At 71.7% G+C, this 113647-nt stretch carries 106 protein-coding genes, 3 tRNA genes, 2 pseudogenes and 1 riboswitch (2 of these 112 running past the window's edge); of the genes and pseudogenes, 59 read left to right on the top strand and 52 right to left on the bottom strand.

Going from position 1 to position 113647, the window contains the following annotated elements; all coding sequences use genetic code 11:
* The 3 genes from DFQ13_RS05485 to DFQ13_RS05480 form a co-directional block, all read right to left on the bottom strand.
* Window positions 1-21, bottom strand: partial view of a DUF4365 domain-containing protein gene (locus DFQ13_RS05485; RefSeq protein WP_110079045.1) — the 5' portion only. 540 nt of this gene lie to the left of the window's left edge; 21 of the gene's 561 nt are visible here — the first part of the coding sequence; it begins with the start codon at window positions 19-21; its stop codon lies beyond the left edge, outside the window.
* Between the two features lie 142 nt (window positions 22-163).
* Window positions 164-835, bottom strand: coding sequence for a hypothetical protein (locus DFQ13_RS32995; RefSeq protein ID WP_146241115.1), 672 nt, complete (start codon window positions 833-835; stop codon window positions 164-166).
* A gap of 2 nt (window positions 836-837) precedes the next feature.
* Entirely contained in the window at window positions 838-2790 is a 1953-nt protein-coding gene (locus DFQ13_RS05480) for a DEAD/DEAH box helicase family protein (RefSeq protein ID WP_110079044.1), read from the bottom strand.
* Window positions 2791-3451: 661 nt separating this feature from the next.
* Here DFQ13_RS05480 and DFQ13_RS05475 point away from each other — a divergent pair.
* Window positions 3452-3961: a nucleoside-diphosphate kinase gene (locus tag DFQ13_RS05475; protein WP_110079043.1), complete on the top strand. Its 510-nt coding sequence runs from the start codon at window positions 3452-3454 to the stop codon at window positions 3959-3961.
* Between the two features lie 41 nt (window positions 3962-4002).
* Entirely contained in the window at window positions 4003-4263 is a 261-nt protein-coding gene (locus DFQ13_RS32990) for a hypothetical protein (RefSeq protein ID WP_146241113.1), read from the top strand.
* A gap of 58 nt (window positions 4264-4321) precedes the next feature.
* Here the strand turns inward: DFQ13_RS32990 and DFQ13_RS05470 are convergent, their stop codons facing one another.
* The 3 genes from DFQ13_RS05470 to DFQ13_RS05460 all read right to left on the bottom strand — a co-directional run bounded on the left by DFQ13_RS05470 (window position 4322) and on the right by DFQ13_RS05460 (window position 5964).
* A complete protein-coding gene (locus tag DFQ13_RS05470; protein ID WP_181399857.1) occupies window positions 4322-4735 on the bottom strand; it encodes an NUDIX hydrolase in 414 nt (137 codons plus the stop codon).
* Complete coding sequence (locus DFQ13_RS05465) at window positions 4728-5393, bottom strand: NUDIX hydrolase (protein WP_110079041.1); 666 nt, start codon at window positions 5391-5393, stop codon at window positions 4728-4730. The genes DFQ13_RS05470 and DFQ13_RS05465 overlap by 8 nt, the downstream gene beginning before the upstream one ends.
* Window positions 5394-5535: 142 nt before the next feature.
* Window positions 5536-5964, bottom strand: coding sequence for a helix-turn-helix domain-containing protein (locus DFQ13_RS05460; RefSeq protein ID WP_110079040.1), 429 nt, complete (start codon window positions 5962-5964; stop codon window positions 5536-5538).
* Window positions 5965-6131: 167 nt separating this feature from the next.
* On the opposite strand from DFQ13_RS05460, the gene DFQ13_RS05455 reads away from it, so the two are divergent.
* From DFQ13_RS05455 to DFQ13_RS05435, 5 genes are read left to right on the top strand one after another with little or no spacing between them, the layout of a single operon-like run.
* Window positions 6132-6407 carry a helix-turn-helix domain-containing protein gene (locus tag DFQ13_RS05455; RefSeq protein WP_110079039.1) on the top strand — a complete coding sequence of 92 codons (276 nt, stop codon included), beginning with the start codon at window positions 6132-6134 and terminating at the stop codon, window positions 6405-6407.
* The gene (locus DFQ13_RS05450; protein WP_233438272.1) at window positions 6404-6766 is read left to right on the top strand and encodes a WhiB family transcriptional regulator; all 363 of its coding nucleotides are present in this window, start codon (window positions 6404-6406) and stop codon (window positions 6764-6766) included. The genes DFQ13_RS05455 and DFQ13_RS05450 overlap by 4 nt, the downstream gene beginning before the upstream one ends.
* Window positions 6766-7104 (top strand): hypothetical protein, encoded by a 339-nt coding sequence (locus DFQ13_RS05445; RefSeq protein WP_110079304.1) that lies wholly within the window; start codon window positions 6766-6768, stop codon window positions 7102-7104. Before DFQ13_RS05450 ends, DFQ13_RS05445 begins: the two co-directional genes overlap by 1 nt.
* Window positions 7101-8084: a hypothetical protein gene (locus tag DFQ13_RS05440; protein WP_407643129.1), complete on the top strand. Its 984-nt coding sequence runs from the start codon at window positions 7101-7103 to the stop codon at window positions 8082-8084. The genes DFQ13_RS05445 and DFQ13_RS05440 overlap by 4 nt, the downstream gene beginning before the upstream one ends.
* A complete protein-coding gene (locus tag DFQ13_RS05435) occupies window positions 8056-10200 on the top strand; it encodes a cell division protein FtsK (RefSeq protein WP_110079038.1) in 2145 nt (714 codons plus the stop codon). Before DFQ13_RS05440 ends, DFQ13_RS05435 begins: the two co-directional genes overlap by 29 nt.
* Window positions 10201-10455: 255 nt before the next feature.
* On the opposite strand, the gene DFQ13_RS05430 is transcribed toward DFQ13_RS05435, so the two are convergent.
* From DFQ13_RS05430 to DFQ13_RS32985, 3 genes are read right to left on the bottom strand one after another with little or no spacing between them, the layout of a single operon-like run.
* On the bottom strand, window positions 10456-11199 hold the full coding sequence (locus DFQ13_RS05430) for a Scr1 family TA system antitoxin-like transcriptional regulator (RefSeq protein WP_181399856.1): 744 nt from the start codon (window positions 11197-11199) through the stop codon (window positions 10456-10458).
* Between the two features lie 49 nt (window positions 11200-11248).
* Window positions 11249-11530, bottom strand: a complete 282-nt coding sequence (locus DFQ13_RS05425; RefSeq protein WP_110079036.1) for a hypothetical protein — start codon at window positions 11528-11530, stop codon at window positions 11249-11251.
* Window positions 11527-11823: a hypothetical protein gene (locus tag DFQ13_RS32985; protein WP_146241111.1), complete on the bottom strand. Its 297-nt coding sequence runs from the start codon at window positions 11821-11823 to the stop codon at window positions 11527-11529. Before DFQ13_RS32985 ends, DFQ13_RS05425 begins: the two co-directional genes overlap by 4 nt.
* Window positions 11824-12231: 408 nt before the next feature.
* Between DFQ13_RS32985 and DFQ13_RS05415 the strand changes: the two genes are divergently transcribed.
* Window positions 12232-12825 carry an NUDIX hydrolase gene (locus DFQ13_RS05415; protein WP_219994296.1) on the top strand — a complete coding sequence of 198 codons (594 nt, stop codon included), beginning with the start codon at window positions 12232-12234 and terminating at the stop codon, window positions 12823-12825.
* On the opposite strand, the gene DFQ13_RS05410 is transcribed toward DFQ13_RS05415, so the two are convergent.
* The gene (locus DFQ13_RS05410) at window positions 12809-14374 is read right to left on the bottom strand and encodes a tyrosine-type recombinase/integrase (RefSeq protein WP_110079034.1); all 1566 of its coding nucleotides are present in this window, start codon (window positions 14372-14374) and stop codon (window positions 12809-12811) included. The two genes, DFQ13_RS05415 and DFQ13_RS05410, sit on opposite strands and share 17 nt — an antisense overlap.
* 134 nt (window positions 14375-14508) lie before the next feature.
* A tRNA-Arg gene (locus DFQ13_RS05405) sits at window positions 14509-14584 on the bottom strand.
* A 250-nt stretch (window positions 14585-14834) separates the two neighbouring features.
* Here DFQ13_RS05405 and DFQ13_RS05400 point away from each other — a divergent pair.
* The 3 genes from DFQ13_RS05400 (at window position 14835) to DFQ13_RS05390 (ending at window position 17748) form a co-directional block, all read left to right on the top strand.
* The gene (locus DFQ13_RS05400; protein ID WP_110079301.1) at window positions 14835-15677 is read left to right on the top strand and encodes an ATP-binding cassette domain-containing protein; all 843 of its coding nucleotides are present in this window, start codon (window positions 14835-14837) and stop codon (window positions 15675-15677) included.
* Window positions 15674-16885: an ABC transporter permease gene (locus tag DFQ13_RS05395; RefSeq protein ID WP_110079033.1), complete on the top strand. Its 1212-nt coding sequence runs from the start codon at window positions 15674-15676 to the stop codon at window positions 16883-16885. The genes DFQ13_RS05400 and DFQ13_RS05395 overlap by 4 nt, the downstream gene beginning before the upstream one ends.
* Before the next feature lie 215 nt (window positions 16886-17100).
* A complete protein-coding gene (locus DFQ13_RS05390) occupies window positions 17101-17748 on the top strand; it encodes a response regulator (RefSeq protein WP_035286103.1) in 648 nt (215 codons plus the stop codon).
* 144 nt (window positions 17749-17892) lie between these two features.
* On the opposite strand, the gene DFQ13_RS05385 is transcribed toward DFQ13_RS05390, so the two are convergent.
* The 6 genes from DFQ13_RS05385 to DFQ13_RS05360 form a co-directional block, all read right to left on the bottom strand.
* Window positions 17893-19371, bottom strand: coding sequence for a S1C family serine protease (locus tag DFQ13_RS05385; protein ID WP_110079032.1), 1479 nt, complete (start codon window positions 19369-19371; stop codon window positions 17893-17895).
* Between the two features lie 65 nt (window positions 19372-19436).
* Window positions 19437-20525 (bottom strand): galactose-1-phosphate uridylyltransferase, encoded by a 1089-nt coding sequence (gene galT / locus DFQ13_RS05380; RefSeq protein WP_110079031.1) that lies wholly within the window; start codon window positions 20523-20525, stop codon window positions 19437-19439.
* A 19-nt stretch (window positions 20526-20544) separates the two neighbouring features.
* Window positions 20545-21966 carry a sensor histidine kinase gene (locus DFQ13_RS05375; RefSeq protein WP_035286106.1) on the bottom strand — a complete coding sequence of 474 codons (1422 nt, stop codon included), beginning with the start codon at window positions 21964-21966 and terminating at the stop codon, window positions 20545-20547.
* Entirely contained in the window at window positions 21963-22664 is a 702-nt protein-coding gene (locus tag DFQ13_RS05370; protein WP_110079030.1) for a response regulator transcription factor, read from the bottom strand. Before DFQ13_RS05370 ends, DFQ13_RS05375 begins: the two co-directional genes overlap by 4 nt.
* 43 nt (window positions 22665-22707) lie before the next feature.
* Window positions 22708-23856, bottom strand: a complete 1149-nt coding sequence (locus DFQ13_RS05365; protein WP_110079300.1) for a GNAT family N-acetyltransferase — start codon at window positions 23854-23856, stop codon at window positions 22708-22710.
* Window positions 23853-24704 (bottom strand): 3-hydroxyacyl-CoA dehydrogenase family protein, encoded by an 852-nt coding sequence (locus DFQ13_RS05360; protein WP_110079029.1) that lies wholly within the window; start codon window positions 24702-24704, stop codon window positions 23853-23855. The genes DFQ13_RS05365 and DFQ13_RS05360 overlap by 4 nt, the downstream gene beginning before the upstream one ends.
* Before the next feature lie 66 nt (window positions 24705-24770).
* Here DFQ13_RS05360 and DFQ13_RS05355 point away from each other — a divergent pair, with 66 nt between their 5' ends.
* Entirely contained in the window at window positions 24771-25415 is a 645-nt protein-coding gene (locus tag DFQ13_RS05355; RefSeq protein ID WP_035286109.1) for a histidine phosphatase family protein, read from the top strand.
* A gap of 144 nt (window positions 25416-25559) precedes the next feature.
* On the opposite strand, the gene DFQ13_RS05350 is transcribed toward DFQ13_RS05355, so the two are convergent.
* On the bottom strand, window positions 25560-26540 hold the full coding sequence (locus DFQ13_RS05350; RefSeq protein ID WP_181399855.1) for a GTP-binding protein: 981 nt from the start codon (window positions 26538-26540) through the stop codon (window positions 25560-25562).
* Window positions 26541-26685: 145 nt separating this feature from the next.
* Here DFQ13_RS05350 and rpmG point away from each other — a divergent pair.
* The 3 genes and pseudogenes from rpmG to DFQ13_RS05335 all read left to right on the top strand — a co-directional run.
* Window positions 26686-26784: pseudogene (gene rpmG, locus DFQ13_RS34770) on the top strand (50S ribosomal protein L33); the annotation flags it as partial.
* 170 nt (window positions 26785-26954) lie between these two features.
* Window positions 26955-27106, top strand: a pseudogene (gene rpsR, locus DFQ13_RS34360) (30S ribosomal protein S18); the annotation flags it as partial.
* A 148-nt stretch (window positions 27107-27254) separates the two neighbouring features.
* Window positions 27255-28745, top strand: coding sequence for a GGDEF domain-containing protein (locus DFQ13_RS05335; RefSeq protein ID WP_233438270.1), 1491 nt, complete (start codon window positions 27255-27257; stop codon window positions 28743-28745).
* A 1012-nt stretch (window positions 28746-29757) separates the two neighbouring features.
* On the opposite strand, the gene DFQ13_RS05330 is transcribed toward DFQ13_RS05335, so the two are convergent.
* The 5 genes from DFQ13_RS05330 to DFQ13_RS05310 are packed head-to-tail and all read right to left on the bottom strand — an operon-like array spanning window position 29758 to window position 33209.
* Complete coding sequence (locus DFQ13_RS05330; protein ID WP_110079026.1) at window positions 29758-30213, bottom strand: hypothetical protein; 456 nt, start codon at window positions 30211-30213, stop codon at window positions 29758-29760.
* On the bottom strand, window positions 30210-31277 hold the full coding sequence (locus tag DFQ13_RS05325) for a molybdopterin-dependent oxidoreductase (protein ID WP_110079025.1): 1068 nt from the start codon (window positions 31275-31277) through the stop codon (window positions 30210-30212). The genes DFQ13_RS05330 and DFQ13_RS05325 overlap by 4 nt, the downstream gene beginning before the upstream one ends.
* A complete protein-coding gene (locus DFQ13_RS05320) occupies window positions 31274-31894 on the bottom strand; it encodes a class I SAM-dependent methyltransferase (RefSeq protein ID WP_110079024.1) in 621 nt (206 codons plus the stop codon). The genes DFQ13_RS05325 and DFQ13_RS05320 overlap by 4 nt, the downstream gene beginning before the upstream one ends.
* The gene (locus DFQ13_RS05315; RefSeq protein ID WP_035286715.1) at window positions 31891-32553 is read right to left on the bottom strand and encodes a TIGR04282 family arsenosugar biosynthesis glycosyltransferase; all 663 of its coding nucleotides are present in this window, start codon (window positions 32551-32553) and stop codon (window positions 31891-31893) included. Before DFQ13_RS05315 ends, DFQ13_RS05320 begins: the two co-directional genes overlap by 4 nt.
* Window positions 32550-33209, bottom strand: coding sequence for a glycosyltransferase family 2 protein (locus tag DFQ13_RS05310; protein ID WP_110079023.1), 660 nt, complete (start codon window positions 33207-33209; stop codon window positions 32550-32552). The genes DFQ13_RS05315 and DFQ13_RS05310 overlap by 4 nt, the downstream gene beginning before the upstream one ends.
* A gap of 158 nt (window positions 33210-33367) precedes the next feature.
* On the opposite strand from DFQ13_RS05310, the gene DFQ13_RS05305 reads away from it, so the two are divergent.
* Genes DFQ13_RS05305 through DFQ13_RS05295 form a run of 3 tightly spaced genes read left to right on the top strand, consistent with a single transcriptional unit; the run spans window position 33368 to window position 36469 of the window.
* Window positions 33368-34729: a hypothetical protein gene (locus tag DFQ13_RS05305; RefSeq protein ID WP_110079022.1), complete on the top strand. Its 1362-nt coding sequence runs from the start codon at window positions 33368-33370 to the stop codon at window positions 34727-34729.
* 7 nt (window positions 34730-34736) lie between these two features.
* Window positions 34737-35429 carry a response regulator transcription factor gene (locus DFQ13_RS05300; RefSeq protein ID WP_110079021.1) on the top strand — a complete coding sequence of 231 codons (693 nt, stop codon included), beginning with the start codon at window positions 34737-34739 and terminating at the stop codon, window positions 35427-35429.
* Complete coding sequence (locus DFQ13_RS05295) at window positions 35429-36469, top strand: sensor histidine kinase (protein ID WP_035286723.1); 1041 nt, start codon at window positions 35429-35431, stop codon at window positions 36467-36469. Before DFQ13_RS05300 ends, DFQ13_RS05295 begins: the two co-directional genes overlap by 1 nt.
* 1391 nt (window positions 36470-37860) lie before the next feature.
* On the opposite strand, the gene DFQ13_RS05290 is transcribed toward DFQ13_RS05295, so the two are convergent.
* On the bottom strand, window positions 37861-38922 hold the full coding sequence (locus DFQ13_RS05290) for an NAD-dependent epimerase/dehydratase family protein (RefSeq protein WP_110079020.1): 1062 nt from the start codon (window positions 38920-38922) through the stop codon (window positions 37861-37863).
* A 134-nt stretch (window positions 38923-39056) separates the two neighbouring features.
* Between DFQ13_RS05290 and DFQ13_RS05285 the strand changes: the two genes are divergently transcribed.
* Window positions 39057-39548 carry a MogA/MoaB family molybdenum cofactor biosynthesis protein gene (locus DFQ13_RS05285; RefSeq protein ID WP_035286728.1) on the top strand — a complete coding sequence of 164 codons (492 nt, stop codon included), beginning with the start codon at window positions 39057-39059 and terminating at the stop codon, window positions 39546-39548.
* Between the two features lie 336 nt (window positions 39549-39884).
* Here DFQ13_RS05285 and mscL read toward each other — a convergent pair whose 3' ends face one another.
* The 4 genes from mscL to DFQ13_RS05260 form a co-directional block, all read right to left on the bottom strand.
* Complete coding sequence (gene mscL, locus DFQ13_RS05275; RefSeq protein ID WP_110079018.1) at window positions 39885-40316, bottom strand: large-conductance mechanosensitive channel protein MscL; 432 nt, start codon at window positions 40314-40316, stop codon at window positions 39885-39887.
* A gap of 37 nt (window positions 40317-40353) precedes the next feature.
* Entirely contained in the window at window positions 40354-40992 is a 639-nt protein-coding gene (locus tag DFQ13_RS05270; protein WP_110079017.1) for an SAF domain-containing protein, read from the bottom strand.
* A gap of 124 nt (window positions 40993-41116) precedes the next feature.
* Window positions 41117-41485, bottom strand: coding sequence for an FmdB family zinc ribbon protein (locus tag DFQ13_RS05265; protein WP_110079016.1), 369 nt, complete (start codon window positions 41483-41485; stop codon window positions 41117-41119).
* Window positions 41486-41587: 102 nt separating this feature from the next.
* Window positions 41588-42196, bottom strand: coding sequence for a 5-formyltetrahydrofolate cyclo-ligase (locus DFQ13_RS05260; RefSeq protein WP_052021729.1), 609 nt, complete (start codon window positions 42194-42196; stop codon window positions 41588-41590).
* Window positions 42197-42221: 25 nt separating this feature from the next.
* Here DFQ13_RS05260 and DFQ13_RS05255 point away from each other — a divergent pair, with 25 nt between their 5' ends.
* The 5 genes from DFQ13_RS05255 (at window position 42222) to DFQ13_RS05235 (ending at window position 46107) form a co-directional block, all read left to right on the top strand.
* Window positions 42222-43112 (top strand): UTP--glucose-1-phosphate uridylyltransferase, encoded by an 891-nt coding sequence (locus tag DFQ13_RS05255; RefSeq protein ID WP_181399853.1) that lies wholly within the window; start codon window positions 42222-42224, stop codon window positions 43110-43112.
* A 32-nt stretch (window positions 43113-43144) separates the two neighbouring features.
* A complete protein-coding gene (glp, locus tag DFQ13_RS05250) occupies window positions 43145-44368 on the top strand; it encodes a molybdotransferase-like divisome protein Glp (RefSeq protein ID WP_035286739.1) in 1224 nt (407 codons plus the stop codon).
* On the top strand, window positions 44361-45014 hold the full coding sequence (locus DFQ13_RS05245) for a GNAT family N-acetyltransferase (protein ID WP_035286741.1): 654 nt from the start codon (window positions 44361-44363) through the stop codon (window positions 45012-45014). The genes glp and DFQ13_RS05245 overlap by 8 nt, the downstream gene beginning before the upstream one ends.
* Before the next feature lie 170 nt (window positions 45015-45184).
* Window positions 45185-45979 carry a divisome protein SepX/GlpR gene (gene sepX / locus DFQ13_RS05240; protein WP_110079015.1) on the top strand — a complete coding sequence of 265 codons (795 nt, stop codon included), beginning with the start codon at window positions 45185-45187 and terminating at the stop codon, window positions 45977-45979.
* Window positions 45980-46034: 55 nt separating this feature from the next.
* Window positions 46035-46107, top strand: a tRNA-Ala gene (locus DFQ13_RS05235).
* A gap of 250 nt (window positions 46108-46357) precedes the next feature.
* Here DFQ13_RS05235 and trxA read toward each other — a convergent pair.
* The 3 genes from trxA to exaC all read right to left on the bottom strand — a co-directional run bounded on the left by trxA (window position 46358) and on the right by exaC (window position 48746).
* The gene (gene trxA, locus DFQ13_RS05230) at window positions 46358-46735 is read right to left on the bottom strand and encodes a thioredoxin (RefSeq protein WP_035286746.1); all 378 of its coding nucleotides are present in this window, start codon (window positions 46733-46735) and stop codon (window positions 46358-46360) included.
* Window positions 46736-46857: 122 nt separating this feature from the next.
* The gene (locus DFQ13_RS05225) at window positions 46858-47223 is read right to left on the bottom strand and encodes a DUF779 domain-containing protein (RefSeq protein ID WP_035286748.1); all 366 of its coding nucleotides are present in this window, start codon (window positions 47221-47223) and stop codon (window positions 46858-46860) included.
* The gene (gene exaC, locus DFQ13_RS05220; protein WP_035286751.1) at window positions 47223-48746 is read right to left on the bottom strand and encodes an acetaldehyde dehydrogenase ExaC; all 1524 of its coding nucleotides are present in this window, start codon (window positions 48744-48746) and stop codon (window positions 47223-47225) included. The genes DFQ13_RS05225 and exaC overlap by 1 nt, the downstream gene beginning before the upstream one ends.
* 122 nt (window positions 48747-48868) lie before the next feature.
* On the opposite strand from exaC, the gene DFQ13_RS05215 reads away from it, so the two are divergent.
* Window positions 48869-50305 carry a GAF domain-containing protein gene (locus tag DFQ13_RS05215; protein WP_110079014.1) on the top strand — a complete coding sequence of 479 codons (1437 nt, stop codon included), beginning with the start codon at window positions 48869-48871 and terminating at the stop codon, window positions 50303-50305.
* Here DFQ13_RS05215 and DFQ13_RS05210 read toward each other — a convergent pair.
* Window positions 50302-50901, bottom strand: coding sequence for a TetR/AcrR family transcriptional regulator (locus tag DFQ13_RS05210; protein ID WP_035286767.1), 600 nt, complete (start codon window positions 50899-50901; stop codon window positions 50302-50304). The two genes, DFQ13_RS05215 and DFQ13_RS05210, sit on opposite strands and share 4 nt — an antisense overlap.
* Before the next feature lie 68 nt (window positions 50902-50969).
* On the opposite strand from DFQ13_RS05210, the gene DFQ13_RS05205 reads away from it, so the two are divergent.
* Entirely contained in the window at window positions 50970-51518 is a 549-nt protein-coding gene (locus DFQ13_RS05205) for a TIGR03086 family metal-binding protein (protein ID WP_110079013.1), read from the top strand.
* Window positions 51519-51585: 67 nt separating this feature from the next.
* Here the strand turns inward: DFQ13_RS05205 and DFQ13_RS05200 are convergent, their stop codons facing one another.
* The 4 genes from DFQ13_RS05200 to DFQ13_RS05185 all read right to left on the bottom strand — a co-directional run bounded on the left by DFQ13_RS05200 (window position 51586) and on the right by DFQ13_RS05185 (window position 56946).
* Window positions 51586-52404: a putative RNA methyltransferase gene (locus tag DFQ13_RS05200; RefSeq protein WP_110079012.1), complete on the bottom strand. Its 819-nt coding sequence runs from the start codon at window positions 52402-52404 to the stop codon at window positions 51586-51588.
* 4 nt (window positions 52405-52408) lie between these two features.
* Entirely contained in the window at window positions 52409-53782 is a 1374-nt protein-coding gene (locus DFQ13_RS05195) for a dihydrolipoyl dehydrogenase family protein (protein WP_110079297.1), read from the bottom strand.
* Between the two features lie 14 nt (window positions 53783-53796).
* Window positions 53797-54981 (bottom strand): glycosyltransferase 87 family protein, encoded by a 1185-nt coding sequence (locus DFQ13_RS05190; RefSeq protein WP_110079011.1) that lies wholly within the window; start codon window positions 54979-54981, stop codon window positions 53797-53799.
* Between the two features lie 90 nt (window positions 54982-55071).
* The gene (locus DFQ13_RS05185; RefSeq protein ID WP_110079010.1) at window positions 55072-56946 is read right to left on the bottom strand and encodes a serine/threonine-protein kinase; all 1875 of its coding nucleotides are present in this window, start codon (window positions 56944-56946) and stop codon (window positions 55072-55074) included.
* A gap of 225 nt (window positions 56947-57171) precedes the next feature.
* On the opposite strand from DFQ13_RS05185, the gene DFQ13_RS05180 reads away from it, so the two are divergent.
* The 3 genes from DFQ13_RS05180 (at window position 57172) to DFQ13_RS05170 (ending at window position 60319) form a co-directional block, all read left to right on the top strand.
* The gene (locus DFQ13_RS05180; RefSeq protein WP_110079009.1) at window positions 57172-59049 is read left to right on the top strand and encodes an AMP-binding protein; all 1878 of its coding nucleotides are present in this window, start codon (window positions 57172-57174) and stop codon (window positions 59047-59049) included.
* A 36-nt stretch (window positions 59050-59085) separates the two neighbouring features.
* The gene (locus DFQ13_RS05175) at window positions 59086-59298 is read left to right on the top strand and encodes a KTSC domain-containing protein (RefSeq protein ID WP_035286761.1); all 213 of its coding nucleotides are present in this window, start codon (window positions 59086-59088) and stop codon (window positions 59296-59298) included.
* A gap of 115 nt (window positions 59299-59413) precedes the next feature.
* On the top strand, window positions 59414-60319 hold the full coding sequence (locus DFQ13_RS05170; RefSeq protein WP_052021731.1) for a M48 family metalloprotease: 906 nt from the start codon (window positions 59414-59416) through the stop codon (window positions 60317-60319).
* Between the two features lie 665 nt (window positions 60320-60984).
* Here DFQ13_RS05170 and DFQ13_RS05165 read toward each other — a convergent pair.
* Window positions 60985-61935 (bottom strand): helix-turn-helix domain-containing protein, encoded by a 951-nt coding sequence (locus tag DFQ13_RS05165; protein WP_035278534.1) that lies wholly within the window; start codon window positions 61933-61935, stop codon window positions 60985-60987.
* Between the two features lie 86 nt (window positions 61936-62021).
* Here DFQ13_RS05165 and DFQ13_RS05160 point away from each other — a divergent pair, with 86 nt between their 5' ends.
* Window positions 62022-62252, top strand: coding sequence for a hypothetical protein (locus tag DFQ13_RS05160; protein WP_110079008.1), 231 nt, complete (start codon window positions 62022-62024; stop codon window positions 62250-62252).
* On the opposite strand, the gene DFQ13_RS05155 is transcribed toward DFQ13_RS05160, so the two are convergent.
* A complete protein-coding gene (locus DFQ13_RS05155) occupies window positions 62203-63714 on the bottom strand; it encodes a dolichyl-phosphate-mannose--protein mannosyltransferase (RefSeq protein ID WP_233438304.1) in 1512 nt (503 codons plus the stop codon). The genes DFQ13_RS05160 and DFQ13_RS05155 overlap by 50 nt on opposite strands.
* A 221-nt stretch (window positions 63715-63935) precedes the next feature.
* Between DFQ13_RS05155 and DFQ13_RS05150 the strand changes: the two genes are divergently transcribed.
* Together DFQ13_RS05150 and DFQ13_RS05145 are read left to right on the top strand one after the other, a co-directional pair.
* On the top strand, window positions 63936-64787 hold the full coding sequence (locus DFQ13_RS05150) for a helix-turn-helix domain-containing protein (RefSeq protein ID WP_035289343.1): 852 nt from the start codon (window positions 63936-63938) through the stop codon (window positions 64785-64787).
* Window positions 64788-64796: 9 nt separating this feature from the next.
* Window positions 64797-65780, top strand: coding sequence for a DUF4185 domain-containing protein (locus tag DFQ13_RS05145; protein WP_110079007.1), 984 nt, complete (start codon window positions 64797-64799; stop codon window positions 65778-65780).
* Window positions 65781-65815: 35 nt separating this feature from the next.
* Here the strand turns inward: DFQ13_RS05145 and DFQ13_RS05140 are convergent, their stop codons facing one another.
* From DFQ13_RS05140 to DFQ13_RS05130, 3 genes are all read right to left on the bottom strand, one after another.
* Window positions 65816-66583, bottom strand: a complete 768-nt coding sequence (locus DFQ13_RS05140; RefSeq protein ID WP_110079006.1) for an ABC transporter permease — start codon at window positions 66581-66583, stop codon at window positions 65816-65818.
* The gene (locus tag DFQ13_RS05135; protein ID WP_110079005.1) at window positions 66573-67541 is read right to left on the bottom strand and encodes an ATP-binding cassette domain-containing protein; all 969 of its coding nucleotides are present in this window, start codon (window positions 67539-67541) and stop codon (window positions 66573-66575) included. The genes DFQ13_RS05140 and DFQ13_RS05135 overlap by 11 nt, the downstream gene beginning before the upstream one ends.
* Before the next feature lie 672 nt (window positions 67542-68213).
* Complete coding sequence (locus DFQ13_RS05130; RefSeq protein WP_110079004.1) at window positions 68214-68789, bottom strand: PadR family transcriptional regulator; 576 nt, start codon at window positions 68787-68789, stop codon at window positions 68214-68216.
* An 81-nt stretch (window positions 68790-68870) separates the two neighbouring features.
* Here DFQ13_RS05130 and metG point away from each other — a divergent pair, with 81 nt between their 5' ends.
* From metG to DFQ13_RS05085, 8 genes are all read left to right on the top strand, one after another.
* Window positions 68871-70664 carry a methionine--tRNA ligase gene (metG, locus tag DFQ13_RS05125; protein WP_110079003.1) on the top strand — a complete coding sequence of 598 codons (1794 nt, stop codon included), beginning with the start codon at window positions 68871-68873 and terminating at the stop codon, window positions 70662-70664.
* Window positions 70661-71521, top strand: coding sequence for a TatD family hydrolase (locus tag DFQ13_RS05120; protein ID WP_110079002.1), 861 nt, complete (start codon window positions 70661-70663; stop codon window positions 71519-71521). Before metG ends, DFQ13_RS05120 begins: the two co-directional genes overlap by 4 nt.
* A gap of 300 nt (window positions 71522-71821) precedes the next feature.
* Window positions 71822-73363, top strand: a complete 1542-nt coding sequence (locus tag DFQ13_RS05110) for a resuscitation-promoting factor (protein ID WP_052022001.1) — start codon at window positions 71822-71824, stop codon at window positions 73361-73363.
* A gap of 115 nt (window positions 73364-73478) precedes the next feature.
* The gene (gene rsmA / locus DFQ13_RS05105) at window positions 73479-74321 is read left to right on the top strand and encodes a 16S rRNA (adenine(1518)-N(6)/adenine(1519)-N(6))-dimethyltransferase RsmA (RefSeq protein WP_110079001.1); all 843 of its coding nucleotides are present in this window, start codon (window positions 73479-73481) and stop codon (window positions 74319-74321) included.
* A gap of 120 nt (window positions 74322-74441) precedes the next feature.
* Window positions 74442-74531, top strand: a riboswitch (SAM riboswitch).
* Window positions 74532-74737: 206 nt separating this feature from the next.
* Window positions 74738-75754 (top strand): methionine ABC transporter ATP-binding protein, encoded by a 1017-nt coding sequence (locus tag DFQ13_RS05100; RefSeq protein WP_035289360.1) that lies wholly within the window; start codon window positions 74738-74740, stop codon window positions 75752-75754.
* 526 nt (window positions 75755-76280) lie between these two features.
* Complete coding sequence (locus tag DFQ13_RS05095) at window positions 76281-77243, top strand: 4-(cytidine 5'-diphospho)-2-C-methyl-D-erythritol kinase (protein WP_035286133.1); 963 nt, start codon at window positions 76281-76283, stop codon at window positions 77241-77243.
* Between the two features lie 32 nt (window positions 77244-77275).
* On the top strand, window positions 77276-79051 hold the full coding sequence (locus DFQ13_RS05090; protein ID WP_110079000.1) for an ABC-F family ATP-binding cassette domain-containing protein: 1776 nt from the start codon (window positions 77276-77278) through the stop codon (window positions 79049-79051).
* Between the two features lie 48 nt (window positions 79052-79099).
* Window positions 79100-80764 (top strand): fatty acyl-AMP ligase, encoded by a 1665-nt coding sequence (locus tag DFQ13_RS05085; protein ID WP_035286135.1) that lies wholly within the window; start codon window positions 79100-79102, stop codon window positions 80762-80764.
* A 474-nt stretch (window positions 80765-81238) separates the two neighbouring features.
* Here DFQ13_RS05085 and DFQ13_RS35750 read toward each other — a convergent pair whose 3' ends face one another.
* The 8 genes from DFQ13_RS35750 to DFQ13_RS05045 all read right to left on the bottom strand — a co-directional run bounded on the left by DFQ13_RS35750 (window position 81239) and on the right by DFQ13_RS05045 (window position 89263).
* On the bottom strand, window positions 81239-81769 hold the full coding sequence (locus tag DFQ13_RS35750) for a DivIVA domain-containing protein (RefSeq protein ID WP_110078999.1): 531 nt from the start codon (window positions 81767-81769) through the stop codon (window positions 81239-81241).
* 5 nt (window positions 81770-81774) lie between these two features.
* Entirely contained in the window at window positions 81775-83061 is a 1287-nt protein-coding gene (locus DFQ13_RS05075) for a DivIVA domain-containing protein (RefSeq protein WP_324608961.1), read from the bottom strand.
* Between the two features lie 21 nt (window positions 83062-83082).
* Window positions 83083-83664 carry an aminoacyl-tRNA hydrolase gene (gene pth / locus DFQ13_RS05070; protein WP_035280746.1) on the bottom strand — a complete coding sequence of 194 codons (582 nt, stop codon included), beginning with the start codon at window positions 83662-83664 and terminating at the stop codon, window positions 83083-83085.
* Between the two features lie 84 nt (window positions 83665-83748).
* Window positions 83749-84369 (bottom strand): 50S ribosomal protein L25/general stress protein Ctc, encoded by a 621-nt coding sequence (locus DFQ13_RS05065; protein ID WP_035280748.1) that lies wholly within the window; start codon window positions 84367-84369, stop codon window positions 83749-83751.
* A gap of 226 nt (window positions 84370-84595) precedes the next feature.
* A complete protein-coding gene (locus DFQ13_RS05060) occupies window positions 84596-85579 on the bottom strand; it encodes a ribose-phosphate diphosphokinase (protein WP_035280750.1) in 984 nt (327 codons plus the stop codon).
* A 45-nt stretch (window positions 85580-85624) separates the two neighbouring features.
* Window positions 85625-87136, bottom strand: a complete 1512-nt coding sequence (gene glmU / locus DFQ13_RS05055) for a bifunctional UDP-N-acetylglucosamine diphosphorylase/glucosamine-1-phosphate N-acetyltransferase GlmU (RefSeq protein WP_110078998.1) — start codon at window positions 87134-87136, stop codon at window positions 85625-85627.
* A 197-nt stretch (window positions 87137-87333) separates the two neighbouring features.
* On the bottom strand, window positions 87334-89085 hold the full coding sequence (locus tag DFQ13_RS05050; RefSeq protein WP_052020951.1) for a GGDEF domain-containing protein: 1752 nt from the start codon (window positions 89083-89085) through the stop codon (window positions 87334-87336).
* Window positions 89086-89192: 107 nt separating this feature from the next.
* Window positions 89193-89263: transfer RNA gene (locus DFQ13_RS05045), tRNA-Gln, on the bottom strand.
* Between the two features lie 326 nt (window positions 89264-89589).
* On the opposite strand from DFQ13_RS05045, the gene DFQ13_RS05040 reads away from it, so the two are divergent.
* Complete coding sequence (locus DFQ13_RS05040; RefSeq protein ID WP_035280755.1) at window positions 89590-90543, top strand: acyl-CoA desaturase; 954 nt, start codon at window positions 89590-89592, stop codon at window positions 90541-90543.
* A 56-nt stretch (window positions 90544-90599) separates the two neighbouring features.
* Window positions 90600-91202, top strand: a complete 603-nt coding sequence (locus DFQ13_RS05035) for a TetR/AcrR family transcriptional regulator (RefSeq protein WP_084175421.1) — start codon at window positions 90600-90602, stop codon at window positions 91200-91202.
* A gap of 39 nt (window positions 91203-91241) precedes the next feature.
* On the opposite strand, the gene DFQ13_RS05030 is transcribed toward DFQ13_RS05035, so the two are convergent.
* Window positions 91242-92009, bottom strand: coding sequence for an enoyl-CoA hydratase/isomerase family protein (locus tag DFQ13_RS05030; RefSeq protein ID WP_035280785.1), 768 nt, complete (start codon window positions 92007-92009; stop codon window positions 91242-91244).
* A gap of 108 nt (window positions 92010-92117) precedes the next feature.
* Between DFQ13_RS05030 and DFQ13_RS05025 the strand changes: the two genes are divergently transcribed.
* Window positions 92118-93308 carry a PQQ-dependent sugar dehydrogenase gene (locus DFQ13_RS05025; protein ID WP_110078997.1) on the top strand — a complete coding sequence of 397 codons (1191 nt, stop codon included), beginning with the start codon at window positions 92118-92120 and terminating at the stop codon, window positions 93306-93308.
* Here the strand turns inward: DFQ13_RS05025 and DFQ13_RS05020 are convergent.
* On the bottom strand, window positions 93292-93891 hold the full coding sequence (locus tag DFQ13_RS05020; RefSeq protein ID WP_181399852.1) for an HD domain-containing protein: 600 nt from the start codon (window positions 93889-93891) through the stop codon (window positions 93292-93294). The genes DFQ13_RS05025 and DFQ13_RS05020 overlap by 17 nt on opposite strands.
* Before the next feature lie 147 nt (window positions 93892-94038).
* Here DFQ13_RS05020 and mfd point away from each other — a divergent pair, with 147 nt between their 5' ends.
* From mfd to DFQ13_RS04955, 13 genes are all read left to right on the top strand, one after another.
* Window positions 94039-97629, top strand: a complete 3591-nt coding sequence (gene mfd / locus DFQ13_RS05015; RefSeq protein ID WP_233438269.1) for a transcription-repair coupling factor — start codon at window positions 94039-94041, stop codon at window positions 97627-97629.
* A gap of 90 nt (window positions 97630-97719) precedes the next feature.
* Window positions 97720-98466, top strand: a complete 747-nt coding sequence (locus DFQ13_RS05010; RefSeq protein ID WP_219994294.1) for an ESX secretion-associated protein EspG — start codon at window positions 97720-97722, stop codon at window positions 98464-98466.
* Between the two features lie 101 nt (window positions 98467-98567).
* Window positions 98568-98975, top strand: coding sequence for a hypothetical protein (locus tag DFQ13_RS05005; RefSeq protein ID WP_110078995.1), 408 nt, complete (start codon window positions 98568-98570; stop codon window positions 98973-98975).
* A 35-nt stretch (window positions 98976-99010) separates the two neighbouring features.
* Window positions 99011-99556 carry a DUF3558 family protein gene (locus tag DFQ13_RS05000; protein ID WP_161784444.1) on the top strand — a complete coding sequence of 182 codons (546 nt, stop codon included), beginning with the start codon at window positions 99011-99013 and terminating at the stop codon, window positions 99554-99556.
* 275 nt (window positions 99557-99831) lie between these two features.
* Window positions 99832-101079: a hypothetical protein gene (locus DFQ13_RS35515; protein ID WP_181399850.1), complete on the top strand. Its 1248-nt coding sequence runs from the start codon at window positions 99832-99834 to the stop codon at window positions 101077-101079.
* Between the two features lie 82 nt (window positions 101080-101161).
* A complete protein-coding gene (locus tag DFQ13_RS04990) occupies window positions 101162-101488 on the top strand; it encodes a hypothetical protein (RefSeq protein ID WP_110078992.1) in 327 nt (108 codons plus the stop codon).
* A complete protein-coding gene (locus DFQ13_RS04985; RefSeq protein ID WP_110078991.1) occupies window positions 101485-102711 on the top strand; it encodes a PPE domain-containing protein in 1227 nt (408 codons plus the stop codon). Before DFQ13_RS04990 ends, DFQ13_RS04985 begins: the two co-directional genes overlap by 4 nt.
* A complete protein-coding gene (locus tag DFQ13_RS04980) occupies window positions 102708-103439 on the top strand; it encodes an ESX secretion-associated protein EspG (RefSeq protein ID WP_110078990.1) in 732 nt (243 codons plus the stop codon). Before DFQ13_RS04985 ends, DFQ13_RS04980 begins: the two co-directional genes overlap by 4 nt.
* 93 nt (window positions 103440-103532) lie before the next feature.
* Window positions 103533-104525 (top strand): hypothetical protein, encoded by a 993-nt coding sequence (locus DFQ13_RS04975; RefSeq protein WP_110078989.1) that lies wholly within the window; start codon window positions 103533-103535, stop codon window positions 104523-104525.
* The gene (locus DFQ13_RS04970) at window positions 104522-105496 is read left to right on the top strand and encodes a MazG family protein (RefSeq protein WP_110078988.1); all 975 of its coding nucleotides are present in this window, start codon (window positions 104522-104524) and stop codon (window positions 105494-105496) included. The genes DFQ13_RS04975 and DFQ13_RS04970 overlap by 4 nt, the downstream gene beginning before the upstream one ends.
* Window positions 105497-105500: 4 nt before the next feature.
* Window positions 105501-108731 (top strand): S41 family peptidase, encoded by a 3231-nt coding sequence (locus DFQ13_RS04965; RefSeq protein ID WP_110078987.1) that lies wholly within the window; start codon window positions 105501-105503, stop codon window positions 108729-108731.
* Between the two features lie 92 nt (window positions 108732-108823).
* The gene (locus DFQ13_RS04960; protein WP_219994292.1) at window positions 108824-109651 is read left to right on the top strand and encodes a class I SAM-dependent methyltransferase; all 828 of its coding nucleotides are present in this window, start codon (window positions 108824-108826) and stop codon (window positions 109649-109651) included.
* A gap of 141 nt (window positions 109652-109792) precedes the next feature.
* The gene (locus tag DFQ13_RS04955) at window positions 109793-110635 is read left to right on the top strand and encodes a lytic transglycosylase domain-containing protein (RefSeq protein WP_233438268.1); all 843 of its coding nucleotides are present in this window, start codon (window positions 109793-109795) and stop codon (window positions 110633-110635) included.
* Between the two features lie 313 nt (window positions 110636-110948).
* Here the strand turns inward: DFQ13_RS04955 and DFQ13_RS04950 are convergent, their stop codons facing one another.
* Window positions 110949-111335, bottom strand: a complete 387-nt coding sequence (locus DFQ13_RS04950; RefSeq protein ID WP_035281997.1) for a tetratricopeptide repeat protein — start codon at window positions 111333-111335, stop codon at window positions 110949-110951.
* Between the two features lie 147 nt (window positions 111336-111482).
* Between DFQ13_RS04950 and eno the strand changes: the two genes are divergently transcribed.
* The 3 genes in view from eno to DFQ13_RS04935 are tightly spaced (at most 3 nt apart) and all read left to right on the top strand, a layout consistent with a single transcriptional unit that may run on beyond the window.
* Window positions 111483-112769: a phosphopyruvate hydratase gene (gene eno / locus DFQ13_RS04945; RefSeq protein WP_110078986.1), complete on the top strand. Its 1287-nt coding sequence runs from the start codon at window positions 111483-111485 to the stop codon at window positions 112767-112769.
* 3 nt (window positions 112770-112772) lie between these two features.
* A complete protein-coding gene (locus DFQ13_RS04940) occupies window positions 112773-113303 on the top strand; it encodes an FtsB family cell division protein (protein ID WP_063935933.1) in 531 nt (176 codons plus the stop codon).
* Window positions 113303-113647: the 5' portion of a DUF501 domain-containing protein gene (locus DFQ13_RS04935; protein ID WP_035282003.1), read on the top strand. The gene runs 141 nt beyond the window's last position; the window shows 345 of its 486 coding nt (coding positions 1-345); it begins with the start codon at window positions 113303-113305; its stop codon lies beyond the right edge, outside the window. The genes DFQ13_RS04940 and DFQ13_RS04935 overlap by 1 nt, the downstream gene beginning before the upstream one ends.

Here is a 113647-nt window from a genome sequence, read left to right as displayed (position 1 = left end):
CTCCGCGTCTGCCTCAATCATGCGTATCCTTCACCGCCTGCCTGTGTAGTCAGCACGATGCCATGGCAGTGAGGGCGGTGATCGGCGATCGCCTTATTACACCTGTTCGGAGTATCGGCACGGTGCCGTGGCGTAATCAGTTCGTCACGGTACGTCGTGATGGTCAACTGCTGAGCAGCTTGAGCAGTTCCAGAAGTTCGTCCCGAGACAGTTGGTTGCGCAGTACGGCGGCGATCTCGGGGATCGACGCGGTCTTCTGCACCCGGACTTTGGGAGGAGGTTGACGAAGTCCTGAGTCAATCATTGCTCGGTGGGCAGACATCTCTCCGGCGATGACCTTTGCATGGTACTCGGGGGCATCCTTACGAAGCCGACGTAATGCGGCCTGCCGCGATGTGCCAGTCGATCGAGACGGGGAAATTTCGTTTACATTTTCAACGAAGTTTCCTGTATCTTCCGAATTTGCGGGAAAATCGTCAACATCCGGTTCGACAAGCATGTCGACCCGTTCGGATGTTTTTGCCACCGCGAGGTCGCGGCGTTCCCCCTGCTGAGAACTCAATGCTTGGTCGAACTTGTCGAGCAATTCGATATCGGAGGCGATCAAGGACTTGATCCGCGCCGAAGTCGTGTTGAGCCCCTTAGGGCTGGTGACAAATTTGGCGAACGAACTGAACTTCACCACACTTCCGTCAGCGTAGACATACTCGCGCCACGGTTCCTCGTCGATGAGACGGCCCAAGCCGAGCAGGACCGTCTTGAGCCCGTCAGTGCCGTACTTAAGAGCCTCACCCGTGGCTCTTACAATCCGCCAGTTGTCCTGCAAGTCCGCCACTATTAGCGCCCCCGGTCCATCTCGGTCACAATCCGCAGCAACTCTTCAAGCTGGGGGATTGTGGCCTTTTCGCGCTTCTCAATGCCGACCTTCCTATTAAGCTCGCCGTTAAGGAAGCTGTACTCCATCCCCTTGGTCTTGCCCAGTCGCTTCACAATAATGTTAATTTTCTGTCGGAGTGCGGAAACCTTCTGGTAGTTAGGCACCACGGGTGCCGTTGGCGCGGCCGGTGCTAGTAGGGCCACCGGTTCCACTGGCGTGACCACGTCGAACAGCATCCCCGGTACTGCTGGCGCAGCAGGGGTCTGTGCGGCTACAGCCTCCGACATGACCTTCGCGGTGAGTTTGGCCGCAAACGCTACATTAGTGGAAGTCGGAGTGAAACCTAGTTCAGTGACCCTGCGTGTGGCTTCTTCGATCGACGGCGTCAGCCACTGTTCGCCGGACAGGATCGTCGCGTGGTGCTCGGCCCGCGTGGAGTCCAAGGGGATGATTCCCTGTGATTGGGTTGACCCTCCGCCGGTGCCCACGGGGGCGTCGTCATCCTTGGCCTTATCGGTCAGCGCGTGGTCGATCTCGCGTTCGATCTTCGCCGCCATTTGGATCATCGACGGCAGCGATGGGATGAACAATGTGGCGATCGACGTGTCCGGCTCACCTGAAAGGCTGCGGCGGGTGCGAACGAACCTGCCGACAACCTGCCGGAAAAACAACTCGGCTTCGACGTTGGTGGCCCACACTCCGACGATCAGACGAGGAAAGTCTACGCCCTCGGAAACCATCTTTACCGCTACAAGCCAAGGTTCGCTACTCTTGGCGAATGCGGTGATCTTATCCGAAGCGAGTGGGTCTTCGGAGATCGCGAGCACAGGCGCCCTACCGGTGATTCTGGTTAGCACCTCGGCGTAACGCTTGGCCTTGGCCTGGTCCTCAGCAATGATTAGACCGCCCGCATCGAAGGTCTCTTTGCGCACATCGAGCAGGTCGCGATGGGCCTGTTCGATCACTGAAGGGATCCACTTCCCGTCAGGGGCCAAAACTGTCCGTAGTGCGCGCTTGGCCTCCTTTGGATCCTGCTCGTTGTGGATACGTCCGCTCGTAGTGACCCCACCAGCATCCCAAGTACCTTCGCCGTCCAGTGCGGGGAAAACGATCGGGCGAACTACGCCGTCGGAATCGAGCAAGGCATCGCCGTAGTTATACTGCACATCGGATTTGGATACCAAAATACCATTCTCGTCGGGCTCGTAAGCCACGAACGGAATCGGGTTGTCGTCAGACCGGAACGGGGTTCCGGTGAGCAACAATCGCTTGGTGGCGTTTTGGAATGCCGTCTTTACCGCATTGCCCCAAGACCGATCTTCACCGGCATGGTGCACCTCGTCCAGCACGACAAAGGCGTTCTGGCTCATCCGGCGATACACGTGCGGTTGGCTGGCAACCGCACCGTAAGTGACCACAACGCCGTCGTAGGTCTTGTTCACGGCGAGATTGGAGTTCTCAAACTTCGGGTCGAGCTGCAACCCGAACTGCGCAGCGGCGTTTGCCCACTGGTAGCGCAGGTGGCTCGTCGGCACGACGATTACGATGCGGGCGCAACCTCGGCGGAAGTGTTCGACCGCCGCCAGCGCGAACGTCGTCTTTCCCGCGCCCGGAGTGGCCGTGACCATGAAGTTCGGCCCCGGCGACAGGTCCATAGTATCGAGTGCCCGCTTCTGCCAGGCGCGGAGGTGACGTTGGGTCATCGAAGAGTTGCCCTTCTTCAGGTTGCATGGCGGGCACAGCGCCTGGCCATTGACAACATCGGTGATGCCGCCCTTGCTGTATGGAATCACGTGGTCGCCGTGAAACCCTGTTTCAAGATCATCCCCACACGCCTCGCAGCGACCATCCGCAGTGAGGTACAGGGCAATGCGTTCGGCGCCGCTGAATGTCCGTCGCTCCCCCGCGCTCATGGACACCTCCGCGATCGGGATCCCTCTGTGCCGAGGGGTGTCGTGGTCATGGCGGTGGCCGTCGTCGCATCGTCACGGTCGTCAACTGTGGAGATCCGAGGTTACGAGGGCCAGCCGAGGAACTGCACCTTAACAGCGGCCTACGACAAGGTGTGCGCCCCACCACGTTCCTGCCGGGCCAGCCCTCCCTTCCGCCGAACATCCGACCTTTAGTCGGAACGCCGTTCCGACGGTGTCAGGCCTTGACTGGCGCCAGGACGTCTTGGTTCGCCGCAGCGTCGTTCTTAGGCCGATGTACACGGGATGCATGACGGGGAGCGCCGATCAACAAACTCGAATAATCCCGCCGAATGCCTTTCGCATTCACGTTAAACTCTCAGGCTTTCGTGATAGCCTTTTATGAGAACTAAGACGGCTTCATTTCGAATTTGCTAGGCGGGCATCCACGGTGCGAACGATACTCATCCGAGTTGGTTTTGAAAGCAGGAATGGGGTAGGGAGGGTATGGACGTGCGGTGCCAGTACCTGTCTAGGCGATGTGATCGAACACGAGTTGATTAGTACACGTTCGGTGCAACTTTTGTAGCAAGTGCGCGTTGTGCTTGCAACTGCGCTAGTTAGCAGTAACTCTCCTCTCGTTGTATCTAAGAGAAGGAGTGTCATGTCCGGGAATGGTAATATCACTGTTGAGCGTACCCTTGTGCTTTTGAAGCCAGATGCTGTAGCGCGTGGGCTGGTTGGGCGGATTATTGCTCGGTTTGAAGACGCTCTGCTCAAGATTGTCGGCACCAAAATGAAGCACTTGGATGCCGACTTTACGAAGAGGCACTACTTTGATTTGGAGGAGCGAGCAGGTAAGGGAATCTACGACTGCACGGCTGGGTTCATGCAGTCTGGGCCTGTTATCGCGCTTGCGATTGAGGGTGACGATGTGGTCGCCAAGGTGCGAAAGATCATTGGGAGTACATTCCCGAACGATGCGCCGCCTGGGACCGTTCGCGGAGATTACGCGCATCAGACGAAGGCCGGTTCCGAGATCACCGGCAAGGCTGTCATGAATCTGATCCATGCTTCCGGAAACCCCGAGGAAGCTAGGTATGAGGTGGAGCTTTGGTTTGATGAGTCGGAGTTGTTCGATTACCAGACACTTGCAGAGAAGTTCGCTTACTAATGTCGATCTCGATTGCTTGGCTTGAATCAGAGTATCGAACTGTGGTCGAGTATGATCCGCGAGCAGCGGCGCAGATTGCCTATGCGCTGGCGTTTCGTTACAGGAACGAAGATGTCGACGGGCGACGAAATTTCGATGCTGCGAAGCGCTGGGCTATGAGATCAATTGGTCTCTTGGATGGGTTACCGGAATCAAGCGTTACGGAAGTCGCGAGCACGCAGCAGGTGGTTGGCGGGATCGCTATTCCTGATCTTCTACACTCCGGTGTTGTGCGCGAACGTTTATCAGACGTTCTAGCTTGAACTAACGAGCGCAGGGGCGGCGGAACCTATCGGTTCCGCCGCCCCTGTTCGCTTCCCATCACTTGGACAGGGTTGAATCCAAGTGTTCTTGTACGGGGCCGAACAGGCCGTAGGGGACGTACTCGGGAATCTCTGCCAGGGAAACCCAGGCGATGGCGTCGAGTTCTTCATCGTCTACAACTGAGGCGCTTCCGCTCTCAACGGCGCACGCAACGTAAATCATGGTGCGGCCGGTGTTGGGGTGAACCCGTTCGCCAAGTACCTTGTCCGCGCTGACGTTGAGGCCAGTTTCTTCACGTGCTTCTCGTGAGGCGGCTTCCGAAGCGCTTTCGCCCGACTCAACCTCGCCTGCTGGGAATTGCCAGGAGAGGCTGCCTTCCTTGACCCTACGGCGCACCATGAGCACCTTGCCCTCATGCGTGATGATCGCTGCGGAGATTGCGGGTTCGCTTCCTGGCGTCTGTTCACTCACTTTTGGGGCCTCCAAGAACTTCGAGTACAGGGGGGAAGATGTGCTCGGACGGGATGAATCGGGTGAGCATGTTGTTGAGTGCCCATGTAACGCTAACATTCTCAGCGGGATCGCGGTTCTCTGGCTCCCCTGACAGGTAGTCGCAGAGAACGTATTCGCATAGTACGTGTGTAATGGGGTGTATGCGGCTTCCTAGTCGGCGCGTCGCTGAGCAATGCACTCCGGTTTCGCCGTAGGTCTCTCGAATAGCCACCATCTCAGGCGCGATACCTGGTTTCACGAATCCGGCGGGAAACTGCCAGGATATACCGCCGCCCTCCTCCCCGCGGCGCTGCACAATTAGAACCGAATCGCCTTTGGTGACCACTGCGATCGCTACTGTCAGGGTTTGTGCGCTGGTCCTGATTTCACTGGGATCGATTGGGCTGTTATTTTGTAGCGCGAAAAATCTTGCGCGTGCCTCTCTGTCAGCTCCGGCCAGGGTGCGGTCCAGGATCTGCTGGGTTTCCGCAGAGAGCTTCAAATCCGGGTTGGCTCGCCAGTTGGCGACCGTGCGGACCGCCATCCCCAGTCTTCGCGCGTAGCCCTCGTTGGTCAGTCGCAATGCCTCTTGTAGGCGGCAGGCGACTTCGCCCGTCCATACCTGCACGTGCTCCACCGGATCGCCCCCTAGCAGGACCGATGCACTGTCAGTGCATCAGGGCTGCACTTGAATGCACTGGTAATGCATCGTCAATGCATGGTTATCGGCTGCTTTCAGGCGTTCACTTGTGGACATGGAAAGCAAAGGCTTTTGTCTCTCAGTGGCCACGTTGACCGGGCTGCGGACGGATGTGCTCCAGAACCGTTTCGACACCGGTGTTGATCGCGTCAAGCTGCTCGCGGATTTCATGCACGTCATTAAGCCTCCCCACGATCTCGCGCAGTTGGTGTTCGATCACTGCCAAGCGTCCAGGCACATCGTCGTACGAGTTCATGACGGGCTCGCCGACATTTTGCGGCGTTCGACCATCGGCAACCGCCGACAGGTGCGAAGGGTGCCATTCCAGCGCCTCGGAAAGCGCTTCCAGGGTGCGCTCACTGCGGCGTCTCTGGGTGACGTTGTGCTGGATTTCTCGGACGATCGCCTTGGAGACGTGCGAGCGCTCGATCAAGTCGCGCTGGCTCAAGCCGAGTTCGGCAAGGCGCGCGTTAATCGCTTGCGCGACTGCCGCCCAATCTTCCGACACGTGCTCCTCCGGGGTCCGCCTCCGATCCCGAGAGTAGCGCGCGCGTGATTTGAATGCGTCGGCATCGCCTTGAAGTCGACGGATTGGGTCTTCCGCAGGCCATTGAGGGATAAAAACATCCCAACATCCGGCTTTAAATCATCCCTAGCAGTTGGGGTACCACAGTCATGTCCGAACTTGACAAGAACGCCCGTCCGGCGTTCTACACGGTCAAGGAAGCGGCGGGGATTCTCCGCATGGGCGCTTCCACCCTCTACCGAGTCATCCGGGAGGGCGACTTCCCCGCAGTCCGGGTGCGCTCCCGCTACGTCGTTCCCGCCGCCGTCCTCGACCGCTTGCTGAGCGAGGTGGCCGAAACCGGCGGCCTGGTCGACGCCGCCCGCATCGCGATGAACCACCGCGCCGCACGTGAGGTTGCGGAGCTGCCTGGGGGTGCGTGGTGAATGAGTACACGCCCCCCGACAGGTACCACCAGTTGGCAGCGGAGCTGAACTGCCTGGCGTTCGTTCCGGATGACGTTCTCTTGGAGATCGTCATCCGAGATGGAGCCTGCATGGGCTTGTTCGGAGTTCCGGTTCCGGCTGCGATCGCCGGAGCCCGCGCGACCGATCGCGAGCTGGCGGCGGACGTGTGCGCGGGGTGCCCCGTGCGGCGGGAGTGCCTGGAAGCCGACATGAGGACCAACGGCCCTCAGCCCCTTGGTGTGTGGGGTGCCCTCAATGAAGACGACCGGCGCGCGCTGTATCCGATTTGGCTGGCGCACCGGTCGGCTGAGGAGTTGCAGAGCGGAGGTGGGGAGTGATGCAAACGATCACCCTTTCCCCGGCTCTGGTGGTCGCCGGGATCAGCGCCTTGCTGCTGGGGCTGCTGGTGTGGCGATCGGCAGCGCGGAAGGCCCGCGCGGCGGCTGACACGGCTCGCAGCGGAGCGCGTGCGGTGTCGTTGGCTGGTCGTGTGCTCGTCTTCGCGGGCCTCATCGTGGGTGTCGAGTGGGTCGTCATCACCTATGCGGTCCACAACGCCACTCTGGTCGGGGTCACACTGGGCCTACCAGCTCTCTTCGCGGCATACACGGTCGTCAAGGCCGTGACCATCGTGGGCGACGACGGGCGGGGCACACGCAGGCGCGGCCACCGATGAAGGCCACCCGTCACGTGCCGGGGCAGCAGGGGGCGGGCCGCGAGTACGCGGCTCGCCCCGCCCCGGGGTTGTCTTCACTGGATCGGCTCGCGTCAGCGGCACAGGAAGCGGCGCGAGTGCGGTCGTACCGGACGCACCCTGATGTGGTCGCGTTGCGGGTCGAACAGGTCAGGGTGCAGGTGGACCGCCTGTGCTGGGCTGGCATCGTCCTGGGCCTCGCGTTCACGATGGCCAACGTTCAACGCTTCGCGGCCGGGTCGGCAGAGCCGTGGTCGCTCCCGTGGTTCGCTGCATGGCTGTTGGACCCGATGGTCTCGCTCGTCCTGTTGGCCATCCTGCGAGCCGAACAGGTGACCGCCCGGTACCGCGTGAGCACCGGGCGATGGGTGCGCCGTGCCAAGTGGTTCGCGCTCGCCGCCACCTACACCATGAACACCTGGGAGTCGTGGGTTGCGGGGTCAGTGTCCGGAGTGGTGCTGCACTCGGTTCCACCGCTTGTCGTCTTCACGGCCGCAGAAGCGGTGACCGACCTGCGCGACAAGCTCACCGCTGCTGTCGAGGCAGCGTTCGTGGAGGCGTCGCGCAAGGCTTCTGACAAGACCATGAACCACACGACCGTTCACGGTGACAGGCGTACGCCGGCTGTTCTCGATGACGTTCACGATGTCCCCCAAGATCCCCAAATGACCCGCATACGCGCTCAAATGACTGGCTCATGGCCTCGTTATGCGGCTCGCGACCGTGCAGGGTCAGAGCCGATGACGAACCGACCGGGACAAGGCAAGAGACGGAAGCTGTTCGCGGATTACCTGGCTGACGCCCGCCAGGCGTGGGCGCCCGACGTCGTGATCACGCCCGCGTGGGTGCGTGAGGCCACGGCGTGCTCACGTGGCCTGTCATCCCGGCTCGCCGCTGCTCTGTCAGCGGAAGTGGCTGAGCGCAGGTCTGAGCATGACAGGAGGGCGCGCGGTGAACAGTGAACGGGAGGTGATGAACGCTGGCCCGATCCTTGACGGTGAGTTGGTCGACGAGGTGGGTGCGCCGCTACAGGAGTCGCGGCAAAAGCGCTTCGCTCGGTGGTGGGTCTACTCGCCTCGTGTGCCCGCTGCTTTCAAGGGCTGGGTCAACCTGCGCCAGGCCGTGCGACACGCCCTCGCATGGGTCCTGACGCGACCATGGCGGTACGTCCGCGCGGTCGCGCGTGGGCTCGTGGTGGCACTGCGCTCGTGGCGTACGTGGGTGCGCGTCGGCGACTTCCGAGAGGCGGCACTCGCACAGGAGAAGCTGGCGGACAAGTTCTCGGAGATTCGTGAACTCGGCCTGTTCCGGTGGCGGGTCACGGGTGCTGGTCTTCTCTTGGTTGTTCTTGTGCTCGCGGTCGCTCATCTCATCTACGGGTCTCAGGTGTTGTGGTGTTCCGGAGCGGTGGTGTCGGTGGCGCTGGCAATACTCGGGAGACGCAAGGACGGTTCACCGGGTCGAACCGCCGTACTCGCCGGTCCTCGATCCCTCACATGGACGATGGACCCCCAGGTCCTCGTTGACGCCTTCCGGGATTCGAAGTTGATCGGCAAGGAAGAGTCGCTGCGTTTGGTCGAACGACCCCGGCGAGAGGGCGACGGCTGGTCGGTGACTGTTGATCTCCCAGCTACCCGCAAGGCAGCCGACGTGATCAAGAACCGGGATGCTCTCGCGTCCGCGTTGGCTGTGGATGAAGTGCAACTCATTGCGGAGCGCGTTCGTGGGAACGGCGGTCACGCCGGCCGGGTAGCCCTCTGGGTCGCTGACTCCGATCCCTACCGGAGTCCGCCGACACGTACCCCGCTCCTGGGGGTGCCCCGGTGGGATGTGTGGAAGCCGGTTCCGTTCGGTCGCGATGCCCGCAACCGCCGGATCGATCTGCCGCTGGTGTGGACTTCGCTCCTGGTCGGTGCGATCCCCAGGCAAGGGAAGACCTTCGCGACACGGCTGGCAGCGGCGGGACTCGTGATGGACCCGTACACCCGTCTCTACATCGCCGACTTCAAGGCGGGCAAGGACTGGGACGCGGCGGGGCTGGTCGCGCACCGCTTCATGTCCGGTGACGAACAAGAGCACACGTTGACCTTGGTCGAGTGGCTGACGGAGCTTGTCGGAGAAGTGCAGAGCCGGTACCGGCGGATGCGTGACCTCGATGATGCGACGTGTCCGGAATCCAAGGTCACACCCGCGATGGCGCGTGACCTGACCTTGGACATGCCGGTCACAGCCGTCATCCTCGATGAGGTCCAGGTGCCCTTGGAGGACCGAACGCCGGTGGACGTCCAGGGCAAGCAACTGGCGGTTGGTGAGCACGTGGGCGAGCTGCTGACCTGGCTCGCGAAGAAAGGACCCGCAGCGGGGATCGTCTTGGTGCTGGCCACCCAACGACCGGACTCGAAGACGATCCCGTCCGGTCTCCGCGCGGTGCTCGGATCACGGTTCGCGCTGCGGGTCATGGACTGGCGTGACAGCAACATCGTCCTGGGCGAACAGATGAACACACGCGGCCACGATGCCAGCCGCCTTCTCCCGTCCCACAAGGGAGTGGGCATCCTGCGGCCGGACGGTGACATCGACGCTGGTGCTGACGTGCTGGCGATGACTGTGCGGACCTACTACATGCCGAACGAGGACTGGCGAGTCATCTGCCAGCGAGGCCGCGCGCTGCGTGAGCAGGAAGGGACACTGACGGGGCACGCGGCAGGTGACAGGCCGCGCTCGTCATCCAGGGTCGCAACGCTGGTGCCTGCGCTCGCGTCCTCAGAGGAACAGGAGGGCGGCTCGGCCGACGCTGAGGCGACGACGCTCCCTGAACCGCTGGCATCGGTGATCGACTACGTCACCAGCCATGCGGGGGATCGCGAGTTCATCGCCAGTGCCGAGTTGATCGACTCAGTCGGTGCCGACCCAGCGTGGTTCGGTCGTCAGATGAGCAAGCTCGGGTGCCCTTCCACCCGGGAGAGGATCGAGACGCGCGAAGGTGTGCGGCAGATGCGCGGTTACCACGTCGCCACCTTGTGGGACATCGCTGACCGTCTGGCTGAGGGCTACGAGCCTGAGACAGAAGCCTTGTGAGGCTGTTCGGGTGGTGTCACACCCGATGGGCCTGTCACAGGCTGTCGAGACAGGACAAATATGTTCCTCACCTGGGGGAACCTGGTCTGGTGACAGCAAGACAGCGAGACAGGACCCGGGCAGTGGTGACGTTAAAAGCCGCCCGGTCTGGACACACGGCGAACGTGTCCAGACCGGGCGGCTTGCTGTCACGGAGAAGCGAGCTGTGCGGGGTGGTGCGCGGTGGGCAGCGGTCGGCTACGCGGGCTTGGCGCATCAACGACGGCTGCGCGCGTTGCGGATCTGGGTGATGAGCTGAGTGGTCGTGGTTGGGGTGAGGGCGTGGTCTGCGAGTTGGTCGAGGGTGTCGAGGTGTGCCCGAGTATGGGTGGGGTGGTCGATGAGAGCGGAGAGGGAAAGACTGGCGAGGTGGATGACGGGGTGGTGCGTGTGGATGTGGTAGGCGGTGGTGGCGTCGCTGATCGGGGGCAGGTGGCGAGGGATGGTGCGGAGGATGAGGCGAGGTGTGGCGGTGAGGTTCAGGAGGTGGTCGAGTTGGGCGAAGGTGGCGGTGCGGAGGGCGGTTTCGTGGAGGTAGGCCGTATAGGTGTTGGTGTTCAGCTTGATGGGGTGCGCGTTCGGATAGAGGTGGGGTGGAAGGTGGTGGGGTCCGTAGGTGGTGATCGTGTGAGCGTCGGCGTGGAGTTGGGTGAGGGTGCTGGTGTGGTCGGTGGGAGTGGTGGTCCACCAGCCGGGGAGGGGTTGGGGTCTGGCGATGGACAGAAGTCGAGTTCGTTCCGGGGCGGGGATGCGGTAGATGCCGAGAAGAGTGGCGAGGTTGGTGGGTGTGATGGAGGTGCGAGCGTTCTCGATGCGGCTGATGGTGGCGGGTGAGGCGCCGTAGGCGGCTGCGATGTGCTGGAGGGTGAGCCCTGCTTGGGTGCGGTGGTCGGCGAGGGCACGGCCGACGACGCGGGCGCGGAGGTCGTGGGGTCCTCGGTCGGCATGAGGTGTGGGCACGGGTTGCTGTCTTCCGGCGCGGGGTGGTGAGTGGATCGTCTTCAGCAGCTCAGGCGGAGGCATCGCATTCCTTCGTGGGAGCGGTCTGAGTGCGGCGGGTGGCGGTGACGATGGCGTCCAACTCGGCGAAAGCGTCATCGCTGGTGTCATCGGTGGCCAATGCGGCGGTGGCGGTGCGGGTGGCGTTGGTGAGGTCGTGGAACTTGGTGGCCTGCGTGGTGGTGAGGCGCATCTCTGGGTCGTTGAGGAGGTTGCTGAGCGCGGTGGTGACATCGCCGAGGAGGGCGAGGGCGACGTTGAGGGTGGCGGTGGCGTCGCTGTTGGGGCTCACGTGTTCTCCCTGGGCGAGTCGGACTGGGTCGAAGGCTTGAACTCGAAGATGGCGAACTCGGCGCGGAGGGTCCGAGCGTGGTGGTTGGTGGGGTTGTTCAAGAGCCAGCGCAGGCAGGTGGTGACGTCGTCGAGGGCGATGGCGAGATTGGCGATGTCGCCGAGGGTGAGACTGCCTGTGAGAGCGGCTGAGAGGAGGTGGTCGGGGATGACGATGAGGTCGATGAGGTTGCCGGGGAGGTAGGCGGTTTGGGTGGGTGGTTCTGGAACTGGGTGGCGAGGATGCGATGGCATGTGTCGAGAATCCGGGGTGTGAGGGCTTCGAGGCGTTCGACCTCGTGCGGGTTGATCCCATGCATTTCAAGGGCGTAGTTGATCTGAGAGGCGGTGGTCCTCATCGCCTGGAGCTGGGAGATAAGGGCGGTCAAGTCCGTGGTGTTCATGGTGTGGAACTCCTGATCCCTCCTGCTTGCTTGTTGGATGGCGTGTCCTCCGTGGGGCATGGGAGACTGAAATCAACCCTGCCATTGACCCTGGTGGGGAGGGGACGACCAACGGACGACATCCACGCGCCGCAAGGCGGACCTACGGGACCTGACAGGAGGGGTTCGAGTGGCATCGGCGGGCGCGTCACCCAAGCGCGGAACTCGGACGCTGCTGGAGCAGCGAATCCGAGAGCGCAACCTTACCTACGACGAGTTCGTGGAGTACGCGGAAAGATTTGCCAGGGAGACCAACGAACCTGGCACGCTGAGCTTGCGCCACCTACAACGTCTGGCATCGGGCGAACGGTCAGGTCGTTCTATTTCTGTTCGACCAGTCACCGCCAGGCTGCTGGAGCGGATTTTTCAGACCTCTATAGACGAGCTTCTGCAAGCCCCGACGGGGTTGAGGAAACCTGATGCGCATCTATTGCGTGTGGCTGTGGCCATTGTGATGCGCGGTTACGAGATCTTGGTTGTCTGTCGGCGTGGAGATGATGCAGGGCTGTACTGGCAATTTCCGGCAGGTATGGTCAAGCCTGGTCGCTCGGCGGAAGCGGTGGCAGTTCGAGAAACCCTTGCGGAGACTGGCGTTCACTGTGTCGTGGCGGAGTCTCTTGGAAGTCGGTTGCATCCGGTGACCAACGTTCATTGCGACTATGTGTTGTGCACTTATGTTGCTGGAGACGCGGTAAATTTGGACCCGATGGAGAACGAGAGTGTTCTCTGGGTCGGGCGGGATGAACTCACCAGGCTCATCCCGCCCGACCAGATATTTGCGCCGGTTGTCAGTGCGCTTACGCTTTGCGTTTAGTGTGCAACGAGATGACTGGCGCAACATCACTCGGAACTGCGCTGATCACGGTTGTTCGCTTTCCGCGACTTGCTTCAACCAGTCCTGCCTCTTCGAGTATCTGTATCGCGCGGTGAACTGTACTGTTTGCGACGTTGTACTTGCGGGCGATCGTGGCAATAGCCGGGAGCGTTTCGCCTACCTTGATCGCGTCGCACAGGATCGCTCCTCGAAGGTGAGCGGCGATTACTTCGTAGGGGTGCTTTGCGTCCTTCTCGGTGGACGACTTCGGTAGCCCGTCACTGGCGAAGGCGATAGGCGGTGTGGGCATGTGAGCCGTTAGGCTGGCCGCCGCGCGCTGGTCGGCCTCTGCTGACCATGCCGCGTACACCTTCAAGGTGGTGGTGCCACCGCCACCGTGTCCCAGTCGACCGGCAACTGTTCGGATGTCCACACCCGCTGAGATCAACTCGGTTGCGGAGTAGTGGCGCAACTGGTGAATGTGCATGTCCCAGCCGAGTCGTGCACACATCCTGCGGTACCGTTGCGTGACAGTGCTCGGTTTGATCCACTGCGAATGACGGATGTCCGGGGCGAATATCCGTCCCTTCGGGTCCAGGGTTGCGCCTACCGACTTGGCCTGACTGGCGCAATGCTGCTTGTACCCTTGAAGGATGGCAACTGTGGTTTCGTCAAGGGCTATTCGGCGTTGCTGGTGAGCCTTGGTGTCCTTCTCCCAGGTCTTGGAGTTCCTCTGTGCGACGCTGGTTCGGATCGTGAGGACACTCTTGTCGAAGTCGAGCAAGTCCCAGCGCATTGCGCAAATCTCGCCGCGCCGTGCTCCTGTCACCATCGCCATCCACACGAGTACGCCCCAAGCGAGGTCGAGGAAAGCGGTGTTGATGATCGAAGCCGCTTCCGCTGCCGTTGGAGGGTGAGGGTCCGCTTTCGGCGCTTTGGGCGTCTCGGCGCGTTCGAGAGGGTTGACTGTGATCCAGTTCCACTTCTGAGCCCGTGATAGTGCGCCACTGAGGCATCCGTGGATCTGGCGGATGGAGGAAGCGGCGAGTGGCTTGCAAGTGTGCGGCTTGCATTTCGCTGAGCACTCGTGCGCGCCTTCCTCGGCGTGCTCGGTGAACTTTCGTCCGTCGCAGTGCTTCCGGCATCGGCGAAGAACGGCATAGAACGAGTCGAGTGTTTCCCCGTCCAGCTTGCCAACCTGAATCCGTCCCAGTAGAGGACGAATGTGGTTCTTGATATAGCCCTCATAGCCGCTGCGAGTGGTCTCCTCGACATTGATCAGGTCCAGGTACCTGTCCATGAGTTTGTTGACGGTGGCGCGCGTGCGGGGTGCGCGTTTCTCGTCAACGCGGGACAGCAGGCGGGTCAACGCCCGCTCGGCTTCCTTCTCCTGCTGCGGGTGGTCAGGGCCGATCGTCTCCGTCAGGTAGACGCGCTTGCCGGAGAGCGGGTCGACGCCGCTGTAGACGCGGGCACGCAGAGCGCCGCTCGGCAAGGCTTGGATCGTGCCTCGCTGGCGGTTGCTGCCCCGCTTCCTGGGCGCGCTCATGACGCGACCGTACGCCGGTCGCACCACGCACGGCACCACGGCGAGCGCGAAGAGGCACGGGGTGGAGTGGTCAGCCGATACGTCGATCGGCGTGTTTTCGCTGGTGAGCGGCCTACCGAGTGGACATTTCTTGATGGTGCCCCCGGCAGGATTCGAACCTGCGACACACGGTTTAGGAAACCGATGCTCTATCCCCTGAGCTACGAGGGCCTACGCCGGGACACCCTACCGGGTCCTCCCGCAGGCTGATGCAGGACCACACCCCCGGCTGCTCCACTAGGGGCGATCCCGGATGTCCCCAACCTGCCGACCGGGCAGGCTGCGCAGTGGGTTTGTCTCCCGCTGCCGGGGGGCAAGTGGGGTGTAAGCGCAGGTGAGAGGGGAGCCAGGGGTGACTGACGGGGTGTTGGAGATCGACTCGATCTCCAAGAGGTACGGGGACGTGGTGGCGTTGGCCGGCATGTCCTTCGACGTCCGGGCGGGGGAGCTGTTCGGGTTCGTGGGGTCGAACGGGGCGGGGAAGACGACCACGATGCGGATCGCGCTCGGGGTGCTGTCGGCCGACTCGGGGGAGGTGCGGTGGGGTGGGTCGCCCATCACCGCGGAGACCCGGCGGTGGATCGGGTACATGCCGGAGGAGCGGGGGCTCTACCCGAAGATGAAGGTGGGGGAGCAGCTTGTCTACCTCGCCCGGTTGCACGGGCTTTCCGCCGGTCGGGCCAAGCGGGCCGTGGAGGAGTGGACGGAGCGGCTGGGGGTGTCCCAGCGGTTGGGGGACGAGGTGCAGAAGCTTTCGCTGGGCAACCAGCAGCGGGTGCAGTTGGCCGCCGCGCTGGTGCACGAGCCTCGGATCTTGGTGCTCGACGAGCCGTTCTCCGGGTTGGACCCGGTGGCCGTTGACGTGATGAGCCAGGTGCTGGTGGACAAGGCCCGGCAGGGGGTGCCGGTGGTGTTCTCCAGCCACCAGTTGGACCTGGTGGAGCGGTTGTGCGACCGGGTGGGGATCGTGCGCAGTGGGCGGATGGTGGCGTGCGACCGGGTTGACGCGCTGCGGGAAGGGGGACTGGTGCGGTTGGTCGTGGAGGCCCCCGGGGCTTCGCCGGGGTGGGCGGATCGGGTGCCCGGTGTGACGGTGCTGGAGCAGGTGGGGGCGCAGACCGTCCTGGAACTCGGGGAGGGGGCCGATGACCAGGAAGTCCTCCGCGCGGCGTTGGCCACCGGGCCGGTGGTCGAGTTCTCCCGGCGGCGGCAGTCGCTCACCGAGTTGTTCCGCAACGTCGTGTCCGAGGAGGTGGCGGCATGAGTGGGGTGCCGGATGTCCGGATGGGGAACTGGGGTGCGATCAGCCTGGTGGCGGGCCGGGAGGTCACCATCCGGTTGAAGTCGAAGGCGTTCCAGGTCACGACCGCGGTCACCCTGCTGCTGTTGGTCGGGTTCTCGTTGGTCATGAAGTTCACCAGCGGTGACGGGGCGGACGCGACCGTCGGGTTCACCGGCGCGTCGGCCGCGTTGGAGGCGCCGCTGAAGAACAGCGCGGGTGCTGTCGGGCAGGACATCGCCACTCGGACCGTTGCCGACGAGGCCGAGGGGCGGCGGCTGGTCGAGGACGGTTCGCTCGACGCCCTGCTGGTGGGCGACGGGTCGAAGATCGTCGTGGTGGTGGAGAAGGAGATCGACTCCTCGTTGGAGAGCGTGGTCAACGTGCTGGCGGGGCAGTTGGCGCTCAACCGGCAGATCACCCAGCTCGGTGGTGACCCCGCCCAGGTGGCCCAGGAGGTCAGCGGCGCCACCGCCGAGGTGCGGCCATTGGAGGCGCCCTTCGACTACGACGGGCAGCAGTTGGTCATCGGCATGCTCGCCGGGATCTTGATCTACATGTCGCTGCTGATCAACGGGCAGTCGGTGGCCCAGGGCGTGGTCGAGGAGAAGTCCAGCCGGGTGGTCGAACTGCTCCTCGCCACCATCCGGCCGTGGCAGTTGATGGTGGGCAAGGTGGTGGGCATCGGCGCGATCGGGTTGCTGCAGATGGTGCTCATCGGCGGGGTCGGGTTGGGGGCCGCGCTCGGGTTGGGGGTGCTGGACGTCTCGCTGTCGACCGCCGTGGGGACGGTGGTCTGGCTGGTGGTGTGGTACCTGCTCGGGTTCATCGCCTACTCGCTGGTGTTCGCCGCGCTCGGGGCGCTGGTCTCCCGCCAGGAGGACGTCGGCGGGGTGATCATGCCGCCGCTGATGTTCGTGATCCTCGGGTACGTGCTGGGCATCTCGATCCTGCCCAACGACCCGGGCAACCAGCTTGTGGAGGTGCTGTCGGTGGTCCCGCTGTTCGCCCCCACGCTGATGCCGATGCGCCTGGCCATGGGCGGGGTGCCCGCCTGGGAGGCCGGGCTCGCGGTGGTCCTGATGCTGGCGCTCATCCCGGGCCTGGTGTGGCTCTCCGGGCGGATCTACCGCAACGCCGTCATGCGCAGCGGGGCGAAGGTCAAGCTCAGGGACGCCCTGCGCGCGACCTGACACCGGTCCGGCAAGGGCCCCACCGCCTCGGCGGTGGGGCCCTTGCCGTGCCCGGGGAAGCGCGCAGCGGCCGGGTGGTGCGAGAGCCGGGGTGTCCGCCTCCGGCGGGGTAGCATCCGACCGAGTCCGACCTGGTCGGCGCACCCGGGCGGGTGCGGCGTCGGCCAGCCACGAGGCCCCCCACCGGGGGCCGAGGACGCCAGTCGGGAGGCGTTGTGATCAAGGTGATGATCGCGGACGACGAGGACCTCGTCCGCTCCGGGCTGCGGACCATCCTGTCCAGCGCCGGGGACATCGAGGTGGTCGCCGAGTGCGACGACGGCTCCCACGTCGCCGACCTGGCCCGGCAGCACCGGCCGCACGTGGTGCTGCTCGACATCCGGATGGGCGCCTCCGACGGGATCGCCGCGCTGCGCGGGCTGGTGGCGCTGCCGGAACCGCCCTCGGTCTCGATGCTGACCACCTTCGACGTGGACGAGTACGTGCAACTGGCGCTGCGGATCGGCGCCCAGGGGTTCCTGCTCAAGGACACCGAGCCGGTCCAGTTGATCAAGGCGGTGCGCGACCTGGCCCGCGGCGGCGCGGTGCTGGACCCGAAGGTGGCGGCGCGGGTGGTCTCGGCGGTGGCCGACGGGGAGCGGGCCGCCGAGCCCGCCCGGCGGCTGCTGTCGTCGCTGTCGGAGCGGGAGCTGGAGGTCGTCGGCCTGATCGGGCAGGGGATGTCGAACGCGGAGATCGGGGCGGCGCTGCACCTGTCCGAGGCCACGGTGAAGGGGTACGTGTCCGCCGTGCTGGGCAAGATCGGGGCGGCGAACCGGGTCCAGGCCGCGCTGGTCGCCTACCGCGGCGGGCTCATCGCCTGACCGGCGGGCGAGCGTGACAGAGCCGCGAGCGGGGACCAAGGGGAAGGTCCCGCGCTCGCGGCTCGTGTCTGCTCCGGGGATGGAGCGCCGGTCCGGGGGCAGCGGACCGGGGTTGGTCTGGGCCGTCTCCCGACGGCCCAGCGTCTACTTGAGTTCCACCGGCTGCCCGCCCAGGGTCACCGGGACGGTGTTGTTCGCGCCGACGACCAGCTTCACGGTGTCGTTCGGGGCGTGCGAGCGGACCGCGGCCACCAGGGCGTCGGCGGAGTCGATGCGGCGGTCGTCGAGCTGGGTGACCACGTCGCCCTGCTTGAGGCCCGCCTTCTCGCCGGGGCCGCCCGCCACGACGTCGGCGACGAGCGCGCCGCCGTCGGCGTTGTCGCGGACCGAGACGCCGAGGACGGTCTGGGTGGCCTTGCCGGTCTTGACGATCTCGTCGGCGGTGCGCCGGGCCTGGTTGATCGGGATGGCGAAGCCGATGCCGACCGAACCGCCCTGGGCGCTGGCGCTCGACGACGGGCTGTAGATCGCCGAGTTGATCCCGATGATCTGCCCGGCCATGTTCACCAGCGGGCCGCCGGAGTTGCCCGGGTTGATCGCCGCGTCGGTCTGGATGGCGTCCATGACCGTGGCCTGGCTGCCGTTCTCCCCGCCCGCCCTGGTGGGGCGCTGCAGCGAGCTGACGATGCCGGAGGTCACCGTGCCCGCCAGCTCGAACGGGGAGCCGATGGCCACCACGGGCTGGCCGACCCTGAGGTCGTCGGAGCGGCCCAGCTCCGCCACCGGCAGGTCGGTCACGCCCTGGGCGCGGACCACCGCCAGGTCGGAGGTGGGGTCGCGGCCGACGATGGTGGCCTTGGCGGTGCGGCCGTCCTGGAACACGGCCTCGATCTGCCCGCCGGAGGCGGCGACCTCGACCACGTGGTTGTTGGTGACGATCAGGCCGTCGCCGCTGATGACGAACCCGGAGCCCTCACCGGCCGAGGACGGGCCGCGCACCTGCAACTGCACGACGCTGGGCAGCACCTTCGCCGCCACCGCCTCCACCGAGCCCGCCGGGGCCGACCCGGTCTGCTGGGCGGTCGGCGGGGTGTTCAGCGCGGTCGCCGCGGGGCTGCCGGTGTCGTTGTCCTGGGCCACCAGGTAGCCGCCCGCGGCACCGGCGCCGCCGCCGACGAGCAGCGCGAGCACCGTCATGCCCGCGACCAGGCCGCCCGCGCGGCGCCGCTGCTCGGGCGGCGCCGTCTGGAGCTGCCCGGTCTGGTGTTGCTGCTGGTAGGGCGCGGCGGGGTAGCCGGGGTGCTGCGCGGCCGAGCCGTAGAGCACGCCGTGGGTGCCCGTGGCGGGCTGGTGCTGCTGCGACCCGCCCGCGGCCCACGGGGACCACTGCGCGGGTGGGGAGTAGGCGGAGTTTCCGGCCCCCGGCGTCGCGGGGCCCTGCTCCCCGGTCGCGCGGGGGCCGGACTCCTGTCGGTCGGGGCCCTGTTCCCCGACCGATGCCCGATCACTCGACTCCGACGCCCCCTGCGACGTCGAGGCGGCCCCTGCTGCCGCCTGCGCCGACCACGGGTTGACGTCGCCGGTTCCCTGTCCGGTCGTGGCGTCGGGGTTGTTCTCGGTCATGTGACCACCTTGAACCTCTCGACTGAGAAGGACCTGAGACGTGCCTGTGCGCTCGCCGAGGAAAATCAGCGGCCGTAGCGGGCGGGGGCCGCGCGCAGCCGGGCGGCGAGGTCTTCCGGTGTGACGTCGTTGATCCACACCGCCATGCCGGACTCCGAACCGGCCAGGTACTTGAGCTTGTCCGCCGTGCGCAGCACGGAGAACACCTCCAGGTGCAGCCAGGCGAGGTCGCGCCCGGTCGACACCGGTGCCTGGTGCCAGGCGGCGATGTAGGGCAGTTGGCGGTCGTGGAGGCCGTCGAGCCTGCCCAGGACCCGCAGGTACAGCTCGGCGAAGTCGTCGCGCTCCTCCTCGGTCAACGCGGGCAGGTCCGGCACCTGCCGGTGCGGCACCACGTGCACCTCCACCGGCCACCTGGCCGCCGCGGGCACGAACGCCGTCCAGTGCTCGGACTCGAACAGCACCCGGGTACCCGCGGAACGCTCCATTTCCAACACGTCCCCCATCACAGGACGTCCGTGCTCGGCGAGGTACGCCTCGGCGGTGGCGAGCATGAGGGCCGTGCGCGGGGTGACGAACGGGTAGCCGTAGACCTGCCCGTGCGGGTGGCTCAGCGTCACCCCGATCTCGTCGCCCCGGTTCTCGAACGGAAACACCTGTTGCACCCCTGGCAACGCCCCCAGGGCGGTGGTCCGGTCGGCCAGCGCGTCGACGATCGTGCGCACCCGGCTCGGCGGCAGCTCCCCGAACGAGGTGGTGTGCCGGTCGGTGAAGCACACCACCTCGCACCGCCCCAGCCCCGGGCCGACCGGCACCAGGCCGGGCTCCACCGGGCCGGTGGCGTGCTGGGAGAACGACGGGAAGCGGTTCTCGAACACCACCACGTCGTAGCTCGACTCCGGCACCTCGGTCGGCCTGCCCGGCGCCGACGGGCACAGCGGGCACAGCCCGGCGGGCGGCTTGTAGGTGCGGGTCTGCCGGTGCGCGGCCAGCGCCACCCACTCACCGGTCAGCGGGTCGCGCCGGATCTGCGACGCGGTCTCGTTGCGGGGCAGGTCCCGGGTGTCGACGGCGGTTCTGCCCGGGGCGTCCGGGTGGTCGTCGAAGTACAGGATCTCGCGGCCGTCGGCCAGGTTCCGGACTGTGCGCCTCACACCGGCAGTCTAGGAACGCTCAGCCCGCGGCGCCGGGCAGCCGCATCGCCATCAGCGCCCCGCCGTCGGCCGAGCGGCTGGCGAACACCGAGCCGCCGTGCCGCTCCGCGGCCTGCTTCACGATCGCCAGGCCCAACCCAGAACCGGGCAGCGTGCGGGCCTCCTCCGAGCGGTAGAACCGGTCGAACACGTGCGGCAGGTCGCTGTCGCTGATCCCCGGCCCGGCGTCGGCGACCTGCACGAACGCGTACCCGTCGCCCGCGTCGCGCAGCTCGACCCGCACCACACCACCCGGTGGGCTGAACTTCACCGCGTTGTCCAGCAGGTTCAGCACCGCCCGCTCCAGCGACGCGGCGTGCCCGATCAGGTGCCAGGGCTCCAGCCGCACCTCGAAGGTCACCTCGCCCGCCCGCCGCCGGGCCCGGTCCAGGGCGGCGTCGACCACCTCGACCAGCTCCACGTGCTCGCGCACGGTCGGCGCGGCGTCCTCGCGGGCCAGCTCCACCAGGTCGCCGATGAGCTGGGTCAGCTCGTCGAGCTGGGCGCGCAGGTCCACCTGGATGTCGGCCTTGTCCTGCGGTGCCAGCGCGGGCGCCCCCGGCGCCTCGGAGGCCAGCATCAGCTCCAGGTTGGTGCGCAGCGAGGTCAGCGGCGTCCGCAGCTCGTGGCCCGCGTCCGCCACCAGCCTGCGCTGCCGCTCCTGGGACTCGGCGACGGCGCCGAGCATGGTGTTGAAGCTGTCGGTGAGCCGGGACAGCTCGTCGTCGCCGGACACCGGGATCGGGCGCAGGTCACCGGTGCGGGTCACCCGTTCGGTGGCGGCGGTGAGCCGCTGCACGGGCAGCAGACCACCCCGGGCCACCGCCGTGCCCGCCAGCGCCGCGACGATGATGCCGGACCCGCCGATGACGATGAGGACCACCGCGAGCTTCGACAGCGTGCTCTTGGTGGTGTCCAGCGGCTGCGCGAGCACCAGCGCGGTGTTGTCCAGGAACGGGTACGGCCGGGCCAGGATGCGGGTGTCGGTGCTCGCCTCGGTGCGGATCGAGATCGGCGTCAACCCCTGGGCGACCTTCAGCTCCTCCGGGCCGACCCTGGGGTGCTCGACGGTCATGCCCAGCGCGGACTGCCCGTTGCCGTCGACCACGTCGAACTTGATGTCGGTCAGCTCCAGGAACACCCTGGGGATCTCCGCGCGGGTGGAGGTGATCGCCTGGGTGTTGCGCAGCAGCGCCGTGGCCCGCTCGTTCAGGCTGTCGTCCACCTGCTGGTACAGGCCCCGGTAGACGGTGAAGTACGCGCCGAGGGAGACCAGCGCCACCGCCCCGCCCACGCACAGCGCGGCGAGCAGGGTGATCCGGGAGCGCAGCGACACCCGCTCCCGGGGCTGCGACCGGTCGGACCGGTCGTCCTGGTCGTCCTGGTCGGCGACCGCGGTCACGGCGGGGTCTCGCGGAGCACGTAGCCCACCCCGCGGACCGTGTGCAGCAACCTCGGTTCGCCGTCCGCCTCGGTCTTGCGGCGCAGGTACCCGACGTAGACCTCCAGCGCGTTGCCGGAGGTCGGGAAGTCGTAGCCCCACACCTCCTCCAGGATGCGGCCGCGGGTCAGCACCTGCCTGGGGTGCGACAGCAGCAGCTCCAGCAGGGCGAACTCGGTGCGGGTCAGGCTGATCTCGCGCGCGCCGCGGCGGACCTCCCGGGTGCCGGGGTCCATCTCCAGGTCGGCGTAGCGCAGCGGGGCGGCCTGCGGGGAGCCCTGCGGCTCCGGGGTGGCCCGGCGCAGCAGCGCGCGCAGCCGGGCCAGCAGCTCCTCCAGGGCGAACGGCTTGGGCAGGTAGTCGTCGGCGCCCGCGTCGAGCCCGGCGACCCGGTCGGACACCAGGTCGCGCGCGGTGAGCACCAGGATCGGCAGGTCGTCGCCGACGCCGCGCAGCCGCCTGCACACCTCCAGCCCGTCCAGCCGGGGCATCATCACGTCCAGCACCATCGCGTCCGGGCGGGAGCTGTCGGCGCCCAGGACGGAGTCCAGCGCCTGCCTGCCGTCGCTGGCGAGGTCTACCTGGTAGCCGTTGAACTGCAACGACCGCCGGAGGGACTCGCGCACGGCCCGATCGTCGTCGACCACGAGGATGCGCATGCGACCAGTGTGTCCTGCCGGGCTGAGACGCGCCTGAGAGCGCTCAGAACGCGTCGGCCGTCCGGGGCCCGCCGGGGGCGCCGGTCAGCAGGTCCAGCGCGCGCGCCGCGGCCGGGTCCCCGTCGAGCAGACCGGCGCGGCGCAGTTCCGCGGTGCTCGACGCGCCGCTGTACCAGGGGCCCAGCGCCCGCGCGGCCAGCCGGACGGTGCCGTCGCCGCCGCGTTCGCAGTGGACGGTGCCGCCCGCGGCGGTCAGCCGCCAGCGGCCCGCGTTCCACGGGGCGTGCCGGTCGGTGACGTCGAGGTCGACGGTCAGGTCCGGGGCGTGCGGCCACCCCCGGTCGGCCAGGGCGGTGGGCAGGTCGACCACCCGCAGCATCCACGTCTCCACGTGGCTGCCCCTGGTCACCGCACCGGGGATGAGCAGGTCGAACAGTGCGCTGTCGAGCACGCGCACCGTCGCCACCTCGGTGTGCCCGGCCCAGGACGCCAGTTGGTGCAGGAGGGCGTGGGCGGTGTCGGCGTCGTCGGCGACGAAGTCGTGGACGTGCAGGCTCTCGCCGTCGGGGCGGTCGGCGGACAGGTAGCCGGTGATGCCGTCCGGTCCGGGGACGACGGTGAGCAGGTCCAGGTCGAGGGCGTCCTCCAGGGTGAACGCCGAAGTCCCCCGATCGAGTGGACCGTCGATCGTGCTCGCCGTGCGCAGGTACGCCCGGTGCACCTCACCGAGGTCGGCCGCGGTGGCCGGCCGCACCTCCCTGGTGCTGCGCGGTGCCGAGGCCAGGCCCGCCAGCGGAACGGTCGCCCGTTCCAGCACCCCCGCGTGCTCCCAGCCGCGCTGCCGGTACGGGCGCACGACGTAGGGGAACAGCGTCGAGATCCCCTGCCCCGCCTCCCGCATCAGCGGCAGCGACTCGTCGAGCAGCGCGCTCGCCACCCTCCGACCGCGCGCGTGCGCGGCCACCGCCACACTGGCGATGCCACCCATCGGCACCGCCCGACCGCCGAAGAACTGGCGGTACTCCCAGATCCGGGCGAACCCGACCCGCTGCCCGCCCAGCTCAGCGGTCAACCCGGTCCACCCCGGCGTGCCCGCCCAGTCCGGGTCGACCTCCCGGGGTCCGCCGAAGGCCAGCCTGCGCAGCCGGTACGCGTCGTCGGCGTCGGAGGTCCGGAAGGGACGGACGGTCACCACGTGAAGAAGCCCTGCCCGGTCTTGCGCCCCAGCTCGCCGCGCGCCACCTTCGCCCGCAGCAGCTCCGGCGGGGCGAACCTCGGCCCCAGCTCGCGCTCCAGGTGCTCGGCGATGGACAGCCGGACGTCGAGCCCCACCAGGTCGGTGAGCCGCAGCGGCCCCATCGGCCACGCGTACCCCAACCGCATCCCGGTGTCGATGTCCTCCGCCGAGGCCACCCCCTCCTCCAGCATCCGGATCGCCTCCAGCCCGACCGCCACCCCCAGCCGGGACGTGGCGAAGCCGGGGGAGTCGCGCACCTCGATGACGGTCTTGCCCAGCGCCTCCGCCCACCCGCGCACGTCCGCCCGCACCCGCTCGGGCAGCCCCGCGTGGTGCACCAACTCCACCAGCGCCTGCACCGGCACGGGGTTGAAGAAGTGCATCCCGATGACCCGCTCGGCGGGGAGCCCCTCGGTCAGCCGGGTGATCGACAGCGACGACGTGTTCGACGCCAGCACCGCGTCCGGGCAGGCCGCGGCGACCTCGGTGAACACCGCCCGCTTGAGCGCGAGGTCCTCCGGGACGGCCTCGACGGCCAACGCGGTCTCCGGCGGCAGGTCGCCCAGCCGCTCGACCGTGCTCAGGTTCGCCAGCAGGTCGGCGGCGGTGGTCCCCTCCGGGAGCTTGCCGCGCTCCTCGGCCTTGGTCACCGAGGCGGTCACGTTCGCCACCCCCTGCGCCGCCCGCTGCGCGTCGGCCTCGGCGAGCACGACGGAACTGCCCGCGGCGAGGAAGACGTGCGCGATCCCCGCCCCCATCGTGCCGCCCCCGATGACCGCCACGGTTGCCGGTACGCCGCCCATTGGAGTCCTCCTCTGTCGACCGGAGTCCTTCTTAGCAGCCGCGCGCGGGCGTGTGACGATGCCGGTATGCGGATCATCCTGTTGCGCCACGGCGAGAGCCTCGGCAACGTCGACGAGCTGGCGTACTGCCGCACCCCCGACCACTCGCTGCCGCTGACCGCGCTCGGCGAGGCGCAGGCGGCGCGGGCGGGCGCCGACCTGCGGGCCCTGCTCGGCGACGAACCCGTCGCCGCCTACGTCAGCCCCTACGCGCGCACGGTCGGCACGTTCCGCCTGCTCGACCTGCCCGCCGTGCAGCGGTGCGTGCCGGAGCCGAGGCTGCGCGAGCAGGACTGGGGGAACCTGCAGGACCCGGACGAGCAGCAGGTGCAGAAGCGGCTGCGGCACGAGTTCGGCCACTTCTTCTACCGGCTCCCGCACGGCGAGTCGGGCGCGGACGTCGACGACCGGGTGGCCAGCTTCCTGTCCGAACTGGAGCACCGGGTGGCCCGCGACCCGGACCACCCGGACACCGCGGTGGTTGTCTCGCACGGCCTCACCGCCCGGCTGCTGTGCCGCCGGGCGTTCTCCTGGAGCATCGACCTGTTCGAGTCCCTGTCGAACCCGGCCCACTGCGACCCGCGCGTCCTGACCCGGGTCGGGAACGCCTGGTCGCTGGATCGGCCGTTCGAGCAGTGGCGTCCCTCACCGGACGGGACAACCCAGGTGTGACGCACCCGCCCGACGGCCGCCTACAGGTGGCCGCGCCGGTACGCCGCGACCCGGCGGCGCGACCTGGTGTTCAAGCGCGAGGTCTGGCGCTTGGGGACGGGTCCTGGAAGACCACCGGGTGGTGGCCGGGGTGGATTCCCGATTTCACAACGCGATCTCCTCCTGGACCAGTGCGGCGGTGAACGCGGCGGTCAACGCCTCGGGGTCGGCGGCGTGGGAGAGGATCACCAGCTCCTGCACGCGGTCGCCCCACACCGGGTCCCAGTCCAGCGCCGCGCGGGCCCGGCGCTCGGCGGACACCGCGTCCCAGTCGTCGGAGGCGGCCAGCCAGGTGCCGCCGGGACCCACGCACACGCCCCCACCGGCGGACTCCAGCAGCAGCACCTCGTCCGGCCGCCCGGCCACCCACACCCGCCCGCGCGCCCGCACGACGCCGTCGAGCAGCACGTCGAGCGCGTCGACCAGGCGGTCCTGGTCGAACGGCCTGCGCTCGCGGAACACCGTCAGCCCGACCCCGCACTCCGGTCGCAGCGGCGGCTGCCCGCGCAGCAGCGGGCCGAACACCTCGTCGACCTTGTCGACCTCGTCGCCCCGGCGCACGGCCCGCAGCAGCGCGGGCCCGGCCTCGGCCAGCGGCACCCGGGGGACCGCGGCGGCGAGCCGGTCGAGCACGGCGGTGGTGCGCGCGTCCGGGGCGCCGGTCAGCACCAGCGCGTCGGCGGCCTCGACCTGCCCGACCACGACCTGGGCCACGGTGCGCTCGTCGTCGGGCAGCAGGTCGTCGCCGGTCGCGGCGGCCAGCCAGGTGTCGACGTCGACGACGGTCACCACCGCGTCGACCTGGCGCTCCCGGGCGATCGGACCGGGTTCGAGGACCGGGTCGAGGTGCACCACCAGCCGGTCGAACGCGTCGGTCAGCAGCGCCAGGTCGGCGCGCAGCGTGCACGAAACGCAGTCGTGCTCCGCCCCCAACCGCTCGGTCGTGTCGGTGTTGTCCACCCGGCAACGGCGTTCGACTCCACTGTCGGTGATCGCGTACTGCACCACCGCGGTCCCGGGCGCCAGCAACCGGGCGGCGAACGCCCCGGCCGCCGCGCGGTCCCATCCCGCCACGAGCGTGAGCACCGGCACTCCAATCGACAATCATTTCCATCTGGACCCGGTCGAGGTTACCCCGGCGACGGCTTTGATGAAAACGGTTCCCACATACAGGAGGTCACGTGTCGGCGATGTACCAGGTCACCGGCCGAAACCCGACTTCGACAACCAGGTCTCCCACTCCCACCGGCGCAACGACCCCGACCGGCTGGTGCTGCGCAAGTTCGACCCCGTCGCCCGCGGGCACGTCGAGTTCCGGGAAGACCACTGATGGCCGAGAAGTCCGAGATCAACGCCCGGCACGTCGAGCGCAAGGGATCACCCGCAGGCCGTCGTCCGAAGAGGACCGCACCGCCGCCTTCCGCGAACCGCGCCGGATGCCCCGCGACGCCGGCGCCACCCGCATCCGCGACGCCGTCCACGGCAGGCCGCGCGCCCACCACCGCGTTGCTGCGCACCTTCATCTCCGACCGCGGCAAGATCCGCGCCCGCCGCGTCACCGGGCTCACCCCAGGCAGTAGCGAGCCGTCGCCACCGCGATCAAGAACGCCCGGGAGATGGCCCTGCTGCCCCACGCGGGCACCAGGGGCTGACCGCCCGCGCCCTCGCCGTCCGAGCAGGCAGAACGCGTTACTCCGAACGGGTCACGACCGGCCCGCCTTGTAGCCTGCGCGGAGCTGTGTCGCAGACCACGAACCGCGCCGTTCGCCGGCTGAGTTCGGCGAGGTGGAGTCGGGGACGGTGTTGGGGCAGGACGGGCTGGAACCGGGCGACGAGCTCGCGGCGACCGAGGCGTTGCGCGCCGACCGCGAGATCCGGATGCTCATCGACGCCGGGCGCACCGGGGCGGCGAACGCCCTGTTCGACCAGCTCCTGGCCAAGGTCCCGCCGAACCTGGCCCCGTGGACCAGGGCGGCCATCCTCACCAGGCGCGCGGTGTCGGCCTGGCGGCTGCGCCGCATCCCGCTCGCCCTCGAACTCGTCGCCGAGGGCTGGAGCGACATCGACATCGACCACCCCCGCGGCTCCTCCGCCGCCGACACCCTGGGCAGGCTCGGCTACCTGCTGGAGGGCATCGGCCACCGCCACGCCGCCCTCGACGTCGCCCGCGTCGCCGTCGAGGTCGCCAGGACCGGCGACGACGTCGAGATCCTCGCCCACTCCCTGCAGAACCTGGCGGGCACCCTCAACTTCCGCGCCGCCGAACAACCCCCCGCCGAGGCCGCCGCCACCTTCCGCGAGGCCATCGCCCTCCTGGAGGAAGGCCTCACCCTGGTCGAGGGCGGCCGCATCCACCTGGCCCTCACCGCGGCCCACGGGGCGTCCCTGGCCGGGGTCGGCGACCTCGACCGGGCCGAGCACACCGCCCGCCGCACCCTGCAAGCCGCGGCCCCCGAGGACAACCGCTGGGCCATGTCCGTCGGCAACTGGGTCCTCGCCACCGTCCGCCGAGCCCAGGGCCGCCTCACCGAAGCCGCCGACCACGCCAGATCAGCCGTCCACGACGCCGAATCGGTCAACGACCCCTCCCTGGTCCAGCGCTACTCCCAAGACCTCGCCGACATCTGCCACGCCTCCGGCGACTTCGCGGGCGAGGCCGACGCGCTGCGCCGCAACATCGGCGCCCGCCGCACCGCCGTGGAAACCCTGCAGGAGGGCCTGGGCCAAGCCCTGGAACAGCGCCGCCTCGCCATCCGGGCCCAACGCCTCGCCACCGCCGCCCAGGAAGCCGCCGAACGCGACCCCCTCACCGGCCTGGCCAACCGCCTGGGCCTCGAACGCGCCGCCCCCCACATGCTCCACCACGCCGCCACCGCCGCCCGCCACCCCTGGCTCCTCCTCATCGACGTGGACTGGTTCAAAGCGGTCAACGACGCCGCAGGCCACGCCGCCGGGGACGCCGCCCTGCGCGAAATCGCGGCCATCCTCCGCACCGAGTGCCGGGTGGGCGACCTGATCGCCCGGTGGGCAGGCGACGAGTTCGTGGTCCTGCTCACCCACCCCGCCACCGAGGAGGAAGCCGTCGGCCACGCGGTCGCCGACCGCATCCGCACCGCGGTCGACACCCACGACTGGACGGCGGTCCTGGGCACGGCCCAACACCCCACGGTCAGCGTGGGAGTCGCCGACGGCCCCGGCACGTTCGAGCGCCTGTTCGCCAACGCCGACACCGCCCTGTACACGGCAAAACGCAAGGGCCGCAACCGCGTGGAACCATTCGAACAACCCTGACCGACCCGACCGCCCAACTCGTTCCCCAGCCGCCCCACCGCCCGCCGGACCCGCCCACCGGCCCGTCTGCCGCTGCGCTCCAACGCCCGCACATCCGCCCCGCCCGCCTCCGGCTGCCTGACCCGCTCATCCCACCCGGCCCGCCCGCCCGGCTCGCCCGCCCGGCTCGGTCCGCCCGGCCAGCCCGCCTCGCTCCGCCCGGCTCGGCCCACCTGTCCCAGCTCAGCTACTCCGCCTTCCCGGCTGTCTGGCTTGGCCGCTCGACCCGCCCAGTCTGGCCCGGGCCGACCCGCCCTGTCCTGGCTGCCGCCCGCCTACCAGTTGTCCACCCGGCCCGGCTGCCCGTTCGCCTGCCCCGCCCGGCAACCCAGTCCGCCCAGCTCGGCTGCTACGCCCGCCCAACCCGCCCGGCTGCCTGACCTCCCGAGCAGGCGATTCGCACAACCCATCCCGGACGATCACTCCGCCGCACAACCCCAGCCGATCCGGCGCACTTGCCAACCCCCACCTCCAGCCCACCCGGCGACCGACCAGATCCGCAGGCCGACCCGCCCATCGAACAAGCGGAACACTCAGGCGACACGTGATCCACCCCGGCACCCGCCCACCGCGCACGCACCCACTCTCTGCGCCCCCGTCCGCTTCGGACCCTGCCCACCTTCAGGGTCTCCGCCCACCCTCAGGCACCTGCCAACCCCCCAGCTCATCCGCCCCGCCGCCTTCCCCGCCCTCCACCCAGTCCACTCACCCGTTGCCCACCCCCTCCGCTTCGCCTTTCCCACGCCCGCGCGTTCGCCCCGCCTGCTCCACAATCACCCGGTCCGCCCAACCACCCCGATCCATGTCCCCTCCACCCTCCGACAGCTTGGTCCCAAGTCAACCCCAACAGCCCGACAATCCCGATCGCCCAAGCCAGCTTGTCCACACCCCGCCCAGAGCAGCCCCCGAATCAATCCAACCAGGACGGTCCGACAATTCCAAGTGGACCGCCGCTGCCTGTGGACAACCCGCCTCACGACTCCATTTCTGTCGGTGCCCCCTGCTTGGATTGATTCGGGGGCTGCTCAGAACGGCGCCACCCGTTGACCAGCCCGGCGGCCGCCGCCGCCACCCACACTGCGGCCACCGCGATCCCCAGCCCCGCCCAGTGGTCGCGGTCGTGCAGCCCGGGGTTGGTCGGCACGCCGAACGGGTGCCAGATCAGGGGCACCGCCAGGATTGCCAGGACCGCCGTGCACGTGGCGGCCGCCTTCACCGGCGCGTGCCAGGTCGGGGGGAGGAGGCGGGTCAGCAGGTAGGCCGCTCCGCCGACGACGGGGGCGACCACGGCGTCGTGGACCAGGGGGCCGCCGATGAAGAACGCGGCGCCCTGCCAGGCGTCGCGGAAGGAGGCGTGGGCGAAGTCCCAGGCGAGGTAGCCGCCCCAGGCGAGGGCGGCCAGGCCCAGGGTGAACAGGGCGGCTCTCACAGGACCTCCAGGCGGGTGACCCACTTGGTTTGCAGGACGCCCGGGCGGGTGGGGGCGATCACCCGGCAGGGGTAGCCGTGGTCGGGGGTGAGCGGTTGGTCGGCGACGCGGAGTGCCAGGAGGGTGCGGCGGTCGCCGGTGTGGGTGCCGGGGAGGGTGCTGGTGGAGTACAGGCCGCCCTTCTCCAGGGAGGACACGCGCACGTCGACCCCGGGGGCGATCCCGCACTGCCGCAGGAGTTCCGCGACGCGGACCCCGCCCCACACCGCCGAGGCGCTCCAGCCCTCGACGCAGGCGATCGGCAGTTCCTCCGTGGCCTGGGGGAGGGCGTTGAGCTGGTCCAGGGTGAAGCGGTGGACGTCCTCGCCGTCCACCACTTCCAGGTGCCAGTCGGCGGGGACCTCGATGGCGGCCGCGGCGGCGGTGCGGTTCACCGGGAGGTCCACTGTGGAACGCCAGGCCAGGACCGACACCCGGCGCAGCAGCGGCACCGTGGCGCCCGCGGTGGCGACCACGGCGACACCGGTGGCCAGCCAGGTCGTGCGCAGGAACCGGCGGCGGTCGGCGTCGACCCCCGGCGGGGCCAGGGCGCGGCGGATGACCGGGAGCTTCACCGCGACGTGCACGAGGACGGACCCGATCGCGATCCACGCGACGGCGTAGTGCGCGGTGGGGAAGTAGAAGCCCCACAGGTAGTTCTGGGCGACGTTGAACAGCCCGGTGATCAGTTCGAAGAACGCCGCACCGGACAGCACCAGGATCGACCCGCGCTCCAGCGCGTGCAGCGCCGAACGGACAAGGGGGCGCTCGAACAGCTTCGGGTAGACGCTCCACAGTTTGGCCAACAACAGCGGAATCGCCGCGATCCCGCTGATGACGTGCAGGCCCTGTGTGACCCGGTACAGCCACACGGGTGAACTCGGCCAGGTGAACCACGACGGCGGGTGTTGGATTCCGTGGCTGAGCAGACCGGTCAGGAAACAAACCGCGAACGCGATCCCCAGCCAGCGGCCGACGCGGGAGGTGACGCGTTCGTCGTGCGCGGGGGAGGCGAAGCGGGTCACCGGGGCACCAACTCGGTGAACCAGCGGCCCACGTGCTCGCGGACCCACCGCACCGCCAGCCCGGCCTCCGCCGCGGCCCCCGGCACCGCGTCCGCCGCCAGCCAACCCCAGTCGAACCACGGGCCCGCGCCCGCGGCGACGGCGAGCCTGGCCCGGCCGCGGCCGATGCCGCTGCCCGGCGGGTCGACCTCGACCACGGCCGAACCCCTGGCGCTCAACAACTCCCTGGCGCGACCCAGCAGCCGCACCGGGTCGCCGCCGATGCCGACGTTGCCGTCGGCCAGCAGCACGTGCTGCCAGCGGCCCTCACCGGGCAGGCGGTCGTAGACGTCGCGGCACAGCGCCGACGCGCCCCGCCGCCTGGTCAGGGCCACCGCGGTCGGGGAGGTGTCCACCCCCAGCGCCACCACCCCGCGCGCCATCAGCGCGGCGGTGAGCCGACCCGGCCCGCAGCCCACGTCCAGCGTCGGCCCCGCGCACGGGTCGAGCAGCGATGCGTCACCCACACCGGGGGGTGCCGCCCAGCGGTCCACCGCCAAGGCGATCCGCCCGCCCGCCGCGGTCTCCAACCAACACCGCTCGCCGCGCAACCCGGCGTCGAAGATCCCCGTGGTCACCTGACCGCCAAGCCCTCGACCGCGGGCGCGAACCGACCGGACGGGCACTCCGCGGCGACCCGCAGCGCGTCGTCCATGGTGTCCACATCGGACAACACAGGCAGCTCGCGCAGCCGCACCCCCACCCCGGCCAGCGCCGCCGCCGTGCGGTCCGCCGTGTCCGCGCGCGACATCGGCACCGACCGCAACACCCCCGCCAGCAACGGGTCGCGCAACCCCAGCCCCCACCAGCCCCCGTCGAACGCGCGGCCGAGCAACCCCTCCGCGCCCGACTCCAGCGCCGCCGCCGCTGACCCGAGCAGCTCCGGGTCGACCTGCGGGGTGTCCATCCCGACCTGGAACACCGGCCGACCGGGGAAGCGCTCGGCCACGTCCGCGTGCGCGGTCGCCAAACGCTCCGCGAAACCCTCCCCGCGCTGGGCGAACACCGTGCACCGGGCCAACGCCCCGGCCAGCTCCGCCGACCGCCGCGCCGCCGACAGGTCACCGGTCAGCGCCACCACCGGCACCACCCCGCGCGTGGCGAACACCGCGTCCAACGTGTCCAACAGCGACGCCGCGGCGATCTCAGCGGCCTCCACCGGGGTCGCGGGCGGGGACAGCCGGGTCTTCGCCAACCCGGCGACCGGGGCCTTCGCCACCACCAACAGGCACGTCACCGCAGCACCCCCGCCATGTCCCGGATCGCGCGGGCCGTGCCGCGCACCGAACCGGACACCTTCGACTTCGTCCCCGCCGTCCGCGGCCGGTAGGCCACCGCCGTCTCCCACACCGACCACCGCGCCTCCGCCGCCCGGATCAGCAGCTCGAGGGGGTAGCCGAAAGCGCGGTCCTCGACGCCCAGTTCCAGCAGGTCCTGCCTGCGCACCGCCCGGGCGGGCGCGATGTCTGTGACCGGGAGCCCGCGCCTGCGCAACAACGCCGCCAGGACCGCGTTCCCGGCCCGCGCGTGCCACGGCCACGCACCCCGGCCCACCGGCACCCGCTTGCCCACCGCCAACCGCGCCCGGCCCCGCGCCACCGCGGCCACCAGCTTCGGCAGCTCACCCGGGTCCAGCGAACCGTCGGCGTCCAGGAAGCACACGACGTCCGCGGTCGAGTGCTCCAGGCCCGTGTGCACGGCGGCGCCGTACCCCTTGCGCGGCTCGTGCACCACCTTCGCCCCGTGGGCCGCCGCGACCTCCGGCGAACCGTCCGTCGAACCGTTGTCCACCACGATCGCGCGGTACCCCTCGGGCAGCGCCGCCAAGACCCCGGGCAGCGCCGCGGCCTCGTCCAGGCACGGCAGCACGACGTCCACTTCTCGCACATCCATGCCGCAACGGTAGGGCGACCGCTCCCCGCCGGACACTCGAAAGCCGCTGTGCGGGGGAAGAACAAGATTGTGTTCACCCTTCTTACGGACTTCTGACGATTGAGCCGAATCCGCTGCGCGTCCCCGGATCGTCGGACCCACGCGGTAGGTTCCCGGACATGGCAGTGCAATCCCCGAACCGGACTCGCGTTCCCGGCGCGCGCGCGGACGTCCTCGCCGCCCTCGGCGCGGCCGCCCTCGTCGCCGCGGCCATCGCGGTCGGCTTCGGCTTCGGCGTGCGCCTGTTCGGCACCGAGCACTTCCCCGGCGCCCCGGACACCTTCGGCGAGTGGCCGGTGCTCGCCCAGTGGCTGCCGCACGTGGGCATCGGCACCCCACTCGCCCTGGTCGTCGCCGTCGCCGCGGTCACCTGGGGGCCGGCGCTGGCCACCCGGCTCGGCTGGCGGGCCGCCCTCGGCGCCGGGTACCTGCTCGCCGTCGCCTGGACGTTCTCCCTGGCCCTGGTCGACGGGTGGACGCGCGGGATCGCCAACCAGCTCACCTCGCAGGACGAGTACCTCGCCGCCGTTCCCGGCATCACCGACATACCGACCATGCTGGACACCTTCGCCCGGCGCATCCTCGACTTCCAACCCGACTCGTGGATCACCCACGTCGCGGGCCACCCCCCGGGCATCACCCTGCTGTTCGTCTGGCTCGACCGGATCGGCCTCGGCGGCGGCGCCTGGGCCGCGGTCCTCTGCGTCCTGGTCGGCGCCCTCGTCGCCGTCGCCGTGCCCGCCACCCTCGCCGCCCTCGGCAGCGAGGAGCAGGCCCGCGCCGCCCTCCCGTTCGTGGCGCTATTCCCCGGCGCGGTGTGGATGGGCGTCTCCGCCGACGCGCTGTTCGCCGGGGTCACCGCCACCGGGATCGCCCTGCTCGCCCACGGCGCCACGCACAGCCGCTGGTGGGCGTGCCTGGCAGGCGGCGTGCTCCTCGGGTACGGGGTCTTCCTGTCCTACGGGCTCATGCTCATGGGCGTCATCGCCCTGGCCGCGGTGCTGGCGGCCCGTAGCTGGAAGGCGCTGGCCTGGGCGGTCCCGGGCGCCCTCGCCGTCGCCCTGGTCTTCCTCCTGGCCGGGTTCTGGTGGGTCGACGGCTACCACCTGGTCGTCGAGCGCTACTACCAGGGCATCGCCAACGACCGGCCCTACTGGTACTGGGTGTGGGCCGACCTGGCCAGCCTGGTGTTCGTCCTCGGCCCGGCCACCGCCGCCGGACTGCGCCGCGCCGCCGGGTCCGGCTTCCTGACCCGCTGGCCACCGCCCGCCGTGGCCATGGCCCGCGCCGGGGTGATCGCCGTGCTCGCCGCCACCCTGTCCGGGCTGTCGAAGTCCGAGGTCGAACGGATCTGGCTGCCGTTCGCGGTGTGGGTCGTGGCCGCCTGCGCGCTCCTGCCCGCCCGCACGCACCGCTGGTGGCTCGGCGCCCAGGCGGCGCTCGCCCTCGCGGTCAACCACATCCTCCTGACGAACTGGTGAGGGACCGATGGACCTGCCGACCCGGGTGCTGGTCGTCGACGACGACGTGACCGTCGCCGACGTGGTGCGCCGCTACCTCGAACGCGCCGGGCACCGGGTGACCCTCGCCGAGAACGGCGAGGACGCCCTGCGCCGGGTCGCCGAGGACCCACCGGACCTCGTCGTCCTCGACCTCATGCTGCCCGGCATCGACGGCCTGGAGGTGTGCAGGCGGCTGCGGCAGCGCGGCGCCATCCCCGTCATCATGCTCACCGCCCTCGGCGAGGAGGAGAACCGCATCGCGGGCCTGCAACTCGGCGCCGACGACTACGTCACCAAACCCTTCAGCCCCCGCGAACTCACCCTCCGCGTCGGCTCCGTCCTGCGCCGCGCCCAGACCCGCCCCGCCCCACTCACCCCCTCCCTCACCGACGGCGACCTCCGCCTCGACGCGGTGGCGCGCAAGGCCACCCGCGCCGGGGCGGAACTGCCGCTCACCACCCGCGAGTTCGACCTCCTCGAGTTCTTCCTCACCCACCCCGGCGAGGCCTTCACCCGCGAACACCTCCTCGAACGCGTCTGGGGCTGGGACTTCGGCGACCAGTCCACCGTCACCGTCCACGTGCGACGGTTGCGCGAGAAGATCGAGAAGACCCCCGCCAAACCCACCCGCATCACCACGGTCTGGGGCGTCGGCTACCGCTACGACAGGACCCCGTGATGGTCGAACCCACCGAGCCGTTCAGCCAGATCCTCGCCCACCTCCTGCACATCCTCCCGGTCGCCCTGGCCCTGGTCCTCCCGGTCGTGCTGGTGGGCGCGGTCCTGCTCCACCTGGTCCGCAACGGCTCCCTCACCACCACCGTGACCGTGCTGGTGCTCGTCCCCGTCGCGGGCCTCATCGCAGGGGTCCTCGGCGTCACCGGGATCATGTTCACCACCACGCTCACCACCCTGCTGCTGGTCTGCCTCCTGGTCACCGTGGTGACGGTCCCGGTGGCCGTCGTCCTCGGCCGCCGCGTCGCCCGCCGCACCGTCTGGGAACGCGAAGCCCGCGAGCGCGAGAGAGCGGCGGAAGCTTCCCGCCGCGAACTCGTCGCCTGGATCAGCCACGACCTCCGCACCCCCCTCGCGGGCATCCGAGCCATGGCAGAGGCCCTGGCCGACGGCGTGGTCCACGACCCGGTCGAGGTCACCGGCTACGCGAACCAGATATCCATCGAATCCCGCAGGCTGTCGTCCATGGTGGACGACCTGTTCGAACTGTCCCGCATCACCGCCGGGGCACTCCACCTCACCATGGCGGCGGTCCCCCTCCAGGAAATCGTCTCGGACGCCCTCGCCACCCAACAACCGGTCGCCTCCCGCAAACGCGTCCGCGTCTCCGCCGCCGCCGAGGCCGTCCCGGTGGTCCTCGGCTCAGACCCGGAACTCGCCCGAGTCGTCCGAAACCTGGTCGCCAACGCCATCCGCCACACCCCACCGGACGGAACGGTGGCAGTGGAAATCGGCGTAGTGGGCCAGGAAGCCCTCCTGTCAGTGCAGGACAGCTGCGGCGGCATCCCGGAAACCGAACTCCCCCGAGTCTTCGACGTCGCCTTCCGAGGCAGCGCCGCCCGAACCCCCGGCGCCGAAGCAGGCGGAGGCCTGGGCCTGGCCATAGCCAAAGGCTTGGTGGAAGCCCACCACGGCCGAATCGCCGCCCGCAACCACGACCGAGGCTGCCGCTTCGAAGTCCACCTCCCCCTGGCCACCGCCTGACCCCATGCCCCCGCCCTTTGCTCCCGTCCCACACCTCCTGTCAACCACCCACCCTCGCCTGTGGACAACCCCACCGCCTGTGGACAACCCCACGCACAAACCCCGGAACTGTCAGACCTCCTTGGTAGCCTAGGAATTCGGAACGGCGGGGAGGCAGTGGGCATGTCGGCACCCGTCCAACACCCCCACCCGCCCCCTCCATCACCACCCCACCCGCCGCCCACACGAACCCGCCGCCTCTGCCCAACCGCCTGCGCATCCGCCAGCCGCCGACATGCGCGCACCACTGAGACCGCACCTTCCCGGACCGGGCCAACACATCGGCCGCACCGCAGTCGCCACACCACCCACGCTGCGGCCGCCGCGCAACACCGGTCTTGACGGCCCGGCTCAGCTCCCCGGCCCGGCTGGCCCGCAACAGCCGATCACACGGCACCGGGCCAAGCCGCGCGGCATCGCGCAAGCCGTACGACATCGCGCAAGCCGCGCGGCATGGCGCAAGCCGCGCGGCATGGCGCTGGCAACCCTGGCTGCATCGCGCCAGCTACGCCGCGCCGGTCCGGCCACGTGTCGCGCCAGCCCGACTGGCCCAGCCGCACACCGCCCCAACCCACCCCGCTCCGGGCTGACCCAGCCCACGCTGACCCGCTTCGACCTGGGCCAACCAGCTCCGACCAGCCCGGCCCGACCAGCCCGGCCCGACCAGCCCGGCCCGACCAGCTCGGCCTGGCCGGCCAGGCCCGGCCCGGCCAGGCCCGGCCCGGCCAGGCCCGGCCCGGCCCGGCCCGGCCCGACCAGCCTGGCCCGACCAGCCCGGCCTGGCCTGGCCGACTTGGCCCGGCTTGGCCCGCCCGATTGGCTCGGCCCGCCCTGCTCCGCCCCCGCTTGGTCCGCCCGGCTCGGCCCGTCTGCCTCCGGCTGCCTGACCCACTCACCCCACCCGGCTCGACCCCACCCGGCGGACCCGGCCCTGCCCGGCGGACCCGGCCCTGCCCGGCGGACCCGACCCAGCCCGGCTGGCCTGGCCCGGCCCGGCCTGATCTGGCCCGGCCTGGCTGGCCTGGCCATGCGCCGCGCAGGTCGTGTGCCGGCCCTGCCAGAGCACTTGTCTGGACGCGCGCTGTAGCGGCCGCGCATCAGTCTGCCGGTGCGTCGAAGTGGCCGTGCACCGCGGTGAATCCCCGCCGCGTCGGTTGTTGTGATCCGTTGCCTTGGGCGAGTTTGACCCTTGCGTCCGGCACCGGCTGTTGGCCTCGGTGCGCCTTCGGTGCCGAACGGGTGGTCGCTGGGCGTGGTGCTTGATTGGAGTTGGGCGGGTGGCACCCGGTGCCGTGTGGCAGGGGAGGGTGGTTGGGCTCGGGTGGAGGGACGTGGGCGTGCGGGTGCGGGGGTCAGGTGGTGACGGGGGCTCGGAGGGGGGCGGTGGCGAAGTCCTTCATGCCGGTGTTGAAGGGGACCTGGGCGTGGAAGCCGAGGAGGGTTTTGGCGGCTTGGGGGTCGGCTACGACGTGGCGGACGTCGGCGGGGCGGGCGCCGCCGAGGGTTTTGGGGGTGGGGCCGTTGCAGGCTTTTGCCAGTTCTTGGGCCATTTCGCCGACGGTGTGGGGGGTGCCGGAGCAGATGTTGAGGGGGGTGAGGGTGTGGGGTTGGCCTTCTTTTTCGCAGGCCAAGGCGTTGGCTAGGGCTACGTCGGTGACGTGGATGAAGTCTCGGCGTTGGTTGCCGTCTTCCAGGACGGTGGGGGCTTCGCCGCGTTCCAGGGCTGAGCGGAAGAGGGAGGCCACGCCTGCGTAGGGGGTGTCTCGGGGCATCCGGGGGCCGTAGATGTTGTGGTAGCGGAGGGCCCAGACGTGGCCGCCGGTTTGGCGGGCCCACGCGGATGCCAGGTATTCCTGGGCGGCCTTGGTGGCGGCGTAGGTGCTCTGGGGGTTGATCGGGGCGTCCTCGGGGACCAGGAGGGACTCGAGGGGGGCTCCGCAGGTGGGGCAGGGGGGTTCGTAGTCGCCCGCGTCGATGGATTCCTGGCGGCGGGGGGCTGGGCGGACGACGCCGTGGGTGGGGCAGGAGTAGCGGCCTTCGCCGTAGACGACCATGGAGGAGGCCAGGACGAGGCGTTGGCGGCCGGTGCGGTGCATCGCCGCCAGGAGGACCGCGGTGCCGTAGTCGTTGTGGCTGGCGTAGTGGGGGGCGTCGGAGGGGTCCAGGCCGTGGCCGACCACCGCCGCCTGGTGGCAGACGAGGTCGGTGCGGGAGACCAGGTCGGTGAGGAGGTCGGCGTCGCGGACGTCGCCCAGGACCAGTTCGTGGGGGGCGGTCCAGGGGGGTGGTTCGGTGGAGCCGTGGGCTTGGGGGAGCAGGTTGTCGAGGAGGGTGACCTCGTGGCCTCGGGTGGCCATGAGGTCGGCCACGTGGGAGCCGACGAAGCCCGCTCCTCCGGTGATCAGTACGCGCATGGGCCAGACGCTAGGGGGCGTCGGAGCGGTTCGCCCGGTGCGCGGCGGCCTCGTCACCGAATGGTCAGATCAGGGGGTCGGACACCGCTCACCTCCCGGCCCGCGGGTGGGCCCGGACGGCTACGGTTGGCGGTATGGAACGCAGCGCGCAGCGGCTCGGTCGGGCACTCGTCGTGATCGTGGACGACCGGGTGGCGCACAAGGAACACGAGGACACCGTCGGTCCGCTGGTGACCGAGCTGCTGGAGGAGGCGGGTTTCATCGTCGACGGCGTGGTGCCGGTCGAGGGGGAGACCGTCGCCATCCGCAACGCGCTCAACACCGCGGTGATCGGCGGGGCCGACCTGGTCGTCACCGTGGGCGGGACCGGGGTGTCGCCCCGGGACGTCACCCCCGACGCGACGCAGGGGGTCCTGGACCGGCCCATCCCGGGGATCGCCGAGGCGCTGCGGTCCTCCGGGCTGGCCGCGGGCGCGGTCGACGCCGGGATCTCCCGGGGGTTGGTGGGCGTTTCCGGGAGCACCCTGGTGGTCAACCTGGCGGGGTCCCGGAGTGCGGTTCGGGACGGGATGGCGACTCTGTCCTCGTTGGTCCCCTACGTCATCGGTGAGCTTTCGGGACTGTGATCTCCCAGGGGCGGGCCTGACCACTCCGGGGGTCAGGCCCGCTTGTGGTTTCGGGTCCCACCCGATCGCTGCCCGTCTGCTGAAACGACCGGTTCGGCGTCGCGGGTGGGGGAGTCGGTTTTGGCGGTGGTGCTCAGCCGCCGTGGTGTGGGGGGCGGTTTTGTTCGTACCAGTCGTCTGCGGTTTTCGCGGGGGTCGGGTCCCTTTCGTCCTTCGTGGTGTCGGGGAGGACGTCGCCGAAGATCTCGTCCAGGGTGGGGCGCCGGGGTTTCGGATCGGGGTCCCGGGCGGGGCGCGGTGGCGCCGGGGGCGGGGAGTCCGGGGTGGGCACGGGGATCAGAGGGTGTCGGGCTTGGGGGCGGGTGCGGCGGCGGGGCTGTTCTGCTGGCGGAGCAGGTCGCGGATCTCGATGAGGAGTTCGACGTCCGTGGGCCGGGCGGGGCCGGGCTCCTCGCCGCGCTTGCGGCGGTCCTGGATCTTCTTGATCGGCAGCACGATCACGAAGTAGACGACGGCCGCGACGATCAGGAAGTTGATCACCGAGTTGATGACCAGGGCGATGTCGACGTAGCTCTTCTCGTTCCCGGTGAAGATCCGGAAGCCCAGGCCCTCGGCCATGCTGGTGCCGCCGACGGAGTTGATCAGCGGCTTCATGATGCCGTCGGTGAACGAGGTGACGACCGAGGTGAACGCGGCACCGATGATGACGGCGACGGACAGCTCGATGACGTTGCCGCGCATCAGGAAGTCCTTGAAGCCCTTGAGCACGCCTTGCTCCGATCTCGCGGTTGTGGGTGGGTGCGGACTATCGGAGGGTAACCGTCACCTCGCCGCGCAGCGAAGCGGCCGCGACGTCGTGCGCGGCCTGCTTGGGCAGCGCCAGCAGGAGCAGCGGCGGCGCGTTCGGGCCGCCTCCGGTCAGGGCGCGGACGGTGAGGACGGCGGCGTTCTCCGCCAGCACCTCTGGAGGGTCGCCGGGCTCGGCGGCGGCCACCACGTCCACCCGCGATCCGGGGCGCAGCAACGACGACACCGTCGGGTCGGCCGGGCGCAGCGGGACCGCGGCGGCGTCGGGGCCGACCATGAGCGCGGTGTTCTCCGCGCCCACCAGTCGGACGCGGGTGATGGGTTCGCCCTCGGCGGCGGGGCCCGCGAGGAGGCGGCCCGCGGCCTCCGCCGGGTCGGTCAGGGCACCGGCGGGCAGCAGGTCCGGCGGGGCGCGGACGACCCGCACGTCGGTCGGGGTCAGCGCGGTGGCCGCGGACAGGGGTTTCGCCGCGACCAGCACCGGTGTCGAGGCCGGTTCCGCCGCGGGGTGCCACAGCGCGGTCGCGGCCGCGGCGAGCAGCAGCACCCCCGCGACCACCCGGCGCAGGGCGAGGGCCCTGGGCAGGGTGGCGCGGAGGGCGCGCAGGCGGATCAGCGTCGGGTTGCTCGCGGGCATCGGGTGCTCCCTGGTCGTGTCGGTGGTGACATCGACGTTAGGGAGGCGGTGGGGCGCGCGGAAGGCACGGGGCGGACCTGTGGATGGATTCGACCCATGTGGACAACCCGGGGTGGGTCCGGGGTCAGGAGGCCTTGGCCGTGCCCGACGACGAGGCCGACGATGCCGACGCGGCCGGTGTCGGGGACTTCGCCGAGCCGGACCCCGAGGACTCCGACTTCGCCGACGACTCCGACTTGCCGGAGGACTCCGACTTGGCCGAAGACTCCGACTTGGCCGGGGACGCGTCCGCGGCGGGAGCGGTGGACGACGTCGACGAGCGGCTGTCGTTGCGGTAGAAGCCGCTGCCCTTGAAGACCACGCCGACAGAGCTGTAGAGCTTGCGCAGCCGCTGCCCGCACTCGGGGCACTCGGTCAGCGACGCGTCCGAGAACGACTGCACCGCCTCGAAGCGGTGCTCGCAGACCGTACAGGCGTACTGGTACGTGGGCACGGGGGCCTTCCTCCCAAACTGGCACTCAACAGGCGAGAGTGCTAACACTTGATTCTGCGACAACGCGGACCGGGAACGCAAACATTCCGACACGAGGTCACATCAGCGCAACCTGAGCAGCCCGCGCCCCGGTGTCAGCACGGCCGTCATCGTCACGTCGTGGCCCTCGGCGGGCAGCACGTCGAACAATTCCGCATCGCGCACCACGGCCACCAATGGGGTGTCCGCCGCCGCGATCGACAGGCTCCGGTCGTAGAAGCCCGCACCCCGGCCCAGGCGCGTCCCCCGCCGGTCGACGGCCAGCGCGGGCACCAGGACCACGTCCGCGATCCGCAGCGCCGTCTCACCCAGCCGCTCCCCGATCGGCTCGCGCAGCCCGTACGGGCCGGGCCGCAGGTCGTCGCGCCCGTCGTACCAGGCCCACTCGAGCGGGCCGCGCCCGTTGACCACCGGCAGCAGGATGCGCACGCCCGCGTCGGCCACCTCGTCGAGCATCTGCACCGACCCCGGCTCCGACCCGATCGGCACGTACGCGCACAGCGTCTGCCCCCCGCGCACGACCCGGCCGCTGGTCAACTGGGCCGTGAGCTGCATGGCCTCGGCGAAGCGGGTGGCGGCGGGCACCCGGCGGCGGTTCGCCAGCAGCGCGCGTCGCCACTGGTCCTTCGTCCACGCGCGTGTAGCTTCGAGATCACTCCCAGTGCCGGCCACGCCACTGAGGTTAGGCTGCCTGTCCATGAGCGCGTTCACCGCATTCACCACCGCCATCGTGCCCGCAGCGGGTCTGGGCACCCGGTTCCTCCCCACCACCAAGGCGGTTCCGAAGGAGCTGCTGCCGGTCGTGGACACCCCCGGTATCGAGTACGTCGCGGCCGAGGCGGCTGAAGCGGGGGCGACCCGCCTGGTCATCGTCACCTCACCCGGCAAGGAAGCCGTCGCCGACTACTTCCGCCCGCAGCCGGAACTCGAAGCCACCTTGGCCGAGCGGGGCAAGGACGCGCTGCTGGAGAAGGTCCGCCGCGCGCCCGGCCTGCTCGCCGTCGAGACCGCCACCCAGGACAAGGCGCTGGGCCTGGGCCACGCCGTCGGCTGCGCCGAGCCCAACCTGCGGCCCGAGGACGAGGCCGTCGCCGTGCTGCTGCCCGACGACCTCGTGCTGCCCACCGGCGTGCTGGCCCGGATGGCCGCGGTGCGCGCGGAGAAGGGCGGGACGGTGCTCTGCGCCTTCGACATCCCCAGGGCCCAGATCTCCGCCTACGGCGTGTTCGACGTCGAGGACACCGGCGACGACGACGTCAAGAAGGTCAACGGCATGGTGGAGAAGCCACCCGCCGACGAGGCCCCGTCCACCTTCGCCGCGGCGGGCCGCTACCTGCTCGACCGGGCGATCTTCGACGCCCTCGGGCGGATCACCCCGGGCGCCGGTGGCGAGCTGCAGCTCACCGACGCCATCGCGCTGCTGATCGACGAGGGGCACCCCGTGCACGTGGTCGTGCACCGCGGCGGACGGCATGACCTGGGCAATCCTGGCGGTTTCCTGCGTGCCGCAGTGGACTTCGCACTGGACCATCCGGAGTATGGGCCCAGCCTCCGCGAGTGGTTGAGCGCGCGGATCAGCGGTCGGTAGGGGATCGGGACGGAACGGGTACGGGGTAGCGGATGAGGTCAGTCGACGAGCAACTCGCCAGGGCCCTGGCGGCCGCGGTGCGCCCGGCGCCGGTGCGGGTGGCGATCTCCGAGGCGCAGGGGCTGCTCTGCGCCGAGGAGGTCGTGGCCGAGCGCTCGCTGCCCGGGTTCGACCAGGCCGCGGTCGACGGGTACGCCGTCCGCAGCGTCGACACCCAGCCCGCGGGTGAGGCCGCGGTGCAGCTCCCGGTCGTGGGCGAGATCGCCTCCGGCTCCCGGCAGCCGCGCAGGCTCCAGCCGGGGCAGGCGGTGCGGGTGGCGACCGGCGCGCCGCTGCCCACCCTGGCCGACGCGGTGCTGCCGCTGGGCTTCACCGACGGGCACCACTCGAAGGTCACCGTGCACACCCCCGTGCCCTCGGCCGCCTACGTCCGGCGCACCGGCGAGGACGTGCAGACCGGTGACGTGGCCGTGCGCCGCGGTTCGATCATCGGCTCCGCCCAGGTGGGGCTGCTCGCCGCCGTGGGCAAGTCGAAGGTGCTGGTGTACCCGAGGCCCCGGGTGTCGGTGATCTCGGTCGGCGACGAGCTGGTCGACGTCGACCGGACCCCGGGGCAGGGGCAGGTCTACGACGTCAACTCCTACGCGCTGGCCGCCGCCGCCCGGGACGCGGGCGCCGAGGTGAGCCGGGTCGGCATCGTCAGCAGCGACGTCAAGCGCTTGCGCGAGGTGGTGGAGAGCAGGCTGTCGCAGGCCGAGATCCTGGTGATCTCCGGCGGGGTCGGCGGCGAGCTGGCCGAGGAGGTCCGCGCCGCCATCTCCGAGCTGGGCGACGTGGACCTGACCAGGGTGGCCATGCACCCCGGCTCGCAGCAGGGCTTCGGGCGGCTGGGGCCGGACGCGATCCCGGCGTTCCTGCTGCCGGGCAACCCGATGAGCGCCCTGGTCGTGTTCGAGGTCATGGTGCGACCGCTGATCCGGGCCGCGCAGGGCAAGCGCAACCCGCACCGGCGGGTGGTCAGCGCCCGGCTGCTGTCGCCGGTGACCTCGACCAAGGCGCGGCGCGGCTTCCTGCGCGGGCAACTGCTGCGCGACGAGACCAACGGCGAGTACCTGGTGCAGCCGCTGGGCCTGTCCGGGTCGCACCTGCTCGCCTCGCTCGCCGAGGCCAACTGCCTGATCCTGATCGACGAGGACACCGTCGAGGTGTCCGTCGGCCAGGAGGTCCAGGTCAGCTTCCTCGCCCAGCGTGGCTAGCCCGCAGGCGCTGGGCCGCCACCCCGGCTGGCCCGCCCGGCTCGGTCCGCTGCGGGTGCCCGCCGGGGTGGTGGAACTGCGCGGGCCGCGGTTGCTCGACGGCGCCGCGTGGAGCCGGGCGCGCATCCGCGACCGGGCGCACTTGGAGAACTGGGAGCCGTCGGCGCCCGGGACGTGGGCCGAGCGCAACGCCCAGTTCGCCTGGCCCGCGCAGTGGTCGGCGCTGCGCTCGCTGGCCCGGCGCGGCATGTCGCTGCCGTTCGTGATCACCGTCGACGGGGAGTTCGCCGGCCAGCTCACCGTCGGCAACGTGGTCCGCGGGTCGCTGTGCTCGGCGTGGGTGGGCTACTGGGTGGCGTCCACCGCGGTGTCCGGGGGTGTGGCCACGGCGGCGGTGGCGATGGCCGTGGACCACTGCTTCCGGCTCTCCGGGCTGCACCGGCTGGAGGCCACCGTGCGGCCGGAGAACGGGGCGAGCCTGCGGGTGCTGTCGAAGCTCGGGTTCCGCGAGGAGGGGCTGTTCCGGCGCTACCTCGACGTCGCCGGGGACTGGCGGGACCACGTGTGCCTGGCGATCACCGAGGAGGACGTGCCGAACGGCCTGGTCAACCGCTTGGTCGCGGACGGGCGGGCCGGTCGGGGTTGACGTTTCGGGGTGGCGGAAGTTAATTGTTTGATCAGTGCCGTTACGGGGAATGGTGGACCGACGACAACCCGAACGGGTGAGTTTCTCCGGCGCGCCTCCGCCACGCGTGTGACTGTTGTGACTAACGTGGTCAACGAAGTCCTCGGAGTACGTCAGGGGGAGGTGCGGACATGCCGAGTTCGTTGATCGTGGTCGCCCTCGTGGTCGCCTGGCTGGTCGTGCTCGTCCCCATGGTGGTGCGCAAGCGCCAGGAGATCGCCAGGACGGCGGATTCCGCCCTGGCCGCCCGAGTCGTGCGCAGCGGCTCCGCCGAAGACACCGGTCCCCGCGAGGAGACCGAGGACCCCCGGGAGGACTTCGCCATGCTCGACTCCGCGACGGTCGACCTCGAACCCGAGGAAGACGGGTTCACCTACACCGACGACTTCGCCGAGGACGAGGACGACTACGCCCCCGAACCCCGCCGGTTCCGCCCCGGCCGCGGCGGCTTCGACCCGGACGCCGCCGCCCGCGCCGCCCGGGCCAAGTACGCCTTCCGGCAGCGGATCGTACTGCTCATGATCCTCACCGCGGTGCTCACCCTGATCACCGCGCTGGTCATGACCCCCCTGCTGTGGTGGGCGCACGGGCTCATCGACCTCGCGCTCGCCGGGTACCTCACCTACCTGCGCCGCCAGGTGCGCATCGAGGAGGAGATCCGGGAGCGCAGGCAGGCCAGGATGACCGCCCCCCTCGCCGTCCGCCGCTCCCACGCCCACCCGGCCGAGGAAGAACCGGACGACGACACCGACGCCGACGACGACCTCGACTCCGAGTACGAGGAACCCCGCCGCACCCCGGTCAAGATCGCCCCCCGCATCACCCACCCCGGCGCCACCGCCGTCGACCTCGACGACGAAGACCCCTGGTTCGACGACCTCGGCGACGCCACCGTGCTGCACTACCGCCGGGCCGTGGGCGAGTAGGGACCCCCGCGAGGGGGCGTGCTCGCGGGCTGATAAGCTCTGCGAGCACGAACAAGGGGCTGTAGCGCAGTTGGTAGCGCGTCTCGTTCGCATCGAGAAGGTCAGGGGTTCGATTCCCCTCAGCTCCACGCATGGAGGCGAGTGCTCGCGGAGAGCGCTCGCCTTTTGCGTTCCGCATCGCTTCTGGGGGGCGACCCCCCAGACCCCCACGGTGCGGTGGGTTCCCGAACCAGCGTGGTTTCGTTTCCGCTTCGGCCTTCGGCCTTTGATCTTCGAACTTTGTATTGGTGTGGTGTTTGCGGTTTTGGTGTGGGTGCGTGCGGAAAGGGCCCGCGAACCGGGTGGTTCGCGGGCCCTTTCTGTGGTGGGAGCTGGGTATTACTTGGCTTCTTCTGCTGCCTGGGCTTCGGCCACCTTGGCTCGGACGTCTTCCATGTCGACGGCCTTGACCTGGGTGATCAGGTCTTCCAGGGCCGGGGCGGGGAGGGCGCCGGGCTGGGAGTAGAGGACTACGCCCTCGCGGACGGCCATCACCGTGGGGATGGACGAGATGCCGAAGGCCTGGGCCAGTTGCTGCTGGGCCTCGGTGTCGACCTTGGCGAACACGACGTCCTCGTGCTTGTCCGAGGCCGCGTCGAAGACGGGGGCGAACTGGCGGCACGGACCGCACCAGGACGCCCAGAAGTCGACCAGCACGGTTCCGCCACCGCCCACGACCTCGTCGAAGTTCTCGGTGGTCAGTTCGACCGTAGCCACAGGGGGCCTCCTCCGTTCGGGGCTGTCACCAGTGCCCAACGAAGGACCCGGGTCAGTAATTCCCCGGGGTGTGTCCCGGTGCGGGGGTCGGTGCGCCCCAACCGGTCCGCACCGGGGCACGGCTACGGCGCCATCTCCTCGTCGGTGAGCAGGCGCGACCTGATGAGGAAGCGCACGCCCTCGGGGGCCTCCAGGGAGAACCCGCTGCCCCGGCCGGGGACGACGTCCACGGTCAGGTGGGTGTGCTTCCAGTGCTCGTACTGCGACCTCGACATCCAGAACGGGATCGGTTCGCCGACCCCCTCGACCCGCAGCTCCTGGAGCAGGACGTCCTGGCCGCCGGTGCGGAACTCGCCCGCCGGGTAGCACATCGGCGCGCTGCCGTCGCAGCAGCCGCCGGACTGGTGGAATATCAGCGGCCCGTGGGACTCCCGGAGGCGGCGCAGCACGGCCGCCGCCCCCGGGGTGTGGCTGACCCGCTCGCCCATCAGAAGAAGCCCTGGGCCTTGTCGGTGTAGCTGACCAGCAGGTTCTTGGTCTGCTGGTAGTGGTCGAGCATCATCCTGTGGTTCTCCCGGCCGATGCCGGACTGCTTGTACCCGCCGAACGCGGCGTGCGCGGGGTAGGCGTGGTAGTTGTTCACCCACACCCGGCCCGCCTGGATCTCGCGGCCCGCCCGGTAGGCGACGCCGCCGTCGCGGGACCAGACCCCGGCGCCGAGGCCGTAGAGGGTGTCGTTGGCGATCTTGATGGCGTCGGCGTAGTCGTCGAAGCGGGTGACCGAGACGACCGGGCCGAAGATCTCCTCCTGGAAGATCCGCATCTTGTTGTCGCCCTCGAAGATCGTCGGCTGCACGTAGTAGCCCTCGGCCAGGTCGCCGTCGAGCCGGGCGCGCTCGCCGCCGGTGAGCACCTTCGCGCCCTCCTGCCTGCCGATGTCGATGTAGGACAGGATCTTCTCCAACTGGTCGTTGCTGGCCTGCGCGCCCATGGTGGTGGCGGTGTCGAGCGGGTGGCCCTGCACGATCCGCCGGGTGCGCTCGGTGACGTCGCCGAGGAACTTCTCGTAGATGCCGGACTGGATGAGCGCCCGCGACGGGCAGGTGCAGACCTCGCCCTGGTTGAGGGCGAACATGGTGAAGCCCTCCAGCGCCTTGTCGTAGAAGGAGTCGTCGGCCGCGGCGACGTCGTCGAAGAACACGTTCGGGCTCTTGCCGCCCAGCTCCAGCGTCACCGGGATGATGTTCTCGCTGGCGTACTGCATGATCAGGCGGCCGGTGGTGGTCTCACCCGTGAAGGCGATCTTCCGGATGCGGGGGCTGGACGCGAGCGGCTTGCCCGCCTCCACGCCGAAGCCGTTGACCACGTTGAGCACCCCGGCGGGCAGCAGGTCGCCGATGATCGACAGCAGCACGTGGATCGAGGCCGGGGTCTGCTCCGCGGGCTTGAGCACCACCGCGTTGCCCGCGGCCAGCGCCGGGGCGAGCTTCCACACGGCCATCAGGATCGGGAAGTTCCACGGGATGATCTGCCCGACCACGCCCAGCGGCTCGTGGTAGTGGTAGGCGACCAGGCCCTCGTCGATCTCGGAGATGCCGCCCTCCTGCGCCCGGACGCACCCGGCGAAGTAGCGGAAGTGGTCGATCGCCAGCGGCAGGTCCGCGGCCAGCGTCTCGCGCACGGCCTTGCCGTTGTCCCAGGTCTCGGCCACCGCGAGCGCTTCGAGGTTCTCCTCCATCCGGTCGGCGACCCTGTTGAGGACGTTGGCCCGCTCGGCCGGGGAGGTGCGGCCCCAGGCGGGCGCGGCGCCCTCGGCGGCGTCGATGGCCCGGTCCACGTCCTCCGCGGTGCCCCGGGCGACCTCGCAGAACACCTGACCGGTCACCGGGGACGGGTTCTCGAAGTACTGGCCCTTGGCGGGCGCGACGTACTCGCCGCCGATGTAGTGGTCGTACCGGGCCTGGAAGGAGACGATGCTCCCGTCGGTCCCTGGAGCTGCGTACCGGGTCATCGGTGGGCCTCCCGCGTCGTCGGTGGGGTGATGTCGGCCACGTTAGGAGCGGCAACGTTGCAGTCGCGTTGCACCGACGTGGCGGTTGCCGGATCAACCACCGGGGCCGCATCATCGGGGGGATGACGAACCCGGAGGACTACGCGCACCTGCTGGCGCGCGTGCGCGACGCCGTGCTCAGCGGGGGACCGGCCCCCGCCGCGCCGCGCGAGGTCGTGTCCGACTCGTGGCGCCGGTCGCTGGCGGGCGGGGTCGACCCGGACGGCAACCCCCCGCCGGTCGTGTACTCCGGGGCGGACCTGCGCGACCTGCGCGCGGCGCACCCGCTGGCCGAGGTGCTGCCGGTGCTGCGCGCGACCCTGGTGGGCATCGCCGACGAGGCCATGCACCTGATGATCGTCACCGACGCCGACGGCAACATCCTCTGGCGCGAGGGCCAGGTCGACGTGTGCCTGCTCGCCGACCGGGTGGGCCTGGCCGAGGGCACCCGGTGGAGCGAGGACGCCATGGGCACCAACGCCATGGGCACCACGCTCGCGGTGGACCGGCCGGTGCAGATCCACTCCGCCGAGCACCTGGTGCGCACCATCCACGCCTGGACCTGCGCGGCGGCCCCGGTGCACGACCCGGACACCGGCGCGGTCCTCGGCGCCATCGACGTCACCGGCCCGCTGCGCACCCGCCACCCGGCGACCCTGGCCCTGGTCACCGCCGCCGCCCAGCTCGCCGAGGGGCAGTTGCGGGTCCGGATGACCGCCCGCGACGAGCAGTTGCGCCGCCGCAACCTGCCGCACCTGCTCGGCCTGCGCGGTGCGGCGCTGCTCAGCGCCTCCGGTCGGGTCATCGCCGCCGAGGCGTGCGGCCCGCTGCCCGCGCGGCTGGACGTGCCCGCCGCCTCACTGTCCCTCCCGGACGGTCGGGAGGCCCTGGTCGAGCCGCTGGACGAGGGCTACCTGCTGCGGTTGTCCCGGTCGACCCGGAGCGCGCCGCGCAAACCCCGGCTGGAGCTGAGGTTCCTCGGCGCGACCCACCCGGTGGCCACAGTGGACGGACGGGAGCAGCCGCTGTCCCCGCGCCACGCGGACATCCTCACCGCGCTGGCGCTGAACCCCGCGGGGATGACCGCCGACCAGTTGGCCCTGGCCCTGCACGGCGACGCGGGCAACCCGGTCACCGCCCGCGCCGAGATGCACCGCCTCCGCACCGCCCTCGGTGACCGCATCATCCTGACCCGCCCCTACCGGCTGGCCGCGGACCTCACCGCGGACTTCCTCGCGCTGCCGGACCTGTTGCGCGCCAACGACCTCAGGGCCGCCGCCGGGTCTGGCCCGCTCCTGCCGCGCTCGGACGCCCCTGTCGTCCGCGAGCAGCGGGACGAACTTGAAGCCGCGGTGCGCCGGGCCGTGCTCGACGCGGGCGACGCCGACGACCTCTGGGGTCTCGCCCACAGCCCCACGGGGTCCCAAGACCTGGAGGTCCACGACACCCTCATCGGCCTCCTGTCCCGCCGCGACCCCCGCCTCCCCATCGCGAGGGCCCGACGGGACCGCTTGGCCTAGCCGCGGAGGCGGTTGCCGATGGCGGTGGTGGCCCGCTCGTAGGGGACGTCCGAACCGCTCAGCACGGCGTCGGTGTTGGCGGCCCTGGCGAGGGCGAACAGCTCGAAGGCGAGTTGGGCCGCGTCGGTGTCGGCGGGCAGGTGGCCCGCCTCGACGGCCTCGGTGACCAGGCGTTCCAGGAATCGGCCCCACTGCTGCTGCCCGGAGCGGATGGCGTCGTGGACGCGGCCCCGCCTGGCGTCGAACTCGGCGGCGACGGCGGCGAAGAAGCAGCCGCCGGGGAAGACCCGGGACTTCGAGTAGACCAGCCAGTGCTCCAGCAGCGCGACGAGGCGGGGGAGGCCGGGGTCGGCGGTGGCGGCCGGGGTGACCACGTGCGCGCGGAAGATCTTCTCGGCGTGCTCGACGGCCGCCAACTGGAGGTCTTCCTTCGAGCCGAACAGGGCGAAGATGCCGCTCTTGCTCAGCTCCAGCTCGCTCGCGAGCCGCCCGATGGTGATTCCCTCCAGGCCCTCGACCGAGGCCAGCTCGACCGCGCGTTGCAGGGTGACCCGCCGGGTCTCCTCGCCGCGCGCCAGCCGTCCGTCCACGGAAATCACTCTAGACGAACGATCGGTCACTCTGGAACTATATGACCGATCGTTCGTACACTTGAGGGGATACCATGGACATCCGGGAACTCGACCGCGCGGCCATCGCCTCGACCACGGGGTTCGCCGAGCAGGCCACCGACGAGCAGCTCGACGCCCGCACTCCCTGCGACAAGTGGGCCGTGCGCGACGTGCTGGAGCACATGGTCGACAACAACCGGCGCACCCTCGGTCAACTGGGCGCGGGCTTCGAGCCCACCGGCGACCCGCGCGCCGACTTCCGCGCCTCCTCCGCCGCCCTGCACGCCCACTTCGCCGACGACGCGGTGCTGGCCAGGACGTTCGCGATCGGGGACTACCAGGTGCCGGGGGAGTTCGCCCTCGCGGTGCACTTCGGGGATGTCCTGGTGCACGGCTGGGACATCGGCACCGCCCTCGGCCTCGACGTCGAGTTGGACGAGTCCCTGGTCCTGGTCGCGCTCGACCGGATCGGGCGGTTCCCGGACTCGCCCCGCATCTGGGGGCCGGGCGGCCTGTTCGCGAACCGCCTCCCGGTCGCCGACGACGCCCCGCCGCAGGAGCGGCTGCTCGCGCTCACCGGGCGGTCCGGCGACTGGCGGTAGCGCCGAGGGCACTCGGAGCGATGGACAAGGCACAGGCCGGTGGTGGGAAACCCCACCACCCCACGGATCACCCCGGGGAGTAGGAGGTCACGCTGACCGAGCCGGTCACCACGACCGGCTCGGTCAGCGCGGCGATGCGCCCGGGGAGCGCCGACGCGTCGTGGAACGCGTTCGGCCCCATGCCCACCAGCGCCGCCACGTCGCGGTGCGGCAGCGCCATCCGGAACTCCACCAGCCGTCGGTCGACCGGGGTGAAGTGCGCGGCGAGCCTGTCGTCGATGCCGTCCTGCTTGTCCGCGCCCACGCTGAGCAGGTCCAGCGCGGAGACCAGTTCGCCGAGGTGCGCCGCGGTCGGCGCCACCACCACCAGCGTGCCGCCGGGTGCGAGGACCCGGTGCAGCTCGGCGGGGTTGCGCGGGGCGAACACGTTGACGACCAGCCCGGCGGCGTCGGTGCGCACCGGCAGCGGCTGCCACGCGTCGCACACCACCGCGCCGATCCGCGGGTGCGCCCGCGCCGCCCGGCGCAGGGCGTTCTTCGACGCGTCCAGCGCCAACCCCACCCGGCCGGGCCGCGCGTCCAGCATCGCCGCCAGGTAGTGGCCGGTGCCCGCACCCAGGTCGACGACGCAGCCGGGACCGGGTTCGACCGCCGCCAACGCCCGCGCGATCGGGTCGTAGTGGCCCGCCCCGAGGAACGCCGTCCGCGCCTCGACCATCGCCGCGGTGTCCCCGGTGAAGGTCGCCGCGCCGCGCAGCAGGCTCACGTACCCCTGCCTGGCCACGTCGAACGCGTGCCCGCGCGGGCAGCGCAGCACCCGCTCGTCCGGGACCAGGTCGTCGCCGCAGTGCGGGCAGCGCAGGTACGCGACGGCGTCGGCCAGCACCGGCCTACCCGCGCAGGTCGTCGAGCGCGGAGGAGATCGCCCGGTGGAACGTCGGGTAGGCGAAGATCATCCCGCGCAGGGTGTCGACCGGCACCTCGCCGTGCACGGCCACCGCCAGCGCGCCCAGCACCTCGCCGCCGCCGGGGCCCATCGCCGTGGCGCCGACCAGCACGCCCCGGTCGGCGTCCTCGACCAGCTTGATCAGGCCCGCGTTGCCCAGCTTGTGGATGAACCCGCGCGAGGAGTCCGGGATCTGCGTCGTCCCCGTCCGCACGTTCAGGCCCGCCTCCCGGGCGGCGGCCTCGCTGAGGCCCACCGACCCGACCTCCGGGTCGGTGAAGGTCACCCGGGGCACCGCCCGGTAGTCGGCCTTGGTCTCCTGGCCGAGGATGTCGTCCCCGGCGATGCCCGCCTGGTACATCGACATGTGCGTGAAGGCGCCCTTGCCGGTGATGTCGCCGATCGCCCACAGCCCCTCGGCGGCGCGCATCCGGTCGTCGACCCGGGGCCCCTTGGCGGATTCGTCGAGGCCGTAGGCGCCCAGGCCCAGGGCGGCCATGTCGGTCTTGCGACCGGCCGCGACCAGCACCCTGGCGGCGATGACCGGCTCGCCGCCCTCGACCTGCAGCGTCACCCGGCCGTCGGCGTGCGTGGCCCCGGTGATCTTCACACCGGTCCGCACCGCGACGCCGTCCGCGGCGAGCCGCTCGGCGAGCAGCTCACCGGCCTCCGGCTCGTCCTGCGGCAGCAGCCGGGCGTTGGACTGCAGGAGGGTCACCTCCGCGCCGAACCGGGCGAAGACCTGGGCGAACTCGCACCCCACCGGGCCGCCGCCGATGACCGCCAGCGACTCGGGCACCTCGGTGGCCCGGACCGCCTCCCGGTTCGTCCAGACCGGACCGTCGGCCAGGCCGGGGATGGGCGGCACGGCGGGGTCGGTGCCGGTGTTGAGCACGATGCCGCGGGTGGCCGTCACGGTGTGCGTCCCGTCCGGACCGGTGACCTCGAGTTCACCCGGTGCGGTGATCCGCGCGGTGCCGCGGAGGAACCGCGCCCCGGACTCCAGCAGCCGGTCCACGGCGGCCTTGTCGTCCCAGTCGGCGGTGGCCTCGTCCCGGATGCGCGCCGCGACCGGCGCCCAGTCCGGGGTGACCTCGACCGACCCGGCCAGCTCCCCGGCCCGCCGCGCCTCGGCGAGCGCGTCCGCCGCCCTGGTCATCATCTTCGTCGGCACGCAGGCGAAGTACGGGCACTCCCCGCCCACCAGCCGCGACTCGATCCCCAGCACGGACAGCCCCGCCCCGGCCAACCGCGCCGCGAGCGCCTCGCCCCCGGGGCCCAGCCCCACCACGGCGACGTCGACGGTCTGCTCGGCCATGGTCATCCACTCCTTCACCCGGTGTCCGCCAGTACCTCAGCACGTCGTGCCCGCCCGCGCACCGCGAGGGCGGCGACGACCGGCACCAGCGCCAGGCCGACCGCGACGTAGGCGTTGCCCAGCACCGCCTGCCAGCCCGACCAGCTCAGTTCGACCTTGGCACCACTGGGCGCCAGGGCGAACTCCCACCCCGTGGCCACGACGGCGACCGCGACGACCCACAGCGGCCGCCCCCGCCCGATCAGCCACCCGACCAGCGGCACCACCCACACCCAGTGGTGCGTCCAGGAGACCGGGCTCACCAGCAGGCCCGCGAAGGCGGTCACGAGCAGCGCGCCCACCTGATCGCCCCGCTTCGCCAGCCGGGTCACCACCAGCGCCCCGACGGCCAGGCAGAGCGCGCCCGCGACCGCCCAGGCGGCCATCGCCCAGTGCCCCTCCCCGGTCAGCCGCTGGACCAGCCCGTTGATCGACTGGTTGCCGATCCAGGAGTTGGTGGTCGCGTCGTTCCCGTCGAGCAGCGCTTGGCCCCAGAAGGCTCCGGTGTCGCCGGGCAGCAGCGCCCACGCGGCCAGGTTGAGCAGCGCGAACGTCCCCGCCGCCCGGCCCGCGTCCGCCCACCGCCCGGTCAGCGCCAGGTGCGCCACGAAGATCAGCGGGGTCAGCTTGACCGCCGCCGCCAACCCGATGAGCACCCCACCGGCGGGGCGACCGCGCAGGACGAGGACGTCCACGGCGACCAGGGCCGCGAGGACCAGGTTGACCTGGCCGAGGGCCAGGGTGCGCCAGACCGGTTCGAGCGCGAACGCGCCCGCGAAGACCAGGAGCACCTGCCAGTTCGCGCTCGCGCGGGGGAGGCTGAGCCGGACCAGCGCCGCGAGGGAGAGCACGGACAGGACGGCGAGCAGACCCCACGCCAGTTGCGCGGGGAGGTAGGTCAGCGGCACGAACAGGATTGCCGCGATGGGCGGGTATGTGAAGGGCAGGGCAGGCGCCCACGGCTCACCGGTGGTCAGCGGCGCGTAGAGGGCATCGCCGTTGAGGAAGGTGAGCGCACCCGCCCGGTAGACGCTGCTGTCCACCCCGAGACCGCGCCCGGACAGCCACGCGAACACCGCCAAGGCGCCGAGGGCGACGGCCACCCCGGCGACCACCCCGGCCTTCACCGGGCGCGGCGCCGCCCCCACCGCGTCCGACATGCGGCCACCATAGTCATGATCGGACGGTCGGATCGTGTGATCCGCGATTCCCGGTGTGGACGGTGCGCCGCTGCCGCCGACCCGGCCCGGTCAGCGCATGGGCTTGGTGCGGTCGACCTCCTCGATGTCCTTGCGGCGGACGATCTGGGTCACCGGGCCCGTCTCGGTGTGGCCCTCGCGGGCCAGCCAGTCGCTGAGCTCGCGCGCCACCGCGGCGAGCGTGGGGCGGCGGGCCGGGTCCTGGTCGAGGGAGGCGGTGAGCAGGCGGCGGTGCGCGCTGTTCTGCGGCAGGTGGGTCAGCGGCTCGCCCTTGGCCGCTGCCATCAGCGCCTGCATGGCGTTCTCCCTGGTGCCGCGCGGCGGGCGACCGGTGAGCGCGTAGCTGACCGTGGCCGCCAACTGCCAGGCGTCGGAGGCGGGGGTGGCGTTGGCGCCCGCCGCGGTCTCCGAGGCGAGGAAGTCCGGGGTGCCCACCATCATGCCGGTGGCGGTCAGGGTGGAGTCGCCCTTGGCCCTGGCGATGCCGAAGTCGATCAGGTGCGCGTTGCCCTCCGGGTCGATGATCACATTGGACGGCTTCACGTCGCGGTGCAGGACGCCCTTGGCGTGCGCGGCCGACAGCGCCCCCGCCATGGTGATCCACAGCCGGGCCACCGCCACGTCGTCCAGCGGGCCGCCGGTGCCCACCCGGTCGGCCAGCGGCTGGCCCTCGATGTACTCCATGATCAGGCCGAGGCCGTCCGGCTCGGAGACGATGTCGTAGACGCGCACGCAGTTCGGGTGGTGCACCGCCGCCAGCGCGCGGGCCTCGCGGAGCATCCGCTCCTCGGTCTCCGCGTCCGGGGCGTGCGCCATCTTCACCGCGACCGTGCGGTCGAGCTGGGTGTCCACGGCCAACCAGACCGTGCCGAACCCGCCCTGCCCCAGCGGGCGGACGCGGCGGAAGCGGCTGCCCGAGGGCTTGATCGGCGGCGGGGCGGCACCGCGCGGGGTGAACGGGAGCGGGCCGGGGTCGGCCGCCAGCTTCGCCAGGGCGGCCCGGTCGGGCTGCGGCTCCATCCTGGTCGGGGTGGCCGGCGGGCGCGGCGGCGGCTGCGGGGGCTGGTACGGCGGCGGCCTGCGCACCGACTGCTGCGGCGGCTGGTACTGCGACACCTGTGGCGGCGGCTGGTACGGCGGGACCTGCTGCGAGCGGCCCTGCTGGGGGTTGCCCTGCTGGGGGTTGACGTGCCGGGGGTTCCCCGAGTCGGGCCCCTGGTTCTGGTACTGGCGCTCGATGGTGGACCAGCTCGGTGGCCCCACCACGTACACCGGGATCAACCCCAGCACGCTGACCAGCAGGAACCCGATCCAGAGGAACGCGAGCGCGTTCGCCTCGACCGTCAGGCTCACCACCGCCATCAGCGCGAACGGAATCCAGATCAGCCGACCCGGCCACTTCGGCCCCCGGCGCAGCGCGGCGCGGCCCTGCAGCATCACGAACAGCAGGCACAGCACGGGCACCACGACCAGCACGCCCAGGCGCAGCAGGTACATCGGGATCGACTCGTAGGGGTGGAACAGCACCTCGTAGGCGGTCGGCCGCTCACCCAGGTACAGGCTCTGCTGCCCGACCCAGCAGTACTCCTCGGTGAAGGAGCCCAGCTCGGCGTCGGTCAGCGGCACCGGCTCCCCGGCGAAGACCGCCCGGTAGACGCTGCTGACGCCGTTGAACAGCAACCAGGGGAACAGGAAGACGGCGAGGCCGCCGATCGCCCCGATCACCGAGAGCGTGACCGCGTTGTAGGTGTTGCCGGTGAACTTGCGGACCAGCGCGATGGTCAGCGTGCCCAGCACGGGCAGCAGCGCGATCAGCGCCCCGGCCGTCGCGGTCGCCCACACCCAGTCACCCGGGCACAGGCCGGGGCCGAAGATGCTGTGCGCGAGGGACAGCAGCGAAGCGGCTAGCTCCAGCACTGCGTCCACCAGCTCCTCTCGTGTTCCGGCCGGGCGTCCAGCGGACCAGGCGCGGCGCGCCTGCTCCCAGGGTATGTCGACCCGTGGTCCGACGGCGGCGGTTGTCCACAGGACGCGACGACCCGTACCCCGGTTCCATCAGTTGTCCACAGGCTGCCGACGGCGCCGCCACGACCCCCGGTTCGGTGGCAAGGTATCGGCAAGGCACTTCAGCGCGGCGATCGGAGGGCGGGGATGGGCGACTACGCGGCGGCGCGCGAGCGCGGCCTGACCGATCCGGAGGGCTTCTGGCTGGACGCGGCCGGGGCCCTGGACTGGGACCGGGCGCCCACCCGGGCCCTGGACGACAGCGCGGCACCGCTGTACCGGTGGTTCCCCGACGGGGTGCTCAACACCTGCCACAACGCCCTCGACCGGCACGTCGCGGCGGGGCGCGGCGAGCAGGTCGCCCTGGTCTACGACTCACCGGTCACCGACACCGGGGCCGCCTACACCTATGCCGAGCTGACCGACCTGGTGGCGCGCTTCGCCGGGGTGCTGGCCGGGCTGGGGGTGGTCAAGGGCGACCGGGTGGTCATCTACCTGCCGATGGTCCCGCAGGCCGTGGTGGCCATGCTGGCCTGCGCCCGGCTCGGCGCGGTGCACTCGGTCGTCTTCGGCGGGTTCGCCCCGCGCGAGCTGGCCGGTCGCATCGCCGACGCCGAGCCCAAGGTCCTGGTGACCGCCACCTGCGGCGTGGAGCCGACCAGGGTGGTCGAGTACCGGCCGATCATCCGGGAGGCGCTGGAGCTGACCGACCACCGGCCCGAGCGGGTCGTGCTGCTGCAGCGCGAGCAGGCCAGGACCGAACCGGAGCCGCTCGACCTCGACTGGGACGAGGCGATGGCCGCCGCCGAGCCCGTCGGCTGCGTGCCGGTGGCCGCGACCGACCCGCTGTACGTGCTCTACACCTCCGGGACCACCGGCAAGCCCAAGGGCGTGGTCCGCGACAACGGCGGGCACGCGGTGGCGCTGGCCTGGACCATGGCGAACGTCTACGACGTGGGCGCGGGTGAGGTCATGTGGACCGCCTCCGACGTCGGCTGGGTCGTCGGCCACTCCTACATCGTCTACGCGCCGCTGCTGGTGGGCGCCACCACCGTGCTCTACGAGGGCAAACCCGTCGGCACGCCGGACGCGGGCGCGTTCTGGCGGGTGGCGGCCGAGACGGGGGCGAAGGTCCTGTTCACCGCGCCGACGGCGTTCCGGGCGATCAAGCGGGCCGACCCGGACGCGGCGGAGCTGGCCCGGTACGACCTGAGCGGGCTGGAGGCGCTGTTCCTGGCGGGGGAGCGGCTGGACCCGGAGACCCACCGCTGGGCGGGCGAGAAGCTGGGCGTGCCGGTGGTGGACAACTGGTGGCAGACCGAGACCGGGTGGCCGATCTGCGCGAACCCGCGCGGGCTGGAGCCGCTGCCGATCAAGCCGGGGTCCCCGAGCGTGCCGCTGCCCGGCTACGACGTGCGGGTCCTCGGGCCGGGCGGGGAGGAGCTGCCCACCGGCGAGGAGGGGGCCATCGTCCTGCGGCTGCCGCTGCCGCCGGGGACGCTGCCCACGCTGTGGGGCGACGACGAGCGGTACGTGCGGTCGTACCTGACCGCGTTCCCCGGCCACTACCTGACCGGCGACGGCGGCTCGATCGACGCCGACGGCTACGTCCACGTCATGGGCCGCACCGACGACGTGATCAACGTGGCGGGCCACCGGCTGTCCACCGGGTCGATGGAGGCGGTGCTCGCCGCGCACCCGGCGGTCGCCGAGTGCGCGGTGATCGGGGTGCGGGACGCGGTGAAGGGGCAACTGCCGCGCGGGTTCGTGGTGCTCAAGTCGGGGGTGGAGGTCGAGGAGGAGGTGTTGCGGCGGGAACTGGTGGCCGCCGTTCGGCGGGAGATCGGGCCGGTGGCCGCGTTCCGACACGTGTCGGTCGTCGACGGGCTGCCGAAGACGCGGTCGGGGAAGATCCTGCGCAAGACCATGCGCTCGATCGCCGACGGCCGCGACGAGCCCGCGCCGTCGACGATCGAGGACCCGGCCGTGCTGGAGGCGCTGCGCGCGGTGCTGCGCGAACCCTGACCGCCGCACCCGCCCGGACCGAGTTGAGGAGCGCTGGTGCACCGAACGCAACCGGACTCGGCGGTCATCGCCTCGATCGCCTTCGACGCGATGACCGACACCCTGGAGGTCGAGTTCCACACCGGCCGGGTCCACCGGTACCTCGACGTGCCCAAGCACGTGTACTGGCGGTTCGCCTCGGCGGCGGACTCCGGTTCCTTCTTCGACGAGGAGGTCAAGGACAGGTTCGAGGAGCAGCGGGTGCGCTGACGGCCTGATGGACAGCGGGCGGGTTCCCGGGCAATCTGGAGCAGACTGGCACCCCTGCGCCAACGACCCCGCACCAGACACCCCCGCACCCCGCGAAGGACTGAGCAGACCGGCCATGGACGAGCAGCCGCACCGCCCCCGAACGCGCATCCTGCCCGTGGAACAACGCCGCGGCCCGGACCTGGCCGCCGTGCTGTCCCTCGGGCTGATCGCGCCCGCGTTCATCAGCAGCCTGGTCGTGATGGTCCTGCTCGGCTCGATCGTGTGGCCGTCGCAGTCGTGGGTGATCCCCGTGGTGTGGGTGCTCTCCGGCGTCGTGGTGTTCGTCCCGGCGATCGAGACGGTCCTCGCCAAGGGCCTGTTCGACATGCACGAACCGTCCGTGCGCGACCTGTCCCGGCTGGAACCGGTCTGGGCGTCGGTGTGCCGGGCCGCGGGGGTCAACCGGGAACGCTACCGGCTGTGGATCGAGGGCTCCAAGGGGCTCAACGCGTTCGCCGCGGGCGGTCGGACGGTGGCGGTGACCAGGGCCGCGCTGGACCTGCCGCCGCACCTGCTCGAGGCGGTCCTCGCGCACGAGCTGGGGCACCACCTGCACGGGCACGCCAGGGTGTCGCTGCTGGGCTGGTGGTACCAACTGCCCGCGCGCGGGGCGATCGTCCTGGTCGCGCTGGTGGCCAAGGGCGTGCTGGCCGTGGGCAGGTTCTTCAGCCGCTTCGGCGGCGCGGCGGTCGTGCTGGCCTCGGTGCTGCTGGTGCTGATCCTGCTCGCGGGCGTGGTCTACCTGAACCCGTGGCTGCTGCTGATGCCCCTGCTGGCGCCGGTCGTGGCCTGGTCGTCGCGGCTGGGCGAGTACCGGGCCGACCGCGCCGCAGCCACCCTCGGCTACGGCCCCGCCCTGCGCGACGTCCTCAAGGGCTGGCTGGCCGCCGCGGGCGGCGACCGCCGCACCTGGCGCGCCCGCGTCCTCGCCTCCCACCCGGCCCACGTCGACCGCATCCGGCGCCTGCAGAGCAGTTGAACCTGGGCGTCTGCGGAGGGTGTGTCCGTCAGCCTGGATCTTCGTTGGGGCGCCCGGCTGGGTGGATGTGCTCGGCCGTGCCGTTGTTCAAAGCCCGGTCTTTTGGTGGGTGGTGCCCGGCTGGGTGGATGTGTTTGGCCGGGGCCCCTATGGCGATCATGTGCTCCAGTGCGTCAGGTGGGGCTGAAAAGATGCCCCACCGCCCAGGCAGGCTGTCACATGATCGCCACCCCCGGCCAAACACATCCACCCACCCGGGCAGTTGGCTCGCCGGGCCGGCGGGTTTCGGGGTGGCCGGTTGGGCAAGTGCCTCCATCCACCCGGACATTCGCTCGCCGGGCCGGCGGTTCTCGGGGTGGTCGGTTGGCCAAGCACCTCCACCCGCCCGGGCCGGGGCGTAGCCGGGCCGCCGGTTTCGGGGTGGCTGGCTGACCAAGCACCTCCACCCACATGGGCATTTGCCCGCTGGGCCGGCGATTTCGGGGGCGGCCGGTGGGGCGCTGCGCTGGTGGGGTTCGGGTGGCTGGTGGTCGGGCCTGCTGTTGGTGGGGTGGCTGGCCTGCTCGGGACGGGCCTGGGGGCTCGCCCGCACCAGCCCGCCGAGGGGTGCACGCCTCGGCCGGTGTCGGGAGGTGGGCGGGGTGCGGTGGCGGTGTCTGCCGGGGTCAGCGGGTGGCGAAGGTCCTGCGGTAGTCGTGGGGGGCCACGCCGATCTGCTTCTGGAAGTGGTGGCGCATCAGGGCGGTGGAGGTGAAGCCGCAGCGGTGGGCCACCTCGTCGAGGGTGAGGGCGGTGGTTTCCAGGAGCCTCCTGGCGTGCAGGACCCGTTGGGTGGTCAGCCACCGGTGCGGGGTGGTGCCGGTCTCGGCGACGAAGCGGCGGGCGAAGGTGCGCTCGGACATCGTGGCCCGCCTGGCCAGTGCGGACACCGGGTGCTCCTCGGTCAGGTGCTCCAGCATCCAGGTGAGGATGGGCTCCAGGCTCTCCGCCCGGCAGTCGGGCACCGGCAGGTCGACGTACTGGCGCTGGCCGCCGTCGCGCTGCGGGGGGACGACCATGCGGCGGGCGATGGTCGTCGCCGCGGCGGAGCCGAGTTCGCGGCGGACCAGGTGCAGGCAGGCGTCGATGCCCGAGGCGGTGCCCGCGCCGGTGACGATGTCGCCGTCGTCGACGAACAGGACGTCCGGGTCGAGGACGGCCTCGGGGTGGCGGGCGGCGAACTCGGCGGCGTGGCGCCAGTGGGTGGTGCAGCGGCGGCCGTCGAGCAGGCCCGCCGCGCCCAGGATGAACGCGCCGTTGCACACCGACAGGAGGGTGGCGCCGCGGGCGTGGGCGGCGCGGACGGCCGCCAGGACCGGTTCCGGGTACTCGTCGCGGATCGTGCAGGCGGGGACGGCCACCAGGTCGGCGCCCTCCAGCGCGTCCAAGCCGTGGTCGGGCAGGACGCGGACGCCCACGTTGGTGCGCAGGGGCTTCCCGGGGTCCTCGCCGACCACGCGGAATTCCACCGGGGGCACGCCCTCGTCGGTGCGGTCGGTGCCGAAGACCTCGCACAGGACGCCGAACTCGAACGGGGCGAAGTCGTCGATCAGGATGGCCGCGACGGTCGTGAGCATGGGCGCAGCGTAGTTGGCAGGATTTTGCGTTACAAGGTCAGTGCTGCCACTGGTGGCAGGAATTGATGCGGCGCAGCATTGCTGCCATGACCACCGCACTCGTCCTCGTCGCCCTGTTCGCCCTGGTCACCTGGGGCCTCAACCACAACCACACCCGCAACCACACCCCCGGCCTCGCGGGCAGCCGCGACGTCGAGGACCGCGACGCCGTGCGCGTGGCCGCCGAGCTGCGCGCCCGGGAGCCGGAGCCTGCCCGGCCGGAGAGGGTCAGCGCCAGGAGGGCAGCCACAGTTCGGCTTGCCACCGGCTCTCGGTGATCGGGTCGCCGTTGAGGATCGGCCACAGCCACACGAAGTTGGCCACCACCAGGCCCACGTACAGGGCCACCACCAGCAGCCCGGTGCCGCGCCGCTCCGCCCCGGCGCGCGCGGCACCGAGGACCTGCCCCAGGCACAGCGTGATGCCCAGGACCAGGAACGCCGCCATCGGCGTGGCGTAGAAGAAGTACATCTGCCGGTCGAGGGTGGCGAACCAGGGCAGCAGCCCGGTCAGGTAGCCCACGACCACCGCCGCGTACCGCCAGTCCAGCCTGGCGAACATCCGCCACAGGCCCCAGGCCAGCACCGGCAGCGACAGCCACCACAGCGCGGGCGTGCCGATCAGCATCGTCGCCGACACGCAGCGGGCCTCGCCGCAGCCGGTGGTGCCGCCCTCGTAGTAGTAGAGCATCGGCCGCAGGCTCATCGGCCACGTCCACGGCTTCGACTCCCACGGGTGCTGCTGGCCGGGCTTGGTCACCAGCGAGGCGTGGAAGTCCAGCACGTGGGTGGAGTACTGGAACAGCGAGCCGAGCGCGCCCCTGGCCACCGAGAGCGGGTCCGTGCCGGTGGTCGCCACCAGGGTGCGGTCGATGGCGGTCTCCGAGCCGAACCAGGCCCACCAGGTCGACAGGTACGCCACCACGCCGAGCACCACGAACGCCCACAGCCCGGGCAGCACGTCGCGCACGATCGCCCCGCGCCACGGGTGCCGGACCCCGGCCGCGCGCCGCGCCGCCACGTCGAACATCACCGTGAGCAGGCCGAACGCGGCGATGTAGTACATGCCCGACCACTTCACCCCGCAGGCCAGCCCGAGCAGCACGCCCGCGCCGAGGCGCCACCAGCGCACACCCAGCCGCGGCCCGTACTTCGACTCGGTGACCCAGCCCTCGGCGGCGGCGACCGCCAGCCGGGAGCGCACCTGGTCGCGGTCGACGAGCACGCAGGCGAAGGACGCCAGGATCAGGAAGGCCAGGAAGATGTCGAGCATCCCCATGCGCGACTGCAGGTGGGACACCCCGTCGGCGATGAGCAGCAGGCCCGCGACCGCGCCGAGCAGGGTGGAGCGGGTGAGCCTGCGGGCGATCCGCACCACCAGGACGATCATCAGCGTCCCGCACAGCGCGGCGGTGAACCGCCAGCCCCAGCCGCTGTAGCCGAAGAGCCACTCGCCGAGGGCGATGAACGTCTTGCCCAGCGGCGGGTGCACGGTCAGCTCGTAGCCGGGGTTGTCCTCGACGCCGCCGTTGCGCAGCATCTGCCACGCCTGCGGGGTGTAGTGCTTCTCGTCGAAGACCGGGGTGCCGTTGTCGGTGGGCGAGCCCAGGTTCTGGAACCGCACGACCGCGCCGATGAGGCCGATGACGGCGGTCACCAGCCAGCCGCGCAGCCGGTCGGTCGGCATCGGCCTGCCCAGGACGCGCTCGCGCAGCACAGCGGCCGGGCTCGGCCCGCTCACCTGCTCGGGCGGTGGGGTCCGGTCTGCCTCGTCCTCGACTGCGGGCGCGCTCACGCCGTGGATCGTAAGGCGCCCGGTGTGCGGTCCGCGTCGGGATGGTCGACGCGGGGCCCCGGACCGCCCGGAATCGGGCAAATCAACTGATCGTGTAGTTGTTTGCCCAGCTCAGAGGCGGTAGCAAAGTGGAGGCGGTAGCGGATTCACTGGAGACGGGGTGCGGGGTGCCTCCTGGACGGCCCACGATTCGGTCCCGGCAGGTCGCCGGTGAGCTGCGCAGGCTGCGCAAGCAGGCCGGGATGACCACCGGGGAGGTCGGCGCGCGGCTCGGCCTGTCGCAGGCCAAGGTGAGCCGGGTGGAGACCGGCAGCTCCGGGCTGCGCCTCCCCGACGTCGAGGCGATGCTCGGGCTCTACCGGGTGCCCGCGCCCCGGCGGGTGGAGATCCTGGACCTGGTGCGGCAGGCCGCCGAGCCCGGCTGGGTCCAGGTGCACGGCCGCGGCCTGCCCGAGCAGTGGCAGACGCTGGTCGACTGGGAGTCGAAGGCCTCGCGCCTGCGCAACCACCAGCCGCTGATCATCCCGGGGCTGCTGCAGACCCCGGACTTCGCCCGCGCCGTCGTGCGCGGGACCGCCCCGGCGCCGCTCTCGGCCGCCGAGCTGGACGGCAAGGTCGCCGCCCGGCTGGCCCGGCAGGCGATCCTGAGCCGCGAGTCGCCGCCGGTGCTGCACGTGGTGCTGGGGGAGTGGGCGCTGCGGGTGCCGGTCGGCGGCCCGCACGTGCACCACGGGCAGTTGCGGCACCTGCTGGAGATGTCGCGGCGCCCCCGGGTGGTGCTCCAAGTCGTGCCGTCGGACACCGAGGCGCACCCCGGGCTGGAGGGGTCGTTCGTGCTGATGGACTTCCCCGCCGACCCGGCCATGGCCTACACCGAGCACCGGGCGCGCAGCGTGTTCCTCGACGAGCCGGAGGACGTGGAGGTGTTCCGGCTGGCCTGGCAGCGCATCCTGGCGCACGCCTGGTCGCCGGAGCGCTCGACCGCGTTCCTGGCCGAACTGGCGGGGCTGCCCACGTAGAGTCCACCCGTGCGCGTCGTCGGAACCGAACTGGTCAGCAAGGTCACCGGGCACGAGTCGGTCAACGGGACCGCCTTCGGTGTCCACGCCACCGACCTCGGCGTGATGTGGTCCTCCGGCGAGCGCACCTTCGTCGTCTTCGGCGACACCTACGGCGACGGCTGGTGCGGCGACGGCGCGGGCCCGTCGACCGGCGCGGACTGGCGCTGCAACTTCCTCGCCGTCGCCGAACCCCAGGACCTCTCGGCGGGCCTGCGCTTCACCTCGGTCGTGGCCCGCGACGACGGCGCCGCCCGGCAGGTCCTGGAGCGCGACCCCGGCTCGGAGGAGGAGACCGTCATCCCGTGCGCGGGGATCGAGGTCGACGGGGTGCACTACCTGCACTACATGTCGGTGCGGAACTGGGGCGTGCGCGGCAAGTGGTTCACCAACTACGCGGGCATCGCCTTCTCGGTGGACGACGGGCACACCTGGGAGAAGCCGGGCCGGTCGCGGTGGGTGAACCGGGCGGAGAAGGACCACCCGTTCCAGATGGGCGCCTTCGCCCGCGACGACTCCTGGCTGTACCTGCTGGGCACCCCGAACGGCCGGTGGGGTTCGGCTTCCCTGGCCCGGGTGGGGTTCTCGGACATCCTGGAGCCCGCGGCGTACTCGTACTGGACGGGCTCGTCGTGGGTCGAACGCGACCCCTTCCGCGCGGTGCCGGTGCTGTCGGGGCCGGTGGCCGAACTGTCGGTCGTCCACAACACCCACTTCAACCGCTGGCTCGCCCTGCACCTCGACGAAACGCTGTCGGCGATCGTCCTGCGCACCGCGGAGGCGTTGACCGGCCCGTGGACCCTGCCGCAGGTCGTCGTCGCCGGGGACCGGTACCCGGGGCTGTACGGCGGTTTCCTGCACCCGGACTCGGCCGACGGGCCGGTGCTGTACCACGCGATGTCGCAGTGGAGCCCGTACAACGTCTACCTGATGCGCACGGAACTGGCGGACTAGCCCCGGGAGGCGGTGCTACCGCCTCCCGGGGGTGCTCAGGCGTTCTCGCGGGCGAAGGTCCGGCCGCCCCAGATCAACGCCAGCACGGTCATGGCGAACAGCACCAGCGACCCGGTCAGCAACCCGTCCACGGTGAAGTCGCCCCGGAAGGACGCCCGCTCCGCGTCCACCACGTGGGTGAACGGGTTCCAGCGGGAGATCGCGTAGAGCCAGTCCGGCGCCAGGCCCCGGGTGATCGGCACGACGATCCCGGAGAGCAGTAGCACCGGCATCAGCACGGTGTTGAGGATCGCCGGGAACGCCTCCTCGTTCTTCAGCCGCAACGCCAACGCGTACGAGCACGACGACAGGGTCAGCGACACCATCGCCACGATCACCAGCGTCAGCAGGACCGCGCCGACCGACGCCCGCAGGTCGAACAGCAGGTAGGCCATGGCGATGATCAGCAGGGACTGCGCGACCGTCTGGAGCGCGTCGCGCAGGACCTTGCCCAGCAGCAGCGCGAAGCGGCTGACCGGGGTGACCCGCAACCGCTCCACCACGCCCAGGCGCAGTTCGGCCAAGAGGGCGAAACCGACGTAGGAGCCGCTGAACAGCGCCACCTGCACGATCAGCGCCGGGGTGAGGATCTGCCAGGCGGTGCCCGCCGGGAAACCGGGGGTGGTGGCGGTGATGCTCTCCAGCAGCGGGCCGAAGAAGAACAGGTAGAGCACCGGTTGCACCAGGCCGATGGCGATCCAGGCCGGGTTCCGCAGGGACAGGGTGAGGCCGCGCTCGAAGACGAGCCAGGTGTCACGCGGCAACGGGGGTCTCCTCGGCGTCGCGCAGGGAACGGCCGGTCAGGGTGAGGAAGACGTCGTCCAGGGTGGGCCGCTGGACCTGCAACGACGTGGTGGCGATGCCCGCGGCGTCCAGGGCGCGCAGGAGTTCCGGCAGGGCCCGGTCGCCCCGGGGGACGCGGAAGCACACCGGGCCGTCCGGGGCGGCGACGTCGGTGGCCGCCGGAATCCGGGCGGCGATCGCCATGGTCGTCGCGACGTCGTCGGCGGCCACGCCGACCTCGACCAGGTCGCCGGACACCTCGGCCTTGAGGGTGGCCGGGTTGCCCTCCGCGACGATCGCGCCGTTGTCGATCACCAGGAGCCGGTCGCAGAGCGAGTCGGCCTCGTCGAGGTAGTGCGTGGTGAGGAAGACCGTGGTGCCGTGCACGGCGTGCAGGGTGCGGATGTGCTCCCAGAGGTTCGCGCGGCTCTGCGGGTCCAGGGCCGCGGTGGGTTCGTCCAGGAAGAGCAGTTCCGGGCCGTGGACCAGGCCCATGGCGATGTCGAGCCTGCGCCGCTGCCCGCCGGACAGCGACTTCACCGGCCGCCGCTGCAGCCCGGCCAGGTCGAGGCGTTCGGCCAGCAGCGCTCCCCGCGACCTGGCCTCGGCCCGGCTCAGGCCGTGCAGCCTGCCCTGCAGCTCGACCTCTTCGCCGACCCTGGCCTCCGGCATCCCGCCGCCGCTCTGGGCGACGTAGCCGATCCGGCGCCGCACCCCGGTGGGGTCGGACGCCAGGTCGACGCCCGCCACGGTGGCCGACCCCGCGGTGGGCCGCAGCAGCGTGGTCAACATGCGCAGCGTCGTCGTCTTGCCCGCCCCGTTGGGCCCGAGGAACCCGACCAGCTCCCCGGCCCGCACGTCGAGGTCGACCCCTCGCACGGCCTCGACGGTCCCGCCGCGCGTCCGGAACGTCCGCGCCAGTCCGCGTGCTTCGATCACGCCGCACCTCCTTCTAGTCAAGTTTGACTACCGTTGGCGGAGAGGATGCACCGCGAGTGGGGGCTAGTCAAGTTTGACTAGCTCCGGCGGGTGAGTGGGTGGTAAGAGTGCGGAATGGTGCGCAGGCAGGGCGGGGATGGGTGTGAGCGGGCCAAGGTGGGCGTGGGTGCGCGCAAGTGGGGCGGAGATGGCGCGCGGGTGGGGCGAAGGTGGCACATAGGCGGGGCGCAGATGGTGCGGGCGGGGGGTTGGTGGTGAGCGGGGGCTGGCGGCGCGCGGGTGGCGCGTGCGCGGCGCGTGGGCGGGGCGCAGGTGGGGCGCAGGTGGTGCGGCGGGGGGTTGGCGGCGCACGGGTGGCGAGCGAGGTTGGCGGCGCGCGGGTGGCGCGTGGGCGGGGCGCGAATGGTGCGCTGGCGAGGCGCAGGTGGGGCGCGAGTGGCGCGCTGGCGAGGCGCAGGTGGGGTGCGGGTGGGGCGAGGGCGCAGGCGGGAGTTGGGGTGCGGGTGCGGGTGGTTGGGGTGGAGGCGGGGATTGCGGTGCCTGCGTGCTAGTCCGGGTGTCTGCGGTCGGGTGCCCGCGGTGGGGGTGGGGCGCTGCGCGGGTGGCTTGACGAGTGGGTGGGCGCGGGTGGGTGGAGGGCCGCTGACCGGTCCCGGGTGGATCAGTCCTGGATCAGTCCCGGGTGGGGTGGAGGACTGCGGGCGGTTGGGGCAGTCGGAGGCCGCCCGCGTTGAGGCGGTCGAGGAGGCTCGCGGCCCACTCCTGGTCGGCGCGCGCCTGGCCCACCCACAGGTTGGCCTGTTCCAGCACGTGCTCGGGGGTCTGGCCCGGGTCGGCCCGCCACTCGCGCAGCCGGGTCAGGGTCTCGTCGAGCGCCTTGATGCGGGTGGCCAGCAGTGCGCGCACCTCGTCGCGGTCGAGGACCGGGAGCATGGCGATCGCGGCGTTGAGCATCCACGGGTCGCCCGGGGTGGACAGGCCCTCGCGGACGAGCCTGCGCAGCTCGGCGCGGCCCTCGGGGGTGATCCGGTAGGCGACCCGGTCCGGGCCGCCGTCACCCGGTTCGGTGGAGTCCTGCTCCAGCAGCCCGTCGGCGGCGGCCTTGCGGATCGCGTGGTAGATCGAGCCCGGCTTGATCCGGGCCCAGGTGTCCGCGCTCCAGCTCACCAGCTCCGTGCGGACCTGGTAGCCGTGCGCCCGACCGGCCCAGTGCATGACGCCGAGGACCAGCATCCGCGTGGCCGACATGCGCACTCCCTCCGACGTTGTCAACCCTAGGACCGAAACCGGTGGACGCCCACCCACCGGCCCCCTCTACGCTCATCGACCATGAGTGCCCCCGTGTTGACCGCGGTGGCCTGGCCATACGCCAACGGCCCCCGCCACATCGGTCATGTCTCCGGCTTCGGTGTCCCGTCGGACGTCTTCTCCCGCTACATGCGCATGTCCGGGCACCAGGTGCTCATGGTCAGCGGCACCGACGAGCACGGCACGCCGATCTCGGTGCAGGCCGACAAGGAGGGGCTGAGCACCCGCGAGCTGGCCGACAAGTACAACCGGGTGATCGCCGAGGACCTCCAGGGCCTGGGCCTGTCCTACGACCTGTTCACCCGCACGACCACCGGCAACCACTACCGGGTGGTGCAGGACCTGTTCTCCGCGCTGTGGAAGAACGGCTACGTCACGCCCAAGACCCAGATGGGCGCGATCAGCCCGTCCACCGGCCGCACGCTGCCCGACCGCTACATCGAGGGCACCTGCCCCATCTGCGGCTACGACGGCGCCCGCGGCGACCAGTGCGACAACTGCGGCAACCAGCTCGACCCGGCCGACCTCAAGAACCCCCGGTCGCGGATCAACGGTGAGACGCCGAAGTTCGTCGAGACCGAGCACCTGTTCCTGGACCTGCCCGCGTTCGCCGAGACGCTCGGGTCGTGGCTGTCCACCCGCACCGAGTGGCGGCCGAACGTGCTCAAGTTCAGCCAGAACCTGCTCGGCGACATGCGCCCGCGCGCCATCACCCGCGACCTGGACTGGGGTGTCCCGGTGCCGCTCGACGGGTGGCGCGACGCCCCGATGAAGCGGTTCTACGTCTGGTTCGACGCGGTGATCGGCTACCTGTCCGCCTCGGTGGAGTGGGCGCGGCGCAGCGGCGACCCGGACGCCTGGAAGCAGTTCTGGACCGACCCGTCGGCCCAGGGCTACTACTTCATGGGCAAGGACAACATCGTCTTCCACTCGCTGATCTGGCCGTCGCTGCTGCTCGGGCAGAACGGTGCGGGCGACCGCGGCGGGGAGCCGGGCCGGTTCGGCACGCTGAACCTGCCCACCGAGGTGGTCTCCAGCGAGTACCTGACGATGAGCGGGTCGAAGTTCTCCACCTCGCGCGGCACGGTCATCTACGTCCGGGACTTCCTCAAGCAGTTCGGCCCGGACACGCTGCGGTACTTCATCTCGGTGGCCGGGCCGGAGAACCAGGACACCGACTTCACCTGGGACGAGTTCGTCCGGCGCAGCAACTTCGAGTTGGCCAACGAGTGGGGCAACCTGGTCAACCGGTCGGTGTCGATGGCGCACAAGAACGTCGGCGCCATCCCCCGCCCGACCGCGCCCACCGCGGCCGACGAGCAGCTCAAGGCGCAGGTCAGGGCCGCCTTCGACACGGTGGGCGCGAACCTGCGCCGGTCGCGGTTCAAGGCGGCGGCCACCGAGGCGATGCGGGTGGTCGGCGCGGCGAACAAGTACCTGTCCGACGAGGAGCCCTGGAAGCGCAAGGACGACCCGGAGCGCCGCGACACCATCCTGCACACCGCGTTGCAGGTGGTCTCCGACGCGAACACGCTGCTGACCCCGTTCCTGCCGCACTCGGCGCAGAAGGTGCACGAGGCGCTCGGCGGGACCGGGGTGTGGGCGGCGCAGCCGGAGATCCGCGAGGTCGACGACCTCGACGTGCCCGATCGCGGGTACCCGGTGCTGACCGGGGACTACGCGGGCGAGGCCGCGAAGTGGGAGTCGGTCGACATCGAGGTGGGCCGCCCGCTGGCCAAGCCGTCGCCGCTGTTCGCCAAGCTCGACGCCGAGCTGGGTGAGAACGGCCCCGAGTGGGCGCCGATCGTCACGTGAGCCCGCGCAGGTCCGAGCGACCACCGGTGCCGGAGCGCCTGCCGGTGCCGGTGGTCGACGCGCACACCCACCTCGACGCCTGCGGGGCGGAGAACGCCACCGACGTGGCCGTGCTGCTCGACCGGGCCTGCTCCGCGGGCGTCGACCGGGTGATCACCGTCGCCGACGACCTGGCGTCGGCGCACTGGGCGGCCGACGCCTCGGAGTGGGACGACCGGGTGTTCGCCGCCGTCGCCGTGCACCCCACCCGCACCAAGGACTTCTCCGACGCCGACAAGGCCGCTCTGGAGGCCCTGGCCGTGCGCCCGAGGGTGGTGGCGATCGGCGAGACCGGCCTCGACTACTACTGGGACCACTCCCCGCCAGAGGCGCAGCACGAGGCGTTCCGCTGGCACATCGACCTGGCCAAGCGGGTCGGCAAGCCGTTGATGATCCACGACCGGGAGGCGCACGCGGACATCCTGCGCGTCCTCGGCGAGGAGGGCGCCCCGGAAACCGTGGTGTTCCACTGCTTCTCCGGCGACCTCGACTTCGCCAGGGCGTGCGTGGCGCAGGGGTTCGTGCTGTCGTTCGCGGGGCCGGTGACGTTCAAGAACTCCGGCGCGCTGCGCGAGGCGGCGGCCTGGGTGCCGGTGGAGCAGTTGCTCGTGGAGACCGACGCGCCCTTCCTCACCCCGCACCCGTACCGGGGCTGGAAGAACGAGCCGTACGGCGCGGCCTACACGATCAGGGGACTCGCGGAGCTGCGCGGCGTCGATGTGGCGGACCTCGCAGGCGCGGTGTCGGCCACCGCCGAGCGCACGTTCCGGTTGCCGAGCGCAACATCCGACCTTTCACCGCGTGCGGTGCTGCGTTGAACGGACGAGACAATTGCTCCGAAGGTGTTGTGACAGGACTCATAACCTTGCCGGATGTGTTTGCGCAACCACCCGGGGCTCGTTACTGTCCCGTGATCGTACCCACCCGGGGCTGAACGTCCCGGTGAAAACCCGGAGCTTCGCCAGTACACGTCGGGGTGGCTGGCTGCGGGATGTCGAGACGAATGAATGCGCGGAGACGCGCTCGGACGGCGAGAGGGAGCAGGCCATCGAGTTCTCGGTTGACCTGACCCCATCGCCTGCGGAGCACGGCTCCCGCCTTCTGGAGGAAACGACCCTGTGAGCGGCAAACAGACCGACGGCCCCGGCCGTCCTGAGCACGACGGCTTCGTCGACACCGACTGGTTCACCCCGGTGCGCGCGACGGCCACGACGCTCGACGACCACGAGGCCGACTTCTCGGCCTGGAAGTCGGAGTTCCCCGAGTACGACCTGGACACCGGGTACTCGTCCTCGCTGGACATCACCGACCAGGACGTCCGCTACGCCCTCGGCCCGCAGGCCGACGAGATCATGGCGACCGCCGGGGTCGACGTCGACGAGCTGATCCGGCTCATCAACGCCGAGACCACCGTCCTGCCGTCGCTGGCGATGCTCCCGGACGAGGCGTCGGAAGACGACACGGTCGACGCCCCGCAGCGGCTCAAGGTCCGCCGCGACGGCGAGGCCCCCGGCCTCCTCGCCGCGGTCACCCGCTGGAAGTCCACGTTCCTCAAGGCCACGATCGCGGCTGTGCTGGTCACCCTGACCGGCGGCGGCGCGGCGGCCATCGCGATGAACAACACCGTCACCGTCGACATCGACGGCGAGGCCCACCAGGTCAACACCTACGCCGACACCGTCGGCGAGGTGCTGGAGGAAGAGGGCATCACGGTCGGGTCGCACGACTCGGTCAGCCCGTCCCCGTCGGCCGCCATCGCCGACGACGGCAAGATCGTGCTCCAGCGCGGCCGCCAGCTCACCATGACGGTCGACGGCGAGCAGCGCCAGGCGTGGGTGCGCGCCGACACCCTCGGCGAGGCCCTCAAGCAGGCCAACGCCCCGGTGCAGGGTTCCTGGGTCTCCGCGGGCTCCGACGCCCAGGTGCCGCTCGAGGGCATGGCCGTCGAGATCAAGACCGCCAAGGCGATCACCCTGTTCGACGGCGGCAACGCCCCCGCCCCGGTGCAGACCACCGCGGTGACCGTGGGCGAGCTGCTCGCCGAGCGCGGCGTGGCCCTCGGCCCGCAGGACGCGATCCTGCCCGGCGCCGACGTCAAGCTCACCCCCGGTGCCGAGGTGCGGATCAGCCGCACCGGCGTCACCGTGATCAACCAGGCCGAGCCGATCGCGGCCCCGGTGCAGAAGGTCGAGGACCCGGAGGCCGAGAAGGGCTCCGAGGTCGTCGTCGAGCCCGGCGCCCCCGGTGAGCGCATCGCCACCTACCGGGTGACGGAGAAGAACGGCAAGGTCGTCGCGCGCGAGGAGATCGGCTCCAAGGAGACGAAGCCCGCGCAGCCCAAGGTCGTCAAGGTCGGCACCAAGAAGCCCCCGCAGCCGGTGCAGGCCGCGCAGCCGGTCGTCTCCGGCGGTGGCGTGTGGGACTCGCTGGCCAAGTGCGAGGCGGGCGGCAACTGGGCCATCAACACCGGCAACGGCTACTACGGCGGCCTCCAGTTCAACAAGGGCACCTGGGACGCCTACGGCGGCAGCGCGTACGCCGCGTACCCGCACCAGGCCACCCGCGAGCAGCAGATCGCCGTCGCCACCAAGCTCCGCGACAGCCGCGGCGGCTACGGCGCCTGGCCGCACTGCTCCAGCAAGCTGGGCCTGCCCAAGTAGGCACCACTTTCGCAGCGCCCGCCGACGGCCACCACCGGTTTTCCGGGGGTGGCCGTCGGCGCGTCCCGGCCCGGACCCGGTCGGCGGGTCGGGGTTGCGTAGGCTCTCGCGGGTGATGGTGGGTGGATCTGCCCTGCTGGGGCCCGCGGACGTGCGCAGGCTCGCCGGTGAGCTGGACGTGCGGCCCACCAAGAAGCTGGGGCAGAACTTCGTCCACGACCCCAACACCGTGCGGCGGATCGTCGGGGTGGCCGACCTGGCACCGGACGACGTCGTGCTGGAGGTCGGCCCCGGGCTCGGCTCGCTGACCCTGGCGCTGCTGCCCGCGTGCGCGCGGGTCGTCGCGGTGGAGATCGACCCGGTCCTGGCCGGGCGGCTGCCCACCACCGCCCGGGAGCACGCCCCCGAGCTGGCGGACCGGTTGACCGTCGTGCTCGGCGACGCGATGCGGGTGCGGGCGGAGCAGTTGGGCGAGCCCACCGCGCTGGTCGCCAACCTGCCCTACAACGTTGCCGTCCCGGTGGTGCTGCACCTGTTGGCGGAACTGCCCTCGCTGCGCACGGTGCTGGTCATGGTGCAGGCCGAGGTGGCCGACCGGATGGCGGCCGGGCCGGGGTCGCGGGTCTACGGGGTGCCCAGCGCCAAGGTGGCCTGGTACGCCTCGGCCAAGCGGGTCGCCACCGTGCCCAGGACGGTGTTCTGGCCGGTCCCCAACGTCGACTCCGCGCTGGTGCTGATGACCCGCCGCCCGACCCCCGACGCGGACCGGGCCGCGGTGTTCGGCGTGGTCGACGCCGCGTTCGCCCAGCGGCGCAAGACGCTGCGCGCGGCGCTGGCCGGGTGGGCCGGGTCGGCCGCCCGCGCGGAGCAGGTCCTGGTCGCGGCCGGGGTGGACCCGGGGGCGCGCGGGGAGCAGTTGGACATCGACGCGTTCGTGCGCATCGCCGCCGCCCGCTGAGCGCCGACCACACCGGGTACCCGCTGCAGCCGGAGATCATTACTCCGCTGGTGTGATCTCGCGCGGTGTTGTCGTGCGGCGCTTGCTTTTGAGCATCCCCATCGGGTGTACTTTGTGAGCATTCCATCCCGAGCGGCTGAGAGACCTGGCTCGTTGACGCCGCAGCAACCACCCACCGAGGGCAGGTGCTACCGCCAGGAACGATGGAGGAACCACGATGCGAATCCTCACCACCCGGCGGGTCATCGACCAATGCCGACGAGGCGTGACCGCATGTCGTCGTACGCGCGTATCTGGCTGAGCTCTCCCCAGTAGAACGTCGTCTTCGTACCACCCCAGCCCGTCCTGCCCCGGAACGTCCACTGTGGACGAGAGCCGGTCCGGAGGGCTGCCGTCGCGCCGCGTTGGAGCAAATCGTGATCACCGTTGAGAACCTGACCAAGTCCTTCCCCGGCGACGGCGGCCCCGTGCACGCCCTGCAGGACGTCACGCTGGACGTCCCCGCGGGCTCCATCACCGGCGTGGTGGGCCCCGCCGGGTCCGGCAAGTCCACCCTCGCCCGCCTCGTCGCCCTCCAGGACCGCCCCGACTCCGGCGTCATCCGGTTCGACGGGTTCAACACCTCCGGCCTCGACCCGCGCAGGCTCCGCGCGGCCCGCCGCCGCATCGGCGTGGTGCAGCGCGGCGGCCTGCTGGAGCAGCGCACCGCCGCGGGCAACATCGCCCTCCCCCTGGAGCAGGCGGGCGTCGACGGCCCCCAGCGCCGGGAGAAGGTGGGCAGGCTCCTCGACCTGATCGGCCTCACCGACAAGGCCGCCCACTACCCGGAGGCCCTGACCCCCGGCCAGCAGGCCCGCGTCGCGGTCGCCAGGGCCCTGGTCGGCGACCCCGGCCTCCTGCTGGCCGACGACCCGACCCGCGACCTCGACGCCGACGGCGCCGCGGGCGTCCTCACCGTCCTGGACCGCGCCCGCGCCGAACTGGGCGCCACGGTCCTCGTCGCCACCGACGACGCGGGCGTCGTCCGCCGCATCGCCGACGACGTCGCCCTCCTCGACGGCGGCCGGATCACCGAGGCGGGCCACCTGCTCTCGCTGGTCCAGGACCCGCGCAGCGCCGTCGCCCAGTCCCTCCTCCCGGAGATCGACGCCCCGAAGGCCGCCAAGGCCCGCCACGACCGCCTGGCCGAGGTCGTCCTCGTCGGCTTCGCCGCCGTGGGCGCCCTCCTCCCGGAGGCCACCTCCCGCTTCGGCACCACCATCTCGGTCGTCGGCGGCGGCCTGACCCGCATCGGCGAAACCCCGGTCGCCCGCTTCCTCCTCGGCCTCTCCGGCACCCAGGCCGACACCGCCCTGACCTGGATCGCCGAACGCGGCGGCCAGGTCCAGCAGCGCCGCACCGGCCCCCAGGGCTTGGTCGCCGCCTGCGCCTGACCCACGACGAACCACCGCGCCCGCCCCACCGGCACCCCCGGCAGGGCGGGCGCGGTGCTTCCCACCCCAGCCCAACGCACCCGCTGATCCGCCCACCAGCCCCGCCGAACCCACCGGCGCAGCAACCGACCACCCCACCAACCGCCGGTCAAGCGGCCAGCCACCCGCAACCTCACCGGGCGCAGCGAAAGCCAGCCCCCTGCCAACCGCCGGCCCGGCTACGGACATGCCCGGGTGGGTGGATGTGCTTGGGTGGGGGAGGCGATCATGTGCAAGCCTGCCTGGGCAGTGGGGCACTCTTTTCGCCCCACTCGGTCACACCAGGCGCATGATCGCTGTAGGGGCCCCGCCCAAGCAGATCCACCCACCCGGGCACGCCCAACAAACGACCGGGCTTTGAAACCACGGCACGGCTGAGCAGATCCACCCGGGCACCCAGCGAAAAGACCGGCGCTTTGAAGCTCCTGAAACGCACACCCGGGGACCTTGGGACCAGCCAGGGGCAGCACGGCCGTAGGCTGGGCGGGTGCTTGCTGTCGTGCCTCCGCCGGTCACCGTTCGCGTCCCGTCCAAGGTGAACCTCCACCTGGGAGTCGGGGACCTGCGGCCGGACGGCTACCACGACCTGGCCACCATCTTCCAGGCCCTCTCGCTGACCGACGAGGTCACCGTCGCCATCGCCGACGAGCCGGGGGTCGAGGTGCACGGCGAGGGCGCCGACTCGGTGCCCACCGGTCCCAGCAACCTGGCCTGGCGGGCGGTGCGGGAGTTGGCCGAGCACGTCGGCCGCGACCCGGAGGAGCCGAAGATCCGGGTCGTGATCCGCAAGGGCATCCCGGTCTCCGGGGGCATGGCGGGCGGCAGCGCCGACGCGGCGGCCACCCTGGTCGCGCTGTCGTCGCTGTGGCGCCTGGACATCGGGCGCGACGAGCTGGCCGGGGTCGCCGCGCGGTTGGGCAGCGACGTGCCGTTCGTGCTGCACGGCGGGACCGCGCTGGGCACCGGGCGCGGTGAGGAGCTGGTGCCCGTCCTGTCCCGGCACACCTACCACTGGGTCCTGGCCTTCGACCGGCGCGGCCTGTCCACCCCGAGCGTCTACGGCGAGCTGGACCGGCTGCGCGCCGACGGCGACCCGCCCCGGATCGGCGCCGTGGAGCCGGTGTTGGAGGCGCTGGCCTCCGGGGACCCGGGCAGGCTGGCGCCGCTGCTCGGCAACGACCTGCAGGCCGCGTCGGTGTCGCTGCGGCCGGGCCTGCGGCGCACGCTGCGGGCCGGGGTCACCGCCGGTGCCCTGGCGGGCATCGTCTCCGGGTCCGGGCCCACCTGCGCGTTCCTCTGCGCCGACGCCGACGCCGCGCTGCGGGTGGCCGCGGAGCTGTCCGGTGCGGGCGTGTGCCGCACGGTCCGGGTGGCGCACGGCCCGGTGCCCGGGGCGCGGGTCGTCACCGAGGACACCCCGCGCCCGGTGCCGCCCGAGGCGCACGCGTAGTCCGCCCCCCGAACCACACCTGGAAAGCGCGAATGGTCAACCTCGTCAACATCGAGAACGTCAGCAAGAGCTACGGTGTCCGCCCGTTGCTGGACTCGGTCTCCCTGGGCGTCAACCAGGGCGACCGGATCGGGGTCGTGGGCCTCAACGGCGGGGGGAAGACCACCCTGCTGGAGGTGCTGGCCGGGATCGAGCCCGCCGACACCGGGCGGGTCAGCCGCAACCGCGACCTGCGGATGGCCGTGGTCACCCAGCGCACCGACCTGCCCGCCGGGTCGACCGTGCGCAACGCGGTGCTGGACCCGCTGGGCATCACCGAGGAGCACCAGTGGGCCGCCGACGCCCGCGCCCGGTCGATCCTCACCGGCCTGGAGATCCTCACCCTCGGCCTGGACAGCCCGGTCGACACCATGTCCGGTGGCGAGCGGCGCCGGGTGGCCCTCGCCGCGGCCCTGGTGCAGGACCTGGACCTGGTCGTGCTGGACGAGCCCACCAACCACCTCGACGTCGAGGGGGTGCGCTGGCTGGCCGACCACCTGATCAGCAGCGGCACCGCGCTCGTCGTCGTCACGCACGACCGGTGGTTCCTCGACACCGTGTGCACGCGGACCTGGGAGGTCGTCGGCGGCCGGGTCGAGCAGTACGAGGGCGGGTACGCCGACTGGGTCTACGCCAGGGCGGAGCGGGCCAGGCTGGCCGACACCCTGGAGGAGAAGCGGCGCAACCTGGCCCGCAAGGAGCTGGCCTGGCTGCGCCGCGGCGCCCCGGCCCGCACCTCCAAGCCGCGCTACCGGATCGAGGCCGCCGAGGAGCTGATCTCCGACGTGCCGCCGCCGCGCGACAGCGTGGAGCTGCTGGCCTTCGCCAAGCGCAGGCTCGGGCGCACGGTGCTGGAGCTGGAGGACGCCTCGGTGAAGGCGGGCGACAAGCCCATCCTGGACCACGAGACCTGGCGGATCGGCCCCGGCGACCGGGTCGGCCTGGTCGGGGTCAACGGGTCCGGCAAGACCACCCTGCTGCGGCTGCTCGCCGGGGACAGCGAGCCGGTGACGGGCAGGCGGGTCCAGGGGCAGACGGTGCGGATCGCGCACCTGACCCAGGAACTGGTCGAGCTGCCGCCGCGCAAGCGGGTGCTGGAGGCGGTCGAGGAGATCGCGGGCCGGGTGCAGCTCGGCAAGCAGGAGCTGTCCGCGTCCCAGCTCGCCGAGCGGTTCGGGTTCCCGGCGGAGAAGCAGTGGACCCCGGTCGGCGACCTGTCCGGCGGGGAGCGGCGGCGGTTGCAGCTCGCCAGGCTGCTGATGGCCGAGCCCAACGTCCTGCTGCTCGACGAGCCCACCAACGACCTCGACATCGACACCCTCCAGCAACTGGAGGACCTGCTCGACTCCTGGCCGGGCACCATCGTCGTCGTCTCCCACGACCGGTACCTGGTCGAGCGGGTGTGCGACCGGGTGGTGGCGCTGTTCGGCGACGGCAAGATCAGCGACCTGACCGGCGGCATCGAGGAGTACCTGGACCTGCGGCTGAAGATCGTCTCCGCGACCGCGCCCGCCGCGGCGAAGCCGGTCCGCGACGACGGGCCGAAGGTCAACGCCGCCGAGCGCCGGGCCGCGCAGAAGGAGCTGTCGCGGCTGGAGCGGCAGATCGCCACCCTGGACAAGAAGGAAGCCAAGCTGCACGCCGCCCTCGCCGAGGCGGCCACCGACAGCGGCAAGCTCCTCGACCTCGACGCCGAACTGCGCGGGGTCGTCGCGGAGAAGGAGGAGCTGGAGGGCCGCTGGCTCGAGGTGGCCGACGCCGCCGAGTGATCACCGCGGCGCCCCCGGCGGTCTGACGCAGGCCCTAAGCTGGCGGTCATGAGCCGGTTCGTCGACATGCTGCTGGAGACCGCCCGCACCCGGGGGGACGCGCGCGGGATCACCACGGGGGAGCCCGCCGACCCGGTGCGCACCACCTGGGGCGAGGTGCACCGGCGGGCGCTGCGGATGGCGGGCGCGCTGGTCGCGGGCGGGCTGGCGCCCGGGGGCGCGGTCGCCGTGCTGGCCGCCGAACCGATCACCATCGCCCCGGCCGTGCAGGCGGTGTGGCTCTCCGGCGGCAGCGTCACCATGCTGCACCAGCCGACCCCGCGCACCGACCTGGCCGAGTGGGCCGAGGACACCGTGCGGGTGCTGAGCATGATCGGCTCGGAGCTGGTGCTGCTCGGCGCCCCGTTCGACCAGCTCGCCCCGGTGCTGGAGCAGCACGGCATCGGCCACCTGCTGCTCACCGACCTCGCCGACGGCGAGCCGCTGGCCGAGGTCGTCGAGGTCGGCGAGGACCAGCCCGCCCTGCTGCAGCTCACCAGCGGGTCCACCGCCGACCCGAAGGCCGTGCGCATCCTGCACGGCAACCTGTTCGCCAACCTGACCTCCATGCGCGCGGCGTCGGCCCTCGACGTCGAGCACGACGTGATGGTGTCCTGGCTGCCGCTGTTCCACGACATGGGCATGGTCGGCTTCCTCACCGTGCCGATGACCATCGGGATGGAACTGGTCAAGGTCACCCCGGTCGAGTTCCTCACCGGCCCGCTCATCTGGGCCGACCTGATCAGCCGGTACGGCGGCACCATCACCGCCGCCCCCAACTTCGCCTACGCCCTGCTCGGCAGGCGACTGTCCGGAGTGGACGAGGACGGCAAGTACGACCTGTCGTCGCTGCGCCTGGCGCTCAACGGCGCCGAGCCCATCGACGAGAAGGCGGTGGCGGCGTTCACCGCCGAGGGCGCCCGCTTCGGCCTGCGCGCCGAGTGCGTCTTCCCCGCCTACGGCATGGCCGAGACCACGTTGGCGGTGTCGTTCGCGCCGCTGCTCTCCGGGCTGCGCCTGGACTCCGTGGACGCGGACAAGCTGGAGTCCGAGCAGCTTGCCGTGCCCGCTGCCGACGGCCCGGCGCGGTCGTTCGCGTTGCTGGGCAAGCCGTTGGCGGGCATCGAGGCGCGCATCGTCTCGGGGGACGGGGTGGTGCGCGGGGAGCGCGAGGTCGGGGAGATCCAGTTGCGCGGCGAAGCCGTGACGCCCGGGTACCTGACGGTCGACGGTCCTGTTGCGACTCAGGACGCCGAGGGGTGGCTGTCCACGGGGGACATCGGGTACCTGGCCGGTGGGGAGATCGTCATCTGCGGCAGGCAGAAGGACGTGATCATCCTGGCCGGGCGGAACATCTACCCGACCGACATCGAGCGGGCGGCGGGGACCGTGCCGGGGGTGCGGGCGGGGAACGCGGTGGCGGTGCGGTTGGACGCCGGGAGCAGGCGGGAGCGGTTCGCCGTGGTCGTGGAGTCGAAGTTCGCGGGGGACGCGGGGGAGGAGAAGCGGATTCGGAAGGACGTGGGGGCTCGGGTTTTCGAGTCGGTGAACGCCCGGCCGGTGTCGGTGTTGGTGCTGGCGCCGGGGACCCTGCCGAAGACGCCTTCGGGGAAGTTGCGGCGGGCGGCTGCCGGGGAGCAGTTGGAGTCGTCGATCCGGGCTGCTGCTTCTTGACGCCGGTTCCGGTCGGGAGCCGGTGATCTTCTTGGCTGTTGTTCGGAGCGCCGGTCGTTTCGTTGGGGTGCCCGGGTGGGTGGATGTGTTTGGCCGTGCCTGTGTCCTGCAAAGCCCGGTTGTTTGTGGGTGTGCCCGGCTGGGTGGATGTGTTTGGCCGGGGCCCCTATGGCGATCATGTGCTCCAGTGCGTCAGGTGGGGCTGAAAAGATGCCCCACCGCCCAGGCAGGCTGTCACATGATCGCCACCCCCGGCCAAACACATCCACCCACCCGGGCAGGGGCGTAGCCGGGCCGCCGGTTTTCGGGGTGGTCGGCTGGGCAAGCGCATCCACCCACCCGGGCAGTTCGCTCGCCGGGCCGCCGGTTTTCGGGGTGGTCGGCCGCTGCGCCCGGTGGGCTTCGGCGTGGCCGGCCGCTGGGCCTGCCGGTCTGGGGGTGGCTGGTCGGCCGCTTCGTCCGGGGTGGTGTGGCTCAGGTCCTGCGGCGGGTCAGTTCGGTGGCGATGGCTTCCAGGAAGGCGTCGACGTCGGCTTCCCGGTAGCCGGGGCCGAGGCGGGGGGAGGGGCCGAACTTGGTGTCGCGGACGTCTTGGGCGGTCAGGTCGACCGTGCCCCGGAAGGCTTCCTCCGCCTTGAGCAGGAAGGCGTCGACCTCGGTGGCGTCGTAGCCGCGGCGGCCGAAGGGGGTCGGGGGGAAGCGGGCGGTGCGGATGTCGTGGTCGGTCAGGGGGCGCGGTGAGGGTGCCGGGGGTGGGGGGTGGTGGGCGAAGTGCGCGGCCACCCGGTCCAGGAAGTCGTCGACCTCCGACTCGTAGTAGCCGCGCCTGCCGATGGGGGGTTTGCCGAAGCTGACCTCGTGCACCTCGGCGGCGGTGAGCCGGGTCCGGCCCTCCAGGGCGTCGACCACCCGGGCGAGGAAGGCGTCGACCTCGTCCTCGTCGTAGCCGCGCCTGCCCACCGCCGGCTTGCTGAAGCGGGCCGCGTGGACTTCCTCCGGGGTCATCGTGCTCAGTGCTCCCGGCGGTGCAGCTCGTCCACCCACGCTTCGATGACCGCGTCGACCGCGGCCTGGTGGTAGCCCTGGCCGACGAAGAACGTCAGGCCGGGGCGGGCGGCCTCCAGTTCCTCGGCCGTGGGGATGTCGTCGAGGGAGGTGGCGGCTCGGGTGAGGATCTGGACCAGGCGTTCCACGTCGCCGGTGCGGTAGCCGCGGACCCCGGCGGGGGCGGGGGGCAGCGGCAGGAACGGCACGTCGGAGTCGATCGGCAGCTCGGGGGCCGCGTGCCGGGTCGGGTACGACTGGGGGCGCGGGGGCTGCTGCTGCGCGGGCTGCTGCTGGACCGGGGGCGGGGCGGGCTGCTGGTGCTGGGCCTGGTGCTCCGGGGGGACCGGCGGGTAGCCCCTGGGCTCGGTGAACCACTCGCGGTTGTCCCGGCGTGGCGGCTCCTCCGCCTCGTGCCTGCGCCGCACCGGGGCCTGCTGGGGCTGCTGGGTGGCCTGGGGCTGCTGGGCCGGGCGGGCTGGGGCCTGCCTCGGGTGCTGCGCGCCGTCGCCGTTGTCGGTCGTGCCGTTGCCGGGGGGCGGCAGGAAGACGCGGCGCTGGTCCTTGACCGGGAGCTGGTGCGGGCCCGAGGTGTGGCCGGTCGAACCGCTCGCGGCCGGGCGGTGCTGCGCCTGCCGGGGCTGGGCGGGCTGCTGCTGGGCGGGTGCGGGTGGTCGCTCGGCGGGCAGGTCGTCGCTGAGCACGAACGGCTCGAAGTCGTCGTCCGCCGCCGCCGGGACCTGCGCTGCCGGGGCCTTGGCCGCGGGGGGCGGGGCGGCTTGGCGGGTGGGCTCGGGGGTGTTGGGGATCACCCGGCGCCGCGGTGGCGGGGTCGGGTCGGCGGACATGCCCGGCGGCAGCTCCAGGGCCGTCTTCCCCGGCGGGGTGGGGGGCAGGACGACGCGCGGGCCGGTGGCCTGGCCCGGCTGGCGGCGCGGTGCGGGCGGGTCGTCGAAGTCGTCGTCGTCGAGGTCGTCCTCCCCGGCCTCGACCCGTTCCAGGTGCTCCACGACCAGGTCGAGGAACTCGTCCACCTGGCCCTCGTGGTAGCCGCGGCGCACGATCGGGGCGGCGTCGAACTCCACCGAGCTCACCTCGGCGGCGGTGATCGGCTCGCCACCCTCGAGGGCGGCTTCCACCCGGTCCAGGAACGCGTCGACCTGGTCCTCGTGGTAGCCGCGCCTGCCGAAGGGCGCCTTGTCGAAGGTGGCCGCCCGGACGGCCTCCGCGGTCAGCGGCATGTTCGGCTGCACTCCTCAGACGGTAGCGGCGACTCAGGTCGCGTGGAAACTGTTCTGCGCGGCCGTCAGGCCCTGGCCCACGAGCGCCTCCACCGCGTCGGCGCACCGGTCGACCTCGAACGCCAGCTCCTTGCGCTCGGCGGCGCTGAAATCGCGCAGCACGAAGTCGGCCGGGTCCTGCCGACCCGGTGGTCTGCCGATGCCGAACCGCACACGGTGGTACTCCCTGCTGCCCAGCGACTTCGAGATCGACCGTAATCCATTGTGGCCGTTCTCGCCGCCGCCGAGCTTGAGCCGGACCGCCCCGAAGGGCAGGTCCAGCTCGTCGTGGACGACGCTCAGCCGCTCCAGCGGGGCCTTGAAGAACCGCAGCGCGCCCGCCACCGGACCGCCCGAGACGTTCATGAACGACCGGGGCTTGACCAGCACGACCCGCGCCCCGGCCAGCCTGCCCTCCAGCACCTCGGCCCCGGATCGGTGCGCCTTGAACTTTCCGCCCACCCTGGCGGCCAGCTCGTCGGCGACCAGGAAGCCGATGTTGTGCCGGTTGCCCGCGTACTGCGGGCCGGGGTTGCCCAGGCCGACGACGACCTGGGGTGCGTCGTCCTCGCCCATGCACCCTCCGTTCCACGGCCCGATGCCCCGGTCCAGTCGGACCGGGGCATCGGGGATTGTGTCAAACGCGCCGTTGCGGCGGTGTCAGTCCTGGGAGGTCTCGGGGGCTTCCTCGACCACGCCCGCGCCCTCGGCGTCGATCTCCGCCTCCATCTGCTCGGCGGTCGGCGCCGCGTTGACCGCGAGCACCAGGGCGGCCGGGTCGGTCACCAGGGTGGTGCCCGACGGGAGCGGGACCTCGGCGGCGTTGATCTGGGTGCCCGCCGTGACGCCCGCGATGGACAGCTCGACCTGGTCCGGGATGTTCAGCGCGTCGGCCTCGACCTGCAGGGTGGTGAGGTCCTGGGTGAGCAGGGTGCCCGGGGCGGCCTCGCCGGTGATGACGACGGGGACCTCGACGGTGACCTTCTCGCCCCGCTTGACCAGCAGCAGGTCGACGTGCTCGATGTAGTTCTTCAGCGGGTGGGTGGTGACGGTCTTGGTGAGCGCCAGCTCGGCACCGCTGCCGAAGTCCAGGGTCAGCACCGCGTTCTGACCGTGCTCACGCACGACGCGGGCGAACTCCAGGGCGGGCAGGGCCAGGTGCTGCGGGTCGGAACCGTGTCCGTACAGCACGGCGGGGATCTTGCCCGCGCGACGGGTGCGGCGAGCCGCGCCCTTGCCGAACTCGGTGCGCTGCTCGGCGGCCAGCTTTACCTCGGACACGGCGGAACACTCCTTGCGATCAACAACGGCGGCGGGGGCGCGACTTCTCAGTCGGCTGCGGCGGCCTGCGGCAAGGGGGCGCGCGATAACCCGGGACCAATGGGAACGGTCCGAGAACCGCCACGTCGATCACGCCAGGCGCGATGCCCGCCTCGCCGAGGCAACTCGAATAGTCTACGCACGACCCCGCCCCGGAACGAAACCGGGGTCGCCCGCAGGGAAAACGCTACGCATCACCGTCGAAGAGCGAAGTGACCGAGCCGTCCTCGAAGACCTCGCGGATGGCGCGCGCCAGCAGCGGGGCGATGGACAGCACGGTCATCCCCGGGAAGCGCTTGTCCTCGCCGATCGGCAGCGTGTTGGTGAAGATGACCTCCTTGGCGCCGCAGCCCGACAGCCGCTCCTGCGCCGGGCCCGACAGCACGCCGTGCGTGGCCGCCATGACCACGTCCGCGGCGCCCTCGTCGATGAGCTGGCCGACCGCCTTGGCGATGGTGCCGCCGGTGTCGACCATGTCGTCGATGACCACGCACAGCCTGCCCTCGACCTCGCCGACCACCCGGTTGGCGACGACCTCGTTGGGTCGCAGCGGGTCGCGGGTCTTGTGGATGAACGCGATCGGCACCCCGCCCAGGTCGTTGGCCCACTTCTCGGCCAGCTTGGTGCGCCCGGCGTCGGGGGAGACGACGGTGATGTTCTGCGCCGGGTAGTTCTCCTTGACGTAGCGCGACAGCAGCGTCTGGGCGAACAGGTGGTCGACCGGGCCGTCGAAGAAGCCCTGGATCTGCGCGGTGTGCAGGTCGACGGTCATGATCCGGTCGGCGCCCGCGGTCTTGAACAGGTCGGCGATGAGCCGGGCGGAGATCGGCTCGCGGCCCTTGTGCTTCTTGTCCTGCCGCGCGTACGGGTAGAACGGCATGATCACGGTGATCCGCTTGGCGCTGGCCCGCTTGAGCGCGTCGACCATGAGCAACTGCTCCATCACCCACTGGTTGATGGGCGCGGAGTGGCTCTGGATGACGAAGGCGTCGCAGCCGCGCACCGACTCCTCGAACCGGACGAAGGTCTCGCCGTTGGCGAAGTCGTAGGCCGCCTGCGGGGTGATCTCCACGTCGAGGTGCTTGGCGACCTCCTCGGCGAGTTCCGGGTGGGCCCGTCCGGAGAACAGCATCAGGTTCTTCTTCGGGGTGCCGCCGGTCTTGGTGCTCATGCGCGTCCTCGCTGTCTGGGGAACCACGGGCTGTCGGGGGAACCGCTAGTCGGTGCCGGGCTCGGTCCGGGTCGTGGTGTCGTCCGCGTCGGCCGCTGCCCGCCGCGCCCTGCGCGCCGCGTCCGCCGAGGCGGTGCCCGGCCTGCTGCGCAGGACCCAGTCGTCGATGTTGCGCTGCGGGCCGCCGGACACCGCGAGCGCGCCGGGGGGCACGTCCGCGCGGATCACCGTGCCCGCGCCGCTGTAGGCGCCGTCGCCGACGGTCACCGGGGCCACGAACATGTTGTCCGAGCCGGTGCGCACGTGCGAACCGACGACGCTGCGGTGCTTGGCCACCCCGTCGTAGTTGACGAACACGCTGGCCGCGCCGATGTTGCTGTGCTCGCCGATGGTGGCGTCGCCCACGTAGGACAGGTGCGGCACCTTGGAACCGGTGCCGATGTCGGCGTTCTTGGTCTCCACGAAGGTCCCGATCTTGCCGCGCTCGCCCAGCCGCGTCCCCGGGCGCAGGTAGGCGAACGGGCCGACGGTGGCCCCGGCCCCGACCACGGCCCCCGAGCCGTGCGTGCGCACCACGCTCGCCCCGGCCCCGACCTCCACGTCGGTCAGCGTGGTGTCCGGCCCGACGGTGGCGCCCTCGCCGACGGTGGTCCGCCCGCGCAGCTGCACCCCCGGCTCCAGCAGCACGTCGCGGGCCAGCTCCACCTCGACGTCGACCCAGGTGCTGGCCGGGTCGACCACGGTGACCCCGGCGCGCATCCAGGACTCCACCACCCGGCGGTTCAGCTCGGCGCCGAGCCGGGCCAGTTGCACCCGGTCGTTGACGCCCTCGGTCAGCCACGGGTCCGCGCACACCAGCGCCCCGACCCGGCGGCCGTCGGCGGCGGCGATGCCCAGCACGTCGGTCAGGTACAGCTCGCCCTGGGCGTTGTCGGTGGACAGCCGGGACAGGCCGTCGACCAGCACCGCCGCGTCGAAGGCGTACACCCCGGAGTTGACCTCGGTGATGGCCCGCTGCTCGGCGGTGGCGTCCTTGTGCTCGACGATCGCCTCCACGGCGCCGTCGGCGGTCCGGGTGATCCGGCCGTAGCCGGTCGGGTCGGCGACCACGGCGGTCAGCACGGTGACGGCGTTGCCGCGCCCGGCGTGCTCGTCGAGCAGCGCGGTGAGCGTGGCGGTGTCCAGCAGCGGCACGTCGCCGTAGGTGACCAGCACCGTGCCGGTCAGGTCGGCGGGCAGCGGCGCCAGCCCGCAGGACACCGCGTCGCCGGTGCCGTTCTGGTTCTCCTGCACCGCGGTCACGACCTCGCGGCCCAGGGCCTCGGCCACGGTGGACAGGTGCGCGCCGACCGCGTCGCGGCCGTGCCCGAGGACGACCACCAGGTGCGCGGGCTTGAGCCCGGCCGCGGCCCGCACGGCGTGCTCGACCAGCGGCCTGCCCGCCACCGGGTGCAGCACCTTCGGGGTGGCCGAGCGCATCCGGGTGCCCTCGCCCGCGGCGAGCACGACCGCGCTCACCTGCCCGAGCTGCGGGTGGTCCGGGTGGTTGGCGGGCATCGCGCTCCTCGGCATCGGGGTGTCGGCGGCTCGGGTCGGCAGGTCTGACCTGCGCGGCGGGGTCGGAGCAGTCGGGTCGGCATGGTCGGGTCGGCATGGTCGGGCGGGCACAGTCGGGTCGGCAAATCGGGTCACGCAGCGGCCGCGTCCGGCGATCCCGCTGGCACCATCCGGCGAGGTGCGGCCGGGAGCCGATCCTACGTGGTCTCCGGGAGCACCCACGCCCGGTCGGTGGCCCCTGCGGCCGACAGCGTGCCCGGCTCGACCCGCGCCCGCCTGCCCGACTCGGCCGCGGTGATCGCCACGATGTCGTTGCCGCCACCGCGCTTGGCCTGGTACATCGCCGCGTCCGCGCGGGCCAGCGCGCGCACCGCGGTCTCCTGCGGGCGCAGCGCCACCACGCCTATCGACAACGTCACACCGTGGGACATGTCGCGCGGGAGGTTCGCCACCGCGGTCAGCGCCCGGCGCAGCGCGGCCTCCGCGGCGTGCAGCGGGGCCCCGGGCAGCAGCACGATGAACTCGTCGCCGCCGTAGCGGGCGACCATGTCGCTGCCGCGCAGCGCGTCGCGCAGGGTGCCCGCGACCACCCGCAGCACGTCGTCGCCCTCGGCGTGCGACATGCGGTCGTTGACGCCCTTGAAGCCGTCCAGGTCGACCAGGGCAATGGCCAGCGGGTGGTTGGTCGGCGAGGACGCCAGGGCGTCCAACCGCTCGTCGAGCGCGCGGCGGTTGGGCAGCCCGGTCAGCGGGTCCTGCAACGCCTGCCGGGCGATCGAGGAGTGCATCCGCGACAGCCGCTCGTGCTCGCGGCGGGTGTTGAGGGTGGCGATCCGCGACTCGCGCATGTCCCAGAGCTGGGCCTCCAGCTCGGTGGCGTAGTGCTCCAGCGCCGAGGCGGTGCGCTCCCCGCCGTCCGGGCCGGACAGCCGGGCGAACTCGCGGATCAGGCACAGCCGCAGCGTCGGCTCGGCGGCCTCGTCGCACATCTCCGCGCGGGCGCTGCCGAGGACCTCCACCGCCTCCTCCTCGCGGCCCTCGTGCTCCAGGCAGCGGGCCAGCGCGATCGCCACGATGACCAGTTCGCGCGGGTAGCTGTCGGAGGCGATCAGCCCGCGCAGCCTGCCGATGTGCGCCTCCCCGGGCTGGGCCAGGGCCAGCGCGGCGCCGATGATCGGGTTCTGGTCGGCGGCGGCGGAGTGCGGGTCGCGGGGGAACAGCGACTCGCGGAACGGCGCCTCCACCGCGACCGCGATGGCCGCCGCGGTGGCGAACCGCTCGGCGGCCCGCTCGTCCTCGCCGATGCGCTCCAGCCGCAGGCCCCAGCCGACCAGCAGCCGGGCCCGGTTGATCAGGTGCACCGAGATCAGGTGCGGCCCGGCGCTGGCCCGGATGCACTTGTGCGCCCGCGACATCACCTGGTCGGCGACCTCGTAGACGCCGAGCTGGGTGAGCACGGTGCCGATGTCGACCAGGGTGGCCGCCATGATCATGTCCCAGGTGCGGCCGCCGAGCATCACGTCCGGGGTGATGTCCTCGTCCAGCATGGCCAGCGCGACCGCGGCCTCGGTCAGCGCGGCGTCCTCCGCGCCCGCCAGCAGCAGCCTGCGCCCGCGCAGCGCGTGCGCGTCGGCCTGCAGCACCACCAGCCCGTGGCGGCGGGTGTGCGCCAGCATCTCGTCGAGCAGCGGTTCGGCGGAGTCGGCCAGCTCGTTGTTGACCACCCGGACCGCGACCGCCGAGCGCAGGAGCTGGGCCACCATCCTCGGCTCGCCCCGGCTCTGCGCCTCGGCCAGCAGCCGGTCGACCTCGTCGGTGTGCCGGGGGCGGTCGCGCAGCGCGCTGGTCTGGATGACGGCGAGCAGCTCGCGCGCGCGCCCGACCAGCCAGGCGTCGGAGCGCTCCTCCAACGCGGGCAGCTCGCCGTCGCCACGCTGCTCGTCGTCCACGTCCGTCGCTGCACCCTCCGGGCTCGAGGCCTGCTGTGTCCGCGGTGTCCCGCGCCCCGCGTGTTCTGTTGTCGCCGCCCCTGGTCCCGCCCGGACCGGGTGGCCCGCTCCGCCGCCAGGATTCGAACCTGAACCATTGGAACCAAAATCCAAGGTGCTGCCTTTACACCACGGCGGACCGCCGGTGGATCACCACCGACCGCGGGGACATCGTGGCACGACCGCCGGGCGGCCAGCACCGGTACCCGGCGGATTGGTCGTCGCTCGCGTCCGATCGGGTGTTACGCGGGTCACTCCGACGGCCGCACCGCTACGCACGGAACGCGCACCGGGACGCACCGTTCCCGCACCCCGGCACAGTGGCGCGAACCCGCCGCGCCCGACGCGCCGACGGGGTCGCCGCAGCGCTGGCGCGTCGGCGCGCCCATTCCCTACGCTGACGTAAGTTACGGCGCCGTAGGTGAGCCTGGCCTCAGCCCCGGGTTCGGAAAGAGGTACCTGAACATGACGAGCACCCTCGACGCGAAGGCGGGCGGCGAATCGTCCGGCGGCCCGAAACCCCTCTACGAGGGCAGCCGCGGCTCCGCCAACCGGATCGCGGTCTACATCTTCATCCTCGTCCCGTTCGCCGCCCTCATCGCGGCCGTGCCGCTGCTGTGGGGCTGGGGCCTGGGCTGGGTCGACGTCGCGCTGGCGGTGTTCTTCTTCTACTTCACCGGCCTGGGCATCACCGTCGGCTACCACCGGCTGTTCACCCACGGCTCGTTCAAGGCCAAGCGCCCGCTCAAGATCGTCCTGGCCGTCATGGGCTGCATGGCCATCCAGGGCCCGCCGATCATCTGGGTCGCCGACCACCGCCGCCACCACGCCTTCTCCGACCGCGAGGGCGACCCGCACTCCCCGTGGCTGCACGGCACCACCCCGCTCGGCATCGCCAAGGGCTTCTGGCACGCGCACATGGGCTGGATCTTCGAGCACGAGGTCACCAACAAGCAGCGCTTCGCCCCCGACCTGCTCGCCGACCGCGACATCGTCCGGGTGCACAAGCTGTTCTGGCTGTGCACCACCGCGACCCTGCTGCTCCCCGCCGCCCTCGGCGCCCTGCTCACCTGGTCGTGGTGGGGCGGGGTCACCGCGTTCTTCTGGGCGGGCCTGGTCCGCGTCGCGGTCCTGCACCACGTGACCTGGTCCACCAACTCCATCTGCCACCTGATCGGCGAGCGCCCCTTCACCAGCCGGGACAAGGCCGCCAACTTCTGGCCGCTGGCCATCCTCAGCTTCGGCGAGTCCTGGCACAACCTGCACCACGCCGACCCCACCTGCGCCAGGCACGGGGTCAAGCGCGGCCAGATCGACACCTCGGCCCGCCTGATCTGGGTGTTCGAGAAGCTCGGCTGGGCCACCGACGTCCGCTGGCCCACCCCCCAGCGCCTGGCCAAGCTCACCGCCACCAGGTGACTATCTAGGGTGTGCCGATGAGCGGTCGGCGTCGGCAAGGGGAATCGCGCGTGCGCATGACGGGCAAGGAACGCCGCCAGCAACTGCTGGACGTCGCCCGCGAGCTGTTCGCGGAGAAGGGCTACGACAGCTCGTCGGTCGAGGAGATCGCCCACCGGGCCGGGGTCAGCAAACCGGTCGTGTACGAGCACTTCGGCGGCAAGGAGGGCGTCTACGCGGTCGTCGTCGACCGCGAGATGCAGTCCCTGCTCTCCGGCATGACCGACGCGCTGACCGAGGACGCCGCCCACCCCCGCCTGCTCCTGGAACGGGCGGCCTGCTCCCTGCTCGACTACATCGAGGGCTCCACCGACGGGTTCCGCATCCTGGTCCGCGACTCCCCGGTCGCCACCGCCACCGGCACCTTCTCCAGCCTGCTCAACGACATCGCCAGCCAGGTGGAGCACATCCTGGGCGTGCAGTTCTCCAAGCGCGGCTACGACGCGCACCTGGCCGCGCTGTACGCGCAGTCGCTGGTGGGGATGGTGGCGCTGACCGGGCAGTGGTGGCTCGACGCCAGGGAACCGGGCAAGAACGAGGTCGCGGCGCACCTGGTGAACCTGGCGTGGAACGGCCTGTCGCACCTGGAGGGCAAACCGACGCTGCGCGAGCGCGGCTGACCGGTCCGCGTCGGACGGGTGGTGCCGGACCGGGTGGGGTCAGAACCTCGGGGGGCGCTTCTCGAGGAAGGCGGTCACGCCCTCGGCGTAGTCCGCGCTGGTGACCGAGTGGCTGTAGAGGGCCTCGACCTCGGGGTCGGCCGCCGCGGCGCCGTCGACGATCTTGGTGATGATGGTCTTGGCGCCGCGGATGGTGACCTGGGAGCGGGTGGCCATCAGGGTGGCGAGGTCCTCGGCGCGCTTGGGCAGGTCGTCGACGGGGTGCAGTTCGTTGACCAGGCCGATGCGCAGGGCGGTGGCGGCGTCGAGGATGTCGCCGGTGAAGAGGATCTGCTTGGCCCAGGCGGGGCCGACCGCGTCCACAAGTTGCTTGGTGGAGGGGAGGTTGAACACGATGCCGAGCTTGGCCGGGGTGATGCCGAAGCGGGCGTCGTCGGTGGCGATGCGCAGGTCGCAGGCGAGGGCGAGTTCGCAGCCGCCGCCGATGCAGAAGCCGGTGATGGCGGCGACGGTGGGCTTGGCCAGGCCGGTCAGCGCGGCCGTGGCCGCCTCCACCGCCTCGCCGTAGCGGACCGCGCCCTCGGCGTCGCGGCGCAGGGTGGTGAACTCGCTGATGTCGGCCCCGGCGGAGAACGTGTCGGTGCCGCGCACGACCAGCACCCGGACACTGTCGTCGGCGGCGACCGCGGCGACGTGGCCGGGGATGGCCGCCCACATCTCGTAGCTGAGCGCGTTGCGCTTCGCCGGGCGGTCGATGGTCAGGGTCGCCACCGGGCCCTCGACGGCCAGGCTCAGGTACTCGCTCACCGGCACACCGTATCCGCCGGCCCCCGGTCCGGGGAGCCTCCGAGAGCGCCGTCACGCGGGTCGGGTGGTCGGGCGGCGCCCCGCCCCGGGAACGGGCATTCTGGGCACATGTTCCGGACCCGTGCACTGACCGCGGCCGCCGCGGCGTTGGGCCTCGCAGGCTGTTCCGACGCCGCGGTCGGCCAGGTCCCCGCCCCGGGCTCGACCGCGCCCGCCACGCCCACCTCGGCGGTCGCCCCGGCGCTGGCCGTGGAGACCGTCGCGGGCGGGTTGACCCACGGGTGGGACATCGGGTTCCTGCCGGACGGCAAGGTGCTGGTCAGCCAGCGCACCGGCCAGTTCGCCCTGCTGTCGTCCGGGCGGCCCGGCGCGACCGCGACCACCCTGCGGGCCGACACCGCCGACATCCAGGTGCGCGGTGAGGGCGGGCTGCTGGGCATGGTCGTGCACCCCGACTTCGCCACCTCCCGCGAGTTCACCTCCTGCCAGACCCACACCGAGGGCGGGCAGCCCAAGGACATCCGGCTGGTCACCTGGAAGCTGTCCGACGACGAGCAGTCCGCCACGAAGGTCAAGGACCTGCTGACCGGGCTGCCGCTCGCCGCGAGCGGCCGCCACTCCGGGTGCAGGCCGACGATCGCCGCCGACGGCGCGCTGCTCGTCGGCACCGGCGACACCGCCTCGGCGTCGGCGTCGCAGGACAGGGGCAACCTGGGCGGCAAGGTCCTGCGCATCGACCTCAAGACGGGCGCCCCGCTGGCGGACAACCCCACCCCCGGGTCGCCGGTCTACACCTACGGCCACCGCAACGTCCAGGGCGTGGCGATCCGCCCGGGTTCCGGGCAGGTCCTCACCGCCGAGCACGGCCCGGACAAGAACGACGAGGTCAACCTCCTGGTCGCGGGCGCGAACTACGGTTGGGACCCGTCGCAGGGCGGCACGGTCTCCGAGTACGACGAGAGCGTTCCGATGACCGACCTGACCCGCTTCCCCGACGCCGTCCCGGCCAAGTGGGAGTCCGGCCCCACCACCGAGGCGGTGTGCGCGTCCGCGTTCCTCGACGGTGAGCAGTGGGGGGCGCTCAACGGCGCTCTCGTGGTCACCGCGTTGAAGGGCGCCAAGCTCCTCCTGCTGTCCCTGGACAAGGACGCCAACGTGCAGTCGGTCGCGATCCCGCCGGAGTTCGCCGACCAGTTCGGCAGGCTGCGCGCGGCGCGGACGGGTCCGGACGGCGCCCTCTACGTGACGACCTCCAACGGCTCGGACGACAAGCTGCTGCGGATCACCCCGAAGGCGTGAGGCTTCCCAGTTCGCGCTTGAGGTTCCTGCGCGCTCTAGTGTCCCAGCGGCTGCGTGCAAGAGGGGTCCGGTAGAGAGAGGGCAACTCCAGCAGGTTCCGCAGCACCACGGCCCGCCCCGCGCGGAACGCGTCGTCCGGGACGTGCGGGTACTCGAAGCGGACCGCCCTGGCGTAGGCGTCGTAGTCCTCGGGCGTCGCGGCGAGGATCGCCAGGTCGGCGTCGCACAGCACCTCGCCGTTGGTGTCGCCCGGCTCGGTGCGGTGGCCCTTGGTGAGGCGCACCAACCGGGCGACCTCCGCCACCGAACCGGCGGGCAGGTGCGCGGCCAGGTCGGTCTCGGCGAGCCGGGCGCTGGCTTCCTCGTCGTCGGGTTCCCCCCGGTGGACGGCGTCGTGGTAGCAGGCGGCCAGGCGCACCAGGTCGGGGTCGGCGGCGTGCCCGGCCAGGGTGTCCACGTGCCGCAGCACCGCGTGCAGGTGCCGGAGGTCGTGGTAGCGGCGGTGGCCCTCCGCCCACCGGTCCAGCAGCGCGGCCAGCAGCGGCTCGGGCAGCGACAGCCGCGCCCACACCTCGGTCGACATGGGCGAACGCTATCGGCGCGGCGACTGTCAGTGCCAGTGCGTAGTCTTGGCAGCCGAGTACCCCCACCGGTGACACCTCCCCGGCAGGGGTATGTCCGCGTCCGAACCCGATGACCACACCCACCTCCGCAAAGGACAGGCGCACTCGTGTCCCAGGCCCCGGCCGTGCTGCACGGCCTTCTCGACACCCTGCTGGCCGACCCGGCCTGCCTGGCCGTGGCCGAGGCGGCCGGTGCCCCGGCGATGGCCATGCAGGGCCCGGTGGCGGCCCGGCCGCTGGTGGTGTCCGCGCTGGTGGGCGCGGGCAGGCCGGTGCTGGCCGTGACCGCCACCGGCCGCGAGGCCGACGACCTCGTCGCCGTCCTCGGCGACCTGCTCGGCCGCGACGCGGTGGCCGACTTCCCGTCCTGGGAGACGCTGCCGCACGAGCGGCTGTCCCCGCGCGCGGACACCGTCGGTGCCCGCCTCGCCGTGCTGCGCAGGCTCGCCCACCCCGAAGAACACCCGGCCGGGCCGCTCAAGGTCGTGGTCTGCACCGTGCGCAGCCTGATCCAGCCGATGGCCCCCGGATTGGGTGAACTCACCCCGGTGCACCTGGAGGTCGGGGCGGAGTCCGACTTCGACGCCGTCCTCGCCCGGCTCGCCGACCTGGCCTACGCCAGGGTCGACATGGTGGAGAAGCGCGGCGAGTTCGCCGTCCGCGGCGGCATCGTCGACCTGTTCCCGCCGACCGCCGTGCACCCGCTGCGGGTGGAGTTCTGGGGCGACGAGGTCTCCGAGATCCGCTCCTTCGCCGTCGCCGACCAGCGGTCGCTGCCCGGGGAGCTGACCGGGGTCACCGCGCCGCCGTGCCGGGAGCTGCTGCTCACCGAGGAGGTCCGCGCCCGCGCCGCCGCCCTGGCCGGGCACCACGAGTCCGACGCGCACCTGCACGAGATGCTGACCAAGCTCGCCGAGGGCATCCCGTCCGAGGGCATGGAGGCGCTGATCCCGGCGCTGCTGCCCGGCGAGATGCAGATGCTCACCGACGCCCTCCCCGAGGGCACGCACGTCGTGGTCAACGACCCGGAGAAGGTCCGCACCCGCGCGCACGACCTGGTCCGCACCGGCCAGGAGTTCCTGGAGGCGTCCTGGATGGCCGCCGCGGGCGGCGGCACCGCCCCGATCGACCTGGGCGCGTCGGCCTACCGCGACCTGGGCGACGTCGCCGCGCACGCCAGGGACGCGGGCCGCTGCTGGTGGACGCTGTCGCAGCTCACCGACGAGAACGCGGTCCCGCTCGACGTGCACGCGGTCGAGTCCTACCGCGGCGACATCGCCCGCGCCTTCGCCGACCTGCGCGCGCACACCGCCGCGGGCGGCGCCGCCGTGCTGGTCGTGCCCGGGGCGGGCACCGGCAAGCGCGCGGTCGACCAGCTCGCCGAGGCCGAGGTCACCGCCGCGTTCGCCGAGGACGGGCTGACCGGGGCGCCGCCCGCGGGCCGGGTCACCGTGGTCCGGGCCGGGCTGGAGGACGGGTTCAGCCTGCCCGGCTGCGCGCTGGTCGTGCTCACCGAGTCCGACCTCACCGGCGGCAGGCACGGCACCTCCACCCGCGACATGTCGACCAAGATGCCGTCGCGGCGGCGCAACGCGGTCGACCCGCTGGCGCTCAAGCCCGGCGACTACGTGGTGCACGAGCAGCACGGCATCGGCCGCTACGTGGAGATGGTGCAGCGCGCCACCAAGGACACCTCCGGCGGCTCGGTCACCCGCGAGTACCTGGTGCTGGAGTACGGCAGCTCCAAGCGCGGACACCCCGGCGATCGGCTGTTCGTGCCCACCGACCAGCTCGACGAGGTCTCCCGCTACGTCGGCGGCGAACTGCCCACGCTGAACAAGCTCGGCGGCTCGGACTGGAAGAACACCAAGGCCAAGGCGAAGAAGGCGGTCAAGCAGATCGCCGCGGAGCTGGTGCAGCTCTACGCCGCCCGGCAGGCCGCCCCCGGCCACGCGTTCGGCCCGGACACCCCGTGGCAGCGCGAGCTGGAGGACGCGTTCCCGTTCACCGAGACCGTCGACCAGCTCGCCGCCATCGACGAGGTCAAGACCGACATGATGCGCGGCGTCCCGATGGACCGGGTCATCTGCGGCGACGTCGGCTACGGCAAGACCGAGATCGCGGTCCGCGCGGCGTTCAAGGCGGTGCAGGACGGCAAGCAGGTCGCCGTGCTGGTGCCCACCACGCTGCTGGCCCAGCAGCACCTGTCCACCTTCGCCGGGCGGATGCACTCGTTCCCGGTCACGGTGAAGGGCCTGTCCCGGTTCACCGACGCGCAGGAGTCCGAGCGCACCGTCGAGGGCCTCGCCGACGGCACGGTCGACATCGTCATCGGCACGCACCGCCTGCTGCAGACCGGCCTGCGCTACAAGGACCTCGGCCTGGTCATCGTGGACGAGGAGCAGCGCTTCGGCGTCGAGCACAAGGAGCACATCAAGGCCCTGCGCACCCACGTCGACGTGCTGACCATGTCCGCGACGCCGATCCCGCGCACCCTGGAGATGTCGCTGGCGGGCATCCGCGAGATGTCGACCATCCTGACCCCGCCCGAGGACCGCCACCCGATCCTCACCTACGTCGGTGCCTACGACGACAAGCAGGTCGCCGCCGCCATCCGCCGCGAACTTCTGCGCGACGGCCAGGTCTTCTTCGTGCACAACCGGGTCTCCTCCATCGAGAAGGCAGCGCGGGCGCTGCGCGAACTCGTCCCCGAGGCCAGGGTGGTGACCGCGCACGGGCAGATGAACGAGGACCGGCTGGAGAAGATCATCCAGGGGTTCTGGGAGCGCGAGCACGACGTGCTGGTGTGCACCACGATCGTCGAGACCGGCCTGGACATCTCCAACGCCAACACCCTCATCGTCGAGCGCGGCGACATGCTCGGCCTGGCCCAGTTGCACCAGCTCCGCGGGCGGGTGGGCCGCGGCCGCGAGCGCGGCTACGCCTACTTCCTGTACCCGCCGGAGTCCCCGCTCACCGAGACCGCGCACGACCGGCTCGCCACCATCGCCCAGAACACCGAACTCGGCGCGGGCATGGCGGTCGCCATGAAGGACCTGGAGATCCGCGGCGCGGGCAACATCCTCGGCGCCGAGCAGTCCGGCCACATCGCGGGCGTCGGCTTCGACCTCTACATCCGCCTGGTCGGCGAAGCGGTGGAGGCCTTCCGCAAGCACGCGGGCGCCCCCGGCGCCGAGGACGAGGAGGAACTGGCCGACGTCCGCGTCGACCTCCCGGTCGACGCCCACATCCCGCACGACTACGTGCCGGGGGAGCGCCTGCGCCTGGAGGCCTACCGCAAGCTCGCCGCCGCCCCCGACGCCGCGGGCCTGGACGCGGTGCGGGAGGAGCTGGTCGACCGCTACGGCGAACTGCCGCAGCCGGTGGTCAACCTCCTCGCCGTCGCCGCCTTCCGCCAGACCTGCCGCGCCCACGGCGTCACCGAGGCCATCGCCCAGGGCAGCAGCATCCGCTTCGCCCCCCTGCCCCTGCGCGACTCCCAACTGGTCCGCCTCAAGCGGCTGCACCCGAAGGCCGTGCACAAGGCGGTCACCAACACCGTCACCGTCCCCCGCCCCACCGAGGGCGCGGCGGGCGGCCGCATGGGCGCCCCGGTCCTGCGCGACCGCGAACTGCTGGACTGGTGCGCGAAGTTCCTGGCATCCCTGGAGGTCGCCCCCGCCCCGGCAGGCGTCTGACAGCGCTCGCGAGCACCCCGGCCGTGCCGACACGGCCGGGATCGGTCGTCTGGGACCCGCGCTCCCGGCCGCTGTGCCACGATGTCGAGCATGCCTCGGATGGAGTGCTCACTCGCCGAACTGGACGCGCTGGGCTCGGCGCTGGACCTGCCGGTGTGGCGCTTCCCGTTCACCACACCGGTGTTCGGCGGCCTCGGCCGGGCCGAGCTGTTCGCCGCGGTCAACACCAGCCTGAGCAGGCGCGGGCTCATCCACCGCGACCGGTTCGACCCCGACCTGGAGGCGGCCCTCCGGCTGTACGCCACCGGCCGGGTGTCCATCGCCGTCAACGGCATGGCCGGGGGCACGCAGGTCACCGCCCTCGCGGTGCTCGACGGCACCCGCGGTGTGCTCGCCGTGCTGCGGGACGAACGCGTCGCCTTCCACCCGCTGCCCGCCGAACGCGTGGCCCGCGCCGTGGTCGACACGGTGCCCCCATTGCCTGCTGGACCGGGCACCTCCGTGACCGTGTCCGACGCCCCCGCCGCCCAGCAGTCGCCGACCACTGTCCTGCAGCGCGCCCGCCCTCCCGGCGACCGCGCGGGTCACGACCTCCACGCCGCCCGCCGGATTCTGGCCAGACCACGGCGCGGCGGCGGCGCGTTCCTGATCAGCACCCGGGGCAAGCCCGCCCAACCCGATCCGAGCGAGGCCATCTCCTGGGTCGACACCGACGTGGGCCGCTACGCCGTGACCACCGCCACGGGCCGGGACGGTCGCAGGCACGTGACCTACCTGCCCGCCGACCACGCCCGGCTCGAACGCGAAATCCAGCGCACACTCGCCGAATTCACCTGATCGGAGCAGGGATCGCGATAATCCGACGCGTCGTTTCAAACCATACAATTGTTGCAGGCCGACTTGTACGGTTTCGTGCTGGGTGTTCGGGGGATGGGGGAATGACGATGAGCCTGCCTGCGAGCTTCGCGGGGATCAGTGCCGCCGTGTACCAACTGGGCGTCGCCGCCGACCGGGGGTTCACCGTTTCCGGTCCCGGCGCCGGTGCCCTGATCAGCGCCGTCACGGAGATGCGAGAGGTCGTGGTCGCGGCCCTCGACAACGCTGTGCGGTTCGGTCAGGAACCCGCGTTGGGGCAGACGCCCGCGGCGCAGGTCTACAAGCCGTTCATGGCTTCGATCGCCACCGATCCGGTCCAGGGCTTCATCCCGTTTCTCGAACGCCTGCAACAGGACCTGGTCGATGCCGAGGCGGCATTGCGCAAATCCATGGCGGCTTACGATGGCAGTGATCAGACCGGTACGGGTGTCATCGTCGCTGCGGGCTCTGCGAAGGGCATCGTCACATGATCTGGAGGGTGTCTGTGGGCGCGCGAGAGGCGGCTGTGGCAGCCGTGGTCATCGGGGTGCTCGTCTCCGCTGGGTGCGGTGTTGCCCGGACGTCCGGATCGGCGATTCCAGTACCGGGTCCGGTGTCCACCGATGGCTCGGGGACCGCCACCGGCACGCCGAGTACGACGGTGTCCGCGCCGGAGAAGAGCGATTCGCTGGCGGACGCGGATCCGTGTGATCTGCTGACCTCGGCCGACAAAGCGGTTCTGGGGATCACGAAGTCCGAGGAATCCGAGAAGGTCGGCACTGAGCGGGTCTGCAGGCACCTGACCGCTGATGGGGCTGTCTCACCCGGTATCCGCACCAATGTGGGTCTTGCCGGGATCGTGGTGGATGGTCCGATCAGCGATCTCTCGATCGGTTCGCACCAGGCGAGGCAGATGCGAACCCTCGCCGGTCGTTGCTTCGTCTTTCTCGGTGTGTCCGCGTCGTCGAGGGTGGATGTTCTCGGCAGCGAACTGCGTGGTGATCAGGACGCGGCGTGCGACCTGGCGTTGCGGGCGGCGAAGTTGATCGAGCCGAACCTGCCGGAATCGTAGAGGGGGCGCGGACGATGGCTGAGGACCCTCCATCCGCCGAGGTGGTGCGGAGGTACACGATCCACCTCCACGGTCGGGTGTCGACCGCGGATGAACTGCGTGCGCAGGCCATGGTTGAGAACCTCGCGCGGTACGGGCCCCTCTACGGGGGCCTGATGGGGATATTCAACACGCCTGCCGAGACTGACGACAAACTCGACGCCCAGGCTCAGCAGTTGCGGCGGGACACACTGACCCGTTCTGTGCCGGAAGCACCCGGAATCCACTACGAAGGCATGCCGCACCGGCAGTTGTACGACGCGGTGAACACCGGGGTCGACCCGGGCGCCGTGGGGGCGGTGGCCGAGTCGTGGATCAAGGTCGGGAACCGGATGGCCGGGTTCGGTGATCTGGTGGCCAAGGCGATCGGCAGCAGTGAGTCCACGTGGGAGGGTGAGGCCGCGGACAAGGCGCGGTGGGCGCTGGCCGTGTTGGCGAACAAGTCCGGGGAGGCGGGACGGGCCGCGCAGTTGGCCGGGACGGTCGGGAACCAGCAGGCGCGGGCGTTGACCACCGCGAAGAACTCGGTGCCGCCCCCGCCGGACCCGCCCTACGACCCCCTTTCCGCCGCCCGGCACTTGCAGACGATCACCGATCCGGTGGCCTACGCCCAGCAGGCGCAGCAGGACCAGCAGCGGGCCGCCGCTCAGGACGCGGCGCACAAGCAGGCCGCGCAGGCGGTGCGGACCTACGACCAGACGTTGACCGCGACCGCGTCCGCCGCTCCCGCGTTCGCCCCGCCCCCGTCCGTCGTGGACCCCGGCGGTGGCGGTGGACCCGGCGGGATCGGTGGACCCGGCGGGGTCGGCCCGCGGGGCGGGGCGGGTGGCCCGGGCGGTGGCATCGGGGAGCCCGCACCGGTCGCGCCGGGGTCGGACTCGACCGGCGGACCGGGTTCTCAGGGTGGTCCCGGCCGACCCGGGGGCGGCCCCGTCACCCCGGTTGTCGGCGGGTCCGCTCCGGATGTCGGCGGGGCGCCGGGGCAGACCGTCAGTTCGGGAGCGGGATCGGTCAGCGCCGCGACCGGTGGCGTTGGCCTCGGACCGGAGGTGCGCGACGGTGCCGGTCGCAGGCCCGACGGTCTGTCGTGGGGGCTCGGGGCAGGCGGTCCTGGTCCTGCGGGCGGGGCTGGTCTCGGCGGTGGGTCGGTGCGTGGTGGGGCGGGGCGCGGCGGGTTCGGTGGGGAGTCCGGTGGGTTCGGTGGCAAGAGCACCGGCGGTGGGGCTGGTTCCGGTGGGCCGGGAACGGGTGCCCGCGTCGGTGCGTCCCACCCCGGCGGACCGGTCGGAGCGGGCGGTTCGCCCACCGCTCGCGGTGCCGGGCGACCCGGTGCGGCAGGGGTGGGTGCGGGTGCCGGGAGCGGGGCCCGTGGTTCCGGGAACGACGACCTCGAGCACCAGCGTCCCGACTACCTGCTGGAGGCCGACCCGGATGGGCTCTTCGGCACCGACGAGCCCACCGCTCCCCCGGTGATCGGTCTGTAGCGACGCCCAGCGGCTCGTAACGACCCGTCGTCGCCGGGCGAAGTTGTCCACGTCGGTGCGTGCGGGTGGGTGAGGTGGGGTTGTGTCCGGTTCCGGTTTCCTGGCGGTCGACCCGGGTGCGGCTGAACGGGCCGCGGCGGCGTGCCGGGGGCAGATCGCCCGGTTGGACGAGCACATCCGGGCCGTGCGGGACCTGGTGGACCCCGACTTCGGGGCGTGTGCGCTGGGGCGGGGGTTGACGGGCAAGTTCACCGACAAGCGCACCGCCTCCGACGGGTTGATCGCCCGGCTGGTGCTGGCGCGCTCCGGGCTCGACGCCGCCGCCCGGCACTTCGAGTCGACCGCGCGGGCCTACCGCGACAACGAGGAGGGCGCTGCCGCGGCGCTGCGCGGGGTGGGGCGGGCATGAGCGCCGACCACGTGCGGTCCGACGAGGACCTGCCCGCCCGGTTGCGGCGGATCGCCGCCGACTTCGACGCCTCGGTGGCGGGGTACGACCCGGCGTCCATCCGGGCCGTGGACAACTGGCGGGCCTGGCGGCACCGGGACATGGTGGCGCTGGTCGACCGGATCACCTCCGGCACCGGTGGCACCCCGGGGCACGAGTGGAGCCGCATCGGCGCGCGGATCACCGAGGACTTCGCCGCCTTCGACCGGGAGCTGTCGGCGGCGCTGGGCTCGGGGTGGCGGGGTGCGGCGGCTGATTCCGCCGCCGCGGCCACCACCCCGGTCGGCGCCTGGGGGCAGGCCCTGGGGCAGGTCACCGCCGTCACCGGGATTCGGATGCTCGCCGCGGACCTCGCCGCCCGGCAGGCGAAGACGAACCTGCCGGAGCCGCGGGACCTCGACTGGCAGCGGGCGCTGTTCAGCCCCACCCCGGAGCAGGACCTGTTCGACCAGCACACCGAGCTGGAGAACGCGAAGGCCGAGGCGGTCCGGGTGATGGACGCGTTCATCACCGCCGGGTACCGCGAGGCCGACGCGACCGTTCCCGCCTTCCCCGACCCGCCCGGCCTGGTCCGGGGGGCCGCCCCGGTCGAGTACGGCCCCGGCGGCGCGTACGCGGGCACCCCGGTCGGCGGCGCGGGCTATCCCATGTGGACCGGGCTCGGCGTCCCGGTCCCGTACACCGAGCCCGTCACCGCCGCCCCCGTGGACCCGGCGCAGGTCCAGGCCCCGGCACCGACCGCGCACCAGCCCCCGGTCGCCGCCCCCGTCGACCTGGCGATCAGCCAGGAGGTCACCACCCAGACCTCCGCCGCGAGCGTCTTCGGGCCCGGTGGCGCTCCCGCCGCGGTCTCCGCCGGTGGTCAGGGCGGTCCCGCGGGCGGCGGCCCCGTGGCGCCCACGCCCTCCCAGGAGGCGGTGAACGGCGGTGCCGCGGTCGGTTCCCGCCGGGGTCCGGTGCAGCCCGGCACCACGCAGGCGTTCGCCCGCCCGCTCGCCGAGGCCCCGCGCCCCGCCGCGGCCGCGTCCGGTGCCGCGGGCATGCCCATGGGCGGCGGCGGTGCGGGTGGCCGGCCCGAGGGCGACGCCGAGCACCGCTCCCGGTACGTGGTCGAGGAGGACAAGGACGACCTGTTCAGCCACGGCCTGTCCTCCGTCACCCCGGTGATCGGCGAGACCCGGTGACCACCGCGACCCGCGACTGGACCCTCACCCCGGAACAACTGGCCCTGCTGTGGGACCGCACGGGCCTCGACGTGCTCCCGTACCCGGTCCAGGTCCGCCGCCACGGCCTGACCGAGGCCGAGGCCGCCGTCGCGGGCGGGAGGGTGCGGGCCGGGCTGCGCGCCTCCGGCCTCCTCGACCGCCACGGCCGCCCGAGCCCGGACCTGGAATCCGCCCTGCGGCTGCTGGCCGCCCCGGAGGCCGCGGTGGACTCCGTGTGGCTCAACGCCCGCGGCGCGGGCTCCCCGTACCGGGCCCTGGCCGCCAGGACCGGGCGGCGGGCCGTCCTCGCCCTGCAGGCCCCGGGCCCCGACCAACTCACCGGCGGCCCGATCACCCTGCGCGACATCAGCGTCTCCGCCCTGGTCGACGCGGTCGTCCGCGGCATCCCGCCCGCCCCGCCGGGTCGGCGCCCCGGTGGGCGCTGGCCCGAGGACCGGGCGGAGCAGGCCAGGCCGTTCACCGACCTCGTCCGCGCCCCCCGGACCAGGGCGGGCCAGTTCGGCGTGCGCGTGGACCGCGCGCGGGGCCCGGTGCTGTCCTGGTTCGACGTCCCGGGGGACGGCCGCTACGCCCTGGTGCGGACCCCGCGACCGGGTGGCGTCGGGTGGGTGGCGGTCCACCCCGCCGACGCGCCGACCCTATGCCGGAGCCTGATCGAGATCCTGGACCGGACCGCGCGGGGCTGACGCGCCCGACCCGGCTGTGACCAGGCCACGAAGCTCATCGCCCGAACGGGTGCTCGTGCGTCGCTCAGCGTGGTTGTGAGAGGGTGTGCCACTGTGACCACAGTCATCCGCCGCCGGGGCGCTGCCGCCGTGCTGACCGTCGTCCTCGGGCTCGTGCTCGGCTCCTGCGCCTCCGGGCCGAGCCAGGTCAACGCCGCCGCGATCGTCGACGGGCGGACGATCGGGGTGGGGCAGGTGCAGGAACTCGTGGACCGGGCCGTCAAGGCCGAGCCCGCCGCGCAGACCCTCGCCGACCAGCACAAGCTCGGGGACCTCTCGCGCGAGGTGCTGACCCAGCTCGTGATGCACGAGCTGATCACCTCCTACACCGCGCAGAACCCGGTGACCGTCGACCCCGCGCAGCTCTCGCAGGTGGCCGAGCAGATCCGGGCCAGCACCGAGCCGCTGCCGACCGACGGGACCGCGGCGCCGGAGGCGATCGTGGCCACCGCGGCGACGAAGGTGTTCGAGCCGGAGTTCCTGGCCCGCGACTACCTGGCGCTCGCCGCGATCGGCGACCGGGAGCTGAACTCGGTCAAGGTCACCTTCGACTACGCCGTGCTGGCCCCCGGCCAGGACGGGGCCACCGGGTCGCTGCGGGAGAAGGCGCTGGCCAAGGCCCAGCAGCTCGCGGTGGGCCTGGACCGGGCGGCGGCGGTGCAGAAGCAGGACACCGCCGACGGCGAGTTGCAGTGGGAGACCATCACCACCACCCCGACGGCGCAGGAGGGGCTGGAGTCCTCGGCCCTGTTCGGCACCGGGCCCAACACCGTGGTCGCGTTCCAGCCTAACCAGCAGAACGCGTCGTGGATCATCGCGCTGATCCGCGAGCGCGAGGTGTCCGCGCCGCAGGCCGGTGCGGCGAAGAACCCGCTGCAGGTCGCCATCCCGTTCGGGCAGCGCGTGCTGCAGTCGTGGGTCGACCGGGTCGGGGTGAAGATCAGCCCCCGCTACGGCGTGTTCGACCAGGTCGCCATGCGGCTGGCGGCGGGGGACGCGGAGTCCACCGGTGTGCTGGTGCCGGTGAAGGTCGACGCGAAGCCGTGAGCGCGCCCCACCAGGGCAGCGTGGTGGTACTGGCCGCCGAAGGGGTCCTCCCCTCGGCGGCCTTGCCGTCGCTGCGGGCCGCCGCGCACCTGTTCGCCACCGACCCCGCCCTCGGCGACCCGCCCCCGGGGGCGCTGGTCGAGCTGGCCGCCGCCGAACCCGTGGTGCTCGTCGTCGACGACCTCGACCTCCCCGCCGCGAAGGCGCTGACCGCGCTCGGGGTGCCGGTGCTCGCCGCCCCCGGGGCCGGGTTGCTGGCCGCCGCCCGGGTGATGGACGTGCTGCGCTCCCCGGGCGGGTGCCCGTGGGACGCCGAGCAGACGCACGCGTCGCTGCGGCAGTACCTGGTCGAGGAGTGCTACGAGCTGCTCGACGCCATCGACGAGGGTGACCGGGTGGCGCTGCGCGAGGAACTCGGCGACGTGCTGCTGCAGGTCCTGTTCCACGCCAGGGTCGCCGAGGAGGACGCGGCCGACCCGTTCACGGTCGACGACGTGGCCCGCGACCTGGTGACCAAGCTGGTCGGGCGGCACCCGCACGTGTTCTCCGGCGGTGACCCGGCCGTGCGCGACGCGGGCACCCAGGAGCTGCGCTGGGAGGAGTTGAAGCAGACCGAGAAGCGCCGCGAGTCCTGTGTGGACGGCGTGGCGTCCGGTCAGCCCGCGCTCGCCCTGGCCGCGAAGCTCACCCAGCGCACCGCCCGGGCGAACCTGCCCGCCGACCTGCTCCCGGCGGGCGAGGACGTCGGCGCGCGGCTGTTCGCCACCGCCGCGCGGGCCAGGCTCGACGGCACCGACCCCGAGGACGCCGCCCGCGCCGTCGCCCGGCGGTTCACCGCCGACGTGCGGGCCGCGGAACTCGCCGCCAGGGCCGACGGGGTGGACCCGGCCCGGATGGACCACGACGGCTGGCGCCGGTACTGGCCCGCTCGGGAAAGCCAGGACGGGACCCGGCCCCGGTCGCTAATTTGACGGGGTGACCGACGCCTATCTCAGATTCCCCCACCTGCACGCGGGCCTGATCACCTTCGTGGCCGAGGACGACGTCTGGTCGGCCCCGCTCGACGGCGGCCGGGCGTGGCGGGTCAGCGCCGACCGGGTACCGGTGGACAACCCCCGGTTCTCCCCGGACGGCGGCCTGATCGCCTGGACCAGCACCCGCGACGTCGAACCCGAGGTGCACGTCGCCCCGGTCGACGGCGGCCCGAGCACCCGGCTGACGCACTGGGGCGACGTGGCGACCCAGGTGCTGGGCTGGCTGCCCGACGGCCGGGTCCTCGCCCGCAGCGCCACCGGGGAGCACTCCACCCGGCGCACCTGGGCCTACGCGGTGCCGGTCGAGCCGGGCCCGGCCGAGCGGCTGCCGCACGGCCCGGTCGGCGCCCTGCAGGTGGCGGGCACCGGCGCGGTCCTGCTCGGCTCGGTGATCTCCCGCGAGCCCGCCTGGTGGAAGCGCTACCGGGGCGGCACCGCGGGCAAGGTCTGGGTCGACCCGGACGGGACCGGCGGCTTCACCCGTATCCTGTCCGATGTAGACGGTCACCTGGTGTCGCCGATGTGGGTGGGCGGCCGGATCGCGTTCCTGTCCGACCACGAGGGCGTCGGCAACCTCTACTCCTGCGCCGCCGACGGCACCGACCTGCGCAAGCACAGCGACCACGAGTTCTACGCCCGCAACGCCAGCACCGACGGCACGCGGGTGGTCTACCACTCGGCGGGCGCGGTGTGGCTGGTCGAGGGCCTCGACGCGGAGCCGAGGAAGCTGGACATCCGCCTCGGCGGGCCGCGCAACGCCCGCGCCCCGCACCCGGTCGTCCCGTCCCGGCACCTGGGCTCGGTGGGCGTGGACCGCACCGGCCGGGCCAGCGCGGTCGAGGTCCGCGGCACCGTGCACTGGCTGACCCACCGCGACGGCCCGGTCCGCGCGCTGTCGGTGGAACCCGGGGTGCGCGCCCGGCTCCCCGTGGTGCTGGGCGGCACCGGCGAGGCGGTGTGGGTCACCGATGCCGATGGTGAGGACGCCCTGGAGTTCGGGCCGGTCGCCGGTCGCGAACCCGGGGTGGAACCGCGCCGGATCGGGCTGGGGCAGCTCGGGCGGGTGCTGGAGCTGGCCGCGTCCCCGGACGGCCGCCGCGTCGCCGCGGTCACCCACGACTCGCGGCTGCTGCTCGTCGACGTGGACAGCGGCGAGCTGGACGAGGTGGCCCGCTCGGAGTCCGGCGAGCCGCAGGACCTGGCGTTCTCCCCGGACTCGACCTGGCTGGCCTGGTCGCACCCCGGACCGGAGCCGCTGCGGCAGATCCGCATGGTCAACACCAGCGACCGCTCGGTGGTCGAGGTGACCGGCATGCGCTTCGCCGACTCCGACCCGGCGTTCACCCTCGACGGCAAGCACCTGGCGTTCCTCTCCGCCCGCAGCTTCGACCCGATCTACGACGTGCACGTGTTCGACCTGTCCTTCGCCAGCGGCTCGCGCCCCTACCTGGTGCCGCTGGCCGCCGCCACGCCGTCCCCGTTCGCCCCGGTCCGCGAGGGCCGCCCGTTCGGCGCCGACGACGACCGCAAGGACGACAAGGACGGCCGCGACGGCGGTGATCCCCCCTCCGGCAGCGGCCACGACGCCCCGCGCACCACCGTCGACGTCGAGGGCATCGCCGAGCGGGTCATCGCCTTCCCGGTGCCGACCGCCCGCTACTCGCGGCTGTTCGCGGCCAAGGGCGGCGTGCTGTGGCTGCGCGACCCGGTCCGCGGCAGCCTCGGCGACGACCTCGACGAGCTGGGCGAGCCCGCCCCGCGCTCGGTGCTGGAGCGCTTCGACCTGGCCAAGCTCAAGACCGACGTGCTCGTCGAGGCCCTGGACCGGGTGTGGCCCAGCGGCGACGGCACGCGCATCGCCGTCCGCGACGGCGCCCGGCTGCGGGTGCTGCCCGCCGACCGCAAGGCCGACCCGGAGGAGGGCGGCGAGGACAACATCACCGTCGACCTCAACCGGGTCCGGGTCACCGTGGACCCGGCGGGGGAGTGGCGGCAGGCCTTCGACGAGACCGGCCGCCTGATGCGCGACCACTTCTGGCGCGCGGACATGAACGGCGTCGACTGGGCGGGCGTGCTCGACCGCTACCGCCCGCTGGTGGAGACCGTGGGCTCGCACGACGAGCTGGTCGACCTGCTCTGGGAGGTGCACGGCGAACTGGGCACCTCGCACTCCTACGTGATGCCGCCGGGCGGGCAGGCCGACGGCAAGCGCAGGCTCGGCCTGCTCGGCGCCGACCTCACCCGCGACGACGACGGCGCCTGGCGGGTCGCCGCCATCGTCCCCGGCGACAGCTCCGACCCCAGGGCCCGCTCCCCGCTGCGCGCCCCCGGCGTCGCGGTCCGCGCGGGCGACGCGGTCACCGCCGTCGACGGCCGCCCGGTCGACCCGGCCACCGGCCCCGCGGCGCTGCTCGCCGGGACCGCGGGCCGCCCGGTGGAGCTGACCGTGGCCCCCGGCGCGGGCGGCGCGAAGCGGCGGGTGGTCGTGGTGCCGCTGCTCGACGACATGCCGCTGCGCTACCAGGCCTGGGTCGCCGGGCGCCGCGCGCACGTGCACGCGGCCACCGGCGGTCGCGTCGGCTACCTGCACGTGCCCGACATGGTCGCCACCGGCTGGGCGCAACTGCACCGCGACCTGCGGCTGGAGCTGCGCCGGGACGCGGTGATCGTCGACCTGCGGGAGAACCGCGGTGGACACCTGTCGCAACTCGTGGTGGAGAAGCTGGCCCGCAAGGTCATCGGCTGGAACATCGCCCGCGACGGCTACGCCGAGGAGACCTACCCGCAGGACGCCCCGCGCGGCCCGGTCATCGCGGTCGCCGACCAGTTCTCCGGTTCCGACGGCGACATCGTCAACGCCGCCATCAAGGCCCTGGGCATCGCGCCGGTCGTCGGCGTGCGCACCTGGGGCGGGGTCATCGGCATGGACATGCGCTACCGGCTCGTCGACGGCACCCTCGTCACCCAACCCCGCTACGCCATCCACCTCGACGGCGTGGGCTGGGGCCTGGAGAACCGCGGCGTGGACCCGGACGTGGAGGTCGTCATGGCCCCGCAGGACCACGCCGCGGGCCGCGACACCCAGTTGGACAAGGCCGTCGAGCTGGCGCTCGCGGCGCTGGAGACCCGCCCGGCGGTGACCCCGCCGGAGCTGCCGCCACTGCCCCGGTAGGACAGCGGACCAGTAGGACAGCGGACCAGCAGGACAGCGGATCGTTGCCGGTTCGTCCCCGCGCGTCGGGGACGAACCGGCATCATGGCCGCATGGACCCCGCCACCGCCCGCATGATCCAGGCCATCGAGGCCAACTGGGACGTGCGCACCCCCGTGCACGTGGACAGCCAGTTCTACGACGTGGCCCACCGCGACCCGGCGGATTGGTTCGCCGACTTCGAGTGGGACGACCTCGGCGAGCTGGCGGGCAGGCACGTCGCCCACCTGCAGTGCCACATCGGCGCGGAGACCCTGGCGTTCGCCGCGAAGGGCGCGCACACCGTCGGCCTCGACATCTCCGGGGAGTCGGTGCGCGCCGCCCGCGAGCTGGCCGAGAGCGCGGGCGCCGAGGTCACCTACGTCAAGGCCGACGTCCACGACGCCGTCTCCGCCCTCGGCGCGGAGCGGTTCGACGTCGTCTACACCGGCAAGGGCGCCGTCTGCTACCTGCCGGACCTCGACGCCTGGGCCACCCAGGTCGCGGGCCTGCTCAAGCCGGGCGGCACCTTCTACCTGGTCGAGTTCCACCCCCTGCTCAACGCCCTGAGCCCGGTCCCCAGCCCGGACGGCGACGAGTCCCTGCTGCTGCGCCACGACTACCTCGGCGGCCGCGGCGCCATCGAGCGCGACGGCACCCACACCTACACCGACGGCCCGGCGCTGGCGGAGGCCATCACCCACCACGAGTGGGCGCACGGCATCGGCGAGGTCGTCACCGCCCTGGTCGGCGCGGGACTGCGGATCACCCTGCTGCGCGAGACCGAGCGCCTGCCGTGGCCGCGCTGGTCCACCATGACCCCGGACGCGGGCTGGTTCTCCCTGCCCGCCGAAGCCCCCCGCATCCCGCTGATCTACGCCCTGCGGGCCACCCGCCCGTGACGGATTCAGGCCGCCCACCCACCAGCCGCGCCCGCGTCCGCGCAGGTGGAACGGGTGGCGGTCCGACCTACCGCCGGTACGTCACCTCTTCGGGGTCAGGTTCGGTCGAACCTGCCCCGATGGGGACGTAGCCTGGATTTCGTGGCCGCATCCCCGACACCCCCGCCGACCACGTACCCGGAAGCCCCCCAGCCCGGGCCGACGTCGTCCCCGCCGCCCCGCCCCCGCCTGCGCGGGGTCGGCCGGGTGGCGGTGGTCCTCGCCGTCCTCGTCCTCGGCGCGGGCTTCGTGGTGTTCATCAGGGCGGCGGGCGAGGACCCCTCGTCCCGCGCCCGCCCGTACCGCTTCGTGGTGCCCGCCGTGAGCGTCGCCCCCGGCACCGCCGTCCCCACCCCCCGCCCCGTCCCCACCACCGACCGGGCGGCCTGGCTGGAGCGCATGGCCGACCGCACTGACATGCCGGTGCGCACCGTCCAGGCCTACGTGGAGGCCGAGGCGCGCACCCGCACCGCCACCCCCGGCTGCAACCTCACCTGGATCACCCTCGCGGGCGTCGGCCGGGTCGAGTCCCACCACGGGCTCTACAACGGCACCGAGGTCGGCCCCGACGGCGACCTGACCAAACCCATCGTCGGCGTCCCCCTCGACGGTTCCCCCGGCGTCCAGGCCATCCCCGACACCGACCAGGGCCGCCTCGACGGCGACCCCGTCTGGGACCGCGCCGTCGGCTCGATGCAGTTCCTCCCCAGCACCTGGACCCGCTGGTCACAACGCTCCAACGGCGACGGCCGCCCGGCCAACCCCCAGAACGTCGACGACGCCGCCCTCACCGCCGCCCGCTACCTCTGCGCCAGCGGCGGCGACCTGGCCACCGGCCAGGGCTGGTGGAAGGCCATCCTCACCTACAACGCCTCGAACAAGTACGCCCGAGACGTCTACAGCGGCGTCGACGCCTACGCCAAGAAAACCGTGGAACTGGGCTAGAGCCCGCCCCCAACGCAGGCAGGCCACCCCGAAAACCGCCGGCCCGGCTACCCCCTGCCCGGGTGGGTGGATGCACTTGCCCAGCCGACCGCCCCGAGAACCGCCGGCCCGGCGAGTGAACTGCCCGGGTGGGTGGATGTGTTTGGCCGGGGGTGGCGATCATGTGACAGCCTGCCTGGGCGGTGGGGCATCTTTTCAGCCCCACCCGGTCACACTGGAGCACATGATCGCCATAGGGGCCCCGGCCAAACACATCCACCCAGCCGGGCACCCCCACCAAAACCTCGGGCTTCCACAAAGACCAGAGCAAGTCTCAGTCAGACCGCTCGACAGCGATCCGAGCCGAAACCTCCCCCAAAGCCTCCTGGTACTCCGGCAGCGGGTTCATCGCCACCGCCATCCGCAACTGCGTCTGCGCCTCGGTCAACCGGCTCTGCCGCTGCAACGTCTTCCCCAGCGCGAACAACGCGTAATGATCAGTCGGGTCCAGTTCCAGCACCCGCCGAAAGGCCCCCTCGGCCCGCCGCAACTGCGCCGACCCCAGGTACGCCCGCCCCGCCAGCAGTTGCACGCTCGGGGCGTCCGGGTCGGCGTCGAGGATGGGCGCCAGAGCCGCCAGCGCGTCCAGCGGCCTGCGTTGCGCCACGAGCGACTCAGCGTGGCGGAACGCCTCGACCGGGTTGGCGGGCTGCTCAGTCATACTCCGCCTCACCCTACGCGCGGATCGGCGGTCCCTCGACCCGCCACGGGAGTGATCACGCTCGGTGAGAGCCACGCCTCGCGCACCGGGAGCCGTCAGCCCGCTAGGCTCGATCAGGCGTAGTTCGGACGTTGTGAGGAGTACCACGTGGCGGTCATCGAGCAGGTCGGCGCACGCGAGATCCTGGACTCGCGGGGCAACCCCACCGTGGAGGTGGAGGTGGCCCTCGACGACGGCACCCTGGCCAGGGCGGCGGTGCCCTCCGGGGCCTCCACCGGTGAGCACGAGGCCGTGGAGCTGCGCGACGGCGACCCGGCCCGCTACGGCGGCAAGGGCGTGGAGAAGGCCGTCACCGCGGTCCTGGACGAGATCGGCCCGGAGCTGACCGGGATCGACGCGGTCGACCAGCGGATCGTGGACCAGAAGCTGGTGGACCTCGACGGCACGCCGGACAAGTCGCGGCTGGGGGCGAACGCCATCCTGGGCGTGTCGCTGGCGGTGGCGAAGGCGGCGGCGGAGTCCAGCGGGCTGGAGCTGTTCCGCTACCTGGGCGGGCCCAACGCGCACGTGCTGCCGGTGCCGATGCTGAACATCCTCAACGGCGGCGCGCACGCCGACACCGAGGTCGACATCCAGGAGTTCATGATCGCGCCGATCGGCGCGGAGAGCTTCCGGGAGGCGCTGCGCTGGGGCGCGGAGGTCTACCACGCGCTCAAGTCGGTGCTCAAGTCCAAGGGCCTGGCCACCGGCCTCGGCGACGAGGGCGGCTTCGCGCCGAGCCTGTCGAACAACCGCGAGGCGCTGGACCTGATCGTCGAGGCCATCGGCAAGGCCGGGTACGTCGCGGGCCGCGACATCGCCCTGGCCCTCGACGTCGCCGCCACCGAGTTCTACTCCGACGGCGCCTACACCTTCGAGGGGTCGAAGAAGAGCGCCGAGCAGCTTACGGCGTACTACACCGAACTCCTCGACGCGTACCCGATGGTCTCCATCGAGGACCCGCTGGCCGAGGACGACTGGGACGGCTGGGTGCGGCTGACCGCCGAGGTGGGCGAGCGCGTCCAGCTCGTCGGCGACGACCTGTTCGTCACCAACCCCGACCGGCTGGAGGAGGGCATCGCCCGCCGCGCGGGCAACGCGCTGCTGGTGAAGGTCAACCAGATCGGCACGCTGTCGGAGACCCTGGACGCGGTCACCCTGGCCACCTCCTACGGCTACCGCAGCATGATGAGCCACCGCTCCGGCGAGACCGAGGACACCACCATCGCCGACCTGGCCGTCGCCACCGGCGTGGGCCAGATCAAGGCCGGTGCCCCCGCCCGCAGCGACCGCGTGGCCAAGTACAACCAGCTCCTGCGCATCGAGGAGACCCTCGGCGACGCGGCCCGGTACGCGGGCGACCTGGCGTTCCCCCGCTTCACCCCGGAGGCCTGACCGGTGGCCGGGCGCGGGGGCGAACGCGGTCGGGGCCACAGCGCCCCGGCCAAGCGGCCGACCCGCGTCCGGCGCACCCGGCCCGCGGTCTCGGTCCCGGACCCGGTGCCGGTCTCGGCCCCGGCGAAGAACAAGGCGGCCAAGGACAACGCCAAGCGCGCCATCCTCGGCCTGTCCACCACCCGCCGGGCGGCGGTCTTCGCCACGGTGGTCTGCGCCCTGGCGCTGAGCGTCGCCGTCCCGCTGCGCACCTACCTGTCGCAGCGCTCGGACGTTCAGGCCCAGGAGCAGCGCCAGGCGGAGCTGCGCACCCAGGTCGACGAGCTGGAGCGGCGCAAGGCCCAACTGGCGGACCCGGCGCAGACGCAGATCGAGGCGCGTAAGAGACTGCGCTACGTGATGCCAGGAGAGACGCCGTACATGGTGGAGCTGCCCGACCAGGCCGTGAACCCCGGTCAGGGCGAACCCGCCGCCGCCCCCGCCCGCCCCGGCTCGTGGTACGAGGACCTGTGGGGCTCGGTGAACGGCCGGTGATCGCCCAGCAGGACTTCGACACCGTCGCCGACCAGCTCGGCCGCACCCCGCGCGCCATCCGCGAGGTCGCCCACCGCTGCCCCAGCGGGCACCCGGCGGTGATCCAGACCAGCCCGAGGCTGGAGGACGGGACACCGTTCCCGACGCTGTACTACTCGACGTGCCCCCGGCTCAACTCCGCCATCTCGACGCTGGAGACCAGTGGCGTGATGAAGGAGATGACGGATCGGCTGGGCACCGACCCGGAGTTGGCGGCGGCTTACCTGCGGGCGCACGAGTCCTACCTGGCTGAGCGGGACGCCATCGAGTCGTTGGGGACCGGGGTGACCGCTGGGGGGATGCCC

The sequence above is a fragment of the Actinokineospora spheciospongiae genome (assembly GCF_003182415.1).
In the GTDB taxonomy this organism is placed as follows: domain Bacteria; phylum Actinomycetota; class Actinomycetes; order Mycobacteriales; family Pseudonocardiaceae; genus Actinokineospora; species Actinokineospora spheciospongiae.
Note: the sequence above shows the minus strand (reverse complement) of the source record. Positions and strands in the feature narration are given on the sequence as shown.

Excerpts from the sequence above, each read along its gene's own strand:
- pth (WP_035280746.1), bottom strand. The coding sequence starts at position 83,664 with ATGGGCGAGGACGACGCACCCCAGGTCGTCGTCGGCCTGGGCAACCCC.
- DFQ13_RS05215 (WP_110079014.1), top strand. The coding sequence starts at position 48,869 with ATGACGAACCCGGAGGACTACGCGCACCTGCTGGCGCGCGTGCGCGAC.
- DFQ13_RS05440 (WP_407643129.1), top strand. The coding sequence starts at position 7,101 with ATGAAGGCCACCCGTCACGTGCCGGGGCAGCAGGGGGCGGGCCGCGAG.
- DFQ13_RS05310 (WP_110079023.1), bottom strand. The coding sequence starts at position 33,209 with ATGGATGTGCGAGAAGTGGACGTCGTGCTGCCGTGCCTGGACGAGGCC.
- DFQ13_RS05025 (WP_110078997.1), top strand. The coding sequence starts at position 92,118 with ATGTTCCGGACCCGTGCACTGACCGCGGCCGCCGCGGCGTTGGGCCTC.
- DFQ13_RS05295 (WP_035286723.1), top strand. The coding sequence starts at position 35,429 with ATGGTCGAACCCACCGAGCCGTTCAGCCAGATCCTCGCCCACCTCCTG.
- glp (WP_035286739.1), top strand. The coding sequence starts at position 43,145 with ATGAGGTCAGTCGACGAGCAACTCGCCAGGGCCCTGGCGGCCGCGGTG.
- DFQ13_RS05225 (WP_035286748.1), bottom strand. The coding sequence starts at position 47,223 with ATGGGCGAGCGGGTCAGCCACACCCCGGGGGCGGCGGCCGTGCTGCGC.
- DFQ13_RS05270 (WP_110079017.1), bottom strand. The coding sequence starts at position 40,992 with ATGCCCGCGAGCAACCCGACGCTGATCCGCCTGCGCGCCCTCCGCGCC.
- DFQ13_RS04985 (WP_110078991.1), top strand. The coding sequence starts at position 101,485 with ATGAGCGCCGACCACGTGCGGTCCGACGAGGACCTGCCCGCCCGGTTG.
- DFQ13_RS05480 (WP_110079044.1), bottom strand. The coding sequence starts at position 2,790 with ATGAGCGCGGGGGAGCGACGGACATTCAGCGGCGCCGAACGCATTGCC.
- DFQ13_RS05180 (WP_110079009.1), top strand. The coding sequence starts at position 57,172 with ATGGGCGACTACGCGGCGGCGCGCGAGCGCGGCCTGACCGATCCGGAG.
- DFQ13_RS05085 (WP_035286135.1), top strand. The coding sequence starts at position 79,100 with ATGAGCCGGTTCGTCGACATGCTGCTGGAGACCGCCCGCACCCGGGGG.
- DFQ13_RS32985 (WP_146241111.1), bottom strand. The coding sequence starts at position 11,823 with ATGCCATCGCATCCTCGCCACCCAGTTCCAGAACCACCCACCCAAACC.
- DFQ13_RS05020 (WP_181399852.1), bottom strand. The coding sequence starts at position 93,891 with ATGTCGACCGAGGTGTGGGCGCGGCTGTCGCTGCCCGAGCCGCTGCTG.
- DFQ13_RS35750 (WP_110078999.1), bottom strand. The coding sequence starts at position 81,769 with ATGACCCCGGAGGAAGTCCACGCGGCCCGCTTCAGCAAGCCGGCGGTG.
- exaC (WP_035286751.1), bottom strand. The coding sequence starts at position 48,746 with ATGACCCGGTACGCAGCTCCAGGGACCGACGGGAGCATCGTCTCCTTC.
- DFQ13_RS05300 (WP_110079021.1), top strand. The coding sequence starts at position 34,737 with ATGGACCTGCCGACCCGGGTGCTGGTCGTCGACGACGACGTGACCGTC.
- DFQ13_RS05360 (WP_110079029.1), bottom strand. The coding sequence starts at position 24,704 with ATGGGCGGCGTACCGGCAACCGTGGCGGTCATCGGGGGCGGCACGATG.
- DFQ13_RS05395 (WP_110079033.1), top strand. The coding sequence starts at position 15,674 with ATGAGTGGGGTGCCGGATGTCCGGATGGGGAACTGGGGTGCGATCAGC.
- DFQ13_RS04960 (WP_219994292.1), top strand. The coding sequence starts at position 108,824 with ATGGACCCCGCCACCGCCCGCATGATCCAGGCCATCGAGGCCAACTGG.
- metG (WP_110079003.1), top strand. The coding sequence starts at position 68,871 with ATGAGTGCCCCCGTGTTGACCGCGGTGGCCTGGCCATACGCCAACGGC.
- rsmA (WP_110079001.1), top strand. The coding sequence starts at position 73,479 with ATGGTGGGTGGATCTGCCCTGCTGGGGCCCGCGGACGTGCGCAGGCTC.
- DFQ13_RS05165 (WP_035278534.1), bottom strand. The coding sequence starts at position 61,935 with ATGCTCACGACCGTCGCGGCCATCCTGATCGACGACTTCGCCCCGTTC.
- DFQ13_RS04950 (WP_035281997.1), bottom strand. The coding sequence starts at position 111,335 with ATGACTGAGCAGCCCGCCAACCCGGTCGAGGCGTTCCGCCACGCTGAG.
- DFQ13_RS05170 (WP_052021731.1), top strand. The coding sequence starts at position 59,414 with ATGGACGAGCAGCCGCACCGCCCCCGAACGCGCATCCTGCCCGTGGAA.
- DFQ13_RS05385 (WP_110079032.1), bottom strand. The coding sequence starts at position 19,371 with ATGACCGAGAACAACCCCGACGCCACGACCGGACAGGGAACCGGCGAC.
- DFQ13_RS05435 (WP_110079038.1), top strand. The coding sequence starts at position 8,056 with ATGACAGGAGGGCGCGCGGTGAACAGTGAACGGGAGGTGATGAACGCT.
- DFQ13_RS05305 (WP_110079022.1), top strand. The coding sequence starts at position 33,368 with ATGGCAGTGCAATCCCCGAACCGGACTCGCGTTCCCGGCGCGCGCGCG.
- DFQ13_RS05190 (WP_110079011.1), bottom strand. The coding sequence starts at position 54,981 with ATGTCGGACGCGGTGGGGGCGGCGCCGCGCCCGGTGAAGGCCGGGGTG.
- DFQ13_RS05410 (WP_110079034.1), bottom strand. The coding sequence starts at position 14,374 with ATGAGCGCGCCCAGGAAGCGGGGCAGCAACCGCCAGCGAGGCACGATC.
- DFQ13_RS05445 (WP_110079304.1), top strand. The coding sequence starts at position 6,766 with ATGCAAACGATCACCCTTTCCCCGGCTCTGGTGGTCGCCGGGATCAGC.
- DFQ13_RS05010 (WP_219994294.1), top strand. The coding sequence starts at position 97,720 with ATGCCTCGGATGGAGTGCTCACTCGCCGAACTGGACGCGCTGGGCTCG.
- sepX (WP_110079015.1), top strand. The coding sequence starts at position 45,185 with ATGCCGAGTTCGTTGATCGTGGTCGCCCTCGTGGTCGCCTGGCTGGTC.
- DFQ13_RS05205 (WP_110079013.1), top strand. The coding sequence starts at position 50,970 with ATGGACATCCGGGAACTCGACCGCGCGGCCATCGCCTCGACCACGGGG.
- DFQ13_RS05475 (WP_110079043.1), top strand. The coding sequence starts at position 3,452 with ATGTCCGGGAATGGTAATATCACTGTTGAGCGTACCCTTGTGCTTTTG.
- DFQ13_RS05035 (WP_084175421.1), top strand. The coding sequence starts at position 90,600 with ATGACGGGCAAGGAACGCCGCCAGCAACTGCTGGACGTCGCCCGCGAG.
- DFQ13_RS05370 (WP_110079030.1), bottom strand. The coding sequence starts at position 22,664 with ATGCGCATCCTCGTGGTCGACGACGATCGGGCCGTGCGCGAGTCCCTC.
- DFQ13_RS05090 (WP_110079000.1), top strand. The coding sequence starts at position 77,276 with ATGGTCAACCTCGTCAACATCGAGAACGTCAGCAAGAGCTACGGTGTC.
- DFQ13_RS05285 (WP_035286728.1), top strand. The coding sequence starts at position 39,057 with ATGGAACGCAGCGCGCAGCGGCTCGGTCGGGCACTCGTCGTGATCGTG.
- DFQ13_RS05455 (WP_110079039.1), top strand. The coding sequence starts at position 6,132 with ATGTCCGAACTTGACAAGAACGCCCGTCCGGCGTTCTACACGGTCAAG.
- DFQ13_RS05040 (WP_035280755.1), top strand. The coding sequence starts at position 89,590 with ATGACGAGCACCCTCGACGCGAAGGCGGGCGGCGAATCGTCCGGCGGC.
- DFQ13_RS05355 (WP_035286109.1), top strand. The coding sequence starts at position 24,771 with ATGCGGATCATCCTGTTGCGCCACGGCGAGAGCCTCGGCAACGTCGAC.
- DFQ13_RS05160 (WP_110079008.1), top strand. The coding sequence starts at position 62,022 with ATGACCACCGCACTCGTCCTCGTCGCCCTGTTCGCCCTGGTCACCTGG.
- DFQ13_RS35515 (WP_181399850.1), top strand. The coding sequence starts at position 99,832 with ATGCCGCACCGGCAGTTGTACGACGCGGTGAACACCGGGGTCGACCCG.
- DFQ13_RS05130 (WP_110079004.1), bottom strand. The coding sequence starts at position 68,789 with ATGTCGGCCACGCGGATGCTGGTCCTCGGCGTCATGCACTGGGCCGGT.
- DFQ13_RS05255 (WP_181399853.1), top strand. The coding sequence starts at position 42,222 with ATGAGCGCGTTCACCGCATTCACCACCGCCATCGTGCCCGCAGCGGGT.
- DFQ13_RS05060 (WP_035280750.1), bottom strand. The coding sequence starts at position 85,579 with ATGAGCACCAAGACCGGCGGCACCCCGAAGAAGAACCTGATGCTGTTC.
- glmU (WP_110078998.1), bottom strand. The coding sequence starts at position 87,136 with ATGCCCGCCAACCACCCGGACCACCCGCAGCTCGGGCAGGTGAGCGCG.
- DFQ13_RS05195 (WP_110079297.1), bottom strand. The coding sequence starts at position 53,782 with ATGGCCGAGCAGACCGTCGACGTCGCCGTGGTGGGGCTGGGCCCCGGG.
- DFQ13_RS05005 (WP_110078995.1), top strand. The coding sequence starts at position 98,568 with ATGACGATGAGCCTGCCTGCGAGCTTCGCGGGGATCAGTGCCGCCGTG.
- DFQ13_RS05290 (WP_110079020.1), bottom strand. The coding sequence starts at position 38,922 with ATGCGCGTACTGATCACCGGAGGAGCGGGCTTCGTCGGCTCCCACGTG.
- DFQ13_RS05400 (WP_110079301.1), top strand. The coding sequence starts at position 14,835 with ATGTCCTTCGACGTCCGGGCGGGGGAGCTGTTCGGGTTCGTGGGGTCG.